This is a genomic window from Acinetobacter nosocomialis, assembly GCF_041021905.1.
GTDB lineage: Bacteria > Pseudomonadota > Gammaproteobacteria > Pseudomonadales > Moraxellaceae > Acinetobacter > Acinetobacter nosocomialis.
The window spans coordinates 3687352-3802694 of record NZ_CP157432.1 but is presented as its reverse complement, the minus strand read 5'-3'; the positions used below and the strand labels follow the sequence as shown (position 1 = coordinate 3802694).

The window sequence follows — 115343 nt, the reverse complement described above, 5'->3', positions numbered from 1 at the left end:
GTGAGAGGTATTTCAAACTCATCACTTCATTCATTTTAATTAAGTTTTATCAAGTTCATGAGCAAATTCGGCAATATCTGCCATCGCATGTTTTGCTTCGTCGAACCAAGCATTAAACATCTGAAAGTTATGCCACATGCCTGTATAAAGTTTAAAATGTACTTTGACACCTGCTTCTTCAGCTTTTTCTCTAAAGCGTTTTGCATCGTCTAATAAAATTTCTTTAGAACCCACCTGTACTAAAGTCGGTGGCAAACCTTCTAAGTTATCAAAAATAGGCGAAACACGTGGGTCATCTGCTGCAATATGGTTGCCAATATAATGTTGAATACCTATTTGCAGGGCTTCAAGAGAAAGCAAGGCATCATGTTTTTGGTTAAATCTTAAAGATTCACTGGTTAAGGTCAAATCTAAGAAAGGTGACAATAAAATTAGACCGCTTGGCATGAGTTCGGGTTGTTCTTTTAAACGCAAGCAAAGTGCCAAAGCTAAATTAGCCCCGCATGAATCTCCCGATAAAATAATATCTTTGGGCTGAATACCTTGAACTAATAATGATTGATATACGTCATATAATGCTTCGATCGCTTCAGGATATGGATGTTCCGGTGCAAGTGGATAGTCCACATGAATGATTTGCATTTGAGTGCGGGCAGCTAAATCCGTCATAAATGCATGATGGGTTTTTACACTGCCCAGAAAAAAAGCGCCGCCGTGAATATGAAAAATAAGCTGGGTTGCTGAATCCTGAGCTTTAATTTCCTCACCTTTTACACCAGCAAGTCGGATCGGACGAACAGTTACATTTTTTTGTTTTGGAAATGCTCGGCAAAGTTGTTCAAGCATAGGGCGTAGAGCAGTTGGAGGTAAATTCAACTGACTTGGTTTGCGAATTGCTGTTTTAAGAAATGTTTCTGTTAAATAATATTTTAAAACGTTTGGTATATTCATATAGTATCCGCTTATGTTAATAACTTGTTTCCCTATAAATTTTATTTTTCAAGGTTACAAGGTTACACGAAACAGTCACATTCAAAAATTGCAATATCGTTGCGAGTTTTGAATACTGAAGTCTTGAAAGACCCAAGGATATTACAAAAATGAAAAAGATTGCTTTAGCTTTAGGACTTGTTGGTATGGCTGCATTTGCCAATGCGGCTGACCCACTAAACGGAACGGTATGGAAAACGATTGATGACCAAACCAATAAGCCCAAAGCCGTAGTAAAGTTTACGGAACAGAAGGATGGAACCTTAACTGCAACCATTCAAAGCATTTTGACACCAGGTGAAGAAAACTCTTGTACAAAATGTGAAGGTCCGTATAAAAACAAACCGCTTAAAGGTGTGACCATTGTACATAATCTAAAAAATGTAGGTGGTACCAGTTATGAAAACGGTACAATTTTAGACCCTAAATCTGGCAAAACTTACAAATTAAAAGGTGAGTTGGCTGAGGGTGGTAAAAAGCTTAAATTACGCGGCTATATTGGTGTTTCAGCATTGGGCCGTAACCAAACGTGGATTCGTGCGAACTAAATCTGTGAATGAAAAAAACGAGCCATTTGGCTCGTTTTTTTATGCATTTAAGTTTTGATAGGCAGTTTCATCAAAACCGACCAGAAAACCTTTAGAGGTCTGTAGAACTGGTCGTTTAATTAAGCTTGGCTGAGCAATTAGCGCTTCAATAAGATAATCTTCGCTACTTAAAGCACGAGTTTGTTCATCTTCAGATAGTTTTTTCCACGTAGTACCTTTCTTGTTGAGAACGGTATCTTGTCCAATTTCTTTTAACCAGATTTTCAAGGTATCGGCATCAATCCCTTGTTTCTTATAGTCGTGAAATTCGTAACTCAAACCTTTTGCTTGTAAGGCATCAAATGCTTTTTTCATTGAATTACAGTTTTTAATACCATAAATTTTTAACATTTTATCGGATCATGTCAAAAAGAAAGAACACACAGCCTAACCCAAAATGCATTTGGGCACTACTTTATACCGATACTTTTAAAACAAATGAAAAATAATGATTAAAACAATAAAGAATGTCATGTTATTGTCATAAGACAAGGTAATAATGAACTCAATAAGAAGAATCTAGAAAACTAAAAGAACTTAGCGCAAAAAATAAGAGATAGAAAAGAGAAAACCCGCATTTAATCATCCTGATCATGCGGGTCTCATTTCAACGTCCATTGTCACATCCTTGCAAATAAACTTATCTTAAGTTTATTTTATCTTCCTACGGCGTCCTATCCTTTTGCGTCATCCTGACTGCTTCCCTGTGCCGTGGGGCTATAATGCCGTTAAACGTGTGTAAGAAAAATACTCAAAAACGACATGTGTTGTAAGCAAAAACGACAATGCAAGTGAACACTTGTTCACTTAATCTTGAATTTTATAGTCGATGATAACTGGAGCATGATCGCTAAACCATTGATCTTTATAAACCCATGCATTTACTGTGCGTGCTTTCCAGTCTGGTGAACATGCTTGGTAGTCAATACGCCACCCTACGTTTTTCGCACGAGCTTGTCCGCGATTTGACCACCATGAGTACAATTCGGCTTCTGTTCTTACCACACGGAAGGTGTCTACATAGCCAAGTTCATCATAAATATGATCAAGCCAAGCACGCTCATGTGGTAAACAGCCAGACGACTTTTGGTTGCCCGACCAGTTTTTAATATCAATCCGTTTATGAACGATGTTGTAATCGCCACAAATAATGATGGACTTATTCTCATCACGCCATTGTTTTAAGATTTTTGCGTATTCACCCAAAAATAAATCTTTACGTGCCTGCGCTTCTTCACCACTTGAGCCCGAAGGTAAGTATAATGATGCAATATGTACGGGATGTGACAAACCTAAATCGAATTCGGCAGAAATGAAGCGGCCTTGACTATCGGCCAATTCAAACCCTAAACCATCTTTAATAGAGACAAAGGGTAAGCGGCTATAAATTGCAGTACCTGCGTAACCTGCACGCTCTGCTGGAAAGAGATGGGTATGCCATCCCTCGGGTCTAAACTTTTCAGTCCATTGTTCATGGGTAATGCGGCTTTCCTGCATGCATACGACATCGGCATCGGATTGTTCTAACCATTCAAGTAAGCCTTTCGTCACTGAAGAACGTAAGCCATTTACGTTAATGGAAACGACTCGAAGAATTTTTACATCACTTGGATACTGATCCTTTGGTATCATGCGAAAATTTAACCTCAATTGTGAATTTGGAGCACCTCATGACAACGCCTGTGTCATTTCACCCGCAAGCATTTATCGAACTCGCATTATCACGCGGTGTGCTTAAATTTGGTGAGTTTACTTTAAAATCTGGACGCGTGAGTCCTTATTTTTTTAATGCAGGCCTACTCAACGATGGTGAAGCTTTATCTCTTTTAGCGCAAGGCTATGCCGATAAATTAACACAATGCGAAAATGTTGATGTGATTTTTGGACCAGCTTACAAAGGTATTCCATTTGTAGCTGCGACTGCTGTTGCTTTGTCGCAAACACATAACAAGAGCGTGCCATGGGGCTTTAACCGCAAAGAAGCAAAAGATCATGGTGAAGGCGGTGTTTTAGTCGGTGCTGCGGTTGAAGGTAAAAAAGTTTGGATTATTGATGACGTGATTACCGCAGGCACAGCGATTCGCGAAGTGATAACGATTTTGAAAAATGCTGGTGCAACTATTGCGGGTGTTTTGGTTGCGCTAGATCGTCAAGAACGTGGTCAAGGTGAGCTTTCTGCAATTCAGGAAGTTCAAAAAGAATTAGAAATTCCTGTGCACGCACTGATTACCATGAAAGATTTAATGGATTATTTAGAGGCGAAAGGCGAAAAAGAAGCTTTAGCCAATATGCAAGCTTATCGTGAAAGATACGGTATCTAACAAGAAAAAGGCATACCTCTAAAATAGGGGTATGCCTTTTTAATACTTACTTAAAATTGATAATTCAAACGCAATAACACATTACGTGGTGTGCCTGGCATGCTGTCTGAACGCCAGTATTCTTTATTTGTTAAATTGTTCACCGCAAGCGTAACATTCCACGGGTCGGCACTATAGCCAATTGCTGCATCGACACGATTGAAGCCTTCCATTTTTACTTGATTATTAATATTTGGATAATAAGAACCGACATAGGTCACGCCCACTTCGGTATACCACTGCTCGGTTGGTAAATAACGAACAAATAAATTACCTGTGTTCTTAGATGTGTTTGCTAAATAGTTGCCTTCACGTTCAGGATTTTGCTTGTCTTCTTTTACTTTTGCATCTGTGTAGCCATACCCACCGCGAACAAAGACATTATCAAGTACACGCCCAATAAAGCTAAATTCGAGACCACGAGATTGATGCTGACCCGCAGTTGCCCATACATCTGGCTCACTGTCTGGGTTTGGTTTATAGCGAATATTATTTTTACGAATATCAAAGACAGAAAATTGAGTATTTAACCGATTATCTAACCATTCACTTTTTACACCCACTTCATATTGCTCATTATATTGAGGCTCTTTATCCATTTTTGTGACATCGGTGCTCCCAGTAACTTGGTTAACACCCATTTGTCCGCCAAATGGTGCAAAACTCTTAGAGTAAGACGTATAAAAGCTATGTTCTGGAACGGGTTGCCAGACTAAACCCACATTTGGACTAAGACTACTGTCTTTTACATTACGATGATCATTATTAAGTTTATTGGTAGTTGAAAAGTCAAAGTAATCATAACGTAGGCCCATCATGAGTTTAAGTTGGTCATTTAGACCAATTAAATCCTGAACAAATACACCATAAGTGGTACCTTCATTGTAGTTATGTTGGCTAATTAAAAGAGGGCCATTGCCACGACTATATTCACGTTCACCAGTGAGCGGATTAATATAACCATAAATGGCTGAACCGTTTTGAGTCTTATTGGCTAGACGTGGTTCTCGTTGCTCATAGGTCCAGTCTGTACCGACCATAATTTGATGCTCAAGCGAGCCTGTTTTGAATTTGCCCTTAATATCAAAGGTATTGGTCGTGGTCTTATTGCTAGTTTGTTGCCAATAGTAAATTTGATTGATATAGCCTTTTTTTGTTGTACAGGTTTTGCCTTTTAAATCTTTGCCATCTAACCCACAATAAGTTCCAAAATAAAAGTGGTCAAAGTTCTGTTCTGCTTGACGGTAACTCGCTGCCCAGTGGAAGTTCCAGTCAGGTGCATATTCATAATTTACATCGGTGCGGACCACTTGCAAAATATCATCAACATAATCGCCATCTTGGGCAAATCCTGTTTTGATAGATGTATCTACAGGTAGATTGTCACGCGTTGGCCCACGGTCAGGAACTCGACCTAATTTGTCATAGGTATATTGTGTGGTCCAAGTGAGTGTTCCATCGTCATTTTTATAGGTAAAGCTTGGAGAGAGCATCTCAATTTTATTTTTAATACCTGAGCGGAAGCTGCCTGCCTCGCCATATTCTCCAGTCAAACGTACTGCTAAATTGTCGTTAAGTACTTGGTTGATGTCAGCCGTTGTTCCGTAATTATCGTATGAACCCGCATATGCACCAACTGAACTTTTAGAGTCAAAATTGGCAAACTTACTCACCATATTCACAACCCCACCACCAGCGCTACGTCCATACAAAACCGAAGCAGGGCCTTTTAAAATTTCAATACGTTCGATATTGGCTGTACTGCGACGTACTTGCCCGCTTTCACGTATACCGTCGCGGTAAATATCACCTGTGTCTGCACCAAAACCACGAATGGTAATTCCATCACCACGCATATCGTAACTGGTTGATACCCCTGGGGTACCTTGCAGCATGACGCTTAAGTCATTTGATCCATAAATTTTATATTTTTGAACATCAATAGTATCAATAGTTTGCGGAATATCTTTTTTGTCTAAACCATTACGTGTGACATTGGCTTTGTCATAGTCGATATAACTTTTGATGGGATCGAGTTCACTCATCGCTTCAATTTTTATAGTTGGCATGACTGCTGCAACTTTTGAAGATGAGTCCGCTAATTCCTCTGCGTAGGCACCTTGAATATTCAAGATCATTAAACTGAGTAGGCTAAGTGGGAACGAGCTTTTAATTTGGGGAGATGATATAGAAATTTTTAACATAAAAATAAAGTCAATTAACAAAAATAAAAGTATAAATGATAATTATAATCATTTAATTGTTTAGAATAAAAGAACTATTGCTTATAAAATTATCGTGATAGATTTTTAATTGTTGATTTTAAAAAAATAATTTATGTGATGAATAATTGCTTGATTGAAATGATTAGTTTTATTTATGAATAGAGGTTTGAAGAGGGTGCTTCATTATTAAAAAACACCCTTAGAGTTAAGCATTGTTTTTGAGCACATCTACAATATCCATTTCTGGATCATAGTTTTCATCAATCGTTTTGCAAATTGCTTGGCCCACTATCACTTGAGTGCCATTAAAGGTCATGGTTGGTGCTCCATATAATTCCCAGCCATGATTGAGCGCTTTAGTCACTCGTGCGCAAAAAGCAGAGTCATCAGGGCCTGTTAAATAGCGATAAAGTTTCATCTTTAGCCTTTAAAAAATAATATTTTATGATCTTAGTTTAACTGAGTTTATCTGAATTCAAGATAAAGAAATAACAGATAAGGTTTTACTGAAATTAAGAAAAATGAGTGAAAAATCTCAGTTATACTCATACTAATTTAAATTTTAAGAAGAGCTTGAGCATGCGTGTACTTGTCGTCATGGATCCGATTGAAACCGTAAATCTGAAAAAGGATTCAACCATGGCAATGTTGTGGGCGGCGAGCCGTCGTGGACATGAGTTAGGTTATGCATTACAACAAGATTTATATATCGATCAAGGTAAGGCTTACGGTCTAATCTCTCCGTTAAAAGTTTTCGAAGATTACAATCATTATTATGAGTTGGGCGAAAAGAAAAAAGAATCGATCGCGGCTTATGATGTTGTACTCATGCGTAAAGATCCGCCTTTCGACATGAATTTTGTCTACACGACTTATGTGCTTGAGCAAGCTGAGCGCGAAGGCGCATGGATTATTAACAAGCCTCAATCACTGCGTGATTGCAATGAAAAACTTTTTGCTACGCAGTTTCCAGAGCTACAAGTGCCTACACTTGTGACATCACAGCAGAGCCTGATTCGTGAATTTATTAAAGAACATGGCGATGTGATTGTTAAGCCACTTGACGGGATGGGCGGGATGGGTATTTTCCGTTTATACCAAGACGGTGTAAATATTGGTTCTACATTGGAAATGTTGACAGAATTAGGCACTCGTCCAATTATGGCGCAGCGTTATATTCCTGAAATTGTAGAAGGGGATAAACGAATTCTAATGGTGAATGGTGAACCTGTTCCGTACTGTCTAGCTCGTATTCCACAAAATGGTGAAGTGCGTGGTAATTTGGCAGCTGGTGGTTTAGGTCAAGCGCGTCCACTTACTGAAAATGACAAACTCATTGCAGCGAAAATCGGGCCTTTCTTACGTGAAAAAGGATTGGTATTTGTTGGGCTTGATGTGATTGGTAATTATGTGACTGAAATTAATGTGACTAGCCCAACCTGTATTCGTGAAATTGATGCTCAATTTGGTACATCAATTGCCGATGATCTATTTGACGTATTAGAAGCGGGTCGTCCTGCTCAATAATCCAGTTTGAGTGATTTCCTAAGCGTATGCTGGGAAATCACCTAAAAATATATCAATTAATAAAACCACAATATGAAATACGCTAGCGCTTTGTAGGCATATTTTCAAAAAAGCACATCTTTCTGTTATAAACGAGTGAAATTCGCTTTTCGTTAATGAAGCTTTAGGATTAAAATAAACGGCTACAAAAATAGATGACAATTTCCATTGTTTTTTGAGTTGAAGAATTAGACCGTGACAGATTCACAGCAAAGCAAACCTAAACATGTCATGATGATGGCTGCCGGTACTGGTGGACATGTTTTTCCAGCCCTCGCCGTAGCCAAACAACTTCAACAGCAAGGTTGTCAAGTTTCATGGTTAGCCACGCCAACAGGTATGGAAAATCGGTTATTAAAAGATCAAAATATTCCAATATATCAAATTGATATTCAAGGCGTACGTGGCAATGGGATCATCCGTAAACTTGCTGCGCCTTTTAAAATTTTAAAAGCAACTTTTAGCGCGATGCGCTATATGAAACAGCTTAAAGTTGATGCAGTAGCTGGTTTTGGTGGCTATGTTGCAGGACCGGGTGGTCTGGCTGCTCGCTTATTAGGTATTCCTGTTCTCATTCATGAGCAAAATGCAGTTGCCGGTTTTACCAATGCACAGTTGTCACGTGTAGCTAAAGTAGTATGCGAAGCATTCCCAAATACTTTTCCTGCGAGCGAAAAAGTGGTCACTACCGGAAATCCGGTACGCCGCGAAATTACAGATATTTTAAGCCCCAAATGGCGCTACGATGAGCGTGAGCAAGCGGGTAAGCCGTTAAATATTTTAATTGTGGGTGGGTCTTTAGGTGCAAAAGCACTTAATGAACGTTTACCTCCGGCATTAAAACAACTTCAAGTGCCCCTGAATATTTTCCATCAATGTGGTCAGCAACAGGTTGAGGCGACTCAAGCTTTGTACGCAGATGCGCCAGCAAATTTAACTGTACAGGTTTTGCCTTTTATTGAAGATATGGCAAAAGCCTATAGCGAAGCAGACCTGATTATTTGCCGTGCGGGCGCTTTAACTGTGACAGAAGTTGCTACCGCTGGAGTTGCAGCAGTTTTTGTGCCGCTTCCAATCGCGGTAGATGACCACCAAACTGCAAATGCCAAATTTCTGGCCGATGTCGGAGCTGCAAAAATTTGCCAGCAATCGACCATGACACCAGAAGTTTTAAATCAATTGTTTACTACGTTGATGAACCGCCAATTGCTTACAGAAATGGCAGTGAAAGCGCGTCAACATGCCCAACCAAATGCAACTCAGCATGTGGTTGATCTTATTCAAAAAATGTAATCGGATTTACTATGTCTCCAACAACAGCTGCAAACCAAGCAAAAAAATTGATTAAAGTGCCTGAAATGCGCCGTATCAAACATATTCATTTTGTGGGTATTGGCGGTGCAGGTATGTGTGGTATTGCTGAGGTGTTAGCTAACCAAGGATATAAAATTTCCGGTTCAGATATTAAAGCTTCAAAAACCACGCAACAATTAGAAGAAAATGGCATTAAGGTCTATATTGGACACGAAGCAGAAAATATTAAGAACGCCAATGTGCTTGTTGTGTCAACGGCTATTGATCCAGAAAACCCGGAAGTGAAAGCCGCAATTGAGCAACGTACCCCAATCGTACGCCGTGCAGAAATGCTCGGTGAGCTTATGCGTTACCGTCATGGTATTGCGGTAGCAGGCACACACGGTAAAACCACGACAACGAGTTTGTTAACTACAATGTTGGCTGAAGAAAATCTTGATCCAACTTATGTGATCGGTGGTTTACTTAACAGTACAGGCGTAAATGCGGCACTTGGTGAAAGCCGTTTTATTGTTGCTGAAGCTGACGAATCGGATGCATCTTTCCTTTATTTGCAGCCAATGGCAGCGATTGTGACCAACATCGATGCTGACCATATGGACACTTATGAAGGCAGTTTTGATAAATTAAAAGATACTTTCGTACAGTTCCTTCATAACTTGCCATTCTATGGCTTAGCTGTAGTTTGTGGTGATGACGCAAATATTCGTGAGATTTTGCCGCGTGTAGGTCGTCCAGTTATTACTTATGGTTTTAACGAAGATAATGACATCCGTGCAATTGATGTAGAACAAGATGGCATGCGTTCGCACTTCACGGTATTGCGTAAAGGCCGTGAGCCGTTGCGTTTAACCATTAATCAGCCTGGTTTACATAATGTTTTAAATGCGTTGGCTGCGATTGGTGTTGCAACTGATGAAGGTGTTTCTGATGAAGCAATTAGCCGTGCATTAAAAGGCTTTAGTGGTGTTGGACGTCGCTTCCAAGTACAAGGTGAATTTGAGCTTGGTGAAGGTAATGTGAAATTAGTCGATGACTATGGACATCACCCTAAAGAAGTGGAAGCTACGATTAAAGCTGCTCGTCAAAGTCATCCTGACCGTCGTTTAGTGATGCTTTTCCAACCACACCGTTACTCTCGTACTCGTGATTGTTTTGATGACTTTATTGAAGTTTTATCTCAAGTCGACCAATTATTATTACTAGAAGTTTATCCGGCTGGAGAAAAACCAATTGTTGGCGCAGATAGCCGTACTTTGGCGCGTAGTATTCGCTTGCGTGGTCAGGTTGAGCCGATTTTAATTGATCCGGTTGAAGGTAATTTGCAAAACATCATGCAAAATGTGTTACAACCAAATGACTTGTTATTAACGCAAGGTGCAGGTAACGTTGGAGCAATTTCAGTAGAACTTGCACAGCACCATTTGTATGTGAAATAAACAAAAAGTATTGAATTATCGGGTTAAGGATTTAAACGTGTCAAATGCTACAAAATTCGGCAAAGTTGCTGTGTTACTTGGTGGAAAATCGGCTGAGCGTGCTGTGTCTTTAGATAGTGGTCAGGCAGTTCTGGACGCTTTGTTACGTTCAGGTGTTCAGGCTGAGGCATTTGATCCGCAAGACCGTAGCGTGACTGAACTTGTAAACTATGACCGTGCATTTATTGTATTGCATGGTCGTGGTGGCGAAGACGGTCAAATCCAAGGTGTGCTTGAGTGGTTAAACATCCCTTATACAGGAACGGGTGTACAAGGTTCTGCAATAGGCATGGATAAGGTCAAAACCAAGCAAATCTGGCAAGGTAGTGACTTACCAACAGCACCGTATCGCATTATTACTAAAGAAACAGATCTAGACTCAGTCATTGCTGAATTAGGTTTACCTGTCATTATTAAGCCTGTACATGAAGGTTCAAGTGTAGGCATGAGTAAGGTTGAAAAGGCTGAAGACTTTGCAGCAGCAATTGAAAAGGCAACTCAGCACGACGCTGTTGTCATGGCAGAAAAATGGATTACGGGACGCGAATTTACGATTTCATTCTTAAATGGCCAGCCGTTACCTGTTATTCGTTTGCAGCCACCAGCAGATGTTGCTTTTTATGATTATGAAGCAAAATATCAACGCAATGACGTCGAATATGGCATTCCTTGCGGTCTTAGCGAAACCGAAGAGAAAAAACTACAAGCCTTATGCTTACGCGCTTTTCAGGCTGTAGGTGCAGAAGGTTGGGGTCGTATTGATGCAATGCAGGATGAGCAAGGTAATTTCTGGCTTCTAGAAGTAAATACTGTGCCGGGTATGACCAGCCATTCACTTGTGCCAAAAGCTGCTAAAGCCGTGGGCTATAGCTTTGATGAATTGTGTGTTGCAATTCTTGAGCAAACATTGGAAGGTACGGCTTAAATATGGCACAACTTCCGGCTTCCATGCGCCGTAAACGTGCGGCGATTACCTCCATTCATGAAAAACCGCCTACGCGCAAGCAAAAGCTTGCCAATGCTGGCGGATGGGTGCTGTTGGTTATTGCCTTTTTAGTCTTGGCGGTCGGAATTTACGGTCTATATAAAGTTATTACTGATGCAACTGTCGCAAAGCTTGAGGTGGTAGGTTCAACAACTCCGGTTGAGAATCAGCAAGTGATGCGATATGTGCAGCCGATTGTAAAAGATAATTACTTTACGTCTGACTTAGAGCAGATTCGTGATAAAGCATTAGAAATTTCATGGGTAGACCGAGTTGTCGTATCTCGTGCCTGGCCAAATGGTATTCGTGTTCGTGTGATGCCTCGACATGCGATCGCCCGTTGGGGAACAGGTCGCTTATTAAGCGATGGTGGTGACGTATTTAGTGAGGCAGAACCGAGACTTCATCCTGAGCTTCCGCTGTTACATGGTCCGGTAAGCCAGTCTAAAATGATGATGCGACGCTATAATGAAATTAATCAGTTATTCCATCCTGTTAATTTGCGTTTAAAAGAGTTATATCTAACAGAGCGAATGACTTGGTTTATGCAGTTTGATTCTGGTTTACGAATTATTGTTGACCAAGATCAAACAATGAATAAATTGCAACGTTTAAGTCATTTGGCACAATCTGACCTAAAACCTGTGTGGACGAAAATCTCAGCCATTGATTTGCGATATCGTAATGGATTATCTATTCAATGGAAGAATGCAACCCCACCTAAAATTGTGAATGGTCAGTTTGTTGTAACGAGTGATGACACAAGCATTGCAGGTGGTGCAAAAGCAAAGCCATAATACGTGGCTTTAAAATAGGCAATTTGCCTGGTATTAGACAACAAAGAAATGGTATGAGTGATGAGTGAAGCTGTTCCCTCAGTTGTTGCGATTGACATTGGGACGCATAAAGTTTCAGTTTTGATTGGAAAAATTCATGCGCCGGATAACATTCAGGTTATCGGTATGGCAACTGCTCGCAATCGAGGCATGAACAAAGGAAAAATTGTAAGTCTCGATAAAGTCATTGCTGCGATTAAAAACGCCGTTGCTGAAGCGGAAAATATGGCCGAATGTCGCATTCATAGTGCGTGGGTCTCTATTCCGAGTACCGAGTTGCAAAGTTTCTATGCTTCTGGACGCACACCTGTTGCTAACCCAGCACATGTGATTACAACCAATGAAGTTGTCCGTGCATTAGAGTTAGCAAAAGCAAGTCATGTGACTTCAGACTACTATCTAGCGAGTGCAGTGCCACTCGGGTTTGAGTTAGGTGATTCTGCAGAATGGGTCCAAAACCCAATCAATATGACTGCTCACAGCATGACTGGTCATTATCAGCTCATGATGATGCCGATTGCCACTATGCAAAATCTTGATCGTGCTATGAAAGGTGCGAACATTGGTGTTGAGAAAATGGTAGTTTCTTGCTTGGCTACGGCTGAAGCAAGTTTGCTGAAAGATGAAAAAGAATATGGTGTCTGTCTTGTTGATATCGGTGCAGGTATTACCAACCTGGCAGTTTATTTAGATGGCCGTTTGGCTTTAGCACGTACATTACAACGTGGTGGTGAGCATGTGACACGTGACATTGCTGCTGTATTGCAAACAACTACTGAAGAAGCTGAACGCATTAAAATTCTGCATGGCTGTGTTGATCTAAGTGCTGTTAAGCCTGACCATATGATTCAAGTTCAGGGTATTGATGGCCCTCAAACGATTAGTCGTATTGAGTTATCAGAAATTATTATTGCGCGTTATGAAGAGATTTTTAGCCAGATTCGCGAAGAACTCGAACAAAGCGGTGCAATCCATGGCCTGTATCATGGTGTAGTGTTGACAGGCGATGCTTGTCAAATCGAAGGTATGGTAAGTTTGGCTCGTCGTATGCTGGGTGTGTCTGCTCATTTAGGTAATCCACCATTACAGGTGTATGCTGATGATCAGCATCAGGCTGCATTACGCCGATCAATGTATGCGACAGCAGCTGGTTTGCTTATGTTTAGCCAAAGCGAATTACAAGAAGCTGTTGAGGAACCTGAAGAGGGGAATGACCGTTCGGTATGGGAACGAATGGTGAATGGCTGGAATGCGTTTAATAGCAAACTTAAAGCCATTTTTTAGGATGTATGGATTTATTGGTAGAATTGTTAGGAAGTTGTAAGAGAAAACCACTGTACTTGACAAGGTTTGTATTGCACAGCATTCTTAAAATTAGTTATTTTTGAAAATCAAGGCAGTATACGGGCTGAAGTGACTGCCATAATGTATTAGGAACCCTAAAGGTCATGGCCTCATTTGAATTTATAGAAGATGAACTAAACGATGGCAACGGTCAAGCCCGTTTCACTGTATTTGGTGTAGGTGGCGGTGGCGGTAATGCCGTTCAGCACATGGTACAGTCTGATATTCAGGGTGTTAAATTCGTTTGTGCCAATACAGATAAACAAGCACTTGACTGTATGAATGCCCCTTTCAAAATTCAGTTAGGTGAGCAAAGTACACGTGGTCTAGGTGCTGGTGCTAACCCTGAAGTAGGTCAGGTTGCCGCAGAAGAAAGCCGTGAAATTATTCGTCAGCACCTTGAAGGAACTGACATGGTATTTGTAACCGCTGGTATGGGTGGTGGTACAGGTACTGGTGCAGCTCCGGTTGTTGCCGAAGTTGCTAAAGAAATGGGGATTTTGACTGTTGGTGTTGTAACAACGCCATTTAACTTTGAAGGTCGTCGTCGTCAAAAATCTGCTGAGCGTGGTATTGAAGCGCTTGAAGCACATGTTGATTCATTGATTATTATTCCTAACCAACGCTTATTAAGCGTGTATGGTGATATTTCAATGAAAGATGCCTATAAAAAGGCAGATGATGTATTGTTAAACGCTGTACGTAGTATCTTTGACCTTGTGGTTAACCGCGGTCACATTAACCTTGACTTCGCCGATTTGAAAACTGCAATGAGTACTCGCGGTTATGCAATGATGGGTGCTGGTTTAGGCCGTGGTGAAGACCGTGCTCGTCAAGCTGCTGAACAAGCCATCCGTAGTCCACTACTTGATAATGTGAATATTATTAATGCAAAAGGCGTGTTAATTAACATTACAGGTGGTGATGACATCACGTTACGTGAAACTGAAATCATTACTGATGTGGTTAACCAAATTGTTGACCTTGATGAAGGCGAGATTTTCTACGGTACAGTATTTGATCCAGATGCGCGTGATGAATTACGTGTAACTGTGATTGCAACTGGTTTAACACGTAATGCAGCTGATGCAGAACCAAGAAAGCGTAATACTGTAAGTCATACAGCAACTCAATCTGCACAATCTGTAGATGAAGATGATGTTCCAGCAATTAATAAGCGTCAAAATGCTGAAAATGATGTGAATAATGCACCAAGTTCATCACCGCGTTCTTCTCCAATGAGTATTCAAGATTACTTGAAAAATCAGCAACGTAAGTAATATAGCGTTCAATCTATTAAAAGGCAGTGTATAAACACTGCCTTTTTTTATTTTTGATCAATGACTAAATATGCTAACGTATAGCGGTTTTAAAAAAGAAGTTACAAAGCATGGTGAAACAGCGTACTCTCAGTCGTGTGGTAAAAGCGAGTGGAATAGGTCTTCATAGCGGTCAAAAAGTGATGATCAATTTCATTCCACATACCGTGGATGGAGGTATTGTATTTCGCCGTATCGATTTAAATCCACCTGTCGATATTCCTGCTAATGCATTGCTGATTCAAGAAGCATTCATGTGTTCAAACCTTGTTACTGGCGATATTAAAGTAGGTACCATTGAGCATGTGATGAGTGCGATTGCTGGTTTAGGAATTGATAATTTAATTGTAGAAGTGTCAGCATCTGAAGTCCCCATTATGGATGGTAGTGCTGGACCATTTATTTATTTGTTAATGCAAGGTGGCTTGCGTGAACAAGAAGCCCCGAAAAAATTTATAAGAATATTAAAGCCAGTTGAAGCTTTAATTGATGATAAAAAAGCGATTTTTAGACCACATAATGGTTTTCAACTCAACTTTACGATTGATTTTGATCATCCTGCCTTTGCAAAAGAATATCAATCTGCGACTATCGATTTTTCTACTGAAACCTTTGTGTATGAAGTCAGTGAGGCACGTACTTTTGGTTTTATGAAGGATTTAGATTACCTCAAAGCAAATAATTTAGCTTTAGGGGCAAGTCTAGACAATGCCATTGGTGTAGATGATACAGGTGTTGTGAACGAAGAAGGCCTACGATTTGCCGATGAATTCGTTCGTCACAAAATTTTAGATGCAGTAGGTGATTTGTATTTACTTGGTCATCAAATTATTGCCAAGTTCGATGGCTATAAATCAGGACATGCTTTAAATAATCAGCTATTACGCAATGTTCAAAGTGATCCGAGTAATTATGAAATTGTAACATTTAATGACGAGAAAGACTGTCCAATTCCATACGTGAGTGTGACATAAGTCATTGTCTTTATTTGGCTATGTTATAATGTAACAATAAAAACTGTGATTTTAATCACATAATAAGAACGATTCTAATTAAGGAATAGAAAGCTCATCATTTTTTATTGCTTGCCAAACGTAGTAAAGCTTGGCTAAGCTTAGGGTCGCTCACGAAGTCGGCAGCACTACGTAACATTTCTTGTGTTTCCGGGGGGATGGATTTAGAAGGCTCAGATGGGGGCGCTGTAGGAATAGTTTTATTTCTTAAGCGAACTTGAATTCTTTGTAGGTCTTTTAGTCCTTCGAGTTGAGATAATTTAGATATATATTGGCTCTGTAAATAGCTGAGTTGACTAATCATTGCCTGATTTTCACCAGTAATAATTAAAGTGCCATTTTGATAACACACAACCTGCCATTGTTCCGGTTGGGGCAATAAGGGTTGGATTATTTTCGTAAGTCTTTGCCATTGCGCGACTTGCGTTGTTAGAAACGTAAGGTTTCCTGTTTTTATGTGTTTTCCGGATTGTTGAAAAACGTTATCGGGTTTAGACATTGATCGTTCTCGAATGATTTCTTGTCCTAATCTTAAGCGTTCATTTCAACTGATATCAAGGAAGAGATCATAAGGAACTTGAGTAAGAACAGTTTCAAGAGGTTTTTATGCACACGCGTCGTATTTTATTAGCGTTTTCACTTGCCGCTTCGGCTGCATCGGTTGCTTTTGCAGATTATCAAAATATTAACCAATCTACTGATTCAGATCGATTGGAACAGTTATCAAAAACATTATCTCAAGGTTCATATACACATCCTGATGATTTAGATCTTCCGGCGAGTGCTAAAGTTTCAGTCACTTTACGTCCTAAAACAGTTGAGCTCAATAATGACTCACTGGCCAAAAAATATGGTCATACGACTGCAAAAAATTCTTTTAATGCCTCTTCTTCAAATCCTTATTCTTGGTTAGTTTCTCATCCTCTTCCAGATAGCGTACGTGTTTCTTCTAACTTTGGTGGCCGTACCATGGGTGGTCGTGCAGAGCATCATGGTGGTTTAGACATGTCGGCACCAAGTGGTACACCGATCTATGCAACTGGTCCTGGTATTGTAACTAAATCAGGTTGGGGTACAGGTTATGGACAATATGTTGAAATCAACCACGGTAATGGTTATTTAACACGCTATGCACACGCTTCACGTTTATTAGTTCGTGTAGGTGACCAGGTTTCTGCTGGTGATCATATTGCTAACGTGGGCTGTACAGGTCGTTGTACAGGACCGCATTTACATTATGAAGTAGTTAAAGATGGTCAACGTAAGAATCCATCAACTTACTTAGCAATGTTGCCTTAATAGAGTTTCATAAAAGTTCAAGGTTATTAAATTTATGAATCTGAAATGAACATAAACCTTTCTTAACGCAATGATCGTATAAAAAAACGCCTATATTGGCGTTTTTTTGTTATTTTGTTTACTGCTCGGTCAATGACTATTCATTCAGAAAATAATAGAGCCCCCTCACATTCACCCGTGGCAATAACTTGAGAGGGGCAAAACGTGGTAAAAATACAAAGTAGATTAGAGAACAAGGAACAGGTGAATTATGGCGTTTTACGGTGACTCCGACGCACAAGAAACCCAAGAATGGCAAGATGCATTCGATTCAGTTTTACAACATATGGGAACTGAGCGAGCGGCATTCTTGTTGGAAAAACTTTACCAACAAGCAATTGCTAAGCATGTTCCAATTCAACGTCTCAATACACCTTACTTAAATACAATTTCTGTTGAAGAACAACCTGCAATGCCAGGCGACCAAGATATGGAACGCCGTATTCGTGCATTGATTCGTTGGAATGCCTTAGCAATGGTACTTCGCGCGAATAAAACAGGTGATGATTTAGGTGGTCACTTGGCGAGCTTCGCATCAAGTGCAACATTATATGACGTAGGTTTTAACCATTTCTTCCGCGCAAACAGCGATAACTTTGGCGGAGATATGATTTATTACCAAGGACACTGTGCTCCTGGTATTTATGCACGTTCATTCCTTGAAGGACGTTTAACTGAAGAACAGTTAAGTAATTTCCGCCGTGAAGTTGGCGGTAACGGTTTACCAAGCTATCCACATCCGTATTTAATGCCGGACTATTGGCAGTTCCCAACTGTATCAATGGGTCTTGGTCCAATCATGTCGATTTATCAAGCGCACATTCAAAAATATTTGATGAACCGTGGCCTGATCAAAGAAGAAGATCGTAAAGTTTGGGCATACCTCGGCGATGGCGAGATGGATGAGCCAGAAAGCTTAGGTGCCATCTCACTGGCTGGTCGTGAGAAGCTTGATAACTTAATTTGGGTAGTTAACTGTAACTTACAGCGTCTAGATGGTCCTGTACGTGGTAACGGTAAAATTATTCAAGAACTTGAATCGATCTTCCGTGGCGCAGGCTGGCGTGTCATTAAAGTAGTATGGGGCCGTCATTGGGATCCACTACTTGCTAAAGATACAAGCGGTGCATTAAAAGCACGTATGGAAGAAGCTGTTGATGGTGACTATCAGCGTTATCAAGTAAAAGGTGGCGCATATACACGTGAAAAATTCTTTGGTAAGTACCCAGAAGCTGCGGAACTTGTAAAAGATTTAAGCGATGAAGATATTGATGCGTTAAACCGTGGTGGTCATGACCCTTACAAAGTTTTTGCTGCATATGCAGAAGCGATGAAAGCGAAAGGCCAACCAACAGTGATCTTGGCGAAAACCATTAAAGGTTATGGTTTGTCTGAAGAAATTGAAGCGGTAAACAAAACTCACCAAATCAAAAAGATGCAAATTGACTCTTTAAGATATGTACGTGACCGTTTCAATCTTCCATTTTCAGATGAGCAATTAGAAGAGCTTCCATTCTATCGCCCAAGTGAAAACTCTCCAGAAATGAAATATATGAAAGCGCGTCGTGAAGCTTTAGGTGGATACCTGCCTGCACGTCGTCGTGAGAGTGAATCTTTAGCGATTCCTGAATTATCTGTATTTGATGCAGTGTTGAAAGGTTCGGGTGGCAAAGAGCAATCAACTACTATGGTGATGGTTCGTTTAATTGCTGCTTTACTTAAAGAAAAAGCGATTAAAGACCGCGTAGTGCCAATCGTTCCAGATGAAGCACGTACTTTTGGTTTAGAAGGTATGTTCCGTCAGCTTGGTATTTATGCTGCTCACGGCCAAAAATACACGCCAGAAGACCAAGAACAGTTAATGCATTACCGTGAAGCAAAAGACGGTCACATGTTACAAGAAGGGATTAACGAAGCAGGTGCGATGAGTGCATGGGCTGCGTTAGCGACAAGTTATTCAACTAATAACTTGCCAATGATTCCAATGTACATGTATTACTCAATGTTTGGTTTCCAACGTATTGGTGATATTGCATGGGCTGCGGGTGACGCACAAGCTCAAGGTTTCTTGTTAGGCGCGACTGCAGGCCGTACGACATTGAACGGTGAAGGTTTACAGCACCAAGACGGTCATTCACATATCTTGGCAAACACGATTCCAAACTGCGTGTCTTATGACCCATGTTTTGGTTATGAGTTAGCGGTAATCGTACATGATGGTTTACAACGTATGTATGTGAACCAAGAGCGTGTGTTCTATTACTTAACAGTAATGAATGAGAACTACGAGCATCCTGAAATGCCAGAGGGCGTTGAAGAAGGCATTAAACGTGGTATGTATTTATTCGAGAAAGATGAAAAAGCAACTGTCCAGTTACTTGGTTCAGGTGTAATCCTTCGCGAAGTGATTAAAGCTGCGAAAATCTTACGTGATGAATACCAAATCCATTCAAACGTTTGGAGTGTAACAAGCTTCAATGAGTTAGCACGTGATGGTATGGCATGTGAAGAATACAACCGCCTACACCCACTTGCTGAAGAAGTTAAGGAATCTTGGGTATCTAAACAATTACGTGGTACGGAAGGTATCGTAGTTTCTGCTACCGACCATATGCGTGCTTATAGCGAACAAATCCGTGCGTATCTTCCAGATGGTCGCCCATTTGTTGCATTAGGTACAGATGGTTACGGCCGTTCAGATACACGCGCGAACTTACGTAGTTTCTTTGGTGTTGATGCTGCACACATTGTTGTTGCTACTTTGAAAAAATTAGCTGACGAAGGTGAAGTAGACGCACGTTTAGTGAAAGATGCAATTTCTAACTTTGAGTTAGATACTGACCGTCCGGTTGCATGGGCTCCACAAGCACATCCGGAAGTTCAGCCAGTTGCTGAATACAATGAAACGCAAACAGGTGAGGGGAACTAAGCATGCAAATTAAGACCCCTGATATTGGTGTAGATAAAGCAAACGTCGCTGAAATTTTAGTAAAAGTTGGCGACCGTGTTGAAGTTGACGACAGTATCGTTGTGCTTGAGTCTGATAAAGCAACTGTTGAAGTGCCTAGCACTTCAGCAGGTGTCGTAAGAAGCATCTTGATTAATCAAGGTGATGATGTGACTGAAGGTGTTGCTTTGATTGAGATCGAAGCAGAAGGTGTAGCACAAGCAGCACCAGAGCCAACACCGGCTCCTACGGCTGAAAAACCAGCTGCTCCAGCGCCTGCACAGCAAACTCAAGCTTCAGCTCAACCTGCTGCCTCTACATCAACTGCAACTGTTGACGTGACTGTACCTGACATTGGCGTTGAAAAAGCATTAGTTGGTGAAATCCTCGTGAAAGTGGGTGACCAAATTGATGTTGAACAAAGTATTGTTGTTGTAGAGTCAGATAAAGCAACTGTGGAAGTTCCAAGTAGCGTTGCTGGTACTGTAGAAAGTATTCAAGTGAAAGAAGGCGATACCGTTAAAGAAGGTGTTGTTCTTATTCAAGTGAAAACAGCAGCTGCATCTAATGCGCAAGCAGAAGCTCCTGCTACTACACCAGCTCCAGCTGCGGCAGCTGAACCGGTTGCTACAAAGCAAGAAACTGTTGCGGCAGCTACTACTCAATCTGGTCCAGTTGATATCAATGTTCCTGACTTGGGCGTAGATAAAGCAGTTGTTGCTGAAATCTTAGTACAAGTTGGCGATAAAGTTGATGTAGACCAAAGCCTTGTTGTAGTTGAATCAGATAAAGCAACTGTGGAAGTTCCAAGTACCGTTGCTGGTGTTGTAAAAGCAATTCACTTGCAAGCAGGCCAACAAGTTTCACAAGGTATATTGCTTGCAACAATTGAAGCTGAAGGCCAAGCACCTGCTGCTGCACCAGCGGCAAAAGCAGAAGCAGCCCCAGCTCCACAGGCAGCAGCACCTAAAGCAGCAGCTCCTGCTACAACACAGTCTGCATCTGCGGCGCCTACATCTGGCACTGATAAGTTAACGAAAGAGCAAGAAGCAGAAAACGCTAAAGTATATGCAGGTCCTGCTGTTCGTAAGCTTGCTCGTGAACTTGGCGTGATTTTGTCACAAGTTAAAACTTCTGGTGAGCATGGCCGTGTAGTTAAAGAAGATATCTTTGCTTATGTGAAGAGTCGTTTAACTGCACCACAAGCGGCACCAGTTGCTGCGGCTGCACCAGCAGTTTCGGGTTTACCAAAGCTTCCTGACTTTACTGCATTTGGTGGCGTGGAAGAAAAAGTACTGACGCGTTTGCAGCAAGTATCAATTCCGCAGTTGTCTTTAAACAACTACATTCCACAAGTAACTCAGTTTGACCTTGCGGATATTACTGAGTTAGAAGCTTGGCGTGGTGAGTTGAAAGACGGCTTTAAGAAACAAGGTGTGAGCCTAACAATTTTGGCATTTATTGCAAAAGCTGTAGCACATTTGTTGAAAGAAGAGCCTTATTTCGCGGGTCACTTAGCAGATGATCAGAAATCTGTATTGCTCCGTAATGAAATCCATATGGGTATTGCGGTTGCGACTCCAGATGGTTTGACAGTGCCTGTACTACGTAATCCTGACCAAAAATCAATTAAGCAAATTGCTGTTGAATTGGGTGAGCTCAGCAAAAAAGCGCGTGATAAGAAATTAACACCGAAAGATTTACAAGGTGCTAACTTCACGATTACAAGCTTGGGCTCAATTGGCGGTACAGCATTTACGCCATTAGTTAACTGGCCACAAGTTGCAATTTTGGGTATTTCACCTGCAACGATGCAGCCTGTATGGAATGGTAAAGACTTTGATCCACGCTTAATGTTGCCGTTGTCATTGTCTTATGACCACCGTGTAATTAATGGTGCGGATGCAGCTCGCTTTACAAATAAACTTACGAAACTTCTTAAAGATATTCGTACTTTATTAATCTAATGCTTTGAAAGAACATACTAAAACCTCGCTTCGGCGGGGTTTTGTTTTAATGTCTGTTTGACTTAATTTTTAGGTTAATCTACAGATTAAGCAGGATTTATCGAGAGTGAGGAGAAATTTCTCGTTATTACATAAAGGAGAAGTAGTAAATGTTAGGTTTTCTGAAAATTATGTTGCCCTTACTATTGATTGTGTTTTTATTGATGGGAATATGGGTCAGTATTTTACACTTTCCATGGGAATGGATGACTTATGTGGTGATGGGTTTTGAGGTGTTTGTTGCTACTTTGATTTTGCCCTTTGAATATCAGGCTGGAACGAGCAGTAGCCCTATTGGTTTTATTCATATAAGTGCTTATTTTGCAGTGATATTAGGTATTGCACGATTAGTCGTGTGGGCGTGGGTAAAATTTGTTACTTGAAAGTTTGAAAAATCGAGTGACTTGAATATAATAAACGCATACTTCATTGGGGAGTAGCCGCTATTCACAGCAAAGGTGAATAGGTGATGGTCAACATAATTGTTCAACAGAACATGGTCATCATAGCTTAAACGTCTCATCGTTTCTGAGTTGGCAAGACCTTTGATTTACCACTCTGCAATCATTTTATGATATTTGGCTAGCAGGAGGGGTAGGTCATAGGCATTTATGCTAGCCAGAGAACCGACATGCAAGAATTTCTGATTTCTACTTCGATTGTTGCCCTTGCTGAAATGGGCGATAAAACTCAATTGTTGGCACTTTTGCTATCTGCGCGTTTCCGTAAGCCAATTCCTATTTTAATTGCGATTCTTTTAGCAACACTTATTAATCATGGTATTTCTGCTGTGCTTGGGCAATGGATTACCACAGTTCTAAGCCCTGAAATTTTAGTCTGGGTACTCGCTGTTGGTTTCATTGGTATGGCATTCTGGATGCTTATTCCGGATAAGCTCGATGATGAAACCGATAGCATTAATAAATGGCAAAAATTTGGTGTTTTTGGGGCAACCTTTATTTTATTTTTCTTAGCAGAAATTGGTGATAAAACCCAAATTGCGACAGTCGCTTTAGCTGCACGCTATGACAGTATTTTCTGGGTGATGCTAGGTACAACATTAGGTATGATGATTGCCAATGCACCAGCTGTATTTATTGGTAATAAATTAGCTGAACGTCTCTCTATCTCACTGATTCATAAAATTGGTGCAGCTATTTTCTTCATTGTAGGTGTTTCTACGCTAGTACAACATTATTTCTTCTAAGTTATTTTCAATTTGTATAAAAACGCATTCATGAAGAGTGCGTTTTTTTGAGCTTTGAAGAAGTTAAACTTTACGATATAGCTTATTTAAGAAAATGTTAGAGGATTACTCAATTTCTTGATGATTCATTTCTAGAATAAGAAAAGTAAAATCTATTTTAAAATATTATGAGAAATATCAATTAATTCATTGCAAGCATTTTAGAATCCCTTTATTTTAGTAGGGATATAAAAATATCTAATATTTAAAATTTTTTTGGGGAATTGTATGGGGTTTGAAAAAACAACATCACAGATATTATTTGATAATGGCGTACATAAATGTATTAGTTTTACCAGTTTGGTCAAAGGGGAAGGCATACAAGCCAATCAATTTTTAATTATTGATCATGAACGAGCAGCCGTTATTGACCCAGGTGGCGACTTGACCTACGTTCCATTGACGATGGAACTTAATAAATATACTCGTCTTAAAAATTTGGACTATGTAATCGCTTCACATCAGGACCCAGATATTATTACTTCAATGCCTCGTTGGTTAGTTTATACCAATGCTAAAGTAGTGGCCTCTAAATTGTGGGCACGATTTTTACCTCACTTAAATTCATCATTTATGAGTGAGCGTATGAAAGGAAATTGGGAAGATCGTCTGATTGAGCTACCAGATCGTGGTCAAGTGATTCAACTAGGCGAATCAAAGCTTGTCATGGTTCCGGCCCATTTCCTACATTCGGTAGGTAATTTTCAGTTTTATGATCCAGTTGCCAAGATTTTATTTTCTGGTGATATGGGGGCTTCTATTGTGGAGGATGCAAGTCAGCCTCTGAAAGATTTTGATGCCCATGTGATAAAAATGAAGGCTTTTCATCAGCGCTATATGTGCTCCAATAAAGTTATTCGTTTATGGGTCAACATGGTCCGTCAAATGGATATTGAGATGATTGTACCTCAGCATGGTACTCCATTTATTGGTAAAGAAATAATTAATCAGTTTTTAGACTGGATTGAGACCTTACCATGCGGCGTAGATTTAATGACTGAGCAAATTTTTAGCTGTCCGACATAAAAAGTTATCTTCAATATCTTGAGTCCAATTTGAAATTTTTTTAGGATTTTGCGCCATAGAAAAAATTTTTGATGACGAGAATTTGAATAAAAATGTTATCTCAAGTTGCGACTCCAGATGAGTGCCTACGCTGTGGGGCGTGTTGTGCACATTTTCGGGTTTCATTTTATTGGGCTGAGGCCGAGTTAATGGATGAACATCTCGTTGAACCTTTAACACCCGTTTATTCGTGTATGCGTGGAACCAATCAAGCTCAGCCACGATGTCAGGCTTTAACAGGTGAAATTGGTAAAGAGGTAGGTTGTTCTATTTATGCTGTGCGTAGTTCTACCTGTAAAGAAGTACAGATTGCAGATGAACAGTGTAATAAAGCACGCTTGGCGCACCAATTGATTCCTTTGATTGAGGTAAGCCCAGCAGATTCAGAAAATGATCATGATTATGATCAGGTGAGTTAAATATGAGCTAACACGATAATAAGTGAGAAATATTTAGAGTAGGTAAATATCTATTGCTGAAAAAGGCAAAGATAATATGAAAATTGCATTGAAATTTGTTTATAATAGCTCACGGAATTTACCAGTGAGATTGTTATGCTGACCATCGTTCAAGAAGCGCTAACCTTCGATGATGTCTTATTACTTCCTGCCTACTCTACTGTTCTCCCAAAAGATGTCTCTTTAAAGACACGTTTAACTCGCGGCATTCATTTAAATATCCCATTAGTTTCAGCTGCAATGGATACAGTGACTGAGTCACGTATGGCGATTGCAATGGCGCAAAATGGTGGTATCGGGATTTTGCACAAAAACATGGATATTGCTGCTCAAGCTGCAGAAGTACGCCGTGTGAAAAAATTCGAAGCGGGTATGGTGAAAGATCCAATCACTGTAACCCCAGAAACCACAGTACGTGAACTGATTGCAATTACCAGCGCTAATAACATTAGCGGTGTACCTGTTGTTAAAGACGGCAAGGTTGTTGGTATTGTGACAGGCCGTGATACACGTTTTGAAACTAACTTGGAACAACCTGTTAGCAACATCATGACAGGCCAAGATCGTTTGGTGACTGTGCGTGAAGGCGAGTCTAAAGAAAATATTCAAGCATTATTGCAAAAGCATCGCATTGAAAAAGTTTTGGTCGTTGGCGAAAACAACGAACTTAAAGGTTTAATTACGGTAACTGACTTCCGTAAAGCTGAGAGTTATCCAAATAGTTGTAAAGATGATCTTGGTCGTTTACGTGTTGGTGCTGCGGTAGGTACAGGTGTTGAAACACCAAGTCGTGTAGAAGCATTGGTTGAAGCTGGTGTTGACGTCATTGTTGTTGATACAGCACATGGCCACTCTGCTGGTGTTATTGAACGTGTACGTTGGGTAAAACAAAACTTCCCTCAAGTCCAAGTGATTGGCGGTAATATTGCAACTGGTGATGCTGCATTGGCATTATTAGATGCAGGCGCAGATGCTGTAAAAGTAGGTATTGGTCCTGGTTCTATCTGTACGACACGTATTGTGGCAGGTATTGGTATGCCGCAAATTTCTGCGATCGACAGCGTTGCTAATGCATTGAAAGATCAAATTCCTCTAATCGCAGATGGCGGTATCCGTTTCTCTGGCGATATGGCAAAAGCGATCGGTGCAGGTGCAAGCACAATCATGGTTGGTTCACTTCTAGCGGGTACTGAAGAAGCGCCTGGTGAGGTTGAATTCTTCCAAGGCCGTTACTACAAAGCATATCGTGGTATGGGCTCATTAGGTGCAATGGCTGGAGCGACAGGTTCTGCTGACCGCTACTTCCAGGATTCAAAAGCAGGTGCTGAAAAGTTAGTACCAGAAGGAATTGAAGGTCGTGTTCCATATAAAGGCCCAATGGGTAACATCGTTCATCAAATGATGGGTGGTTTACGTTCATCTATGGGCTATACAGGTTCATCAGTGATTGAAGACCTTCGCCAAAATGCGAAATTTGTGAAAATTACTTCAGCGGGCATGTCTGAGTCACATGTTCATGATGTAACGATTACTAAAGAAGCTCCGAACTATCGTGTTGGTTAGATTTTAGTAACCAAATCAAGTAAGAAAGCCGTCAGTACACTGACGGCTTTTTGTTTTTGGTGTAAAGTAAATCTGATGAAAATAGATATGGCAGAATAGCCATATATGAAATGAGCCACGGCTGAAGTGGCGTAAAAATGAGATAAGCTATGAGTTATTTTGGAACGGATGGTATTCGTGGAAAATTTGGGCAAATGCCGATTACACCAGAGTTTGCTTTAAAACTCGGGTTCGCCGCAGGGAAGGTATTAAAACGAACGAGTCCAAAAAATAAACCGCTTGTGGTATTAGGAAAAGATACACGTTTATCTGGCTATATTTTAGAGTCTGCTTTGCAGGCGGGATTAAACGCTGCTGGCGTATATGTTCACTTACTTGGACCATTGCCGACACCGGCTATTGCACATCTTACCCGTGCCTTACATGCGCATGCAGGTATTGTTATTTCTGCATCACATAATCCTTATTTTGATAATGGAATTAAATTTTTCTCAAGTGAAGGTAAAAAATTACCAGATTCATTACAGGAAGAAATTAATAAAGAATTAGAAAAAGAGTTATTTATTGATGACACTGCGAACTTAGGTAAAAGTGTTCGTGTAAATGATGCAAATGGTCGTTACATTGAATTTTGTAAGTCTACATTTCCATATCACTTCGATTTAAATAATTTAAAAATTGTTGTGGATTGTGCACATGGTGCAGCTTATAGCGTTGGGCCTTCAGTTTTCCGTGAGTTAGGTGCCAAAGTTGTTGCTCTGTACAACGAACCAGATGGTTTAAATATTAATGAAAACTGTGGTTCGACTCACCCAGAAAGTTTACAAAAAGCAGTAGTTGAGCAAGAAGCTGATCTAGGAATTGCCTTTGATGGCGATGCCGACCGTGTCGTGATGGTCGATAAGTTTGGGAACTTAATTGATGGTGACCACATATTATATATTTTAGCGACTCAAGCGAAAAACAAGCCAGTAGGTATTGTTGGTACTGTTATGAGTAATATGGCGCTTGAAATTGCACTTGAAAAAGCAAACGTTAGCTTTGTTCGTGCAAAAGTTGGCGACCGCTATGTATTACAAGCATTAGATGAAAATGGATGGGTTACAGGTGGAGAACCATCTGGACATATTCTAACGTTAGATAAGAGCACAACAGGTGATGCGATTATTGCAGCACTTCAAGTGTTAACTGTAATGGTTGAGCAAAATAAAGCGCTCCATGAATTGGTTCAGGACTTTAAATTATTCCCACAAGTGCTTGTAAATATACGTTTAGAACAAATGCTTGATCCATACTCTATTCCAGCATTAGTGACTGAGTTCAATAAAGCAGAAGAACAGCTTAAAGGACGTGGACGTATTTTAGTTCGTAAGTCTGGAACTGAGCCAGTCATTCGTGTCATGGTTGAAGGTGATGACGAACAAGAAGTGAATGCTTTGGCTGAACATTTAGCAAATGCAGTCCGTTCACAAGCGCAAGTTGCATAAGGTATATGGCATGAGTGACGTCATTAAAGACTTAAGCGAATTACGTTTAAGCTATGAACAAGGTGAATTGTACGAAACACAAGTCGCGAGTAATCCGCATGAACAATTCTTAGGTTGGTTTAATCATGCCTTAGCCGCCAACTTGCACGAACCATATGCAATGTCTTTAGCAACTGCGAGCGCTAGCGGTCGTCCGCATGTTAGAACTGTATTGTTACGCGGTGCGACAGAAGCAGGTTATGATTTCTATACCAACTATGACAGCCAGAAAGGGGCAGATTTGGCAGAAAATCCATATGCTGAACTGTTATTTTATTGGCCTAGTTTAGAGCGTCAGGTGCGAGTGGGTGGTCATGTCGTCAAAATTCCTGAACAGGAATCTACCGACTATTACCATAAGCGTCCACGTGATAGCCAGATTGCAGCTCATATCAGTACGCCGCAAAGCGGTAAGATAGAAAGCCGAGAGTTGTTGCAACAGCGTTTTCAAGACTTGCAACAACAAGTTCAAAGCCGTGAAGTACTCGATAAGCCAGAGTTTTGGGGCGGATATCGTCTGCAACCGGACTATTATGAATTCTGGCAAGGACGACCAAATCGTTTACATGACCGCTTGAGTTATGAAAAAATCGACGGTCAATGGACATTGCACCGACTGATGCCTTAAATGACAAAAATACAAATTAAACAAAGATCTTTATTGACGCGCCCTGAACAGTTTCAGGGCGTGCCTCCGTTTATTGCCGAGATTTTGGCAAGACGTGGGGTGCAATCTGAACAAGAATTAGAGCTAAAACTTAAGAACCTGCTTGCTCCAGAGCTCAAAGGCTTGGATGCTGCTGTAGCATTAATGGATCAAGCCATCGATGAGCAGAAAAAAATTGTCATTGTAGGAGATTATGATGCCGATGGTGCAACTAGCACTGCTTTAATGATGCTCGTGCTTCGCGATATGGGAGCAAAAGTCGACTATCTGGTACCAGATCGTTTCAAATATGGTTATGGCCTTACTCCAGCCATTGCTGAGCTTGCTTATCAAACTTATAAACCCGATCTATTAATTACGGTAGATAATGGAATTTCCAGCCATGCTGGTGTTGATGCAGCACATGCCTTAGGTATGCAAGTAATTATTACCGATCATCATTTAACGACCAAAGAAACCCCGCTTGCTGAGGCGGTAGTAAACCCGAACCAATTAGGATGTGAGTTTCCAAGTAAGGCGCTTGCCGGTGTTGGCGTTGCTTTTTATGTACTTGCCAATTTGGCGAGTCTACGCAATAGACAAGGCAAAAGCACAAGTAAAGTGACTCAATATTTAGATTTAGTCGCTTTGGGAACTTATGCCGATGTTGCTGTTTTGGATTATAACAACCGTATTTTGGTTGATGCCGGTGTAAAACGTATTCAGCAACATCAGTGTCGAGTAGGGATTTTAGCTTTACTCGATATTGCTGGTCGGGAAACTTCAATACGTGCGCAAGACTTAGGTTTTGTGCTTGGACCACGCATTAATGCTGCTGGACGTATGGAGAGCATGCGCATTGGGATCGAGTGTTTATTAGCAGATTCGATGGAAACTGCTTATCCAATTGCTCAACAATTAAATCAGCTAAATATAGACCGCCGTCAAGTTGAAGGGGAGATGAAACAACAAGCTTTATCGGCTTTAGATAATTTGCAGCTTTCACAGCAAGATATTCCAGCGGCGCTTGTTCTATTTGAAGAAAACTGGCACCAAGGTGTCATCGGGATTGTCGCGGGGCGTTTGAAAGAGCAATTTCATCGGCCAACGATTGTTTTTGCACCCGATGAAGATGGCATTCATATTAAAGGCTCGGCACGTTCCATTGATGGTGTTCACATTCGAGATACTATTGAGCAAGTTGCTGAACAACATCCTGAGTTGGTCAGCCATTTTGGTGGACATGCTGCGGCAGCCGGCCTTACGATTCGTAAAGAAAACTTTGAAGCTTTTAAGACAGTATTTAATGATTGTGTCGCTGCGATGGATGAATCAATCTTTCAAGCGACATTATGGACTGATGGTGAGTTACCTGTCTCTGCTTTGCAGTTAGATACCTTGAACTGGATTGAGCAGTTAGGGCCATGGGGACAAAAATTTCCACTGCCTCAATTTGAGGGACATTTTAAAGTTATTGATTTCCGTTGGCTCAAAGAGACACACCTGAAACTTAGACTAGCGATAGATCAATACACTTTCGATGCGATTGCTTTTAACGCAGCCGGCCGCTTCGAGTTTGATCCAATGCGTGACCATGTACATTTAGTTTATGAAATAGACCGTAATGTTTTTAATGGCAATGTGAGCTTACAGCTACGAATTGTGCATTTAAATCAATAAAAAAATCCGCTCAATTGAGCGGATTTTTTAAATCTAGGTAAGATTAGAAGCGGTATGCTGCACGAACACCATAAGTGTTGTCGTTATCACCGAAACCAATACGACCTTCAAGACTTACTTGCTGATTTAAGAATTTTTTAGCATTAATGCCCCATTCGTCTTTATCAGTTAAGTCATTGTTGTAGTAGTCCACACCTAAACTTAAAGTTTTATCGATGTAGTAGTCACCACGCACTTTATATTCGTCAAGGTCACCAAACGCACCATACGCTTCAAGGTTTACGTCATGTTGACCAACTTGAGTTACGTATTTCGCACGAACGGTAGGATCTGCGCCGTCTTTACCGTCTTTTTCATCATAACCTTTAACACCCAAAGCAAGTAACAAACCTGGTGCTGGTAAGTAACCTACTTCTGCAGCATAAGTTGTAACTTTTTGGTCGTAGTTTGTGTTGTCGATTTCACGTTCATTTCTGCCTACATCACCGCTAAGGTAGAAGTCAGTGTTAGGAACATAGTATTCAACGCCTACGCCATATTGAGTATCTTTAGTACCGCTGTTATCGCCATAGTTAACGTGTGCGTTAACGTTGCTTGCACGGTTTAAGAATGCTGCTTCAGCAAGCGGTGCATTACGTGTTTGAACAGGGTTGAAATAATAAGTCCCATCAACACCAAATTTACTTACGCTGCTGCCGTTATCTGGATCAAGATAAGTGTAAGAACCACCAACTTCAGCTTGGTAAGCGTTTGCTGCGCCACTTACTGCAAGTGCAGATAAAAGAGCTGATGCAATTGCTAGTTTTTTCATGGAATCTCTCCCCTCTAAAAACGATTTTATAAATGTTTTGTTACAACTTTTAGTCTAGAGCAAAAACATTTACCGTCAATCTTGTGCAAGTAACCGGACTGTAACCATGTGCTTTTTTTGTAACTATATTTAATTTAAGATATTGATTTTAAAATACAAAAACATAATGTTTTATTTTATTAAAATTGAGGAGATTTTGTGTAGAAATTCAAAAATGCTGGAAAAGCACCCAATTTTGTATGGGGATGTTACGAATTAAGCTTAAAATCTTCTGAAAGAAAATTAAAAAATTTATAAATTGAAATGACAGTTATAAATTAAAGCAGGTTCGAAGATAACCATAGCTATGATAAAATATTCGACTGTTTATCTGTTTTTATGGGAACACTCGCGTGGAAATTAATCCTTATCTAAACCAATTGAAAGACTTAACTGATCGTAGCCAAACACTACGGGGGTATCTTTGACTACGATCTGAAAAAAGAACGTTTAGAAGAAGTTTTACGTGAGTTAGAAGACCCTGCGATCTGGAATGATCAAAACCGTGCTCAGGCAATGGCAAAAGAAAAGGGCGAACTAGAAAACGTTATTAACGTTTTAGATGGTTTATCTACACAGCTTGAAGATGCAAAAGCAATGCTGGATTTAGCTGTTGAAGCTGATGATGAAAGCTTGCTGGTAGATGTACAATCTGAGCTTGGCGCTGCCGAAGAAGAATTAGCAAAACTTGAATTCCGCCGTATGTTTAGCAACCCAATGGATCCGAATCCTTGCTATGTCGAGATTCAAGCAGGTTCAGGCGGTACAGAAGCACAAGATTGGGCTTCAATGTTATTACGTATGTATATGCGATGGATTGAACGTCACGGTTTTAAAGCAGAACTTATGGAAGTATCTGATGGTGATGTAGCAGGTATCAAATCTGCAACGATTCGCGTTGAAGGTGAATATGCATATGGCTGGTTACGTACAGAATCTGGTGTACATCGTTTAGTGCGTAAGTCACCATTTGACAGTGGTAACCGTCGTCATACTTCATTCTCTGCGGTATTTATTTCACCAGAAGTTGATGACAATATCGAAATCGATATTAATCCTTCTGATGTTCGTACCGATACTTATCGTGCATCTGGTGCAGGTGGTCAGCACATTAACAAAACAGATTCAGCAGTTCGTTTGACGCACATTCCATCAGGTATTGTGGTTGCATGTCAGAACCAACGTTCACAACATGCGAACCGTGATCATGCATGGAAACAGTTACGTGCAAAATTGTATGAACTAGAAATGCAAAAACGTAATGAAGCAGCTCAAGCACTTGAAGACTCGAAGTCTGATATTGGTTGGGGTAGCCAAATTCGTTCTTATGTACTTGATGACTCTCGTATTAAGGACTTACGTACAGGTGTTGAAAACTCAAATACTGGTGCAGTTCTTGACGGTGATCTTGATCGCTTCATTGAAGCGAGTTTAAAGCAGGGGTTGTAAGAGTCTTTTGAACTTTTAGTTCTTTTAAACTCTTAAATTTTTAGCGATTAAAACGGCAAAGCAGTTCAGTGTTCGGAAGTTAATCGGAAAAATACGATATGAATATCGAAAAAAATGGATATGAATATCGAAAAAATGCGATATTATGTTTTCGAAATGCTGAACAAAGCTTTGTTCGTTTAAAAGACGTGTTGAGCCTATGGATATTGATGCAATTAGCAAAGCCCTAGCCAATCCTCTTCGTCGGCAGATTCTGCAATGGTTAAAGGAACCTGCGCATTATTTACCGGTAGAAGAATGTGGTGGTAGTTTTGAAAAAGGGGTTTGCGCAGGTCATATTGAACGTTTGGGTAAAGTAGCTCAGTCTACAATGTCCAATCATTTGTCTGTATTACAGCAGGCTGGTCTCATTCAGGTCCAAAAATATGGACAATGGTCTTATTTTTCACGTAACGAAGCTTTGATTCAGCAATATATCGAACATTTAAAACAAACACTTTAAAACAAATAAAGTGTAAGTCGAGGCGATCATGGCTGAACTCAATACTCCCTTAACAGTTGGTGATTTTGAAATTAAAAATCGACTGGTAATGGCCCCATTAACACGTGCACGTAGTGGAGAAAGTCGTGTTCCAAACGACTTAATGGTGGAATATTATCAGCAACGTGCAAATGCTGGTCTCATTCTCACTGAAGCAACAGTGATTGGTTCAAAAACTGTGGGTTATGCAGACACCCCTGGACTATGGTCACAAGAGCAGGCACAAGCGTGGAATAAGATTATTGAAGCAGTTCATGCACAAGGTTCAAAAATTGTAGTTCAACTTTGGCATGTGGGTCGTATTTCCGATCCTGAACTTTTGGATGGTGATATTCCTGTTGCTCCAAGTGCAATTCAACCTGCGGGTGAAGTGAGTTTATTACGCCCTAAACGCCCATATGTAAAACCACGTGCGCTTTCGATTGAAGAAATTAAAGAAGTTGTTGCTCAATATAAACATTCAGCAGAACTAGCTAAAGCAGCAGGTTTTGATGGTGTTGAATTACATGCTGCAAATGGTTATTTAATTGACCAGTTCCTTCAAAGTAATACCAACCAACGTGATGATGAGTATGGCGGTCCAGTTGAAAATCGCGCCCGCTTGTTATTGGAAGTGGTTGATGCATTTATTGAAGTGTGGGGCGCTGGCCGAGTAGGTGTACATATTGCACCGCGTGGCGACTCTCATGATATGGGTGATGAAAATCCGCTAGCGACATTCGGTTATGTGGTTGAACAATTAAGTCAACGTAATGTTGCTTTCATTTTCTCTCGTGAATATGAAGCAGCCGATAGTATCGGTCCACAATTACGTCAAAAATTTAATGGCGTGTGGATTGCCAATGAAAATCTGACACCAGAGTCAGCAAAACGTATTTTGCGTGAAGGTCAGGCAGATGCTGTATCTTTTGGTAAGGCTTATATTGCTAACCCTGATCTATTACAACGTTTAGAGCAAGGTCTACCATTAAATGAGCTTCAACCAACGACTTTATATGCTAAAGGCGCTGAAGGTTATACGGACTATCCTGCTTTAGAAGCTTCTTAAAATCATTATTTTATTTAGATTTACTATTTGCTGAATTTGCTCTTTTGTGAGTTCAGTCAATGACTTTTCTTGTATATGGTAGAGTTTAGGTATCGAAACTCTGCCATTTTTTTTATCTATGTTATATTTTCCCCAGTTTTTAAATTTTGACTATTTGAGGCAAACCGCTTGGCGACCCCATTTTGGTACAACACAGCACTCCATTTATTAAAACCGTTTTATCGTTGGCGAATAAAAAGACGTGCAGAAAGTCTGGAATTATATCATCAGGAATGTCTGGAACGATTTGGGCCGTTTGAAGATCCGAAAAATGTAAAAGCCATCTGGTTTCATGCGGTTTCAGTTGGAGAAACCAATGCGGCGCAGCCACTTATTGAGCACTATCTCAAACTTGGCCAGCCAGTTTTAGTGACCAATACTACAAAAACCGGTCAGGCACGCGCTAAGTCACTTTTTTTAAAAGAGCCATATTTAGATTTATTCCAAGCAGTTTATTTGCCTGTAGATCAAAAGCCTCTTTTAAAACAATTCTTCGAATCATACAAACCGAAACTTTTAGCATTAGTTGAAACTGAGCTTTGGCCCAATTTAATTGATCAAGCCAAATTACAGCATGTACCATGTTTATTACTTAATGCTCGTTTATCTGAAAAGTCAGCAAAGGGCTATAGTAAAGTCTCAAGTTTAACTGCCGGTATGTTAAAGCAAATCGATTGGGTATTAGCACAAGATAGTGTAACCCGTCAGCGTTATGTTGAGCTTGGTTTAGACGAGCATAAAAGTCAGGTTGTTGGAAATATTAAATTTGATATTCATGCACCTGAGGCTTTTATTAAGCAAGCTGCCCAATTGCATCAGCAGTGGTATTTGGAAAACCGTCAGGTTGTGACGATTGCCAGTACACATGCACCTGAAGAACAACAAATTTTAGAAGCACTTGCGCCTCATTTAAATTCAGACCGTGAGTTGGTGTGTATTGTGGTGCCTCGTCATCCTGAACGTTTCGAGGAAGTATTTGAAATTTGCCAAAATTTAAATTTAGTTACGCATCGTAGAAGTATGGGACAGAGTATCCATGCCAGCACACAGGTTTATTTAGCCGACAGCATGGGTGAGCTTTGGTTATGGTATGCGTTAAGTCAGGTGTGCTTTGTAGGTGGTTCTTTAAATGAGCCGGGTGGTGGACATAACATTTTAGAACCTATGGTTTTAAATGTACCTACAGTGGTTGGACCGCGTTACTTTAACTTTCAAACGATTGTTGATGAGTTCATTGATGAAAATGCTGTGCTTATCGCTCAAGATGCACAGCAGGTCGTTGATATCTGGCTAGCGTGTCTGGCAGAGCCTGAGGCGACTGAACAGCTAGTGGCACAGGCGCATAAAGTATTGCATCGTAATCAAGGTTCATTACAAAAACATATCGGGGTGATTAATCGCTATCTGGCCGAAAAATCATGAATATTGTTTTACTAGAGCCTGAAGATGTTCAATCGGATACATGGTCTATCCATTCAAAACGTCAATTACAGCATTTGCGTGAACATCTTGATATCACGGTCGGCCAGAACCTAAAAGTTGGTATTCGCAACGGCGTCCGTTATATCACTGAAATTGTTTCAATAAATGAGCACGAAGTCCGTATACGGCCTATTCGCGAAGAACCACTACCAGCGAAGCTTCCAGTTCATTTAATTGTGGCTTTGCCAAGACCAAAAGTTTTACGCCGTCTAATTATGGATAGTGTGACTTTAGGTGTTGAAAAGATAAGCCTAATTCATAGTTATCGCGTTGATAAAAGCTATTGGCAAACGCCATTTTTACAGCAAATTGAACAATACGTTACGCTTGGACTTGAGCAAGCAGGCGACACAATTGTTCCTGAAATTCAAATGTATAAACGTTTTAAACCTTTTGTTGAAGACGTTTTGCCAACCCTAATTTCAGAAGAATCTCCTGCCTATGTGGCTCACCCTTATGCCGAGCAGAGTATGCCAATTAATATTAGCCATGCTTGTAGTGTAGTGGTCGGGCCGGAAGGTGGATTTATTCCTTATGAAGTTGATTTACTCATAAAAAACGGTTGCCAAGCGATGAGCTTAGGCAACCGTATTTTAAGAACCGAAACGTCTATTTCTTATATTTTAGGGCGTTTATTTAGCTGAGCTCTCAGCATTCAATGGCGAATGATTAGCGGCCATTTTTAATTCCTGAATAGGGTAAGGAATATTAATGCCATTTGCATTGAAGGCTTGTTTTACTTCAGCTTGAATAGTGCTTGTAGATGACGAAATATCTGTCTCAGTGGTATTAATCCACCAACGTACCGTAAGGTTAACCGAAAAGTCTGCTAGAGCTGTCACGTTAACCGAGAAAGCAGGCTGGCTGAGTACATTACGGTCATTATTGAGAATATCTAAAATAATTTGTTTCGCTTTTTGCTCATCGTCATCATAACCAATACCGACTACGAACTCACAGCGACGTTGTTGGTAAGCCGTATTTACCGTTAAAGCACTCGTATAAACGGTTGCATTTGGAATAACGATACGACGGCCATCCGGTGAGCGCAGGAACGTTGCACGAATTTGAATATCTTCTACAGTTCCTTCAAGTGAATTCACTACAATCGAATCGCCAATACGGAATGGCTCGCTCAATAAAATCAAAATACCTGAAAGCAGGTTTTGGAAAATATCTTTAAATGCAAAACCAATTGCGACCGAACCAATACCCAATGCACTCATGAGTTGGCCTGGCGTAAACCCTGGAATCATAATGACTAAAGCAATTAAGAAACCAAAGAATAAGATTGCTGTACTACCGACACGGTTTAAAACAAGAACCAAATTTTGGCGAGTATAAGAACGATTTTCTAAAGTCTTACGCACAAAGAATTTAAATAATTTGGTCAGTAGCCAAAAAATAATAAAAACGGTAATCGCAATGCAGATATAAGGTACACGTTCCCAAAAACTATCTACGATTTTGTCGATAGTAGTATAGGCATCATGATATTTCTCGGTATGTGCTAAAACCGTTTGAGTGGTTTTAGTACCCGCTTCTTGCAAAAGTTCGCCTGTATTTTTTGCAACATCCGTTAAGGATTTTTGTTCATCAGCCACGACAAGTCTCTAATTAAATAAATTCATGAAAGCTTTTTTAGCTTTCATCATAGTAGGAGATAAAATGTGCGCCTACTATAATGAGTTCATCTAAATAATAAAGTGTTTTTTAATTAAAAGTATTGCGTTCCTTTTTGTAAAATTTGTGTTGGGGTTTGGATAGTATCGGTACCAGAGAAGTAGTAAAAAAAGCCTGCGGTAGAAATAAGGCTAATTAAAATAGCGATTAAAATAAGCCAAGCCATCAGTTTCTCGATAAAGGTTGAAGGCCGAACAGGGCCATACTGATTTGGGCCTGCAGTACCAGAAGCAAGTAATAAATAGATCATAAAAAAGAACTGAACCACCGGAATAAATAACAGCAGGCCCATCCAGCCACTTTTATTTAAATCGTGTAAGCGCCGAACGACCAGAATAATATTGAGGTAGATCAAAAATAGCCAAAAAGCCCATACTACTAAGGCACTTACGCCGGAAAGAGAGCTATAAAACTCAAAATTAAATAGATCGCTTGAAAGCTGAAAACTTCCAAGAAAGGAAGCTAAAATGAAATAACCTATAAGTGTAATTAAATAAATTAGGCCATATCCACCTAAATAACTCATGCGGTTAAAGCGACCGTGAATTGAAAAAGGACTATCTTTAAACGGAAGCTCTGGTGGTCGTGAAGAGGGAGTTTCGGCAAACATCTTATTTTATTCCTGCACTGCTTCTAAAAGCTAAAATAAACTTTGTTGATGGTCAAAACCATCAAAACTTAAAAAAATTATAAAAGTAAAAGCTATAGACAAATGTTTTAAATCAACTTAATTTTATAAAAATGTTCACAATTTCGTATGTTTGAGTAAGTGATTAATATATGACCAAAGTCGGATTGTTTTGACTTTGAGAGAGTCATCATACTGAAAAGGCATACAAATAAGATCCAGTAAAATAATAGCCACAGTCTCGAGATGGGATGCACAAGATCAAGGAAGTTGCGTATGAATGAGATCTATCCAGTACCAGAGGAATTTAAAAAAACAGCTCGTACTGTTGAAGCAGACTACTTTAAACGTTATCAACACTCTATCGAGAACCCAGATGAATTCTGGGCAGAGCAAGCTAAAATTGTCGATTGGATAAAGCCATTTACCCAAGTTAAAAATACCAGTTTTGACAAAGACAATTTCAAAATTGAATGGTTTGCTGATGGTGAGTTGAACGTGTCAGCAAATTGCTTGGACAGGCATCTTAAAGAACATCCACATAAACCTGCCATTATTTGGGAAGGTGACCATCCTTCTCGTCATAAAATCGTTTCTTATAAAGAATTACACGATGAAGTCTGCCGCTTTGCCAACGTTTTAAAGAAATATGGCATTGGTAAAGGTGACCGCGTTGTGCTGTATATGCCAATGGTGACTGAGGCTGCAATTGCCATGTTAGCTTGTGCCCGTATTGGTGCAGTTCACTGCGTGGTATTTGGTGGCTTCTCGCCAGACTCTTTGGCAAGCCGTATTGAAGACAGCCAAGCTAAACTTGTAATTACCGCAGACTCAAGCCTACGTGCCGGTAAGCTGTTACCACTTAAAGAAAATGTCGATTTGGCTTTAGCATTGCCGGGTACCGAGTGTGTTGAAAATGTGGTTGTGGTTTACCGTAATGCAAACCCAATCGAAATGAAGCCAGGCCGTGATTTGTGGTATCACCTTATTATTATGGAGGTGGATGCTGACTGTCCTCCAGAACCAATGAAGGCAGAAGACCCTTTATTTATTCTTTATACCTCAGGCTCAACAGGTAAACCCAAAGGTGTGTTGCATACCACAGGCGGTTATCTGGTCTATGTAACCAGTACTTTCAAAGAAGTCTTCGATTTAAAACAAGACGATGTGTATTGGTGTACAGCCGATATTGGTTGGATTACAGGGCATAGTTATCTGATTTATGGTCCGTTGGCAAATGGTACGACCACCTTAATGTTCGAAGGTGTACCTCAATATCCAACATGGGCACGTCTTGGTCATGTGGTCGATAAACATAAAGTTTCTATCTTGTATACAGCGCCAACCGCGATTCGTGCCATGATGCGAGAAGGTGATTCGTATGTACGCGAAAGTAATCGTAGCAGTTTACGTTTACTTGGTTCGGTTGGTGAACCTATTAACCCAGAGGCTTGGAACTGGTACTACAATGTTGTCGGCGAAGGCCGTTGCCCAATTGTTGATACATGGTGGCAAACTGAGACAGGCGGTATTTTGATTGCACCATTACCGGGTGCAACAGCTTTAAAACCAGGTTCGGCAACGCGTCCTTTATTTGGTATTCAACCAGCCATTGTAGATGGTGAAGGTAATGAATTAGAAGGTGCAGCTGAAGGTAACCTTGTGATTAAAGATTCATGGCCTGGTCAGATGCGTACCATTTGGGGTGACCCAGACCGCTTTATTGAGGCGTATTTCTCAACCTTCAAAAATACTTATTTTACAGGTGATGGCGCTCGCCGTGATGAAGATGGTTATTACTGGATTACAGGTCGTGTTGACGATGTCCTAAACGTTTCAGGCCACCGTCTAGGTACGGCTGAAATTGAAAGTGCTCTTGTTTCGCATGAATCAGTAGCAGAAGCAGCCGTGGTGGGTATGCCGCATGATATTAAAGGACAAGGTATTTGTACTTTCGTGACCTTACAGGCGGGTGTTCCAGAATCGGAAGAGCTGCGTAAAGAGTTAATTAACTGGGTACGTAAAGTACTCGGGCCAGTAGCTTCACCAGATGCATTGCATTGGGCACCAGCATTACCTAAAACGCGCTCTGGCAAAATCATGCGCCGTATTTTAAGAAAAATTGCGGCAAACGAGCTTGATAGTTTGGGCGATACCTCAACCTTAGCTGAACCTGCTGTAGTAGAGCAGTTAATTGCCACGGTTTATCCCGATAGACAAAAATAATCTCTAAAAAAGCCCCTAAGGGGGCTTTTTTATTAAGCGCCATTAAGAGCTTGCTAGAAAGTCAGTTGTATTTTGTACATTTGCAAATGTACTAAGCGCAGTTAAAAAAGCTATTTGCACGTCTTCAGCTTTTACGGTCTTTCCAGCATAGCTTAAATCACGTGTTGCGGTGGCATCTGCAATTAAGATGGGTTGATAGCCAAGCTCTTTGGCTGCGCGTGTTCCTGAGTCAATACACATATGTGTCATCATGCCTGTAATCACGAGTTGATCAATTTGGTGTGCTTTTAAAAGTTCTTCTAAATTAGTTTCTAAAAAACTATTGGGATAATGCTTGGTTACAACCAACGAATCATTATGAACATGAAGTTCGGGATGAAGTAAAACCCCATCTGTATTTTCTTGAAAGAAGCTAGCCTGCGGCGGGTTAATATGTTGCACATAAATAATCGGTAAATCTTTTTCGATAAAATATTGCTCGAGCTGTTTTATTTTATCGAGCGCTTGATCTGGTCCAACCAATTCCATTTTGCCATTTTTAAAATAATCATTTTGTACATCGATAACTAATAGTGCTTGTTTCATGAGAACACTCTTGTTGATATGAGATAAAACAAGATTATTCTCTGCTTGAAAAATCGGCTATAGTCAAATGAAAGCATTATCGCAAGTTTTCTTTCGCCATGAAAAATGAATATTGAATTAGACCCGATTGATCTAAAAATTATTGCATTACTCAAGCAAGATTCCCGTTTAACAAATAAAGAAATTGGTCAGCGTGTCCATCGAACGGGGCAGGCTGTAGGTGCTCGAATAGCCCAGTTGATGGATGCAGGAGTTATCAAAAACTACACCATTGCTGTGCAATACCTACATAAACAATTTATTCATTTGCATTTAAATGAACAACGCGCTTTTGAAGAAATTGAAAATTTGGTCAAGCAATACGAACAGATTGATGAATGCTTTAAGGTTATGGGTAATGCCTGTTATATGATTGTGAGTCATTTTGAACCTACAGCATTAAATGAATTTATTGAGGTTCTTTCAAAATGGTGCCGCTATTCGGTTGAAACTGTTGTTCGAGAAGTTGAGAAATCTTAAAAAATAAAAGCTCCAAGCCGAGTCTTGGAGCCAATAAAACTTTATTTTAATTTGTTGTTTTTATTATTTTGCGCTGTTTAACTGGAGTTTTTTAGGCTGATTTAGCTGGGATTTCTACCTCCTTTTCCTGTTGAAGTTCTAACTGACGAACGAGCGGCAGAACTTTTTCTCCGAAATATTCCACCTCTTCAATAAAGTGTAAGAAACCGGAAAGAACCAAATCGACACCTACATTTTTAAGCGCCACAATACGCTCTGCAATTTGCTGAGGTGTACCAATTAAATTGGTTTTAAAGCCATCGTTATATTGAACTAAATCTTCAAAAGTTGATTTTGCCCAGTTGCCTTCTTGTTCTGGTGAAGCCGCACCCGCTTCACGAGTTGCATCGCCAAATGCATTGACTGCTTCAGTATTGGCTTTATCAATAATTTCTTGAAGTACTGCTTTAGCTTCTTCTTCGGTATCTCTGGCAATAATGAACGCATTTACCCCAATTTTGACATGGTGATTATTGGCTTTTGCTTTGGTGCGAATATCTTCGACTTGTTTTTGAATTTCTTCTACAGTATTACCATTGGTGAAATACCAGTCGGATACACGAGACGCCATATCTCTTGCTGCACGTGAACTGCCGCCCTGAAAGACTTCAATATGTGGTTTTTGCAGAGGTTTTGGCTTAAGTGTGTAGTTCTGGAATTGGTAATACTTACCATCGAAACTATAGTTATCTGTGGTCCAGATTCCTTTTAGCGTGCGAATAAACTCTTCAGAGCGAACATAACGCTCATCATGCTCAGGCCACTCTTCACCAATCGCATCAAACTCGCCTCTAAACCAACCACTTACCACATTAATAGCAATGCGGCCTTCGGTTAGATAATCAATCGTAGCCAACTGTTTAGCTGCAAGTGCCGGTTTCCAAGGGCCGGGAAGAATTGCCGCAATCACTTTAAGTTTTTCAGTTTTTGCAAGTAATGCATGACTGAAACTCACGGACTCATGCTGGTTTTCTGCCCCATAGCCCGCCGTAAAACGAATTTGGGTGAGCGCATATTCAAAACCATTGTTTTCGGCTGCCTGTGCAAGTCGAACATTGTAGTCATAACTCCAGTCTGTACGCTGTTCGATGTTACTCACTACAAGGCCACCGCTTACATTTGGTACCCAATAAGCAAATTTAATTGGTTGTTGTAATTGCGTCATGGTGCTCTCTCCCCATTCGTTATTTTTATTTAGCTATATTGCGCTTAGGCAACATGCGTTAATGATTTACCAGACTTGTGATGCAAACGAGATTCTGCTGCATCAAGGTTTGGTACAGCTGCCGAAGGTAATACTTCTTCTTGCTCAATTTGCTTGTTAATACCAAGCTCTTGATTCGCTTGTTGAGATTTAGGTTTAACCACCTCAGCACGTTTACCTTTTGCTGGCGCCCACTCTAAAATTGGCAATGCACGCGCTACGGCCAGTGTAATACGGTCAGCTAGTTGCTCACTTTTCACTGTATATTCAGGAGTAAAGTCACGATCTGTTGCGTATACGCCAATTGGTAAAGTTTGTGCTTGGAAGAAGCTGAACAATGGGCGAAGTTGGTGTTCGAGTACCAGAGCATGGCGATCACTACCACCTGACGCAGCTAAAAGTACAGGTACATCGACTAATGCAGTTTGTTCAACGAAGTCAAAGAAGTGTTTGAAAAGACCGGTAAAAGAGGCACGGTAGACAGGTGTACCCACAATCAAGGCATCTGCTGCTTCAACTGCTGCAAGGTCATCTTGTACACGTTGCGGGAGTTGATTGCGATAAAATGCACCGCCTAATAATGGTCCGATTTCACTTAATTTAATAAAGTGAACTTGAATATCAATTGCTTCAGATAACTCATCAAGAATGGCCTGAACCAGACTTTCGGTTTTAGATGGGGTATTTAAGCCACCAGAAACAGCAACAATATTTAAAGGTTTTGATGATGCGATACCAGTCATGATTTGGTTCCTAAGCCTAAAAAACAACATTGGACTTATTAATCAACAATGACGGCAAACTGTAAAATAACGAAATTGGTCAACCTTATCAGTTTTAAATATAAAACCCGAATAGTTGATTTTTATAATTTAATAGTAAGTTAAGCAATTGTTTTTATTTTATATAATTATTGGTGATATCTTTTTTAGAATAAAAATGAAGCTTATATAAAAAATAGATTAATTTTGATTAAAAGGTAAAAAACAACTGAAAAACGAAGCAAAGGACTGTATTTAACAACATTTTGCATAAAAATGGATAAGATGAGCATATCTTTCATCTAAATAGTAGGGTTACAATAGGCCATACTTATGCTCAAGATTACTTTAATCGCTTATGAATATTTTAATCGTTGATGATCATCCTTTGTTTCGTCATGCTTTGATTCAAGCAGTACGTTATAGCCTGCCACAGGCACAAATTCATGAAACAGCTTCGGTTGATGAGTTTTATGAGCGTTTGGAAAATGGGGCAGAACCTGATCTGGTATTACTTGATTTAAACTTACCAGGTGCTTCAGGCTTTTCTGCTCTGGTCTATGTAAGAGCACAATATCCCTCTATTCCAATTATTGTGGTTTCTGCACACGAAGAAGCGTCAATTATCCAACGTGCGATTGCACATGGTGCAATGGGTTATATTCCTAAATCGGCTCATCCAAGTCATATTGGTGAAGCGATTCGTCAAGTTCTAGATGGCGAAATCTGGTTACCACCAAACCTTCCATCAAATATTAATCTTGACCCGCGTGCGGCAGATGAAACTGCTTTGGCTGAACGTATTCAGTCGTTAACGCCTCAACAATTCCGTGTTTTGATGATGGTTGCGGAAGGTTTGTTGAATAAACAGATCGCTTACGAGCTTGATGTTTCAGAAGCCACCATTAAAGCGCACGTAACCGCTATTTTTAGAAAACTAGGCGTACAAAATCGTACACAGGCTGTATTGGCAATTAGTGCATTAAATATTGAAGATAAAAAAATCTAAAATAAAAAAGACCTCAATGGAGGTCTTTTTTATATGTTCCACTTAAGCAAGGCAATCTTGCTTAGGTGTTAGGCTGTCGCAGTACAGTGGGTTAAGAGCACATTGCAAATCATCAATTTGTTCTTGGGTCACGTAGCCTTTACTTTTTAAATATTCAGCTACCCGGTCATCACGCAAGCTTAAGAAAGCTGCATCATAAACACCTAAATCAACAAAAAGTGCTGCGGTTTCTAGGCTGTTGAACCGATCAAGAAAAATATCATTGCCATACATTAAGAAGATATGGTCAAGTTTTGCTTTTTCATCTACATGCAAACGCTCAGCAAGTTGATGTGGAGGTGTCTTAATAAAGAGTAAGTCAGAAAGTTCATCAAACTGAGTCATATCTAATTGGTTTTCTCCGAGTTTGACATGGCCAAGCCAAGCCTTGAAAACCAGAACAGCACCACCGCGTAGAAGCATGCTCCAGATTTGATGGCGTGTGTCATGATCAAGATTTTCACTTTCAGCAGTGAGGACTTTTAAGAAGTTCTCTTCTTGTTGCGCTAACTTGTCAAATAAGCCCAAACCTTGCGGATGATAAGCAGCAGGTGCAAATACATCAAAATTTAAATCATGAAATACATTAAGTGCGAGGGGCACAGCACACTGATAAATTGTATTAAGAGCTTTGATATGTGCTTCGCTCAGCTTGCTGTGCGGAAAAATACTTTGCCAATCTAACTCTGGAAGTAAGGCATTGGCACTGTATTGGCGATAAAACTGTTGAGAAGAAAGTTGGCCTTGTGGACTGTTATCAGAAATATTCATGGCAGTGGTCCTTTGCGTTAATTCATGAGCAGGGGTGCGATCAGGCAAAATAAGTTCAAATAAATCGTCAGACGAATAAAATGCGTTTTGAATATTTATGTGACATGCATAATGCAAGTAGAATACGACTAAAGTCGTATATAGTGGTTTTTAGTAAATAAATAATTATAAAAACAATGTCTTATTAAATTGTAACTAAGTGTACAAGTGTTCACTTACAAAAAAGGTGAGCTTTGCCATAGAAAAAGAGTCTTTGGAAATTTTGGTCAATAATTTATTGAGTAAAAGTAGACATTTTGAGCAGTTCTGCCTATTGGCTTAAATTTAGCTAAACATTTTTGCCAAGAATCGCTTCCCAAACTTATCAAAAGTTGGGAAGCGATAAATGATTAGTCTGTCGTACTAGCAATTTTAAGACCAGATAACCAAGCTCTTAATGAGGCCGGTTTTAGTGGTTTTTTAAGTAGAACTATATTTAGTTCTTTTAATTGCTGTGGTAACTCGGGATGGGAGTCCGCTGTAATTAAGGCAACGGGAACATCTTCTTGACGATTTTGATTAATAAAATCAACGCCAAGCTGATTGTTATTTAAATGCTGGTCAATGAGCCAAACCTGAATATTCTCTTTTTGAATAATGTCTAGAGCTTGCTCAGGTTCAGTGGCTTTAAAAACTTGATAACCCCATCGACCTAATAAACTACTCATACCTTCAAGAATCGTTTCATCATTGTCTAGGCACAAAATACGATAGGCTTTTGTTTTTAAAGGCACGGCCTGTACAGTTGGTGTTGCTACTTTTGGTGGCTCGACAATAGGCACCTCAATCATAAAGCATGAGCCTTTGCCTAACTCGGAGTAAACATGAACAGGGTAATTTAGCAAACCTGTCATACGTTGTACGATGGCGAGACCTAATCCTAAACCTTGTTCACCCCAAGGTGATAAATGTCCGCAACGTTCAAACTCTTGGAATAGCTTAATTCGTTGTTCTTCAGCAATACCAGGTCCAGTATCCCAAACCCCAATTCGAATATTACCAGATTGCTGTGCAGAACGAAGTACGCCTACTACCACTCGACCTTTGGCGGTATAGCGTAGGGCATTGCTGACAAAGTTTTGAATAATACGACGAATCCACTGCGGGTCAGTATCGATCCAGAAAGACACATCGTGGACTTTTAGTGAAATATTCCGCTGAGCAGCGATTGATTTAAACTGCAACTCAAGGTCACTGAGTAAATCATGCAATGGATAAGGTTGTCTCTTTGGTTGTATGGTGCCGCCTTCCAAACGTGCAATATCGAGTAGGGCAGACAGCATACTTTCTGCACCATAGAGTGCTCGGTCAAGTTGCTGTAAGGTTTGGCGGTCTTCTTCAGTCGAAATGCTTTGCTCAAGAACAGTACTAAACAGACGAGCAGCATGCATAGGCTGTAATAGATCGTGACTTGCCGCAGCAATAAATCGGCTCTTGGACATATTGGCCATATCAGCTTGCTCACGTGCAAGCTGTTGTTCAGTTAAGGCATCAGCAAGCTGTTGAGTCCGATCTTTTACGCGAGCTTCAAGTACGGCTTCGTTCGCACGGAAGGCCGTAATATCGGCAAATGTCGTGACGAAACCACCGCCTGAAATTGGGTTACCTCGCATTTGAATAACGCGGCCGTCTTTACGGATACGTTCAAACTCGTGGGCGCTGCCGACTTTCATCCAGTGAAGACGTTTGCGTACATGCTCTTCGACTGAACCGGGGCCACATTCGCCGCGTTCAGCGTTATAACGAATCAGGTCGGCAATTGGGCAGCCGACATAAACAAGGTCTTTTGGATAACCAAATAGTTTTAAATATTGGTTGTTCCACGCGACTAGACACATATTTTTATCGACCACACTTACCCCTTGGGTCATGTGGTCAATCATGGTCATAAGCAGATTTTGATTAAAACGTTGCCACTGAGATGCTTGGTCTAAAATATTAGCGACTTGACCCAAAGCAAGGCCGTTATTAATCATGGCTGTCGTGAGCAAAGTACGTGCAGAAGCAGCACCGATAATACCGGCCAGATATTGCTCGGTAAAACGCCACCACATACCATTGGCAATTGTATTTGGATTGAGTGTGAGATGATTTTGCTCACAAAAGTTCTCGAACGCTTGTGTAGTGGGTTGCTCACCTGTAATTCTTTTTGCCAAGGCAAATAAATCACCTACTTTTAAACGGGCCGCGTCATGAGGAAGATAGGTTAAATCAGTAGATGTGTGCGGTGATGGTAAAGGCTTAGTTTCATAGTAGAAGAAGCTTTCTGCCTGAATTTGTTCTGCCACACTTGGTCGATAAATTTTTGAAATCCAGATATATAAAACAATATTTAAACCAAGTGACCAAATGACACCGTGAGTTAAAGGTGCAAATGACTCAAAACCAAATAAAGATTCCGGACGTAAGGCATTAATGCCAAAAGGACCAAAAAGCAAAATACTTTGAGCAGCATCCTGATAGGCTTCAGGCAAGCTACGCAAAATTGTTGGAAAGAGTAAGGTATAACTCCACATTAAAAATCCAACAATCAGACCTGCATAGACACCTTGGCGGCTTCCGCCACGCCAGTACAAACCACCAATCAGTGCCGGAGCAAACTGCGCTACAGCACTAAACGCCAATAAACCAAAAACTGAAAGTTGGTTAATATCATTAAAGAAATGGAAAAATAAAAAGCCAAGTAGCATCACTGCGACAATACTGATACGACGGCTGAACTTCAGAACTTTAGGTAAATGTTTATCATGACGCGACAGCAATTTAAAACGCCATAAGGCAGGCATAATCAAGTCGTTACTGAGCATGATAGACAATGCAACTGATGAAACCAGTAACATACCTGTCGAAGCTGAAAAGCCACCTAAAAAGGCTAGTAAAGCGAGCCATTCTTGGTTGTAACTTAACGGCAGTGACAGTACAGCCACATCGGGTACAGTTAGGAATTTCGGTGCGGCATGCAAAGCCCAGCTTGCGATTGGGATAATAGCTAAAATAGTTAAAATGAGATAAACCGCGAACCATTTACGGGCACCGCGAATATGCTTTTCATCGCGTAGCTCGACTACCGCCACGTGGAACTGGCGTGGTAAACAAATAATGGCTAAGCCTGCCAGTAAAGTTTGAATCCAGAAAGTTTCAGGTACACCAAAGAGCTGAACCTCCTGAAAAGTCTGGTTTACATCAGAGGTCATTTGGCTGAGGTTAGCTGGTGATTCAAAAATAAAAAATAAAGCAACGCAAAGTAAGGCAAATAACTTCACAAATGACTCAAATGCAACTGCAAGCATGAGGCCGCCGTGCTGTTCCGTGTTTGCGATCTGTCTGGTGCCAAAGATCATGGCTAAAATCGCAAGCACACTGGTGAGCAATAACACACTGTTGGTCGTTGTATGAATATGCGAGCTTTGCTCCATAATGACCGAGGTACTTAAAGCGATTGCACGGAGCTGTAATGCGAGGTAGGGGATAATCGCGATAACCGCCAGAATAGTAACTAATGAGGCCAGCACACCACTTTTACCATAGCGCGCTGCGACGAAGTCAGCGATTGACGAAATCGCATGGTGCTGGCGTACTCGACCTAAACGCCGCCAGATATCGTAACCAAACCAGACAAATAACAGTGGGCCTAAATAAATAGGCAAGAAGATGACGCCTTCACGTACGGCTGCACCGGTTGCCCCATAAAATGTCCATGATGAGCAATAGACACCTAAAGTTAAACTAAATAAAAACATGCGGCCACGTGTGCCAAGACGACTGGCATGCTTCTCACCAAAAAAAGCACAGACAAATAAAAGCGCAATATAAAGAGTGAGCACCCCAATAATCAGCCAGCTGTTCATATGACCTACATAAGTGAAACCGTGTGTCTATCATAACCTATGCCGATACAAAGCTATAAATTGATTAAATTTTAACGACCAAAGTCTAAGTTACGACTTAGAGGTAATCTTGCTAACTTTAATAATGAAAAAATACATTAAAAAAAAGTGACCAAGGTTGGGCACTATGTAAGGAGTTTGGTTATGGATCAAAGCCAAGTGGAACAGATTCTACGTAATCCAAAGTTTCAAAAAATGGTCAAGACAAAAAGTGCATTAAGTTGGACCCTCACCATCATCATGTTAATTCTCTACGTGGGCTTTATGCTACTTGTAGGCTACAACAAAGAATTTTTGATGAGTTCATTTAGTGGCGGTGTAACGACATGGGGGATTCCTCTTGGAATAGGAATTATCATTTTATCTTTCGTACTTTGTGGCGTGTATTCCTACATCGCGAATAACACCCTTGATCAGTTGAGTGAAGAAGCGTTGAAGGAAGTCGAGGCCATCACGCACGAGAAAGGATTACACTAATATGAAATGGAATTCATTAAAAGCGAAAGCCTTATTGGCGGCAGCATCGCTATATTCAACAGTTGCTATGGCAGGCCCGGATTTAGGTGAAGCTGAGCAGCAAGCAACCAACTGGCATGCCATCATCATGTTTGTCATCTTTGTTGGTTTCACATTGTTCATTACTAAATGGGCTGCAAAACAAACTCAATCAGCACAAGATTTCTATACGGCTGGTGGCGGAATTAGTGGTTTCCAAAATGGTTTGGCAATTGCGGGTGACTTTATGTCAGCGGCGTCATTCCTTGGTATTTCTGCAATGGTGTTTAGCTCTGGTTTTGATGGCTTACTTTATTCTCTGGGATTCATGGTCGGTTGGCCAATCGTTTTATTCTTGGTAGCAGAGCGTTTACGTAACCTCGGTAAATATAACCTTTCCGACGTAGTGTCATTCCGTCTTGAAGAAAAACCAGTTCGTACTTTAGCTGCTTTTAGCTCACTTGTAGTTGTTGCATTTTATTTAATTGCGCAAATGGTGGGTGCAGGTCAGCTGATTAAATTGCTATTTGGTTTGAACTACAACATTGCTGTAGTCATTGTTGGTCTATTAATGATGGCATACGTAATTTTTGGTGGCATGTTGGCAACCACATGGGTACAAATCATTAAAGCGGTCATGTTACTGAGCGGTGCAACCTTTATGGCATTTATGGTCATGAAAGCTGTTGGTTTCAGTTTCAGCAATATGTTCACCCAATCTATTGAAGTGTTCAGTAAAGTCCATAACATAAGCCTTGCCGACGCTGCAAAAATTATGGGTCCTGGTAAACTTGCTGCAAACCCAATTGATGCTTTATCTCTTGGTTTAGCACTCATGTTTGGTACAGCGGGTCTTCCACACATTCTTATGCGTTTCTTCACTGTAAAAGACGCAAAAGAAGCACGTAAATCTGTAGTCGTTGCAACAGGTTTTATTGGTTACTTCTACCTTTTAACTTTCATTATTGGTTTCGGTGCGATCCTTTTTGTATCAAACAACCCGCAATTCCTTGATGTTGCGAAAATGGCAATGACAGGAAAGCTTGAGCTGGTTGGCGGTAACAACATGGCAGCTGTGCATTTAAGTGACGCTTTAGGCGGTGACTTGTTCATGGGCTTCATTTCAGCAGTAGCGTTCGCAACGATTCTTGCTGTTGTTGCTGGTTTAACACTTTCAGGTGCATCTGCAATTTCACACGACTTATACGCTAACGTATTTAAAAAAGGTCAAACGACTCCAGCTTCTGAACTTCGTATGTCAAAAATCGCGACGCTTGGTTTAGCAGTTTTTGCCATGATCTTGGGTATTTTATTTGAAAAGCAAAACGTAGCATTCATGGTAGGTTTAGCGTTTTCTGTGGCTTGTTGTGCGAACTTCCCGGTACTTGTTCTTTCAATGTTCTGGAAAGGTTTAACCACACGTGGCGCTGTGATTGGTGGGGTGGTTGGTTTGGTAACAGCTGTTGTACTGATCATCTTATCTAAAGCGGTATGGGTTGATACTTTAAAAATCTCAGATACACCAATTAACCCGTTCAATGGTCCTGCATTGTTTGCGATGCCATTGTCGTTCCTTTGCTGTTGGTTCTTCTCAGTGACTGATAACTCAGCACGTGCGAAAAAAGAACGTGCTGCTTTCGACGCACAATATGTACGTTCAATGACAGGTATTGGTGCTTCTGGTGCATCAGACCACTAATCAGAATGTATTAAACATGTCATAAAAAGCCCTACGGGGCTTTTTTTGTTTTTCTCCTAAAGGTTATTGAAAAGAAGCTCCTTAATAAAGAACAACTTGTTTATCCTATTTTTTGTACAGTATGATTTTCTATAATTCAAAACATAATGAAAAAATGGAAAATAATTAAATGCGATCTATTATCGAGTTCTGGGCGAGCTTTCGATTATTGCCTTCTGCATGGTTGCTGTTTGTGCAATTCATTTTACTTATTCTGGCTATGCTGACTTTTGATAATGAGGTTTATAGAACTTTAACTTGGGCATTAGGAGTACTTGCTTTACTCATTATTGCTAAAGTGATTCGTCAAACACCTATGTTTACCTTTTTAGGACTTACCTTTGTAAGTGGCGCAATTATATCGTCAGTGTTTATTTTATTAGGCTACAGCAATTTAACCATCCAGATTTTTGCTCATAGCTGTGAAGCTTTAGCTTACTTCTCGGCAGCTTATGGGTTATTTCGTTATATGTTTGCTGACCGATATTTGACACGAGATGAGCTGTTTGCAGCAGCAGCTGTTTTTACTTTAATTGCTTGGGGATTTGCTTTTTTATACAACATTTGTCAGTTGCTAATTCCAAATAGCTTCCAAAATCCAAACCATGTTTATCACTTACAAACTTGGCTAGATCTATTATTTTTAAGCTTTAGTTTGCAGTCAGCGACAGGGTTGTCTGACCTCATGCCCCTTAGTCCACCAGCACGTGTTCTAGCGATGTTACAAATGTTTTGTGGTGTTATGTACTTGGCATTAATTGTTACGCGTTTGATCGCTTTACAGTATATTTCTCATGCCCCTAAAAAGAATTCTGATAAATAAAGAAGGAGGTGTTTTAATTTATTTACACCTTTGTAACTGCAATATTAATTAAGTTTGTTTACAGTATGATCGGCTTTCTCTATTGAAAGATATAACTTTGTTCATTCCTGAATGTCTTTATTGGCTTCATGCCTGTCACTTTTCATTAAAATAACATGGAGGATTTATGCCTTCCAAACAAACGAGTTGGTTCGCAAATGTTAATCCCAATGTCTTTTTGGGTACGGTCATTATTATTGCTTTGTTCCTAGCAGTTGTCGTGATCGCTCCGAGTTCTTTTGAACTTTTAACGCAACAGTTAAAGCAGTGGATCACCGATTCATTTAGCTGGTTCTATGTTCTATCAGTTGCATTCTTTCTTATTTTACTCATTTATATTGCCTGTTCTGCGATAGGTCGGATTAAATTAGGTCCTGACCATAGCCAGCCTGAATATAGTAACGGTTCATGGTTTGCCATGCTGTTTACTGCCGGTATGGGTATTGGCTTAATGTTCTTCGGTGTTGCTGAACCTGTCATGCACTATGTCAATCCACCAAGTGGAGATGCGCAGACAATTGATGCAGCTCAGCAAGCTCTACGTGTGACTTTTTTCCACTGGGGCTTACACGCATGGGCAATTTATGCTGTGGTCGGTTTAGCATTAGCTTATTTTGCTTATCGTCATAATTTACCGTTAAAGACCCGCTCAGCCCTTTACCCCCTCATTGGTAAAAAGATTTATGGGCCGTGGGGCGACAGTATCGATATATTTGCGACCATTGGTACGGTATTTGGTGTAGCGACTTCTCTGGGATTTGGTGTCACCCAAATTAACTCTGGTTTACATTATTTATTTGGTGTCGAGCAAAGTACCAATATTCAAGTTCTACTCATTATTTTTGTGAGTATTTTAGCCTCATTATCTGTGTTCTTAGGTTTAGATAAAGGGGTTAAACGCTTATCAGAGCTAAACTTAGTCTTAGCTTTAATATTATTAGTATTTGTTTTTATCGCTGGCCCTAGTATTTATTTACTTCAGACCACTATTCAAAATACTGGGCAATATATATCTAACCTTTTCACCATGACATTCAATTTATATGCTTATCAGCCAAATGGATGGATTGGGGGATGGACCATTTTATATTGGGCTTGGTGGATTTCATGGTCACCATTTGTGGGTATGTTTATCGCAAGGGTTTCCCGTGGTCGTACCATTCGAGAGTTTATTGTAGGTGTTCTTCTTATTCCGACAGGCTTTACCATCATTTGGATGGGCTTTTTAGGAAATGCCGCGTTATTTAGCATTATCCATGAACATCAAACCACTCTCATTCAGGCTGTCCAGCAAGACTCCTCAGTTGCTCTATTTGAGTTTTTAGGGCACTTGCCATGGTCAGGTGTCATGAATATTCTGGCTACTATTTTAGTGGTTTTATTTTTTGTGACTTCAGCAGACTCGGGAGCACTCGTTACTGACTACTTAACAGCAAAAACTGAAAATTCACCAACTTGGCAGCGCCTGTTCTGGACAGTATTGATGGCTGTGCTGGCTATTATTTTACTCTTGGTTGGCGGTCTTGCTGCACTCCAGTCTTCAATTATTATGAGTGCGTTGCCGTTTACTGTAGTCATGCTCTTGATGAGTTGGGGGTTAATAAAAGCTTTGCATCTTGATGTCACGAAAATGCAAGCAATTCAGGAAGCTCGTATTACCCCACGTGCCATTCATAACCCAAGAAGTTGGCAACAACGATTAGGTTTGATCATGCATTATCCTCATAGTGAAGAAGAGGTGAAGCAATATATTGAAAAGCAGGTTTCACGAGCTTTTGAAAATATTCAGCATGAGTTTAGACGTCGTCATCTTGAAGTTTCAATTAGTGAAGTTGAAGATGGTATGCAGCTTCGAGTCGATCATCATCATGAAATTAATTTTATTTATAAAGTTGTTTCACGTGAAACAGTACCACCAAGTTTTTTAATTGGTCGTACGGAAGCAGAAGATGGTCAATATTTCCAAGCCGAAGTATTTTTGAGAGAGGGTGGGCAGAACTACGATGTAATGGACTGGACGCAGGAAGATTTGATTCAGGATATTATTGATCAGTACGAACGTCATTTACATTTCTTAAATATCGTACGTAGTTAATAGCCATAAAAAAGGACTCAATTGAGTCCTTTTTTTTAATTCAATTTCTAAATTAAATTAGAAACGGAATTTAGCATTTAAGCCGATAGTTTGTGTGTCGTAGCTAGACTTTTTAACGTCAGCTTTCATGTAAGACGCACCAACTGCAAGAGCAGGAGTGATGAAGTAGTTTACGTTACCACCCCAAGCTTGGCGGAATTCACCAAGGTCATTACCTTTGATGTTTGCTACGCCGTCGTTACCGATGAATGCAGCACCAACGCTTAACTTAGGAGTTAAGTAAAGGTCAGTTTTTAAACCGTATTGGTTTTCTTGACCGAAAGCACCAGCAGCTTCAAAACCGATTGCCATGTTAGTTCCGTCGATTGGACCTACATATTTAGCACGAGCTGTAACAGCATCTTGATCGTTTTGGATTGCAGCAGTTTGGTTAACAGCAGAGTAGATACCGTTGCTCATGATACCGAAGTTATCTAAAGCAAATTGGTTAGCTACGCTTGTATAACCAACAGCCATCAAGAAGTTAGGTAACAACATTGCACCAACTTCTAAAGCATAACGGTCGCCTTGGTCATCACGAGAAATCGCGTTTTTACCGTCAACGTCAGTGTGGTTATAAGTAGCGCTAGCGTATACAGGAAGATAAGGAGTTGGAACGTAAGCCTCACCTTTAACGCCGTATGTACCTACACGGTAGTTTAAACCGTTGTTTTGGTCATATTGTTGATAGCTGTAACCTAAAGACACGCTAGAAGCTTGGTTTAAGAAAGCTGCTTCAGCTAAAGGACCCTTAGCTGTATCAACATTTTTCAAATAGAATGTACCAGCAACGTCACCAGTGTAGTTCTTATCGTTTGCAGTTGTGTCAACATATTCAGATTGACCTTGAACTTCAAATTGATAAGCATGAGCACCGGTCATGGCTAATAATACAGCAGTGGCTAAACCAAGTTTTTTCATAATCATTTCCAGCATTAACAAGAGATAAAGCTGGGGTCATTGTATTGTAACAATTTATGAAGTCAATAATAGATGAAACGTAATGTTAAGGAAATTTGACACTTATGTTAAAAATGTTTAAAAAATAAACAATCAGAGTGTCTTATGTCAACCTGATAAAAAAATGAACATTAACAAGAAGCTAAACCTTAAGATTCATAAGGATTTGGCTTTAAATAGTTTCAAAATAATTACATTTATAATTGGAAAAAATGATTTTATTGATCGGATTTAACGTTCATTAATTTGTCGATTCGTTTAATAAATAGTCGTTCGAATATTATTCTTGTTTCAATTTTCATATATTTTGAGGAATAGTTATCATTATTTTGATAAGTTTATCTAAATAATCTATCTATTTAAAATAATTATATAATTGAATAAGGCTAAAAAAAAACATTTTTAAATCAAAAAAACGATTAAAAAATTAATTCTGATCAATTTAATCAACTTTACAAAATTAGAGATAAGTCACACAATTCAATTGCAAAGTTCACTATCTAACATTTTTATAGTTGGTAGTACTTTCCCAGATACGATGTGTTATCACATCAGACTTTACGAGCTCAGCTTTCCCCAAGGTTGAGCTTTTTTTTATCTATAAGAAAACATTAACATTTATTAAAAAAATTACATGAAATTTCTTCTTTTTGGTTTGTATAAAAAAGAACCCAGCTCTAAGCTGGGTTTCGGATGCTGGGAGAGGCATCCAAGAGGAAAAAGAAGCTAACTATAGAATTGCGAAATTTACTTCAGCTGTAAAATGGAGTTTTGCCATAGCCATCATTTGCTCTTTCGATCAGATTTTCATGAAATACAAACGATGAAGACCTATATTGCGTTATTCAAACTTTGTTGCTGAACTTCTGCTCATTAAAGTGCTAGGATGCGGGTTAATTACTTCATTTTATAGTAGTGATGATGGTAGGGCATTTACGGAGTACCAGCTAGAAATGTCAGGATTACGTTCAGAACATATCAGTAATCGACTATTTTTCTTTATGTTGGTCATTATTCTGTCCTTACTGTTTATGGCTGTGCCTCTTATTGTTAGCAGTTATCAAGAATATTTAAAAACTAAACAAGCGTTGGTTGAAATCAAAAGCTTAAAGTCTATTGCTGAAGTGGCAAATAAAGTATCTAAAGAACGTGCGCCAGCAAATAAATTAATGTCGAGTAACGCTGCCGACTTTTTAAAAAATCAGAAGAAGTTATTAGAGTATCGGCTTACTGTCGATCAGCAAATTAATGAAACTATTCGTATTTTAGAAGAAGAGGGTTATTCCGATTTAGCACGTATTTTAGATACTAAATTTAAAGATGATTTGAAACAGGCGCGGGCTGTAGTCGACTATTATGCCGCAACACCTGAACAGGCAAGAACCTCTGTGCAATTTGATAATGCCATTTTGGGTATGTTTGGTGCTTGGGATAGTTGTCGGGAAATTTTGCAAAAGCTTATGTTGCAGCTAAAAAGTAAAGATAGCCAAATTAATAACTATTTTACTTTGATTGTGGTTTTAACTGACATGCGTGATCAGGCCGGTCGTACCGCATCTAATGTTATTGCGCCAGTGACGTTTAAAGAAACGATTCCTAATGATAATCGGGCGCGTTCTTTACAGACTCAACAGCAAGCCCGTTACTTATGGGCACTTGTAGATACGCTACAGTCTGAGCAAGCCAAGACTCCTGAATATCATCGCCTTTACGCAAGAGTTAAAACTGAATTTTTAGATAAAGGTGTGCCTATTGTTGGTCAACTTTTAGAAGAAAGCCAGAAGCATGAGGCTTACCATTTAAATGGAACTGAACTTACAGACCAAATCGTTGATAAATTTACAACAGTTATTGATTTACAAAATTTTCTACTTAATAAAAGTGTCTTGATTGCATCTCAGGAAAACTATTTGGCAAAAAAGAAATTCTTTCTTACTTTGCTTATTTCTAGCATATCGTTAGCAGCTGCTTTACTTACCTTAATTTATGCAAAGAGGCGGGTATTTGAGCCTCTTATTCAGGCCCGTACCTTAATTCTTGATTTGTCTCATAGCAAAGATTATCCGGTAGATGAATTGAACCCTAAAAAAGGTGAGTTCATTTCACTGTTTGAAGCGATTGACCGTTTGCAAAGAATGCTTAAGCAGCGAGATGCGTTTGAATTCCAACTTAAAAATATTGCCAATACAGACCCGTTAACTGGTGTATCCAACCGTTTAGCTTTATCTGAGTATTTAAAAATTGTTGAGAGCTATCCTCAAAAGTTTTCACAAACCTGTTTAATGATTATTGATATAGATCGATTTAAAGATGTGAATGATCAATATGGTCATATTGTTGGTGACCAAGTGATTAAACGTATTACCGATCAATTGAAAGCGAATGTACGCGCTTCTGATCTAATTGTGCGTTATGGTGGTGATGAGTTTTTAATTTTATTAGAACAGGTGCCGTTTTTAGATGCGCGTCTATTGGCGGAAAAAATTCGTATTGCGATTGCTTTAGAAGAAATTAATTTATCTGGCTCAAATGAAAAATTACATGTATCAGTCAGTATAGGGTTTGCGATTGGCGCGACCAGCTGGATGGAGCTGTTAGAAAAAGCAGATCGTTCACTCTTAAGAGCTAAAGCTCGGGGACGAAATGTTGTAGAGGGATAAAAAAGCCGGAAATCACTTTCCGGCTTTTTTGTTTTATTGTTTCAACATCGGTTTCAAGAAACGACCCGTATGGGAAATCTCGACCTCAGCTACTTGTTCAGGTGTACCTTCAGCAATAATTTGCCCACCACCTGAGCCACCTTCAGGGCCTAAGTCCACAACCCAGTCCGCTGTTTTAATGACATCAAGGTTATGTTCAATCACCACAATGGTATTACCCTTGTTGCGTAGCTCATGCAAAATATCGAGTAACTTAGCAATATCGTGGAAGTGCAGACCTGTTGTCGGTTCATCCAAGATATAAAGCGTTTTACCCGTATCACGTTTTGCTAACTCACGCGCCAGTTTTACACGTTGAGCTTCACCACCAGAGAGAGTAGTAGCCGCCTGACCTAAACGAATATAGCCTAAGCCAACCTGAGTTAAGGTTTCTAAGCGGCGGTGAATGACTGGAATAGCACTAAAGAACTCAGCAGCATCTTCAACCGTCATTTCTAAAACATCAGAAATGTTTTTGCCTTTATAACCGACTTCAAGTGTTTCACGGTTATAGCGTTTACCATGACAAGCATCGCAAGGTACATACATGTCTGGTAAGAAGTGCATTGCGACTTTAATCATGCCGTCGCCTTCGCATGCTTCGCAGCGTCCGCCTTTCACGTTAAACGAGAAACGACCTGCACTATAACCACGGGCTTTCGCCTCTGGAGTTTGAGCAAATAACTCACGGATTGGTGTAAATAGCCCTGTGTACGTTGCAGGGTTAGAACGTGGTGTACGTCCAATCGGGCTTTGGTCAATATCAACGACTTTATCAAGGTGTTGTAGACCATCAATTGAGTCAAACTTTTCAGCTGTTAAGGTTGTTGCACCATTAAGCTGTGTTGCAGCCAGTGGAAGTAACGTACGGTTAATCAGTGTTGATTTACCCGAACCTGAAACCCCAGTCACACAAGTCATAATGCCAAGTGGAATAGTCAAATCGACATTTTTTAAGTTATGGCCTGCTGCACCTGAAAGCTTGATGAATTCATCTGGACGTGGCGATTGAGTACGTTTTTTTGGCACCTCAATTTTAAGCTTGCCTGAAAGATATTGACCTGTAAGAGAGTCGGCATGTTTAGCCAGCTCCTCATAAGTTCCTTCAGCAATGACAACGCCACCATGTACCCCAGCACCCGGGCCGATATCAATAATATGGTCAGCTGCACGGATTGCATCTTCATCGTGTTCAACGACTAATACCGTGTTACCTAAATCACGTAAGCGAATCAGAGTTTGTAATAAACGATCATTATCGCGTTGATGGAGACCAATTGACGGTTCATCAAGGACATACATGACACCCATTAAACCTGCACCAATTTGCGAGGCTAAACGGATACGCTGAGCTTCACCACCCGATAGTGTTTCGGCAGAACGAGCCAGACTTAAATAGTTCAGACCAACACTCACCAAGAAGTGAAGACGCTCACGAATCTCTTTAAAGATTTTATCGGCAATTTCGCCTTTAGCACCTTCAAGATTTAAATCTTGATAATAGCTTTCTGCATCGCCAATCGACATGCGGGTAATGTCTGCAATGGTTTTATCTTTTACACGAACATGACGTGAAATTTCATTTAGACGTGAACCTCCACATGCATCACATGCTGCATTAGATAAATACTGTGCTAAATCATCACGTACATAGTTACTTTCAGTTTCACGGTAGCGACGCTCAAGATGTGGCAAAATTCCTTCAAAAGGTTGTACGCGTGTATGTTTGCGGCCGCGTTCATCGATATAACTTAAGTCGATTTTTTCTTTGCCAGTACCTTGTAGAAATTTCTTTTGCGTATCTTTATCTAACTGGTTCCAAGGCGTATCAAGTTGAAAACCGAAGTGGTCGGCAACTTTTTGTAGCATTGAATAGTAATAAGGACGTTGACGATCCCAACCACGGATCGCACCTTCGCTAATCGCAAGATCAGGATTTGGAATCAGTTTCTCAGAACTAAAATGGCTACGTGTACCTAAGCCATCACAAACAGGGCAGGCACCGAACGGGTTGTTAAATGAAAATAAACGTGGCTCAAGTTCAGCAACTGCGCGATCACACTCAGGACATGAGTGTTTTGCAGAGAAAACGCGATCTGGATGTTCGCCATTCATCCACGATAAAACTGCAATATCACCACCTAAACGTAGTGCGGTCTCAAATGATTCAGCAATACGGTTGCCTAAGTCATCACGTACTTTGAAGCGGTCAACAACGACTTCAATGGTATGTTTTTTCTTTTTGTCGAGTTCCGGTGGCGTATCAATATCAATAATTTCGCCATCTACACGGGCACGAACAAAACCTTGACCTTGTAGTTGTTCGAACAGGTTGCTGTATTCACCTTTACGCTCACGTACCACTGGGGCAAGCAACATAAGTGCTGTACCTTCCTCAAGCGTTTTTACCGCATCGACCATTTCAGAAACAGTTTGCGCAACCATAGGTAAGTCGTGTTCAGGGCAATAAGGCGTACCGACACGTGCATAAAGCAGACGCAAATAGTCGTAAATTTCGGTAATGGTACCGACGGTTGAACGTGGGTTGTGACTGGTAGATTTTTGCTCAATTGCAATCGCTGGTGATAAACCTTCAATCGAGTCAACTTCAGGTTTTTCCATTTGCGATAAAAACTGACGAGCATAGGCCGAAAGTGATTCGACGTAACGGCGTTGTCCTTCGGCGTACAAGGTATCAAAGGCAAGAGAAGATTTTCCTGAACCTGATAGCCCCGTAATCACCACAAATTTGTCGCGTGGAATATCGAGTGACACATTTTTTAAGTTATGGGTACGTGCGCCTCGAATACGGATATGACTTTGGCTCATAAAACATCTCAATTATGTATTGATGAAAATTTAGGTGTTGTTTGATTAGTCACAGGGAGATATGGCTATTTATAAACAACAGACCCTATATGATAACGATTTAAAATTGTTCAAGTAGTACAAAATGATTTAAAGCGACAAATTGTGACGGTTAAACGACAATCGACAAAATTTGTTTAAATAAGCAGATTGTATTTTTAACATTCCTCACTCTACATTTCTACTCTTAGCCTATTTTCACAAGCAACATAATTTTACTAGACGACTGGTCTAATAGTTGTTTATGATGAATGTATGAAACGATTAAACAAAAGCGAAACTACACGACAACACATTCTAGATACCAGCTTTGAGCTAGTACTACGTAAAGGGTTTGTCGGTGTTGGTTTGCAAGAAATCTTAAAGGCTTGTGACGTACCTAAAGGGTCGTTCTATCACTACTTTGCTTCGAAAGAGGCTTTCGGCTGTGCGTTGCTCGAGCAATACATGGCGGACTATAAAGTTCGTATGGAACAGCTTTGGCAGCACAGTGAGCAAAGTGCCCACGCCCGTTTAATGGCCTTATGGCAGGCGTGGATTGATGATCCGGTACATGGTAGCTGGGCTGAAAACTGCCTGATTGTGAAATTGGCAGCCGAAGTTTCGGACTTGTCAGAAGATATGCGTCAAATTCTCAATGATGGTGTGCACAAACTAACGCAACGTTTGGCTTTGCTACTCAAAGAAGGGCAACAAGAAGGATCAATTCCAAAACACATTGAGCCTTTGAAAACTGCGCAAGTCATGTATCAGTTATGGTTAGGTGCTGCTTTACTCACAAAATTGTCGCAAGACAAAGCACATTTATACCTAGCCTTAGAAACCACCCAACAACTCTTAAAACCGATAGAGGAATAAAGCATGCGAAGTATTATCCATCGTAATTTTGGCGAACCTGTAGACGTTTTAGAGCAGGCGGATATGCCAAAGCCTGAACCAAAAGCAGGCGAAGTGCGTATTAAAACCATCATGTCTCCGATCCATAATCATGATGTATGGACAGTACGCGGAAGCTATGGCTATAAACCAACTTTACCAGCGATTGGTGGCAGTGAGGCAGTTGGTATTGTAGATGCGTTAGGTGAAGGTGTTGAACATGTACAGGTAGGGCAGCGTATTGCCGTTGCAGCTGTGCATGGCAGTTGGGCTGAATATTTTATTGCACCAGCTCAAGGCCTTATTCCTTTAAATAATGAAATTGATGATGAAACAGCAGCGCAACTGATTGGTATGCCAATTAGTGCTCTCATGCTTTTAGACTTTGTTAACGTTCAACCGGGTCAATGGTTAATCCAAAACACGGCAAATGGTGCAGTAGGTAAAACTGTTGCGATGATTGCACAGGCACGTGGTTTACCTGTGATTAATCTGGTTCGTCGTACTGATGCAATTGCCGAGATGCAAGCATTAGGCATCCCACATGTGGTTGCGACTGATCAGCCGAATTGGAAAGAGCAAGTTAAACAGATTCATGGTGACCAACCTCTTATTGCTGGTGTGGACTCGATTGGTGGAACAGCAAGTGGCGAAATGCTGAATTTACTCAGTGAAAATAGCCTACTTGTTTCATTTGGTAGTATGACTGGCGAAACCATGCAGATTTCATCGGGCGATTTGATTTTCAAACAAGCGACAGTAAAAGGTTTCTGGGCGAGTGTGGTCAATAAAGAAATGCCAGCAGCTCGTAAAAAGGAACTGATCGTTGAGCTGCTAACACTAGCGACTCAGAAAAAATTAATTCTGCCTGTAGAAGGTGTGTTTAGTTTTGATGAGATTAAAACTGCCGCTCAAAGAGCAACGCAAGGTGCTCGACAAGGCAAAGTATTGTTAAAACCGTAAAACACTAAAAGATCAGTCGAGAGACTGATCTTTTTTCATATCTTTAAAATAAAAAGGAAAACTATATGATCGGACAAATTTTAATTGCGCTTATCGCAATATTACATGTCTATATTTTAGTGTTAGAGATGTTTTTGTGGGACAAGCCTTATGGCATGAAAGCCTTTGGAAATAATGCCGAAAAAGCAAAACTCACCAAAGTCATGGCACAGAACCAAGGTCTTTATAATGGCTTTTTAGCAGCAGGTTTATTCTGGTCTTTATTGGCTGATGCGCCATTTGCCACATCAATTGCTAACTTCTTTTTAGGCTGTGTACTGATTGCGGGTATATATGGCGGGCTGACTGCCAGTAAAAAGATTATTTATATTCAGGCAGTTCCTGCATTGATTGCTTTAGTCGCTGTTAATTTTCTTTAAAAAGCGCAAAATACAGCGTTTTGAAATGGAAATAACCAGATAGGATTAGTGCATGTGGGCGTTATTTTTAAAGTGTATGTTAGGGGCTGGGGTTGTCCTTATTATTTCGATTTTATCGAAAAGTAAGGCATTTTATATTGCAGGTTTAGTCCCGCTTTTTCCTACCTTTGCTTTAATTGCCCATGTGATTGTTTTTCAGCAAAAAGGAGCCGAAGCATTACAAAAAACGGCTCTGTTTGGTCTATGGTCACTTATTCCTTATGCCATTTATTTAGTTGCGGTTTACATGCTGGCAACACGCGTGTCGATGTGGTCGTGTCTGGGCTTGGCAACCTTATGTTGGGTGATCGCTGCGGCAGGGTTAATTTATGGTTGGCAATTGTTTCAAATTTAAATGAAAGACTGACCATTTAACGAAGTAAATGGTCAGAGCCTCATCTTATTTTAGATCTGATCTAAACCTAACCATTGTCTTTGATGGTAGGCACTATCCCAAAATAACCACTCAAGTTTTGCACCCATTGTGTAAGCAGCATGCATTTTCTCTAAAGTATCTGCATCACAACGTGCAGCAACTTTGTCTACAGTGGCAATCACATTGCGAACGGCGGTATGAAATTCTTCACCTGCATAGGTATCAATCCATGCTTGGTAAGGGTTGTTAGGAATTGATTTGCTTACAATATCTTTACCGACTTCGGCATAAATCCAGAAGCAAGGTAACAATGCAGCGAGTACAACAGGGTAGCTTTCAGACCAAGCCGTTGCTGTTAAAAATGAAGTGTAATGATGGCCTGCCAAGGTCAGTGGTGTATTTTGAAATTCTTCTTTGGTGACACCAAAATTTTTCATAAAGTCATCATGCAAACTGCGCTCAACCACAATTGCAATTTTAGCTGCATCTGAAAACTGCATAATATCGTCAGCATCAAAGGCTTTTGCTGCTGCAACAGCCAGTACGCGACCATAGGCCACTAAGTATTGAGCATCTTGAATGACATAATGACAAAAAGCTTCTTTATCTAAAGTACCGTTAGCAAGTTCCTGATTAAAAGGCAGGTCGAGAATTTTTTGATATAAATTTAAATTACGTTGCCAGAGTTCTTGAGAAAAAAGCATAAAATCATTCCATTTAAAATTAGACAGCTAACCTCGATTTTAAATCAATTTTAAAATACAAAAATAATAATGATAGATATATCGCAAGAAAATATTTAATACGATTAACAAGTTAATTAAATATTATAAATTTCTTTATTAAACATGAAGATAAAGTAAAGGTAATAACGGCATAAAACAACATCGTTTTGTGGTTAATTATCGATATAATAGCCGCGGTTTTTAATAAAGATTAAATTTAGTTCTTGGTATAGGTCTGATCCATGAAGCATTTCCGATTTTCGATATTTTTTACGGTGGTGTGTTTAGCACTCGCCGCTTACTGGGGTTTTACCCATGGACCTGAAGCTGGCGTGTCGACCATGTTTAAAGCTTTAACTATTACTGCAATTTTAGCTGTAATGGAGGTTTCATTATCTTTTGACAATGCTGTCGTAAATGCATCGGTACTTCGTGGATGGGATCATTTTTGGAAAATGATCTTTTTGACAGTCGGTATTCTCATCGCCGTTTTTGGTATGCGATTGATTTTCCCTGTCTTGATTGTTTCTATGACTGCCGACATGGGCTTTATTGAAGTTGCTAAAATGGCACTCAATGATCCAAAAACCTATTCTGAACGTTTAATGGCTCACCATGCGGAAATTTCTGCATTTGGTGGAACATTCTTATTGTTGGTTTTCTTAAACTTCTTCTTTGATGAAGAGAAAGAAACCCATTGGTTTAGATGGCTTGAAGTTAAATTATCTGACCTAGCCAATGTACCAGCAATGTCGGTTTTTATTGCACTCATCGCATTAATTGTAATGGCGGGCTATGTTGAAGATCATGAGCGTTTAGCTGTAACAATGGCTGGTGTTTGGGGCATTGTGGTTTACATTGGTGTACAAGTTCTTAGTCATTTATTGGGCGGCGAACCTGAAATTGATGAAGATGGTAATGCAGTCATGCAAGACGGTTCAGGCGCTGCTTCTGGTGTGATTAAAGCCGGTTTGGGTGGTTTCTTATACCTTGAAGTGTTAGATGCATCATTCAGTTTCGATGGTGTAATTGGTGCATTTGCCATTACCAGCGACGTTGTCGTGATTATGCTAGGTCTTGCAATTGGTGCAATGTTCGTTCGTTCAATGACGGTTTATCTTGTTGAAAAGGGCACATTAGACGCTTATGTGTTTTTAGAACATGGTGCACATTATGCGATTGGTGCATTGGCTTTCATTATGATTGCAAGTGGTACAGGTTTACATATACCAGAAGTCGTGACAGGCCTCATTGGTGTTGCATTTATTGCATGGGCAGTAATTGCATCTATCCAATATGCAAAACGTGAACAAGAATCGTCTTAAGCTAATTTTCAGTAAAGTTCGATAGAATAAAGAGGCTAAATGCCTCTTTATTTTTTTAAGCCGAAATCGTTATTTTAAATCATCTCTCCCGTATTTTTAGAAACGAATCGGCTTATAATTTGCCTAGTTTGATAACGTGTATTGATATGATGAATGCTTTGGAACGCCGCTCAACTTTTGCTTTAAGTAGTATTTTTGCACTACGCATGTTGGGTCTGTTCATGATTATTCCGGTTTTTTCTGTAGTCGGGCAGTCATATCAATATGCGACTCCAGCACTCATAGGTTTGGCTGTGGGTATATATGGCTTAAGTCAGGCTATTTTACAAATTCCTTTTAGCTTACTGGCAGATCGTTTTAGCCGTAAACCACTTGTAGTATTTGGTCTGCTACTCTTTGCTATTGGCGGAGCAATTGCGGGTTTATCAGACACGATTTATGGCGTAATTATTGGCCGTGCTATCGCTGGGGCTGGGGCAGTTTCGGCAGTGGTCATGGCGCTTTTAGCTGATGTGACACGTGAAGAGCAGCGTACTAAAGCCATGGCTGCCATGGGCATGAGTATTGGTCTGTCTTTTGTGGTGGCATTTAGTCTAGGGCCTTGGCTCACCAGTCTTGTTGGTATTTCTGGTTTGTTCTTTGTGACAACCATTATGGGCTTAATTGCGATTTTGATGTTATTGCTGGTGCCTAAAGTGACCCGCCATCATCGTAATTATCAGCAAGGCTATATGGCACAGCTTAAACAAGTCATTCAAATGGGTGATTTAAACCGTTTACATGTGTCAGTTTTTGCATTGCACTTATTACTGACAGCCATGTTTATTTATGTGCCTTCACAGCTTATCGAGTTTGCGCATATTCCTTTGGCGAGCCATGGTTTAGTGTATTTGCCACTCTTGGTGATTAGTTTATTTTTTGCATTTCCGAGCATTATCATCGCTGAGAAATACCGCAAAATGCGCGGCATTTTCTTAACCGCAATTACAGGCATTATTGCAGGTTTACTATTACTGATATTTGGTTATCAGTCCAAATATGTCTTGCTTGCAGGCTTAGGTATTTTCTTTATCGCTTTTAATGTGATGGAAGCATTATTACCATCTTGGTTATCGAAGTCTGCTCCAATTCAGTCGAAAGCCACCGCTATGGGTGTAAATGCTAGTAGCCAGTTTTTAGGGGCTTTTTTTGGCGGCACACTAGGTGGTCAATTATTGATGTTACATAATACTGCGATTGGATGGAGTGTCTTAGCAGGGATTGCTATAATATGGCTGCTAATTAGTTTTGGTTTAGCTCAGCCGCGGTATTTGTCATCGATTGTGTTGCCATTGCCGCAAGTGCAACAGGTGAATGAGTGGACCACACAGCTATTGGCAATTCGTGGTATTGAAGAAGTTGTGGTGATGCCTGACCAGCAAGTTGCTTATATTAAAGTCGATAAACAGTCTCTTGATGATGCTGCACGACGTGATTTAACGCAGTTGTTTGGTAAAGAGGTAGCCATTTAAGCATAACTCTTATAAAGTAAAACATAGAAATGAATAGGATGAAGACAGCTAATGCGTGGTGTAAATAAGGTTATTTTGGTTGGTACTTTGGGTCGTGATCCTGAAACAAAAACTTTTCCAAATGGGGGCTCGTTAACCCAGTTTTCAATCGCGACAAGTGAAGTTTGGACCGATAAAACGTCAGGTGAACGTAAAGAACAAACAGAATGGCACCGTATTGTTTTGCATAACCGTTTAGGGGAAATTGCTCAGCAGTTTTTACGTAAAGGTTCTAAGGTTTATATCGAAGGTTCATTACGTACGCGTCAGTGGACAGACCAAAATGGTCAGGAACGTTACACTACAGAAATCCGTGGCGACCAGATGCAAATGTTAGATGCTCGTCAACAAGGTGAACAAGGTTTCGCTGGCGGTAATGATTTTAACCAACCACGTTTTAACGCACCTCAACAAGGTGGCGGTTATCAAAATAACAACCAAGGTGGCGGCTACGGTCAAAACAATGGCGGTGGTTATGGTGGCCAAGGTGGTTTCGGTAATGGTGGCAACAGCCCGCAAGGTGGTGGTTTTGCTCCTAAAGCGCCGCAACAACCAGCGTCTGCACCAGCTGATTTAGACGACGATTTACCGTTCTAATCAAAGTTTCAAAAAAGGCGAGTTTATCTCGCCTTTTTTATTATTCAATTCCTAGCAAACGTAGAAGTGCCGTGCCAACAGCGGCCAAACAAATCACCAATAAAAGCGGAACTTTTTTCCAAACCAAGAACAGTGCTAGTGCCACCCCAAATATACGCGCGAAACCTGCGAAATGTTGGCCTTCAAAAAATGTAGTGGTCACCGCAATGGCACAGAGCAAAACGGTTGCGCCATTTGAGAGTAAAACTTGGTATTTTTCAGAAAACGAAAACTTGGCGCCTAAGTGAAAGCCGGCAAAACGAATACCATACGTTCCAAGTGCAAGTAGAGTTATACCTAAAATAATAAGTAACTGTTGACTCATTTCTTTCTACCCCATATTAAGCCAAAAAGCGAAATCAGAATTGGAAGCCCTGAGGCTAAAAAAGGTGTAGTCATCAGTGCTAAAGTTGATCCGGCAAATGCAGCTTTTCGAGTCGATTTATTCTTTAAAGCATTAAAAGTAAGAGCAATTAAAATGGCAGGAAAAATGGCATCTAAACCAAATGTTTTTGGGTCTGGAATAGCACTCCCAATAAAATAACCTGCAGTGACACCCAGTGGCCAAGTCAGCATAATGCCTATACCACACAACCAATAAGCAGCTTTTTTTGTCTCGAAGTCAGGTTGTGCCATGCCAAACAAAACGCTTTCATCGTTCATGATGTGAGACCCAAAATACTGAGAGAATTTGCCTCGGATCAGTTCATTGACCGCAATGCCAAAAGGTAGATGTCTTAAATTGACGAGTAGTCCTGCAATTGCAGCCGCAATTGGACTACCACCTACCGCCAAGAATCCAATAAAGATAAATTCAGCAGTTCCTGCCAGCACAAATACGGACAGGCAAAGTGGAATCCAGAGTGCTAAGCCATAACTTGCAGCGAGTGAACCTAAAGACATACCAACCACGCTGGTTGCTAGACACACAAAGAAAATCGAGCGAGTAGTGTCTTTACTAAGTTTTTTAATCAGAGAGTATGTAGACATAGCATGATATAACGAACGATTTTCCATTATAATGAATAAGTCTGATTGTTTTGTCAAAACGAACGATCGTTTTTTTTATAGAACGGGTGTGGTGAATGTCTCAGCCAATTGAAATTATTGCCAAAGGTTTAGCGCGTGAACGTCAAAGAGCAGGGCTTTCATTGGCAGAGGTTGCGCGCCGTGCAGGTGTTGCCAAATCTACACTTTCTCAATTAGAGGCAGGGCAAGGTAACCCTAGCATTGAAACTTTATGGGCACTTTGTGTTGCACTCAATATTCCATTTGCACGTTTAATGGAAGAACCGAGCAATCAAGTGCAAGTCATTCGCTGTGGTGATGGGCCAACGGTGAGTTCGGAGATTGCCAATTACAAAGCAATTTTGTTGGCGACCTGTCCACCCCATGCACGCCGAGATGTGTATTTATTGATTGTTGAACCGGGTGAAGATCGACTTTCAGAACCACATCCGGTCGGTTCTGTCGAACATATTATTGTGGTTGAAGGTAAAGCTTTGGTGGGTTTAATTGATGAAGCGGTTGAGCTGGGAGTTGGTGATTACATTTGTTATCCAGCCGATCAAAAGCATATATTTAGGGCCTTGGAAACAGGCACAAAAGCGTTATTAATTTCTGAACAAAACTAAAGTATTTCAAACTGCTTAAAATAAAAATTAAAAGCTATTTAGCCTCACTTAATACAAAAAGGGCCAATTTTGCGTATAAATTTTGCAATTGGCTCTCTCTTTTATTACAAAAATGGCTCTCGTTTCTTGAGAGCCGAAACGACAAATTAAAGCCATTGGAAGTATGCATACGGAAGCGCCGGATAAGCTCAGTGAATTTTCTGTTTTAGGAGTTGAGCAGAACGGCTAAATTTTTAGGGGATATTTTTTGGCTTCGGAGGATTTCCGAGACTAGCCGATATCCTCCATATATTAAGGAAAATGATATGGCAGCTCATCAAAATGGTTCTGAAGCCAATCACTCCCAAAGTTTAAAACATGGACTTAAATCACGCCACTTAACCATGATCTCGATTGCTGGGGTTATTGGTGGCTCTCTCTTTGTTGGCTCAGGCAGTATTATCTACAACACCGGTCCGGTGGTTTTTCTAACTTATGCTTTAGGTGGTTTACTCGTTTGGTTCATCATGCGTATGTTAGGCGAGATGGCCGTTTTAAATCCCGACAGTGGCTCTTTTTCAACTTATGCGGATCGTGCGATTGGTCGTTGGGCAGGGTTTTCAATTGGTTGGTTGTACTGGTGTACGCTGGCAATGCTCATGGGCTGGGAAGCTTATGTAGCAGGAAAAATTTTAAATAACTGGTTCCCGTTTATACCGATCTGGGTCTATATGACCGTGGTGATTGGTGCACTAGTTGCTGTTAATTTACAAAACGTCAAGAACTATGGTGAATTCGAGTTCTGGTTTGCACTCATCAAAGTTATCGCGATTGTTGTTTTCCTTGTGATTGGTAGCTTAGCGATCATGCATTTATGGCCTTGGGGCAATCCGGCTGCATCTGGTATTAGTAACTTAACTTCTCAAGGCTTTATGCCAAATGGCGGTTCATCAGTGATTACCGCCTTGCTTGGGGTGATGTTCGCCTATATTGGCGCTGAAATTGTGACTGTAGCAGCAGCAGAGTCGGCAAATCCATCTAAAGAAATTCGTAAAGCTTCAAACTCGGTGGTTTGGCGTATTATTTTATTCTATGTTGGTTCAATGTTCGTTGCGGTATCTTTAATTCCTCACAACAATGAACTTTTGAAAGATTCTACTTGGGGAACCTATAGCGTTACGTTGTCTGCGCTTGGTATTCCGGGTGCGCGCCATATCGTAAACTTTGTGGTTCTAACCTCGGTATGTAGCTGCTTTAACTCAGCACTTTATACGTGTTCACGTATGTTGTTCTCATTATCTAAACGTGGTGATGCACCGAAAAGTTTTGGTTCTGTAAACAGTAAAAGTAGTCCGTGGGTGGGCGTAATTGTGTCATGCTTCTTCTCTGTAATTGCCGTGGTTTTAACTGCAACTAAGAGTATGGATGTGTATGACTTTTTCATGCTAACAACAGGTGCAGCAACACTATATGTGTACTTAACCATTGCTTATTCTCAGCTTCGTATGCGTAAAAAATTAGAAGCTGAAGGCGTGAAAATTGACTTTAAAATGTGGATGTTCCCTTACTTAACTTACGTGGTGATCTTTGCAATTATTGGTGCAATTCTTACCATGTTGATTGAAGGCACCTATTTTAAAGAAGTGATTTACACTACAGCGCTATTCGGCATTATTGTGTTCTTCGGATTGTTGTCTGAAAAACTGGGTTGGGGTAAAGAGCGTAGAGCGACTCATTTAACTCATAGCCATGAAGAAAAATTAGTTTAAATTTTTAAATAAAAAAAGAGCCTCACTGTGAGGCTCTTTTTGTTTGTCTTAATATGGAAGAATCTTTAATTCAGCGTAGGTACGCCTGCTTCACGTAAGCATTGGAGCAAGACGCCAAAAGCCATCACCATGTCTTTTTCATTTACACAAGCAAAGCCCATGAGCAGTCCACGTTCGGCATGTGCATGTGACTGCATGTAGTACTGAGACAGTGGACGAACTTTAACGCCACGTTCAAGCGCAGTCGCCGCAATCGCGACATCATCACAACTGTTCGGCAGTTTTAAAACCAGATGTAACCCTGCTGCTTCGTCATATTCATGAATAAATTCGGGGCCAAGGTAGCGTTGAATTAAACTCACCAAGTAATCACGGCGTTTACCATAGAGCAGGCGCATACGGCGAATATGCGCTTCATAATGGCCTTCACGAATAAATTCAGCGAGAGCCTTTTGCTCAAGCAAGTGCCCACCACGGTAAAGCTCAGCTGCGACAATACGTAGCGGTGAAAATAGCGGCTTAGGGACGACCAAATATCCAATTCTTAAGGATGGATAAATGGTTTTACTAAACGTGCCCATATATAAAACAGGTGCGTTATTTTCTAAGCCTTGCAAAGATGGATAAGGCTGACCCGAGAAACGGAACTCACTGTCATAGTCATCTTCTACAATCCAGCTATTGTGCTGACGTGCAATTTGAATCAATTGTCTGCGACGATCAAGGCTTAGATGTGAGCCAAGCGGATATTGATGTGATGGTGTGACAAAAATGAGTTTAGGCGGTACTGTCGGATTTTCTTCAGGAATAATGCCTTCAGCATCGACAGGCATAGGCTGAATGTCGAGGCCATTAATTCGTAATGTATTACGCATTCCCCAATAGGCGGGATCTTCAATCCAGACTTTATCTCCCATATCACTCAGTGCACGTGAGACTAAATCAATCGCTTGATGAATGCCTTCGGTAATAATAATCTGGTCTGCATCGCACTGAACTGAACGCGCAACACGTAAGTAATCTGCCAACGCACTTCGAAGCTCTATACAGCCACCAGCGTTGCTATAAATCAGGCGGTTAATGTCCGGCTCGCGACTTAAGCGTGCTTGAATACGGCTAAAAATATGATGAGGAAACTCGGTAACATCGGGTGCTCCCGGAACAAAAGCACCCCATTGATGTGGCGAGGCTGCGGCATATCCTAATAAATTTGAGCCACGTTGTGAGAGGGCGTAAGAACTTTGAACATTTGGGCTAGAAACTACTTTTTTCTTATTTTGTGTATTTAAAAAACTCTCTGGTAACTTTTCGGCAACCCAAGTGCCATGTCCTGTCCGCGCTTCTAAGTAGCCTTCAGCCTGTAGTTGTTCGTAGGCGCTCAGCACCGTATTTCTTGAAACATGAATTTCACTGGCTAAGTCGCGTGATGCAGGTAGACGAGTCTTCGGCTGGATGACTCCATCAATAATGGCACCACGCAGGCAACGGAAAAGGCGTTGATGTAGTTTCCCTTCAGTGTCCTGTTGGAGTCGTTGCAGCAAATGATCTCCAAGTAAACTACGCAATTGGCTCTCTCCTACAGTTAAAAAGTGGCTCTCGTCAGTTGGCGTCAGACGAGCGAAATTACATGCATAGGCAGTCGTTGTAAAGCACCCTGAAAATTAAGCACAGGATGCAAGAAACCAAAGCTGCAACTGATGATGAAAATATGAGGGAATCAAATGGATAATCAACATTCTGCACTTAACGCACGTAAACAGCAAGCAACTCCACGTGGTGTAGGCGTGATGTGTCAGTGGTATGCGGAAAAAGCTGAAAATGCCACGCTTTGGGACAAGGAAGGCAACCAATTTATCGATTTTGCTGGTGGTATCGCGGTTTTAAATACAGGCCATCGCCACCCTAAAGTGATTGCAGCGGTGACTGAGCAACTTACTAAATTTACGCATACTGCCTATCAAGTAACACCATATGAAAGCTATGTGGCTTTAGCTGAGCGTATTAATGAACGCGCACCAATTGCTGGTCCTGCAAAGTCAGCTTTTTTCACTACGGGTGCAGAAGCAGTTGAAAATGCGGTGAAGATTGCTCGTTCTTATACAGGTCGTCACGGCATTATCACTTTTGGTAACGGTTTCCACGGTCGTTCATTCATGACCATGGCAATGACAGGTAAAACTGCGCCTTACAAACGTGATTTCGGTGTGATGCCAGCGGGTGTGTTCCATGCGCGTTACCCAGTACCTGCTAAAGGTATTTCAGTAGACGCAGCAATTGAAAGCGTTGAAGATATTTTCAGTGAAGATATTGCACCACATGACGTAGCAGCAATTGTACTTGAGCCAGTACAAGGTGAGGGCGGTTTTAATGTTGTGCCAGCCGAGTTCTTAAAACGTTTACGCGCAATTTGTGACAAACACGCTATTTTACTTGTTGCTGATGAAGTTCAATCTGGTTTTGCGCGTACTGGTAAATTGTTTGCGATGAACCATTATGAAACTAAAGCAGATCTCATCACGATGGCAAAAAGCTTAGGCGGTGGTTTCCCTATTTCGGGTGTTGTGGGCCGTGCAGAAGTCATGGATGCACCAAACCCGGGTGGTCTAGGCGGTACTTATGCAGGTAGCCCGATCGCAGTTGCAGCTGCACATGCCGTGATTGACGCGATTGAAGAAGAAAACCTATGCGACCGTGCAAATGAGTTAGGCGCCGAGTTAGTTGCTACGCTTAAAGATATTCAACAAGCAACAGGCGACGTGGTCACTGATATTCGTGCATTAGGTTCAATGGTTGCAGTAGAACTTGAAACGGCTGAACAAGCAAAAGTTGTACAAAACTATGCAATGGAAAACGGGTTGTTACTTCTTACTTGTGGTAAATACGGTAATGTAATTCGTTTCTTATATCCATTAACCATTCCTGCTGAGCAATTCCGTCAAGGTCTTGATATCTTGAAACAAGGTTTTGCGACACTAAAAGCAGGTAGTGCAAAAGCAATGGAGCAATCTGCATGATTCAAAATAATTTGCAGTATTTATTAAAACATCCTGATATTTCATTAGAAGCACCTGCATCAAATGACTATATCGAGGTGAATGATGCTGCTACGGGTGAAACTTTGGCATGGGTGAAAACCTATGACCGCGCAGGGGTTGAAGCTGCAATTAACCGTTCGGCAAAAGCGCAAGCTGCTTGGAAAAAGCAAACTGCCTTGGCGCGTGCTGATGTGTTATTGGCATGGTACAACCTCATGCTTGAGCACAAAGAAAATCTGGCACAGATTTTAACGGCTGAGCAAGGTAAACCATTAGCAGAAGCACGTGGTGAAATTGGTTATGCAGCTTCATTCATTCGCTGGTTTGCCGAGCAAGCTCGCCGTATTGATGGTGAAGTGTTAACACCTACTCAACCAAATCAACGTCTGCTCGTAATTAAACAAGCAATTGGTGTTACCGCTGCCATTACGCCGTGGAACTTCCCGGCTGCCATGATTACGCGTAAAGCAGGTCCAGCGATTGCTGCAGGTTGTTCTATGTTGGTTAAACCAGCAGAACAAACGCCGTTAACCGCTTATGCACTTGAAGTATTGGCGTTACAGGCAGGCTTACCAGCCGATGTTTTAATTAACATTAGTGGTGATGCGGTTGAAGTTGGTAAAACCCTATGCGAAAGCGATATTGTTCGTAAGTTAAGCTTTACTGGTTCAACACAAGTTGGCCGTATCTTGATGCAACAATGTGCGCCAACCATTAAAAAGCTTTCACTTGAACTCGGTGGTAACGCGCCAGTTGTGGTATTTGACGATGCCAATCTTGAACAAGCAGTTCAGGGCATTATGGCAAGTAAATATCGTAACAGTGGTCAAACCTGTGTGTGTGCTAACCGTATTTATGTTCAAGACGGTATTTATGATGCGTTAGCAGAGCGTTTGGTTGAAGCCGTATCTAAGCTTAAAGTTGGTGATGGCCGTCAAGAAGGTTCAACTCAAGGCCCTTTAATTGATGAAGATGCAGTTGCAAAAGTTCAGTCTCATATTGCAGATGCAACTGAGAAAGGTGCAACAGTTCGTATCGGTGGGCAGCGTTCAGCACTTGGCGGTACATTCTTTGAACCGACTGTGTTAACTGGCGTAACACAAGACATGAAAGTGTCTAAAGAAGAAACTTTTGGTCCGCTTGCACCACTGTTCCGCTTTAAAACTGAAGATGAAGCAGTGGCAATGGCGAACGATACCGAGTTCGGTTTAGCTGCTTATTTGTTTACTCAAAGCACAGCTCGTCAATGGCGAGTGGGTGAGGCACTTGAGTACGGTATGGTCGGCATTAACACGGGCGCGATTTCAAACGAAGTTGCTCCGTTTGGTGGCGTAAAACAGTCAGGTCTAGGCCGTGAAGGTTCAAAATTCGGCATCGAAGAATATGTCGAAATGAAATACCTCTGCGTAGACTTATCTGAGTAAGGAACAAAGCGGGTTCGTTTTGTTCTGAACGAAAACATGCAGTTATGCTGTATGTGATGTTTCACAAAAAACCGGTCATGCCCATTCATGACCGGTTTTTTTATTTAAGTTGGCAAATACCCTTCATGGCTTTCAGGTAAGCGTCTGAGTTCTTTGATTAGCGTTTCAATGAGTTTTTCGACCACAAGGCGTTGTCCTTTTCGGGACACATAAACCAGTTGTAGCATGCCAATATTCGACTTCCAGTCAGGAAGAATATGAACCAGTGTGCCTTTACGAATTTCCGATTCAACGGTTAAAAAGGGCAGGTCAGCAATGCCTAAACCATCCATCACAGAATAGTAAACACCAGCCAAATCATTACTTTTGATTCGTGGCTGATAAGGCACATCAACTGATTCACCATTTCGAATATTGCATAAATGCCAAATATAGTTTTGCTTTTGAGTACCTAAGCTAATACTTGGAAACTCTTGTAATTCAGAATAATGTTCAATGGTTCGACCTTGTAGTAATTCAGGCGAAGCCACTAGACAGTGATCGGTTTTAATCACATCACGAACAATTAAATTCGAATCTTCATTCGGTTCGAAATTAGTCCGAATCGCAAGGTCGATGTCATCATGCAAGATATCAACTCGGCGGCTCGTTAGCTCAAGCGATATTTCAACTTTAGGGTAGGTTTTTAAAAACTGATTTAAAATTTTTCTAATTTGAAAATGCATCATTAAAGGTGGGCAGCTGACTTTTACTAGTCCTTGAGGCTCACTTTTTTGTTTTAACAAAACGTTTTCTGCGCATTCAACTTGGGCAATAACTTTGCAGCATTCTTCGTAGAACTCTTGGCCTAAATCGGTCACTTTAAAATGGCGGGTTGTTCTTTGAATCAGGCTGACATTAAATTTATTTTCAAGGTCAATAATGCGTCGGCTGAGCTTGGATTTACTAATATTTTCAGCTTCACTGGCCGCACTAAAGCCGCCGTGTTTTACGACTAAATAGAAATAATAAAAATCATCAAAAGAGCTTATCAATTTCAGATCAATCCATTTAAATTTAAGATTAGAGCGCTTAAGCACTCTAATCTTAGCAATTCAGCTTATTTTTGCGATGTATTAAAGCTATAGCTTGTCATTAGGTTGCGGTAATCAGGAATATGATTTGAGAAGAGAGCACCTAAGCCTTCTACATCATTACGCCAGTCACGGTGTAACTCACATGCCATACCAAACCAAGTCATCAGCTGAGCACCTGCTTTTGACATACGGTCCCAAGCAGCATCACGGGTTAATTCATTGAAAGTACCAGAAGCATCAGTAATCACAAACACTTCGAAGCCTTCTGCGAGTGCAGATAGTGCAGGGAATGCGACACAAACTTCGGTCACCACACCTGCAATAATTAGCTGTTTTTTACCTGTCGCTTTAACTGCTTTTACGAAGTCTTCATTGTCCCATGCATTAATTTGACCAGGACGTGGAATAAATGGTGCATCTGGAAAAAGTTCTTTTAGTTCTGGAACTAAAGGACCGTTTGGACCATTTTCAAAACTGGTCGTTAAAATAGTTGGTAAGTTAAAATATTTTGCTGCATCTGCAAGCGCTAATACATTATTTTTAAATTTATCAGGATCGATATCTCGAACTAAAGAAAGTAAACCTGCTTGGTGGTCAACTAAAAGAACCGCAGCATTATCCTTGTCTAAACGTACGTAATCTTGAGCCATTTTTATATCCTCATGTTATCAAAATAAATAATCAAAATTATTAAGTAAGTCATTCGTGCCTAAAATTATGCTAGTTGAGTTTATTGTCGTGATTAAGTCTAAAAAATAGGATTAAGAATTTTAAAAATAGGACGATCTTTTAAAGAATACCGCAAACTTTATGATTGTCTCATATATGAAATAATGTGTTGCTAATCCTGATCTATAAACTGCAATTATTGAGGCGTAAAATTACTCTCAGTTCAAGAAAATCCTACATATATAGGAGAGATCAGATGAAGAAATTTCTTGGTGCATATCAAAATAACCACATGCATTGGGTTGGTGATGGTTTCCCTGTATATAACCTGTTCTCTTATGACCGTTTAGGCCAAACCCTAAGCCCATTTTTGTTACTGGATTATGCAGCGCCTTATAACTTCTCACCAACCACCGAACAACAAGGTGTAGGTTCACATCCTCACCGTGGCTTCGAAACTGTGACGATTGCCTACCAAGGTGAAGTGACACATAAAGACTCAAGTGGTGGTGGCGGAACCATTAAAACCGGTGACGTGCAATGGATGACTGCGGGTGCAGGAGTGTTACACGAAGAGTTCCATTCTCCTGAATTTGCAGAGCATGGCGGCTTGTTTGAAATGGTGCAATTGTGGGTAAATTTACCTTCACATTCAAAAATGACCCCTGGAAAATATCAAGCGATTGAAGCCAAAGATATTCCAGACATTGCGCTAGACGAGCACGGTAGCCATTTGCGTGTGATTGCAGGTGAATATGCAGATGCAAAAGGTGCAGCAACGACGTTTAGTCCATTAAACGTATGGGATGGTAAATTGGTCAAAGGCCAAAAACATACCCTTTATGTGCCTGAAGGGCATACCACACTTGTGGTGATATTAGAGGGTGCGGTTGTCATTAATGATACAAACCGTCTTGAAGGTAAAACCGTTGCGATTTTATCTCGTGAGGGAGTTGAGTTTAGCTTAAATGCTGAAGAAGACACTAAATTCTTAGTGCTAACTGGTCAACCACTCAATGAGCCAATTGAAGGCTATGGACCATTTGTGATGAATACCAAAGCCGAGATTATGGAAGCGATTGATGATTTTAATCGTGGAAAATTTGGTTCAATTATGCAAGAAGCATAAATTGCTAAGCTGTTCTTAAAAATCTTTAAAAGCAAAGTAATAAAAAGCCCGCTATCAAGTGTGAATAGCGGGCTTTTTCGCTGTAAAGTTTCTATTTTTATGATGGATATCATTATTGTGTCGGCATTGTTTTGTGTGATTTAGTTCTCATTATTATGATGCCATGATATCGCAAAAAGGATTGCTTGTAAAACGAATGATATAAATATAGTTAAATTATCTCATTTTATTTAAAAGAATTTTTTTAAATTTTTAAAAAATATAGGTTTTTATACACTCATCTTCTTTTGTAAAATTTTATGAATGACAGCTTCTCTAATTCGTTTAAATTCTTCTATATAAATTGATGCAAAAAATAAAAATCTGGTAGTTTTTAATACGGTGTTTTTTTAGGGTATGAGTGATAATCAAAAAAATTCTCGAAAAATGGGACATCATTTTGGATATCGCAATTATTGGCAGTGGAATGGCAGGACTTGCAGCAGCAAGAATCCTGAAAGATGCAGGACATACAATCACGATATTTGAAGCACTTCCTGGCCGGGGAATGGACAGTCATAGCATTGAGTTCGATGGTGGGATTATTGATGCACCATTGCGTGTTATGAACCCGCATCTATGGAAAAATACACTTAGCCTTGCTGCACACTTAGGTATTAAAACTTTTCCAGTACGTACCTACATGTCTTGTAGCTGGTTATTCGAAGATCGTACTGAAACATGGTTAACCACATCTCGTAGTCGTATTGGTAATTTCCCAATTATCAATAACCGTAAAGGCATTCAGCAATATGGCTGGCGTCTTGTTAAAGGGATGTTGCAATTAAAAACTGCGATTCACCAGTTTTTCAAATCTAAAAATCAAGATATTACTCTCGCTGAATTTATTAATCAGAACGATATTGAAGAAGTATTCTGGCATGGTGTAGTAATGCCGGTCCTTTATACCATTTGTACATGTAACCCAAAAACAATTGGTGACTGGCCTGCGAAAAACCTTCTTGAGTTTTTGCGTCATTTAACCGATGGCGACATGCTCTTGCGTATGAAAGGTGGTACACCTGCGTTTGTAGACAGCTTAATTAAAGGCATTGATATCCATAGCGGTTCGGCAATTAAAAAAGTTGAGCTACAAGGTGAAAAGGTTCTGGTCGAAAATGAGAAAGGTGACCAAGGTACATTTGACCGCGTTATTGTGGCGACACCAACATCTAAACTTGAAGAGTTCTTAAACCCTGAACAGTTTGCAGAAGATATGAATCTGCTTAAACAGTTCCGTTTCGAACAAGGCGACTTGGTTATTCATACAGATGCAACAGTAATGCCGCCACGCCGTAAAGACTGGTCAGTGCTGAGCTATATGATGGACCGTAAGTTTACTCGTCAGCAGTTTACGGTTTGGATGAACGCGGTAGAGCCATCGCTTGTGGGTAAAAATCCTGTATTCCAGACTTGGCGTCCAGTGACTGATATTGACCCTAAAAAAATCATTTCAAAAGTGACCTTAACGCGTGCAGTTGTAGACTCACAAACCATTGCTTTAAATAAAGAGCTACAGCAACGTCACTTAGAACCAAACCGTAAAGTATTCTACTGTGGTTCATGGTCATGTGATGGTTTGCCAATTTTAGAATCAGCCGTGACTTCAGCAATGCATATTGCTGAAATCTTAGGTGCACCTTTACCATTTGTAGGATTAAAGCCTAAGGTTGAAGTTGCCCCAGAACTCGGTTACTAAAATTGTGAAAACAAAAGTTCGAGCAGCTCTTTCTCGCCTCGTTCCCCATAAATATGCAATTGATGCATCAAGTTTGGGAGATAGTGAAGAGCTTGCTTGGACAAATTTGGGTTTTTGGAAAAATACCCAAACCTACCGTGAAGCTTGTCGCCAACTGGCTGACCATTTGGCTCAAGCTGTCAATTTAAATTCAAAAGATCATTTACTTGATTTAGGCTGTGGGCAGGGCGCAAGTTTGTTGCACTGGTTACAGTACTATCACCCCAAAAGCCTGAGTGCAGTCGAACTACAGGCCTCGTGTGTTAATAAAATTCAAAAACTTATTCCTGAAATAAGCCAGATTTTCTGTGGTTCATTTTTAAATTTAAAACAATTTAAATTCAAACAACCTTTCGATGTGGTGCTCTGTATTGATGCGGCTTATCACAGTCATTTAAATTCATTTCTTGATTCGGTTACGCCAGTTTTAAATTCAAAAGGACGATTAGGTTTTCATTACTTAATGCGTGCTAACTCATGTGAGAACATGACAGCCTTTCAAGAACAAAAGCACCGTTATTTACTTAAGGCAGCCGATGTCACTTGGGATGCTGTGCCAACCGAAGACATACTGAAAACTACCTTGGAACAACAAGGTTTTACAGATATTAAAATCGAAGATTTGTCAGAACAGGTATTATTAGGTTTTTCACAATATATTCGAAATCAACAAGGACAAAGCCATAGTCGAGGGTTGGCAAAGTTTAAAATTCAAATGACTGCAAAGTTGTGCCAACAACTCTATCAATATGGATATGTCCGTTATATTCAAATAACAGCAATAAAAAAATAGGATGTGCCATGCCAGTTAAATATCAAGGATCATGTTTATGTGGAGCTGTAAGCTATCAAAGCGATGCAGAGCCACGTTATAGTTTTAATTGCCATTGTCGAGATTGCCAAAAAGCCACAGGTTCAGCCTATGCGCCCATCGCTTTTTTTCACCAATCTGAATTGAAAATAACTGGCGAACTTAAATATTTTGAGACCGTCGGTTCTTCTGGCCGTCCTATTAAAAGAGCTTTTTGCCCGACTTGTGGTTCTCAGCTTTTTGGTTTACCTGAACTTGTTCCTGAAATGATCTCGATACGCGCAGGTACTTTGGATGACCCAAGTCTCTATCACCCTAAAGCGGAGGTTTTTGTGAGTCAGGCCTATGCTTGGGACATGTTGAACCCAAACCTTAAACACTTTGAAAAAATGATAGAGAAGAAGAAAGAAGGGTAGCTGTTCTGACAAGCTCGTAAGCTTTTTCCTACATCCATTCAGGAAATTGACGTCTTTCTATGACCTCGCGAATTACCTATGATGAACTCATCAGGAACAGGAAGTTCCAAAACGTAAAACAACAATAATAAGTTTAAGCATCAGGACGTGAGGTATTACAGGATGTATACCTAGTAACGAAATACGAAAAAAGCCCAACAGGAAGTTGGGCTTTTTTTCATTTCTTATTAACGAATTTCTTTTCCGCCTAAGGCAGCACAATCAAATGGTGTATTCCATTTTACCGCAATACCTGTAAGTACTGGACGAACAATACGCCATGGCCAGAAACCAAATCTTTGTCTCTGCTCATAATCAATCACTACATCTGCACCATATTTACGTGCTGCGTTTGCTAATTTAGGTTTTATTTCTTCATAGCCGCCATATATTCCTTTTGCGACTTTAATGCGTTTAAGAGACTTATAGTGGTCAGCAGAAGGTACAGTCTCAAGTACGCAGACTGGTGATTTTACAATGTTTTCTGCTTGAGCCGCAGAACTCGTGTTTTGAGCTTGTACTGTAAAAGGCAACATTATAAATAAAGTAGGCAAAACAAAACGTAGTTTCATCTTTTCCCCGTTGAATGTAGTAATGAATGAATGTTTATAAAATAGGGCTTATTATCATGACCTTATTTGGGGGCGCATTATAATCGTATCTTTTTAATATTTCTTATTTTTAAATCTATTTTTTAAAAAAATTAAGAATGTAAGATTTTTATTTTGGCGGGAATCAACTCTTTTAAGAAAATCATTTTGAAGCTCATGTTTATAATAAAATTTTGGAAAAATATATACCTTCAAATTATGATGGACATACTAGGTCTCAAAATATAACAGCAGCAAAAGAACTGGTTAAAGAATTGGGGAAAATAATTATAAATATTGGCATATTTCAAAACCTATAGACAACAAAAAACCCCATAAATCAAATATTCATGAGGTTTAATGATGGTGCCGGCACACGGATTCGAACTGTGGACCTACTGATTACAAGTCAGTTGCTCTACCAACTGAGCTATGCCGGCGATGTGGAGTGAATTTTACAGTTTCTTAAAAAAAATACAAGCCAAAAAATGAGCATTTAAATTTTTTCATATCATTTTTAAATACTCATAGGATTTTGCCTCAAAAATTTAGGGTTTTACTACATTAATTTGCTTTTGCGTGAGAGGTATAAACCACTAAAAATATTCCAAGTAATGACAAGACAACGGTTAAACCGACAATCGCACTCCAGCCGCCGTGTAGCCAGAACCAACCACCTGCCGAACCGACAATACTTGAACCCATATAGTAAAACAGTAAGTAGAGCGAACTGGCATGGGCTTTGGCTTGTTTGCTTTCAGCGCCGACTGAACTACTGGTGAGTGAGTGGGTAATAAAGAAGCCTGTGGTAATAAAGGCAATCCCAATGATAATGCCAAAAAGCGAGCTGAGCAGGGTCATGAGGCTACCCACAATCATGAGCGCAAAGCCACTCATCATCATGGTTTTTTTACCAAAGCGATCGGCTAAGCTACCTGCCAACGATGAAGACACCATGCCAAAGCTATATGACAAGAAAATAAGGCTAATCTGTGTCTGACTGAGTGAATAAGGTGCACCGCTTAAACGGAAGGTCGCATAGTTAAACAGAGTCACAAACACACTGGTGAGCAAGAAACCAATCGCAAACAGGCTTAATAATTTAGTATTGCTTAAATGAGCGCGCCACATTTGCATGTGAAAGCCTAAATTCAGTCCTTTTTTCTGCACAAAATTACGCGAAGCAGGCAGTAAGTTTAAAAAGGCAATTGAGCAAATAAAACAGATTGCGCCAAGCAAGCCTAAAGCGGTGCGCCATGAAAAATATTCAACCAAAATACCCATGCCCACACGACCCATCATGCCACCAAAGGCTGTCCCTGCAATATATAGACCCATAGTTTTACCGAGGTGCTCAGGTGCAATTTCTTCGGCAATCCAAGCCATTGTCACTGCGGGTACACCACCAAGCAATAAACCTTCTAACGCACGTGCTATCAGCAAACTATGCCAGTTCGGTGTAAACATCGAGACAATATTTAAAATTGCGGCACACAGCATGGACGTAAAGATTACACCGCGACGGCCAATCGCTTGTGAAAACGCGCTTGATAGCACAATCGAAATGGCTAAAAAGGCCGTGGTTAATGACAGTGCCAAAGAACTACTTGCAGGGCTAATCTGGAAGCTTTGGCTAAATGCAGGTAACAGTGGCTGTACACAATAAATGAGAGAAAAGCTGGCAAAACCTACGAGGAATAAAGCAAATCCTGCGTGTTTATAGGCTTTAGTCCCTTTGTGAATCCACTCGCGGGAAAGAACGGACGTTGCCTCAGTGTTTAAGGTACTGGGTGTAGATGAAGAGTTCATATCATGACCATGACAGAAAGAAAGAGCAGTGCTTTGGGCATGCTGCATCGAGAAAATTCGATGAATTAAAATTAGCAATTTAGAGGGTATTTTTCTAATATATTTAATAATGGGACACGATATGTTTTATATATAGCAATGGAACTCAGGCATATACGCTACTTTTTGGCAGTAGCAGAAGAAAAAAACTTTACCAAAGCTGCGCAGCGCTTAAACATGAGTCAGCCACCTTTAAGCATGCAAATACGGGACTTAGAAGAAGAGCTAGGTGCAGATTTATTTATTCGTTCTCCTCATGGAGTGGAGCTGACCGAAGCTGGGCTTGCCTTTTTAAATGCAATTCAGCCAGTACAGCAGCGTGTAGAAGATGCAGTAAATCTTGTTAAACAGGTAGCAAATGGCGAGGTTGGCCAATTGCGATTAGGCTTTACAGGTACTTCAATGTTGAACCCTTTAATTCCTAAATGCGTTCGCTATTTTCAGCAGCAATATCCTAAAGTGGATTTAAAGCTTGAAGAAGCCAATACCTTACTGCTCATCGATTTATTACTTGAAGACCGTTTAGATGTCGCAATTATTCGCTCACCACGCAATATTCCAGATAGCCTCATTTTGCAAGAATTATTAGCAGAGCCACTCATTGCGGCTTTACCTTCCGAGTCTTTGAGTCTAGATGATTCAACACAAGAAATTGATTTAACCACACTGCGAGAGCTTGACTTTATTGTCTCCCCACCTTCAATTAGCGCAGGGCTTTTTGATGCGATTAAACAGGCCTGCCATGAGCGTGGCTTTGAACCGAAAATTGGACAAAACGCCCCGCAAATTGTGTCGATTTTATCGTTGGTGTCGGCAAACTTAGGAGTGTCTTTGGTTCCTGAGTCGACCAAACAATTGCAAATACAGGGTGTGGCTTATCGCTCTTTGAAAGCACCTATCCCTACGGTGGGTTTAGGGCTTGCCTATAAAAAACATGCCCCTTCACAGATGGCGATTAACTTTGTCAGTGTGGTGCAAGTAGCTTGTCACCACGCCAACGAAATTGATGAAATTGGCTAGTTTGATTTCGGCGCTTTGTTCATTAAAAAGATGCCTGAAATAATGAAGATTGCGCCATATAAAAACGATAAAGTCGGCTGTTCATGAATGAAAACCCAAGCCATGAGCGCTGCAAAAATAGGTTCGGAAAGCTCGGTCACTTGCACCTTTGCGGCACTCATATAAGACAACGCTTTGGTGGTGCAGAAAAAGCCGAGTATGGTCGGCAGAACAGCTAAACCAATCAAACCTAAAACAATGTCACTATTAAAAGTAATGCTATGCAAGTTGATTAAAAACGGAACTGCAAGATAAACACTACCAAATAGCAATAAATACTTAGTTAGAAACAGCCCGCCGTTTAATTTGAACTTTTTCACTAAAACCGAAAATAGGCCATAACCCGTACCGGCAATAGAAGCATTAATCAGCATTAAAAGGCTATTTTCACCTTTCCACGAAATAATGCTAATCCCAGCAACCGCCAATAATGTTCCAACAAGAGAGTGAATATAGATGCTTTCTTTTAAAATAAACCGACCAAAAAATAGGGCAGAAATAGCAGCCGAAGCCATGAGGACCACCACTACATTAGCCGCAGCACCATGGTTATAGGCAATGGTTTCGAAAAAGAATAAAGAGAAAATCCCTAAAAAGGCACAGATGGCAATTTGAGTAAAAACACTGAGCTTGCTTGGCGTGCTACTCATATAGGCAATCTTTTGGCTCACAGGCACTTTAAATAAAAAAACACTTAAAAAGAAAAAGGCGATAATGGTTTTTAAAAAGGCAATGTCTTGTGGGTTTAAACCACTATGCATGAGTAATTTACTAATTACACCAATCGACGCATTTAAAGCCGCTGCACACAGTGCAAATAGGGTTCCAATAATTAAGTTATTCACTCTTATAATTCTTCCTAAATTTTACGCATGCAGTCTACATGATTTTTTGGATGAATATTCAATTAAAATAACCAGTTAAGGTTGAATATTTACAGTAGTTTATTCTGTGTGAATTTAACCAGTTTTATAAAAAATTAAACACTTCTCATAGACTTTTGTTTCAAATAATTGTGATTTATAGCGCTAACTCATATTATATAATTAGTTAATTATTAAAGAATTTTAAAAATGATTAAATCGATTATTACAGGTTGCGCGGTTCTTACACTTTCAGCTTTAGCAGTGACTCATGCAGAGTTTTCTTATGAACAAGAATTACAACAAGGCTGTAATAAAGTGAAGCAATACGCAAGCTTAGGTAAGAAAAACTACGACCAAAAACAATATAAAAAAGCGCTCGAAAATTTCCAGAACCAAGCTTCTTGGACTGCTTTTTGTAAAGCCAATGAAGATGAAACCACAGTTAAATTTACCGACCGTGATATTGAAGTTGCCAACAATAACGTGGGCTTAGCCTATGCCAAATTGGGGCAACCACTGTGGGCGAGAGCATGGTTTATGCTCGATGAAAAATCAAAATCTAGCCAGTTTAACCTTCAACAGTTACCAGCCCCTAAAACCTCCAATGACCTGTCGGGTGAGTATGTACGTTACTCAGGTTTTGGTGAGTGGGATCACATTACGGTAAGTCGTAAGCAGGGCCAGTATGCCATTGGCTATTCGGGTGTTTATATGGGCATAAGAAGCTTAATTTATGGCCCAAATATGGGTGAGTTTGGCACTACAATGCCGTCTAATGCCAAACAAACCATTTATAAAGACGAAGACTGCCGTATTCAGCTTGATTTTAAATCTAATGCGAAATTAGGCAATTACATTCAGGTTAAACAAAACGAAGGTGAGTCGGGTTGTGGCTTTGGACATAACGTTTATGCCGATGGAATGTATTTAAAAGTTGAGTCTGGAAAATAAGATTAAACATATAGGAACACAATAATGAAAAATATATTTGCACCTTTACTGCTTGTTTCAACGGTTATTTTTTCTGCTCACATTTATGCAGAGCCGACTAGTACCTGTAAGGAAGTGAAATTCCAAAAGGCCGATGAGGCGTGGAGTGGGCACTACTATTTACATGGCGTGATGGAAGTCGGTTCAGAGCTTTTACTTCAACCAGACGGCAAGTTTCAATGGATGCTGGCTGTGGGTGCTTTAGACCAATATGCCGAAGGCACATGGTGGAAAAACGGTGACTGTATTGGCTTAAAACCAGAGGCTAAATTTAAAAAGGATTTAAGTATATTCCCTGAAAGTCTAACGATTTCTGACAAGTCCTTAGACGCGATTTGGGAAGGTGGGCGCCAGCAAGGCACATATAGCAAAGACTAAATTAAAAAGTCCGACACTGAGTCGGACTTTTTTATGGCTTATATTTTAGTGGTTCACCGCAGCAAGTTGCTGAGCGTTATAGCGTGCGCCCATGTTTGGGTATCTCGCAATAATCGCTTCAATTTCTGCCAAATCTGCCGCTGTTAAATGAAGGTCTACAGCACCCGCATTTTCCACAAGTCGCTCGATTTTACGCGTACCCGGAATTGGAATAATGTCGTCACCTTGCGCCAAAATCCAAGCCAAAGCCAGTTGAGCCGCTGTCGCATTTTTGCTTTGAGCAAACTCGCTAAATGCTTGCGCCAAGCTTTGGTTATTTTTCCAGTTATCGCCCTGATAACGTGGTAACTGGCGACGGAAATCGTTTTCGTCTAGGTTATTTACATCAAGCGTATTGGTAATTAAACCGCGTGATAACGGTGAATACGGCACAAGGCTAATACCTAGCTCACGAATGGTATGTAAATGGGTTTGTTCAAACTCACGGGTAAGTAGTGAGTATTCATGTTGAACCGCTGCAATCGGGTGAATCGCATGTGCTTTACGAATAGTTTCAGCCGACGCTTCACTCAGCCCTAAATAACGAACTTTACCTTGTTTGACCAAGTCTGCCATTGCGCCAATGGTATCTTCAACCGGAACATTTGGGTCTATGCGGTGCGCATAATACAAATCAATCACGTCTGTATTTAAGCGTCTTAAGCTGTTTTCGACCGCGACTTTAATCCACTCAGGTGAGCCGTCGATATAAGACTCTAAAGAGTTTTTCGGGTTGAGGTTGTCTTCTTTATAGCGAAAGCCAAATTTGGTCGCTAAGAATACTTTGTCGCGGTGTTTTTCTAAAACTTTTGAGAGCAAAACTTCGTTTGCGCCGTTGCCGTACATGTCGGCAGTGTCCCAAAAGTTAATGCCGAGGTCTAAGGCCTTTTCTAGAGTTGCAATGCTTTGTGTGTCGTCTGAGGCACCATAGGCAAAGCTCATTCCCATGCAACCTAAACCAAGTGCTGATACTTTTTCGCCTGTTTGTCCTAAAGTTCTATATTTCATTTTTCACACTCTTTTTGCAAAATCACTTGAGTAGAAAAACTATAAAATGCTTTGGCTCAAACTGACGTATAACATTCAAACCAATAATTATAAAATTCAAACAATCTGTTTTTAGGCTACACAGTCTTCACGGAACTTTTTAGGTGAAAATCCGGTATTTTTCTTAAAGAAGTTAGTGAAATATGCTGAATATTCAAAGCCTAAGCTGTAGGCAATTTCGGAAATATTCCAACTGGTGTGTTGTAGCAGCGCTTTGGCTTCTTGTGTAATGCGCGAGCTAATATGCTCAGAGGTGGTTTTTCCTGTGGCTTCTTTGACAGCGCGGTTTAAATGGTTTACATGTACCGACAAGCCATAGGCATAGTCATTTGCAGTTTTGAGTTTAAGCTGAAAATGGGGCGAGTCGATGGGGAACTGGCGTTCTAATAGCTCAAAGAATAAATGGCAAATCCGCACCGCAGCATTACTATGTTTTTCAAACTGTTGGGTCGGTTGCATTTTCATGGCTTCATGCACAATCAGGTGCAAATAGTTTCTTAAAACGTTGTATTTATGAATATAGTCTGAATTTATTTCATTCATCATCTTTTTGAAAATAAATGAAATTTCATCAACCTGCTGGTCATTTAAAAAATACAGCGGGTCGCCGTCGACTTTAAACAGCGGTGAGTCTTTTAAAAAGCTTTGACGCGATTCTTGGTTTACAAACTCTTCGGTAAATAGACAAAACCAGCCTGCTTGTTCGGGTGAATTAATTTCCCATGCATAGGGCACCATCGGGTTTGAAAACAGTAAAGCAGGGCGGTCGACTCGTATCCAGCGGTTGGCGTAGTGAAGTTCGCCTGTGCCTAAAACCAGTGAAATTTTATAATAATCGCGGCGGCTATAAGGTGTCAGAAATGAGCAAGCATCGCGTTGGAACACGTTAAAATGTCCAAACGAAGTCGATGGAACCGAGTAACTGCTATCTTTGGTTAAAGAAAAGCGGCGATAAAAATCATGTATGGTTTCCATGTTTTTGCCTGCATGCGTTATCAATTTATTTAAATTTATAAAATTCAAACTTTATTAACTGTAGCTTTTATTTATAGCGGGATCAATCTGTTCATTTAAACAGGTTTGAAAGTGAACGATAAATTAATAATGAAAGAATGAGCCAATAGAAATAAAAACATTTTATAAATTAATAATATATGAGCATTGACACTTAAAAACTTGATAACTATTCTTTGTTTGCAAACGATTTTGCGGTAGAACGAAAAGGGGACACTTTCGAGTGTGCTGGTGCTGTACCCAGTCTGCTAACCCCTTATCGATCTGCCACCATTCTATGATAGAGCGATAAGAGGACACCTTCGGGTGTGCTGGTTCTGTGTGTCCAGTCTGCTAATCCCTTTTCGCTCTGTCATCATTTTTATTATTATCATGACATCGTTAAATTTAAGTTGAAGGTCTTTTTAGCTTAAATATCTAATTGAATAAACAACAATAATTATTTAACTAATTTCTATTCAACCTTACATTGACACTTAAAAACACGCGGATTATCCTTTGCCTGCTGGCCACATTGCCAGTCGGTTTTAGCAGGCCGTATTTACCCAACGCACACGAAAAAGTCTCTCTTTTTTGTGGGCATCCCTACGTGTCCCTCTCTGCGGCGGAACGGGAGGGGGACATCTTCGGATGTGCTGATTTTTGGGTAAATCAGTCTGCTAACCCCTTTTCGTTTCGCCACCATAATCATTTAGCAGTGATGTGGCGAAGCTTCTTAATTACCCAAGGAGTTCGCACATGCGTACTATTTTATCTCTCTCATTGGCAACCTTTGCCAAAATCTTTACATCTACATCCCACTGGTCTTTAAAACGGTTTAACCGACTCTAGGTTTTAAGCCATAGGTCATTACGACTAAAAAATCATAGCAACAATAAAACCTGAGATAGGCGAGCACACCTTTTTTGTGCTGCTTTTGCACGCCTGTATTTAGCGCTCAATTTAAGAGTGACGGCATTTCTATCTCTTTTATTTACAACAAAAAATTATTTTAAGCGATATACATGAAAAATTTAGACGCTTCATTTAGAGCATTGCGAGTGCTCCACACGGCAAAAGATTTATTTAACCAATATGGGTTTCACAAAGTCGGGGTAGACCGAATTATTGCCGAATCCCAAATCAATAAAGGCACCTTTTACAACTACTTTCGCTCCAAAGAACGACTCATTCAGATGAGCTTAACTTTTCAAACAGACGCTTTAAAAGAAGAGGTGTTTTCTACGATCTATTCGTACCGTGAACTGATGGTGTTCGATAAACTCAAGAGAATTTTCTTTTTACATGCTGACTCAGACGGGCTTTATCGTTTGCCTTTTAAAGCAATTTTTGAAATAGAAAAGCATTATCCATCGGCTTATAAAGTGGTTATTGATTACCGAAACTGGCTTATTCAGGAAATTCATAAACTCCTTTTAACCGTAAAGCCTGCCGCTACAGTTGAAGATGCGCATATGTTTTTATTTGTGATTGATGGAGCAATGGTTCAGCTTTTAGGAACTAATAACACCGATGAAAGGGATGCATTGCTCGACTATTTTTTAAGTCGGGTTTGATGGGGGCAAGGCCCGACGGGAGTTGGGCTTTGTAGTTTATAATTATCTTTTCTAATGAACTTTAGAAATTTATAATTTATTTATCTTAAGTTAATAGAAAAAATATATGTTTGAATTTTTTTATAAAATACTTGATATTAACTGTAATAAATTTTTATAAAGATGACATCTTTCTTATTTAATAAATTATCAAATTTGAGGTCCATAAATTGAGTATATTTGATCTATTTTCAAAAAGACAAAAAAAATTACGGGGAGAAATTCCAGATGTTTATCAATATGACGATATTCCTAAAACTCTCAAGATTCAAATTATTCATATTATAAGAGATGTATTAGGTAACGAGAGTTCTCCCTCTGCACACCAAGTATATGAGTTTATACATAAAACTTTATGTAAAGAATATGGGCGATTTTCTTTAGGTGAACACTATGAAAGTGATCATAAGGTTATATTTGACTTTTTATTGAATGAAAAAAAACATGAGTATTGTTTAGATGTTATTGAAATATTTTTTAAAGTAATTAACAAGTATGTGAGAGAAAATGCACATAAGTTTTTTTCCTCTAAACAAACACCTGATAAGGCAATTGAGGAACTAAATATAAGGTTTAAAGAAGCTGGTGTTGGATATCAATTTGAGCAAGATGAGCTAATTAGGGTTGATTCACAATTTTTACATTCTGAGGTTGTAAAGCCTGTTCTTCAACTTCTTGGAAAAGACCGAGATTACCAAGGAGCATTTGCCGAATTTTTATCTGCACATGAACATTATCGGCATCAGAGATATAAAGAATGCTTAAATGAATGTCTTAAAGCTTTTGAAAGCTTAATGAAATCTATCCATAAAAAACATTCTTGGCCATTTAATCCAAATGATACCGCCAAAAAATTAATTAATAGTTGTTTGAATAATGGGTTAGTTCCTATATATCTTCAGAATCAATTTTCTTCATTGAATATTTTGTTAGAAAGTGGTGTACCTACAATACGGAATAAAGAAGGTGGTCATGGACAAGGACATGAAATAAAAGAAGTTCCTGAATATTTAACAAGTTATGCGCTACATTTAACTGCTACTAATCTATTATTTTTAATTAAATGCGAAGAAAGTATATAAGTTAAGGAGATGTTTATTTTGATGGATATAATAAAAAATTTAGCCGTAGCAAATACGGCTTTTCTATCATTTAGATAACTTTAATTTCTAGCGCTCACTCAAAACCATCTGTTTAATCTTAACGGCCTTCTCAAAGTGATCTAATTTATGCTCCATAATCCACCAATGCGCTGCTTCCATCAGCAACTCAGGGTTATCATTCTTATTTTTAAAAAAAGCATAAAAAGATAGACCGACATTGTTTCCCTTCTTTTCAATTTTATCGTCGCATCCCTTAATAAAAATTTCTCTTAATTCATTTCTCATATTTAGTATCACTTTAAGTCTATAAAACTAAGACGGCTTATTTTGCTCGCCCCATTGGCACATCATATCTAATAAAGGAATTAAAGATTGCCCTTTTTCTGAAAGTCGATACTCAACTTTTGGCGGAATTTGAGGATATTCCTTGCGAGTAATCAGTCCATCTCTTTCCAATTCTTTAAGCGTATTGCTGAGTGTTCTAAATGAAATATTGCCAATACAGCGTTGCATCTCATTAAAACGCATGACATTTTTTTCATACAGCCAATACATAATAATCATTTTATATTTGCCATTAATCAAAGAAAGGGTATAGCCAAAACCCGTATCTTCTAATGGTGTATATGAAGGAATGCACTCAGTCATTTTTAAAATCTACACTATCTTTTAGTATAGTATATAACATAAATTACCGTACTTATATTTAGGAAAGCACACTTCTATAATCGATTTATCAACTTTCCGATAAGAGTGTTTTCATAATGAAAAAGACATTAGTCATTGTTACTCATCCTCACATAGACCAATCTGTTGTAAATAAAAGATGGGTAGAGGAATTAGAAAAATACCCAGACCAATTTACGGTTCACCAAATTTATCAAGCCTACCCAGATGGCGTAATTGACGTTGCCAAAGAACAAGCGCTTGTAGAAGAACACGAAAATTTAGTTTTTCAATTTCCAGTGTATTGGTTTAACTGTCCACCACTTTTGAAACAATGGCTTGATGAAGTTTTAACATATGGATGGGCTTACGGTTCAACAGGTGACAAAGTTAAAAATAAGAAGTTTATGCTGGCTGTATCTGCGGGTGGTCAAGAACATATTTATTCAGAGCAGGGTGAATATAAACTTACGTTGGACCAAGTTTTTAGTTCTTTTCAGCTCACTGCCTTATATGTTGGGGCGGACTATCAACCACTTCATGCATTTTATGGTTTAGACACAAACCCTTCAGAAGATGACGATGTTCCGACTCATCAAGATGTAGCAAATAATGCGATTGAGTATGTTCAGAAGTTATTAGCGTTGTCTAAGTAAGGTTTTAAGGTAGAGAGGCCTAAACGTGAGAGTTTGGGCTTCTTATATAGAAGATTTTTAAAAAGTTACATTAAGGTTTTAAGTTAAATATACAATTTATTTATGATATAAATGTCCGCTAAATATAGATTAAATTTAAAAATTTATGACTATTCTTGATATTAAAGAAAAAGAAAATTCCCTTATAACTGACGACGCTTATGAATTAATATGCTACGCAACAATCAGTGAAATCAGCTCATGGAAGGATGTTACTAACTTATATTCAGAAGTTAAGCAGAAGCATTTACCTAAAAAAGTATTATTACTTTTAGAAGATATAGGACAGTGCCAATACACCTCTATGCATGCTTCAATGGGAGATGGACTTTATTTTGATACCACAGAACTCGTTGAAGATGACAGTGAAGCAAGTTGGGAAAATACTCGACCTTTAGAGCTTCAATATCATATAGAACAATTATTAAAGCCAGAAAATTATATAGGCTTTAATGACTTGCCTAAAAAACTTAAGTTTAGCGATGAAGATCAAGTAACTCTGCTACAGATCAATGCTGAACCCGAAAAAATTTTAGATGATGTTATTCAAGTAAAGTTAGTCACTAGTCAAACTGAAACTCAAAAATTTGCAGCATGCCTCAATGGATATTTTAGTTGTGATTTGAACCCTTTTGAATCTTTTAGCTTGATTGAGCATTTAAATCAAAACTATGGCTTAGAGTATGTGGGTTTAGGGGCAAGCTTATTATTCTTTATGAAAACACCAAAATTTGATGCAAATAAAACGCCTCAATTACTTAATGAGTTGAGCAGCTTTTATCAATTCAATCAAACAACGCATCACTCGCTAGAACAACATTTATCTCATCATGAATATCTTATTTTGCCTTATGTAGAGTCATTAGAAGTGTTCGATTTGGATTAAGTTAATTCGAGATAACCAATTTTTATTTTCTAAAACTCATGAGATTCAAAGTATGAAAAAACTACTCAGTTTAAGTGCATTAGTATTAGCAACTACATTAACAGGGTGCGCGATCAATTTACCTTTTAACAACCGTCTAAACTATACGTCTGTTTCAGAATTATCAGCTCTGCCAAAAGTGCAAGATACTGTACATATCAAATGGAATCCAGATACTTTCCCTCAACGTATTGATATTCAAGGGGCAGACGGTTTTGTAGGAAGTGCTTCTAGAACACGTATTCCTACAGGCGTAGCTCTATCGAGTCGTATAGAAGAAGCGATTGCTCAGATAGCAAAATTATCACCAAATGGAAGCCCATTAACGATTACGGTTGAAAAGGCTAAATCTGGCTTTGAATACTCAGCTGGTATGTTCAATATTACTCCTGCAATTGATGTGGCAAATGTAACTTTAGTTGCTACCTTTGAATATAAAGGTCAGAAATGGACGAATACATTTAACTCTAAGTTAAAGGATCCAAAAATTGGTGGTACTTCACAAACAGCTTTATTAGATAAAGCGTGGGATGATATTGCTGTACAAGTCGCTAAGGATGTTTCTAAACATTTAGCTAATAACTAAACTTTTAATTTTTATTAAAAATAAAAAAAGACCTAAATCAAAACGATTTAGGTCTTTTTGAATTCTGGCGGTGAGAGAGGGATTCGAACCCTCGATACGCGCAAACGTATACACACTTTCCAGGCGTGCTCCTTCAGCCACTCGGACACCTCACCAAGGCGTGCGATAGTAACTAAAAAATTAGGTTCTGCCAAGATTTAAGACGAGCATTACAGAAAAAAAATAATAGAGGTGATAAGATTGCGCTAAAAATCATATTGGTTTAATTACACAATGCAAAATACGGCCAAAAAAGCGACCTTGCCTGCCACGGCTTTGGCAGCTCTTGGGGTGGTCTTTGGAGACATCGGAACAAGTCCGCTCTATGCCTTGAAAGAGTCCTTCCATGCTGCCCATGGTTTGGGAATTCAGCCTGAAAACGTATTAGGAATTTTATCCATTATTTTTTGGTGCTTAATGCTGATTATCAGCATCAAGTATGTCGCAATTGTCATGCGTGCAGATAACAATGGGGAAGGCGGTATTATGGCCTTACTTGCATTGAATTTGCGTAAAGCAAAAATTGCCGACAACAAAAAAATCTACATGATTGCGATTGGTTTTATTGGGGCATCACTGTTCTTTGGTGACGGTATTATTACCCCAGCCATTTCGGTATTGTCTGCGGTCGAAGGGTTGTCTATTGCAACCAACGTTTTTGACCCGTTCATTATGCCAATTGCAATTGCCATTATTGTGACGTTATTTTTAGTTCAAAAACATGGTACGGCCTTTGTAGGTAAGTTCTTTGGTCCAATTACGCTTGTGTGGTTTATCTCTTTAGGTGCATTAGGCCTTCATAGCGTCATTCAAACACCGATTGTACTCGGCATGTTTAGTCCACATTGGGCAATTCAGTTTATCTACCATCATCCAGTCATGACGTTTTTTGTGATGGGTGCTGTGGTGCTAACAGTAACAGGTGGTGAAGCGCTCTATGCCGACATGGGGCATTTTGGACCTGTTCCGATTCGTCTTGCGTGGTTCTTTGTGGTGTTGCCATGCTTGGTTTTAAACTATGCAGGACAAGGCGCATTGTTACTTCGTGACCCTGCGGCAATTGAAAACCCGTTCTATCTACTGGTACCGCAGTGGGCACTTTACCCAATGATTATTATGGCGACCATGGCAACAGTGATTGCCTCTCAAGCTGTAATTTCTGGGGTATTCTCTCTTGCTCGCCAAGCGATTCAATTGGGTTATTTACCACGTTTAAGTATTAAACATACTTCTGAGTCTGAAGAAGGTCAGATCTATGTGCCGTTCTTAAACTGGTTACTTTTAATCGCAATTATTATCTTAATTCTGATTTTCAAAACCAGCTCAAACTTGGCAAGTGCTTATGGTTTAGCAGTGACCTTAACCATGTTGTGTGACACGATTTTGGTTTCCATCTTTATCTACTCAGCGTGGAAATGGAGCTGGCCAAAAGTGGTGTTACTGATTATTCCATTCTTTATTTTAGAGTCGGTTTTAGTCGCAGCAACTTCACTTAAAGTGTTGTCAGGCGGTTGGGTGCCATTACTCATTGGTGGTATTGCAGTCACTATCTTGATGACATGGAAACGTGGCCGTGAGCTTACTTTTGCTAAGCTTGAACACGATACTTTGTCGCTCGATTTGTTTGTAAAAAGTATTGGTAATAGCGTGCACTGGGTACCGGGTGATGCCGTGTTTATGACAGGTACGCCAAACGTTGTACCGCATGCCATGCTACATAACATTAAGCACAACAAAGTACTGCATCAGCGTAATATCTTGGTCACTGTGGTGATTGAAGATGTACCTTTTGTTGCACCAGAAGAGCGTATTACAACAGAAGCTTTAGCTGAACATTTCTACCGTATTAAAATTTTCTACGGCTTTAAAGATGAAATGAATGTACCGAAAGCACTTATGCAAGCTTATGAGCAGTTAGGTCTTGAATATGACTTAATGCATATCAGCTTCTTTATTTCGCGCGATCGTATTGTTCACTCGGTGGGTGATGGTATGTCGCCGTGGAGAGAAAAACTGTTTATTTCGATGCAACGTAATACCAGTCCGGTGAGTGACTTCTATCAAATTCCAACCAACCGTGTGGTGGAGTTAGGTAGTCAAATCGAAATATAGAAATTTGATGTAATAAAAAACCAAGACGTAAGTCTTGGTTTTTTTATGGCTCTGATTATTGAGCTTGTGGCATAGGTGCATCTGCTGGCAATGCACCATCTTTTGCCATTGGGTCTGCTGACTGGTTAGGGTTAGCCGGTGGTGGCGGTGTATTTGGGTCTTGTGGTGCTGGAGCAGCCATTTCACCGCCCGCAGGAGGTGCTGGTGGTACATCTGCAGGAGGAGCCGGCGGTACATCGGCTGGAATAGGAGCACCTGTAGGAGCAGCACCTGTTGGGGCAGCAGAAACAGGTTGTACTTGACCACTTTTAACTAAATCACTAATAGAGCCAGGTTGGCCATTGACGGTTGTAGTCACTTTTACTTTAGATAAACTTTCTAAAGTCTCACCGGGTTGGACCGCAGGTTCAGCTAAGGCTGCCATACTGCACAGTCCAGCAATTACGCCAATACCAATAATCTTTGAATGGATCATTAAATGGACTCCGTTTATATTTTTATCCAAATTTGTGGAGCTAACCATGTCATAAGCGATTGGTCGTTTTCAATGAAAGATACGCAATTAACCCAATTCAATAGTGAAAGTTCCTCACAAGGCCAACAAACTGTTACCGAACAAGAAATAGAGTTACAAAAAAGATGACCATGTTTTAACCATTTGAAAGTTAAGCGATATACTTAAAAAAGCAGGATTGTTAAGCTGCATATGGACAGTGGTATTGATAGAAACATGGCAAGTAAAAAACGTAGTACAGGTACAAATTCATTCTCTCTAAGTCAGCATTTTGGCAAGATTATTCTTGCTTGTGTTGCTGCTGGAAGTTTTGCAATTGCTTTTGGAAGTGAAAAGATTTCACAGTGGTTTTCGCCCTTAAGTACCAACTCGACTTGTCTCAATCAGTTTTATCGCGAAATTCCTCCTGCTTTAAATAAAGAAAGTTTAAAAAAAGACAGTTATCCGCTGTGCTTTAATGGCTTCAATGTTTTGTACTCGGGGATGTCTAAAACGCCGTTATGGTCAGCTGAATATCTTAGTCCTGAACGTTTAAGCACTAAAATTAAACGTGAAGATAATTTCCACGAAGAAACACGTGTTCCTGAGCGCCACCGTTCACTTTTAAGCGATTATCGTGGCTCAGGCTATGACCGTGGACATATGTCACCAAATGGCGATATGCCGACTAAGGACTCGCAGTTCGATAGTTTTTCGCTGAGTAACATGGTTCCACAGGCACCCAAAAATAATCAGGAAGTTTGGCGTAAGCTTGAAGATGCCACTCGTGCAGTGGTTACTAAGCAAAAGCAAGATGCATATGTTGTGACAGGACCAATCTTTGAAGGTCAACGACTCAAAACGATTGGACGTGGTGTTATTGTTCCAAGCGCAGTGTATAAGGCTGTGTATTATCCTAAAACAGGTGCAATTGGCGCTTACTATGCACCAAATAACAACTCGCAACAGGTTAAGGTTGTGAGTGTTTGTTATTTAGAGGAAAAGTTAGGAATTAACCTGTTTCCTCAGTTAACTGAACAACAAAAACGTAATGTTTATCGTCTGCCGTTAATATCGAGTCAAGTTAAGCCAAACCAGAAGTTAGACTATTTACACTGGGATGGAGAAAGCCAGTGTGAACAAGACTTAAGTGCAGATCAGATCCACGCATTACAAGACCAGTTTAAAAAGCAGAAAAGCACGTCTTCTGAGCCTATGGAATCTAAAGTTCCAAGTATTGATGAAGAAACCAGAAAAGCCATTGTGAAACAGCTAGTAGAAGCTTTGGTGAACTATTTCTTGCAAATCATCAAATAAATCGTTTGCAGGCATTGTCGTACAGTTCTTATTCAATACAATAAGATGAATATACAGATCTGTCTATTCATCTATTTATTCAAATAAGGACAATAACAATGTTTGCCTCGATGTTTCTTTTTTCTTTTGCGATGTCGATTACCCCAGGTCCCGTCAATACCGTTATTTTATCAACCAGCTTAAATCATGGTTTAAAAAGATCACTTCCCTATATTTCAGGTGCCACGATTGGTTTTACCTTGCTTTTAATATTTATGGCGTTTGGGCTGCAAAGTGTATTAACCCAATTTCCTGTTGTCTTAAAAATTCTTGCCATTTGTGGAACGCTATTTGTTTGTTATATCGGAATAAAAATTATTCTTTCTGCAGCAAATATTTCTATTTCTAGTGTTTCACTAGAACAGATGATCATTCCCAATTTTAAAGATGGCTTCTTGTTACAGTGGCTGAACCCTAAAGCATGGTTGGCTTGTGTGTCGGGCATTACCATGTTTACTAGCATTGAAAACCCGCAGTCGTTGCCGATCTTTATTATTATTTATTTCTTCACCTGCTATGCATGCTTGTTCTTTTGGGGATTCTGTGGTGATAAATTTTCAGTGCTACTCAATCACGGCAACCGTTTGAAATATTTTAATATCTTGATGGGTGCTTTTTTAATTTTATCGGCACTTTTAATTTTGATTGATTTTTTATAGATTGGTCGTATTACACTATCAACATATAACAACGAGACAACACTTATGTTTAAGCCATTTGAAAAGGGTACAGAGTCTTCTTCAATTGAAGATTTAACATTAGAAAATGATGTCGATTGCGTGAGCATTTATGGCAATTTGCAAATTACCAAAGACAAAGTTGGGTTAGAGCAGGCAAAAGCACTACAGAGCTTTTTAAATGATGTGGTTGCAGCTTTGGAAAAAGAAGAATTGCCTGAGAAAATTGAACGTCCAGCTGAACAAGAAGTGAATAATCCGTTTTTATAATTTATACATTTTATGTGTGATGTTTAGCATAGTCATGTTGCCATACAGTCTTTAGTACCACGTTAGGTCTTATTGAGTTTGCATAGACATTTCTTACTTTTGAAAGACCAAAAGTAAGCAAAAGTCTTTGTTGATCAGAGGGTACTTCCGTGTACCCCTGCTCAACAGGTGACATCCATGTCACCCCACCGCGATAGCATATTAAGGCTATAGATATAAAGAATTAATCCTTGTCTCCAGCAACTACCTTATAAATAATTGCACCAATCACAGCACCTAAAATCGGCGCTACCCAGAACAACCACAGCTGACTTAAAGCACCAGTTTGAGCAAAGAATGCAACACCTGTACTACGTGCAGGGTTCACAGAAGTGTTTGTAACCGGAATACTGATTAAGTGAATAAGCGTTAATGCAAGACCAATCGCAATAGGTGCAAAACCAGCAGGCGCACGACCATGTGTTGATCCTAAAATAACAATCAAGAAGAACGCAGTAAGTACCACTTCAATAATAAAAGCAGAACCTAAACCAAATTTATTTGGCGATAAATCACCAAAACCATTGGTTGCAAACCCGCCCACACCAGTAAAGCCAGCTTGACCTTGAGCGATAATATAAAGAACAAATGCAGCAGCAGTCGCACCAACCACTTGCGCAACAATATATGGAATTAAATCTTTAACATCGAAACGGCCACCGACCCAAAGACCGACACTGACCGCGGGGTTAAAATGTCCACCAGAGATATGCCCTAGAGCATAAGCACCAGTGAGTACGGTTAAACCAAAGGCAAGGGCTACACCTGCAAAGCCAATACCAAGTTCAGGGAAAGCTGCGGCTAACACTGCGCTACCACAACCACCAAAGACTAGCCAAAACGTACCTAGGAATTCAGCAAAATATTTATTCATTGTGATTACTCATCTATTGATCTATTTTTTAATTAATGTGAAATATGTCACAAAAAATTAAGCATGTGACTATATGAAATTTTTGTTTTCAGTGTTGTTTTAATCAAGAAAAGATTTGTAAGTTTTGGTAGGTTATTCTTTGTCTAAAAATTGATCTCTCCATTGTTGCGGTGTTTGATTGGTCCAATGCTTAAATGCTCTTTGAAATGCGCTTTGTTCTGAATAACACAGCAAAAGTGCAATCTCTTGTAGGCTTAAATGCGGATCTTTTAAATACTCGGTTGCGAGCATAAAGCGTACTTGCTGAACACGTTCCTGAAAGGTGGTGTTCTGCTGTTGTAAATGCCGTTGAAGTTGCCGAACAGACAAGCCTAATTGCTTGGCAATATATTCAATTTGGTACTGATTTTTTTGTAAGCCAGTCAAAATTGAATGCTGTAAACGTTGATCAAGTTGAGTCGAATTGGGTAACTGTTCTAAAAGTGCTTGTGCTTGCTGAACCAATAGCTGCTGTAGAGTGTGGTCAGCGCTGCTAAGCGGTTTATGAATTTCAGTAATTGGAATAAGTAACTCTGTACGGGGCTGGCTAAAACGAACAGGGCATTGAAAGTACTGCTCGTAAATCCTGATATTTTTAGGGGCAGCATTTAAGAAACGTACTTCATGTAAGTGTACATCTTCATGAGACATAAAAAGACGTAAGAATTGAATCACCAGTGCAATCGCGATTTCATCGGTAAGTTGAGTCGGGTGTAACTCAGTCGCTTCCCAGCGAATAGAGCCATATTGACCTTGTAACTCGACTACTAAAGGACTTCCGTCATAAATTAGGCGGTGAAAGTCATGATAGCGAATTAAAGCTTCACCTAAGTTATCGCAAGAGAGAGCAAGGTAGGCAATAATCCCTAAGTGTTTGGGTTGCACATATTTGGCAATTTCTAGCCCTAAACCCGGCTTCGGGTCGAGTTTATAAATGACTTCTAATAGATCACGCCAAACCACATAGTCAAAGCGTTCCAGATTTTGTATTTGTTCTAATTGTTCCGGAATAGCTAAGCCATTAGCTTCGCAATAAGCTTTTAATAGATGTCCTAGTCCTCCATATACCGAGCCGGTATAATTTTTTAGTTGTGGCATCCCTGACCACCTCTTTCTTGTCGTGATTTGTCAATGAAACCATAAATTCTGGTCAATACCTAGCATAGCGAATTTTATATTCTAAATAAAAAGAAAAAGGAGTAAGGCGATGCTAAAAGGGTTTATTGCAGGAATTGCAGTTGCGAATGCATTTGAATGGGTGGCGCATAAATATATTTTGCATGGTGTACACCGTGCTGGACAACCGCGTTATAGCCCAGTACCAAGAAGCATGGAGTCCCATTGGGCACACCATCGTGAAGTCTGTAAACAACAATTTCATGATGATTGCTATGTTGAAGGTGTTAGTAACTGGCGTACTAAAAATGAGTTAATTTCACTTGCTGTGGTGGCAACCGTTTCAAGTGCAATGTTTTACCCATTTTCAAAAGGTATGGCGCTTGCAGCTTGGTATAGTGCAGGAAATTATTACTATATTCATCGCCGTGCACATTTAGAGCCTGACTGGGCAAAGCGTAAAATTCCGTGGCATTACGACCACCATATGAACTCGAACCAAGACGCCAACTGGTGCGTGACCAAACCTTGGTTTGATTATGTGATGGGAACACGAGTGGTGTCTTCGGCAGACCTAAAAGAACAAAACCCTTTGGGGATAAGGTTGCCTACTATGCTTGCTAGACCACTCTCTCAAGCTGTAGAAAAAATTTTCCCTGCAAAATGGGTCGAGAAAAAAGAAAAGCCTCAACTCGTTAGTGATATCAATATGGTCGATGGCGCTGCATAAAAAAATAAAGGGGCATATTGCCCCTTTAAATATAAATAAGCTTACAAGCGCATTTCGATGCCTTGTTCAGCTAAATATTGTTTAGCTTCTGGAATCGTATATTGGCCAAAGTGGAAAATACTTGCTGCCAATACTGCATCGGCACCACCTTGTAAAATACCGTCTGCAAGGTGTTGTAAGTTACCTACACCGCCTGAGGCAATCGTTGGAATAGTCACGCGGTCATTAATGGCACGCATTAAAGCAATATCGTAACCTGCTTTAGTGCCGTCGGCGTCCATACTGGTAATGAGTAACTCACCCGCACCGTAGTCAGCCATTTTTACAGCCCATTCAATCGCATCAATACCCGTTGGTTTACGGCCACCGTGAGTAAAGATTTCCCATTTGTTGTCGCCAGTTTTTTTAGCATCAATCGCAACCACAATACATTGCGCGCCAAAATGCTGTGAGGCTTCTTGAACAAATTCAGGGTTAAATACGGCAGCCGAGTTAATACTCACTTTGTCTGCACCGGCATTTAATAACGCACGAATATCTTCAACCTTACGTACTCCACCACCGACAGTTAAGGGCACGAATACAGTCTCGGCCATACGTTCAACAGTACGGTAAGTGGTATCGCGGCCATGATGTGTAGCGGTAATGTCTAAGAAAGTAATTTCGTCTGCACCTTGTTCGTTATAGCGACGTGCCACTTCAACAGGGTCGCCTGCATCACGAATATCGAGGAATTGAACGCCTTTAACTACGCGTCCGTTATCAACGTCTAGGCAAGGAATAATACGTTTAGCAAGCATAGCTTTTTCCAAAAATAATCGCCGTTGGTGAAAGTTCCTACACAGGCGCTACACCTTCATGGAGGGAAGAGGTATTCTATCAAACTTCACAGATGTTTTTTGCAGGTTTTCCATGTCGGTTTATACCCCGTTGAGTTTAGATGAAGTTCGCACCTTTGCTGCACCTTATGGATTAGAGGTGTTGGAGCTGAACCCAATTCAGGGAGGTATTCAAAACACCAATTATTTTTTGGTAGATGCAAACCGCAAACAATATGTATTGACTGTATTTGAAGAGTTAGATGCCAAAGGGGCGGGCGAACTCATTCCGGTACTTGAACAATTAGGCACTCATGATGTACCCGTTGCCGTGCCATTAAAACATAGCGGCCAAGCGGTTCACGTTATTGCAGAAAAGCCTGCACAGATTGCACCACGCTTAATGGGACACCATCCCATGCAAACCACAGTAGCACAAGTTGCGGCAATTGCAGATGCACAAGCGAAACTGCATGTGGCTTTACAAGATTTTCCGCTTGAGCGTGAATATCGACGCGATCATCAATACTGGACAGGCGTTGCAGAGCAGCTTAAGCCAAATATGTCTCAAGATGACCAAGCTTTACTTGAGCAGGTTTATCAAGCTTTCAATGCGAAAACAGCACAGTATTCGAACCGACCAACAGGTTTTATTCATTCAGACTTGTTCCGCGACAATACATTGTTTGAAGGTGATCAATTACAAGGTATCTTAGATTTTTACGAGTTAAATCAAGATGAATTACTGTTTGATATTGCGATTACCATCAATGATTTTTGTACCGAATATCCAGCAGCACATTTAAACACAGACAAAGTGGCAGCTTACTTAGCGGCATACCAAAAAGTTCGAGTGCTTACTTCAGATGAACTTGAATGTTTAGATGTATTCTTAGCAATGGCAGCGTGCCGTTTCTGGTCAATGCGTTTGCAAGTTGCTCAAAAAAATAAAGAAGAAGGACGTACAGGCGACGACATTTTGCAAAAAGATCCGCAAGAAATGCGAGCAATGATGCAAGACCGTTTAAGTCATGTAAAAGCATAAAAGGAATAAAGATGCGAGATCAGGGGCGTTTAGTCGAATGGTTCGACGAAAAGGGTTATGGCTTTATTCAGCCGGATGATGCTGAAAAAGAGCGAGTCTTTTTGCATATCAAAGATTTTGCACGCCCCGGTCCTCGGCCAATTATTGGCTGTGCACTAGAATATTTGGTCATTTTGGATGAACGAGGCCGTTTTCGTGCCCAGCAAGTCACTTATTTGAAGGCATCTCAAACTCGTAAAGTTTCTAAGTCAACAAAAACAGAATCTTCATTTCAAGCAAAACCATGGTCTGCTATGCAAATGGGGATCGTATTTTATTTTGTTTTAATGGGCATTATGAGCTTTATGCATGTTCTGCCAGCTTATACTTTATTGTTTATCTTAATGATGAATGTCTTAAGTTATTGGCTATATTCACAAGATAAAGAGGCTGCACAACTAGGCAATCGCCGTGTTCCTGAACAGACTTTGCACATTGTAAGTTTTTTAGGAGGCTGGCCAGCTGCGTGGTGGGCACAACAAAAACTGAGACATAAAACACAAAAACAACCATTTCGTAAGATTTATTTTTGTACCATATTCTTTCATTTACTTTTGATTTTGTGGCTAATTTCTCCTTTAAACGTTTTGCGGGGATCATAAAAGTAAATTGTTTTATTACACTTGAGAGGTATAAAAATGAATAGTTCTATCGACCAAGATCCAAATCGTACTTTAACACTTATTTTGTATGTACTTTATATTGTTGCCATTTTTACGGGCGGTTTACTTGCGATTATTGCTTTAATTATTAACTACGTAAAACGTTCCGATGTACAAGGTTCAATTTTTGCGAGCCACTTTACATGGCAAATCAGAACATTCTGGTGGTATTTGGCTTGGAATATTATTGCCTTTTTGCCGTTTATTTTCTTGTTCTTTACAGGCGAAAATACCGATCTATTTGCAGGCGTTGCGATCTCTTCAACCGTATTCTGTGTAGGTGTCATTGCCGCGGCATGGATCTGGATTGTATATCGTGCCATTCGCGGCTTGATTGCATTAAACGATAACCGCCCGATGTACCAACCTTAATAAATAAAAAAGAGAGCGTTAAGCTCTCTTTTTTATTCTCGAACTCTTTTATTTTTCTTAAGCGGTAGCTTAAGTTTTAGCTCACTGACTAAGACACCTAACACCACTAAAGCACCGCCAAAAAGAGCAATAACTGGTAAACGCTCACCTGCAATTCGGCCAATAATTCCTGCCCAAACAGGTTCTCCTGCATAAATAATTGCAGCACGTGAAGGGTCAACCATACGCTGAGCCCAGTTCATTACAAATTGAATCAGTGCGCTTGCTAAACCTAATGTAACAGCTGTAAGTACAAGCGGCCATGAAAATGCTGGAATTGTGTGTTCACCCACCATAGGCATAATGGCAAAAGAAAGTAGAGATGCGACAGCGAGCTGAATGATGGTTACACGGCGTAAATTTACCTTGCCAGCAAAGTAACTAATAAAAATAATTTCCAAAGCAATCGCAACTGAGCCAAGTACTGTTAAAAGCTGCCCAAAACTTAATGAAATTTGCTCAAAACCATTCCCTGTCAATAAAACAAGACCAGTAAAAGCTAGAGCTGCACCCACCCAAGTCATGGCATGTGGTGTCTTTCTAAAGATGAGCCACATTAAAATAGGAACAAGCGGAACATAAAGCGCCGTTAAAAAAGCCGATTCACTACTCGGAATGGTTTGCAGGCCAATTGTTTGAGTTCCATAGCCGCCCACAATGACTAGACCAATCACACTACCAGCACCTAAGTCTTTTAACGTAACGCCTTTCATGCTTTTGAATGAAATAAGCAATAACGTTAGTGCTGCTACAGCAAAGCGGCAGCCTACAAAAAACATAGGCGATGTAAAATTCAGTGCATATTGCACAGTAAGAAATGTTCCGCCCCAAATCATAGTAATCAAAACGAGTGCTAACTGTGGGGCTTTGCTTGAACTCAAAGAAATTGGTGACATACTCAAAATTAGAATGAATTGTGCAATATACTGCACATATTGCGCTATTCTTCTGTTTTGTGCAATATATTGCTCAAATTTTCTTTGCTAACCTATTCTATGAGCCAGTCGAGTACCGTTTTACAGCACGTAGGCACAAATATTCGTTCATTAAGAGATGAGCGTGGTTTAAGCCAACAGGAATTAGCAGACCAGGCGGGTGTAAGTAGACGTACTATTGCTGCTTTAGAGACAGGACAAGTCAATATCAGCCTAGCTAAGCTCGATGCGATTGCGATAGTGTTGGGCGTAAACTTTAGAACGATTGTAAGTGCACCAGAGCATAAAGAACATGCGTTGGTTAATGTACTTGCTTGGCAAGGCGAAAAAGAAGAAAGCAAAGCAACTTTACTAGCTTCAGTTCCATCCCACAGCCAAGTTGAGCTTTGGACATGGTCTTTGGCAGTAGGGGAGTCTTATATTGCTGAAGCGGACCCAGAAGGGTGGCAAGAGCTTATTTATGTATTAGAAGGTGAGCTAACCATACAATTTGCAGATAGCTCAAAAACCATAGCTGCCGGTTCTTCAATTATATATGCCAGTTCAGTAACTTACACTTATATTAATAGTGGTAATCAAGTGCTTAAATTTATTCGTAATGTGGTGTATTAACTTTAAAGTCTTTTCAAAATTATATGAAGAATTTGGTTTTATATAGTGAATTTATCTTATTTAAAAATTTGAAAATCTAATTTTAAACAAAAAACATGAAGAACAATAAATAAGACAAGTTATGATATTTCTTATGTAATGAAATTATTTTTAACTCGTTTTAATAGAAAAAAGATAGATAAATGAAGTTTTTATTAAGTTCGCAAGATATTCAGAACTATAAATTTATATGGAATATTTCTAAAGAAAACTATAAGAAACAAAGAAGTAGTATGTTTCTTATGTTTTTATTAGTGGTATTTGCGGCATTTTTTACGACTTTATTGCCATACTTGCTAAAAATTATTATCGATTATTCTGCACACGAATATAATTTTTTACTCAATATTCAACTCCCATTTAATTTTTTATATCTACTTGTAGTTGCCTACGCGACCGCATGGTTAGTCAATGAGTTATGCCATTGGACACAAAATATTTTTGGGGCTTATTTGATGGTCGATTTCAAAGGATCATTAATTTCTGCAGGATTGAAAAATTATTTAAATCTTAAAAAAGATGCACAAGATCAAATTGAGGCTGGAACAGTAATGAGTGATCTTGAAAGAGGAAGTACTGCTTTTGGTGAGATTAATTTAACGTTAACTTTTTATTTAGGACCAATTATTTTTCAATTGGTGATGATTTTTGCGGTTTTGTTTACAACCATTAGTTTACTTTTCAGTATTAGCTTTTTATTGGTCGCTATTATTATTTTTATTGTTTCTTTTCATATAAATAAAAGAAGTAGTTCACTATTCGATGCCATGTATGAAAAAGACAATTTAGTGAATAGTCATTTAATACATCAAATATCTAACTCCTATGAAATTAAAGTAAAAAATGCAGTGCCGTTTCAGTTATCAAAATTTAATGACACTCTAAATTTATATATCAAAACTGCAAAAGATAGGAATAAGAAAATAGGATTATTGATGATTTCTCAGTTGTTTATGATCTTTCTATTCTTACTTATTTTTATGTTATTTACCGTATTTCTTTCAACTGACAAGCAATTGACAGCTGGGGCTTTCGTATTGATAAGTACTTATATTATTCAACTCACCAATCCATTTTTGGCTGTTTCCCAAAGTTTGATGCGGTTAAATGGCAACTTTGTGGCTTTAGCAAAATACCGACAGTATTTTAATCTCAAGAAAGAGCAATATACATCATCTACCATTCAACATTCTGAAGTCTTATTCCAATTTACAAATGCTAAATTTTTGTTAGGAAAAAGGGCAGTAGATCATTTTAATTTAACAATCTTGGCTAATAAAACGTATGTCGTGATTGGCCAAACAGGGCTAGGTAAAACTTCTCTGATGAATTATTTAATGGGGGTATATCAAATTCAGTCAGGGCAGCTTTTTTATAAAAATATCGATATTAGTCATAATTTTTCTAAGCATATTTTTGATGAAGTGGTCTATGTTGCCCAGCAACCTGTTATTTTCCCTTATTCTTTAAGAGAAAATTTGATTTATAACTCTCAGCATATATATGAAGATTCTTACTTAATTCAGATGCTTGAGCAGTTTAACCTATCGCATATTTTGAAAAAGCATCAGTTAACGCTCGATGATGACCTCACTGAAATTTATAAGAATTTTTCAGGGGGAGAAAAGCAAAGGATTTGTATCCTTCGAGGTCTATTAGCACGCCCACAACTCATTATATTAGATGAACCGACCGCAGCTTTAGACCTAGATACTGCAAGAGATATACTTGCATATATTCAGCAAGTCGTTCCATCTGTGGTTATGATTACGCATTCACCTTATGCAATGGAACTGGCAGATGAGGTGATCGATTTAGAAAAACTATTAAATTAGAAATGATTAAAATAAAAAAGAGCCTAAAGCGGCTCTTTTTTACATCTTAAAAATTAAAGACGATTTTCATCTAATAAAAGCTGAGCTTCACGAAGGTTTAAAGTACCTTCATAAATTGCGCGGCCTGTAATCGCACCTAAAATGCCTGGCTTGCCTTTTAAGTTACGAACATCATCAAGGTTCGTTACTCCACCTGAAGCAATCACTGGTAAACCTGAGTATTGAGCCAAGTTGACAGTTTGCTCAACGTTTACACCTTGCATCATGCCGTCGCGCGCAATATCGGTATAAACAATGCTAGATACGCCAGCATCTGCAAAACGTTTTGCTAAATCAGTTGCTTTTACGTCGGTAACATTTGCCCAACCGTCAGTTGCAACCATACCATTCATGGCATCAATACCAACAATGATGTGACCTGCAAAACGCTTACAAGCTTCTTCTACAAATTCTGGCTCTTGAACTGCTTTAGTCCCGATAATGACAAAAGTCACGCCAGCTTCTAAGTAGTGTTCAATTGTTTCTAATGAGCGAATACCACCACCAATTTGAATTGGTAACTCTGGCTGAGCTTTAGCAATTGCTTCAACAACAGGTTTATGGATAGGCGTACCTGCGAAAGCACCATTCAAATCGACCAAATGCAAACGACGTGCGCCTTCATTTACCCAATGCTGGGCAGTTGCAACCGGATCGTCAGAGAAAACGGTATCGTCTTCCATACGCCCTTGTTTTAAACGCACACATTTACCATCTTTCAGGTCAATTGCTGGAATGATTAGCATGCTTTCGCTCCTTGCTTCATCATGTTTATGAAATTGTGCACATCTTAGCAAAGTATTGATCAATCGCTAAGCCTTAGAAAAGACTTTTATAACTTTACGCATGAAGTGCGGTTTGAATCGTTTGTGAAATGTGAGCCGGTAATAGGTTTTGTTTACGCAGCTCTAAAAATACTAGTAAGGCAGCATACGCATCGGCAGCGGCATAACTGATTTGTTGTGATGTAAGTGGCTTCTGTGCCCAATTTGATGTTCCGATTTTTTTTGACTTTGCAAGATATTGTCCAAATAGTAGTGCTACAGCTTTTTGTACACCCATTTGGTGTTTAAAACCAAAGTGATTAAAGCCTTTAGCAAGGTCGACACAACTTTCCAGCTCTATGCCTTTTTTATGAAAAATGTGTTTATCATTTTTAAGACCAAAGCCGACTTTAAGTTGTTTTTGGTTCGATAAAATAGGTTGTAAAAATTTTAAAGTCGATGAATTTACATGAAATAAATAGGCTTTATGTTCAGTGGCAAGTTGAATTAAGTGTGGACCTGTCGAGACTTCGCCCACTCGAAATGTCGGTTTAGATTCGGAATCAAATCCTAAAAAGATCGCTGCTTTTAATTCTTCTTCAATCGTTTTGCATTGCTCAATATTTTCAATCACCACAATATTTTGGTGGTTAAGATTTTTAAAAGATGGAAGCTGCTGAATAGAGGCTTTATCAAGGAGGGACGGGGCTTCGGACATATTTAACAGCGTACAAATAAATTGAGCTATTCCCTTTATATATGAATAAAGCCTAGAGAACTAGGCTTTACGAAACTTTAAAAAATTATTGAGACTGAGATGGGGACCCAATGATAACGCTTTCGCTTTTTTCAACATAGCCTTCATAGGTAGGAGCCATGATTGTGGCAACAATAGCAAAAATGACTGCAAGCGGAATAAGTGCAATATAAATCCAGCCTAAAACACGTTCCCAAGTTGGTGTTGGACGCTTCGGTCCATAATCATTAGGGCCTTCAGTTCCTTTTGCACAAAATAAATAAACGGCAAGGCCAATGTTCACGACAGGTACGAGCATGAGTAAAGATAACCAACCTGTATTATTACGGTCATGCAAACGGCGAATAGTAAATACGAAGCTAATATAAATACCAACGATATAGAGAATGGCAATAGCGATGATGCCCGGCGCAGTAAAACCTGGGGTGCCCTCATTTTGTGTAAGACCGAAAGTAAAAATAATAAGTAGAACAGCAGCAGCGAGGGTTAACGTAAATAGGAAGGTCCAAGCAGCATAAGAGAGCCGTCCAAAACGTCCATTTGCCTTAAAGGGCGAATCTTGCTGAAGTGGCTGATTTTCAAAAGGTGAATTCATTGTGTTTATCCTGTTCATTTGATTTTATTTAAAAGTATGAATATTCAATATTTTGTTGAATAAAATATCATTCTATAAATGATTGCTTGTTATTATAAATAAAAAAAAAGATCAGGCCATCTAGACCTGATCTGTTTAAAACTTTTGTGAAATTAAATATTCCATTCCACAAAGTTTTTAAGTAACTGTAAACCTGCAGTGTGACTTTTCTCTGGGTGGAATTGAGTCGCAAATAAATTATCTTTGTGAATTGCCGTACAGAAGTTCACGCCGTATTCACATGTTGCAGCTACAAGATTTTCATCTTTAGGTTCAACATAATAGCTGTGTACAAAGTAGAAGCGAGCATCTTGATCAATGTTGTTCCACATTGGATGGCTTGGGTCCATTTGGTGAACTTGGTTCCAGCCCATGTGTGGGACTTTTAAGCCTTCCATTTGAGGAAAGTGTTTAACAACACCTTCAAAAATACCTAAGGCATCTACACCGCCATTTTCTTCAGAGCTTTGTAGAAGCGCTTGCATGCCTACACAGATTGCAAGAACTGGCTTATTAAAAGCAGCGTTGCGTACGACTTCATCAATACCTGCTTCACGCATGCCTTGCATACAATCACGCATTGCCCCAACACCCGGGAAAACAATTTTGTCGGCTTGTGCAATTAATTTTGGGTCGTTAGTTACATCGACTGTAGCACCTACATGCTCAAGTGCTTTAGCAGCTGAGTGTAGATTGCCCATGCCATAATCAAGTAACGCGATACGTGTCATTAGAGGCTACCTTTTGTCGATGCAATCGTGTTTTCAGCACGTGAATCAATTTCACATGCCATACGCAAAGCACGCGCTAGTGCTTTAAATACACTCTCGATTTGATGGTGGCTATTTTTACCTTTCAAGTTATCAATATGTAAGGTCATAAGGGCGTGGTTTACGAAACCTTGGAAAAACTCGGAAAATAAATCCACATCAAATGTACCGATACGTGCGCGAGTAAATGGAATATCCATAAATAAACCCGGACGACCAGATAAATCTACAACGACACGAGATAAAGCTTCATCTAATGGTGCATAAAAATGACCATAACGGCGTAACCCTTTTTTATCGCCTAAAGCTTGTGCAAAAGCCTGTCCAAGCGTGATACCGCAGTCTTCTACGGTATGATGATCGTCAATCTCTAAGTCTCCATCACAATGAATATCGATATCAAATAAGCCATGTCGCTTGATTTGATCAATCATATGGTCTAAAAATGGAACTCCGGTGTTTAGTGTGCCTTGACCAGTACCATCGAGATTTAAACGAACTCGAATTTTGGTTTCATTGGTATTTCTAACCACTTCACTGATACGTTGCGTCATGGACACGTTCCTCAAAAAACGTCAAAAATGATTGGATGTTAACGACAATTTCGCTGTGACGAATTCGTGACAGCATCATAGTTTGCTCAGGAGGGTTAATCAATGCCTATTACCGTACATGCTTATAGTTCTCTAGATAATTCAGAGATCCGCGATCAGCTTGAGCGACTGTATGACACAAGTCCGGAGTTTGGTGACGGGCACGATGCGATTGAACAACTTGAACAAGATTTACAGCAGTATACCACGCTATACACTGCCGAATTTAACACCAAAATTATAGGTGCAATCTGGTGTTCAGGACAAGGTGAAAGCAAGGTACTTGAATATATTGTGGTGCATCCTGCTAACCGTGGTCGTGGGGTAGCTGAGCGCTTGGTAGAAGAAGCTTGTCGTATAGAAGAATCAAAAGGCGTTAAAATTTTTGAGCCAGGCTGTGGTGCCATTCATCGCTGCTTAGCGCATATTGGTAAATTACATAGCTAAAATCCTATTTTTACTGTACTTGTGATTTAAAATTAAACACTTGTTACAAAAAATACGGAAGTTGCTTGACGTCTTCTTATAAACATTGTTTAATACGCCCACTTCGGCGTGATAGCTCAGTAGGTAGAGCAACGGATTGAAAATCCGTGTGTCCCCAGTTCGATCCTGGGTCTCGCCACCATTATTTGTGTTTTCAATCCCTGATCCCATCAGGGATTTTTTTTAAGTATAAAAAATACTCATTTAAATCAGAAACTCAGGATAATTGTTGACTATTGTTCTGAGATGCGGCTTAATACAGGCCATCGGCGTGATAGCTCAGTAGGTAGAGCAACGGATTGAAAATCCGTGTGTCCCCAGTTCGATCCTGGGTCTCGCCACCATATTCAAAAAAGCCCCATACTTTAAAGTATGGGGCTTTTTTCATGCCTATTTATTAATAAAAAATATTAAGACTTCACTTGTGTATAAATCTCATTTTATCCACAAGCAAACTCAGTTATCCCCAACAATGTTTGAACTTTCTAGAAATGGCTCAACTGAAATTTGTCTTTAGTCGTGAGGACTATCATTAATGAGTCGTTTTCCTAAACATACGGCTTCTACTTCGTCATAACCGAGCTGTTCGTAAAAGTTCAGCACATTTAGATTGTCTTTACGCACCAATAATTGAAGTTTTGGGCAGCCGCGAGCGATAAGGCGCTTTTCAAGCTGCTGAACAAGCGCTGTAGCGATTCCTAAACGTTGTTGGTGGGGATGAACAGCCAAATAGTTAATCCAGCCTCTATGACCGTCATAGCCGCCCATGAGCGTGCCAATTAATTGCTCATCTTTAATTGCAACCAAAAACAAATCATCCTGTTGTGAGACTTTTCTAAATATATCGGTTTCAGGATTATTCCATGGACGGGTTAGGTCGCAGCTTTCCCATAAATTGACCACATCATCCAGATCTGCATTTGTAAATTGACGAATAATAAACATATGGATTTCTACTTTTTGTTTTGATGTATTGAAAAGATAAAATAAAAATACGCAATTGAGCAGTAGTTTGTGAATAATTTAAACAAATAAAAAAGCACCCCCGTAGGAGTGCTTAAATTAAAAATATTGCTTACGCTGATTTTGCAACAGGTGCCGCTTGAAGCATTTGACCTGTTTCTTCGAAGTTTGCATGCCAAGACAATGCTTCACGAAGTAAATGAGGAGTATGACCACCTTTGGCACATGCACGATCAAAGTAGTCGTTCAGTGCATCACGGTAAAGCGGATGCACACAGTTATCAATAATTGCGCGAGCACGTTCACGAGGTGCTAAACCACGTAAGTCTGCTAAACCTTGCTCTGTTACTAAAATATCAACGTCGTGTTCACTGTGGTCAACGTGGCTTACCATTGGCACGATAGAAGAGATATCGCCACCCTTAGCAATTGATTTGGTCACAAAAATTGCCAAGTGAGCATTACGAGCGAAGTCGCCTGAACCACCGATACCATTCATCATTTTAGTACCACATACGTGAGTTGAGTTCACGTTGCCGTAAATATCAAACTCAAGTGCAGTGTTAATGCCGATAATACCTAAACGACGTACAAGCTCAGGGTGATTCGAAATTTCTTGTGGACGAAGTACTAATTTGTCTTTGTAAGCTTCGATATTGCCAAAAACTTTCTCACCACATTTAGCTGAAAGGGTAATTGAGCTACCAGAAGCAAACTTCATTTTACCTGCATCAATGAGTTCAAAAGTACAGTCTTGTAGTACTTCTGAGTACATGATGAGGTCTTCAAAATTAGAATCTTTTAAACCTGTTAATACTGCATTGGCAATTGAACCGATCCCTGCTTGTAATGGACCAAGGTTCTTAGGTAAACGGCCTTCAGCAACTTCTTTTTCAAAGAAAGCAATCAGGTGATTTGCGATGCCTTGAGTCTCCTCATCTGGAGGAGTGACTGTTGATGGTGAGTCATGTGTATCGTTAAAGACAATACCTACAATTTTTGCAGGATCGATCTGGATGGCTGTTGTACCAATACGCTCATCCACTTTTGTTAATGGAATTGGCGTACGTGTTGGACGGTA

Annotated in this window: 109 protein-coding genes, 4 tRNA genes and 1 riboswitch (1 of these 114 running past the window's edge); of the genes, 70 read left to right on the top strand and 43 right to left on the bottom strand. The window is 39.9% G+C overall.

All coding sequences use genetic code 11. The features are described 5' to 3' along the window. Positions 1-39: 39 nt before the first annotated feature. The gene (locus tag ABLC00_RS17800; protein WP_002053915.1) at positions 40-951 is read right to left on the bottom strand and encodes an alpha/beta hydrolase; all 912 of its coding nucleotides are present in this window, start codon (positions 949-951) and stop codon (positions 40-42) included. 149 nt (positions 952-1100) lie between these two features. Here ABLC00_RS17800 and ABLC00_RS17795 point away from each other — a divergent pair, with 149 nt between their 5' ends. Continuing rightward, positions 1101-1538 (top strand): DUF2147 domain-containing protein, encoded by a 438-nt coding sequence (locus ABLC00_RS17795; protein ID WP_002053814.1) that lies wholly within the window; start codon positions 1101-1103, stop codon positions 1536-1538. A gap of 39 nt (positions 1539-1577) precedes the next feature. On the opposite strand, the gene ABLC00_RS17790 is transcribed toward ABLC00_RS17795, so the two are convergent. Both ABLC00_RS17790 and ABLC00_RS17785 read right to left on the bottom strand, forming a co-directional pair. Beyond that, positions 1578-1928: an arsenate reductase gene (locus tag ABLC00_RS17790; RefSeq protein ID WP_006580821.1), complete on the bottom strand. Its 351-nt coding sequence runs from the start codon at positions 1926-1928 to the stop codon at positions 1578-1580. Positions 1929-2384: 456 nt separating this feature from the next. Then, entirely contained in the window at positions 2385-3209 is an 825-nt protein-coding gene (locus ABLC00_RS17785; protein ID WP_006582457.1) for an exodeoxyribonuclease III, read from the bottom strand. 38 nt (positions 3210-3247) lie between these two features. Between ABLC00_RS17785 and pyrE the strand changes: the two genes are divergently transcribed. After that, complete coding sequence (gene pyrE / locus ABLC00_RS17780) at positions 3248-3898, top strand: orotate phosphoribosyltransferase (RefSeq protein ID WP_348941006.1); 651 nt, start codon at positions 3248-3250, stop codon at positions 3896-3898. A 50-nt stretch (positions 3899-3948) separates the two neighbouring features. Here pyrE and ABLC00_RS17775 read toward each other — a convergent pair whose 3' ends face one another. Both ABLC00_RS17775 and ABLC00_RS17770 read right to left on the bottom strand, forming a co-directional pair. Then, on the bottom strand, positions 3949-6141 hold the full coding sequence (locus ABLC00_RS17775) for a TonB-dependent siderophore receptor (RefSeq protein WP_006582459.1): 2193 nt from the start codon (positions 6139-6141) through the stop codon (positions 3949-3951). Positions 6142-6367: 226 nt separating this feature from the next. Continuing rightward, positions 6368-6580, bottom strand: a complete 213-nt coding sequence (locus ABLC00_RS17770) for a DUF1737 domain-containing protein (protein WP_006582460.1) — start codon at positions 6578-6580, stop codon at positions 6368-6370. Positions 6581-6741: 161 nt separating this feature from the next. On the opposite strand from ABLC00_RS17770, the gene gshB reads away from it, so the two are divergent. From gshB to lpxC, 8 genes are all read left to right on the top strand, one after another. Continuing rightward, positions 6742-7689, top strand: a complete 948-nt coding sequence (gshB, locus tag ABLC00_RS17765) for a glutathione synthase (protein WP_006582461.1) — start codon at positions 6742-6744, stop codon at positions 7687-7689. Positions 7690-7923: 234 nt separating this feature from the next. After that, positions 7924-9021, top strand: a complete 1098-nt coding sequence (gene murG, locus ABLC00_RS17760) for an undecaprenyldiphospho-muramoylpentapeptide beta-N-acetylglucosaminyltransferase (protein ID WP_006582462.1) — start codon at positions 7924-7926, stop codon at positions 9019-9021. Between the two features lie 11 nt (positions 9022-9032). Then, positions 9033-10481 carry a UDP-N-acetylmuramate--L-alanine ligase gene (gene murC, locus ABLC00_RS17755; RefSeq protein ID WP_004884918.1) on the top strand — a complete coding sequence of 483 codons (1449 nt, stop codon included), beginning with the start codon at positions 9033-9035 and terminating at the stop codon, positions 10479-10481. Between the two features lie 37 nt (positions 10482-10518). Further along, positions 10519-11445 carry a D-alanine--D-alanine ligase gene (locus ABLC00_RS17750; RefSeq protein WP_000063661.1) on the top strand — a complete coding sequence of 309 codons (927 nt, stop codon included), beginning with the start codon at positions 10519-10521 and terminating at the stop codon, positions 11443-11445. Between the two features lie 2 nt (positions 11446-11447). Continuing rightward, positions 11448-12302, top strand: coding sequence for a cell division protein FtsQ/DivIB (locus ABLC00_RS17745; RefSeq protein WP_004884912.1), 855 nt, complete (start codon positions 11448-11450; stop codon positions 12300-12302). A 60-nt stretch (positions 12303-12362) separates the two neighbouring features. After that, positions 12363-13625 (top strand): cell division protein FtsA, encoded by a 1263-nt coding sequence (ftsA, locus tag ABLC00_RS17740; RefSeq protein ID WP_002053865.1) that lies wholly within the window; start codon positions 12363-12365, stop codon positions 13623-13625. A gap of 164 nt (positions 13626-13789) precedes the next feature. Next, positions 13790-14965, top strand: a complete 1176-nt coding sequence (ftsZ, locus tag ABLC00_RS17735) for a cell division protein FtsZ (protein WP_002053783.1) — start codon at positions 13790-13792, stop codon at positions 14963-14965. A gap of 110 nt (positions 14966-15075) precedes the next feature. Beyond that, positions 15076-15978, top strand: coding sequence for a UDP-3-O-acyl-N-acetylglucosamine deacetylase (gene lpxC, locus ABLC00_RS17730; protein WP_006582463.1), 903 nt, complete (start codon positions 15076-15078; stop codon positions 15976-15978). A 97-nt stretch (positions 15979-16075) separates the two neighbouring features. Here lpxC and ABLC00_RS17725 read toward each other — a convergent pair whose 3' ends face one another. After that, the gene (locus ABLC00_RS17725; protein WP_004711488.1) at positions 16076-16516 is read right to left on the bottom strand and encodes a DciA family protein; all 441 of its coding nucleotides are present in this window, start codon (positions 16514-16516) and stop codon (positions 16076-16078) included. 107 nt (positions 16517-16623) lie between these two features. Between ABLC00_RS17725 and ABLC00_RS17720 the strand changes: the two genes are divergently transcribed. The 11 genes from ABLC00_RS17720 to recJ all read left to right on the top strand — a co-directional run bounded on the left by ABLC00_RS17720 (position 16624) and on the right by recJ (position 30492). After that, complete coding sequence (locus tag ABLC00_RS17720) at positions 16624-17316, top strand: M23 family metallopeptidase (protein ID WP_002053809.1); 693 nt, start codon at positions 16624-16626, stop codon at positions 17314-17316. 250 nt (positions 17317-17566) lie between these two features. Next, complete coding sequence (gene aceE, locus ABLC00_RS17715) at positions 17567-20284, top strand: pyruvate dehydrogenase (acetyl-transferring), homodimeric type (RefSeq protein WP_002053926.1); 2718 nt, start codon at positions 17567-17569, stop codon at positions 20282-20284. Between the two features lie 2 nt (positions 20285-20286). Further along, the gene (locus ABLC00_RS17710; RefSeq protein ID WP_006582465.1) at positions 20287-22269 is read left to right on the top strand and encodes a 2-oxo acid dehydrogenase subunit E2; all 1983 of its coding nucleotides are present in this window, start codon (positions 20287-20289) and stop codon (positions 22267-22269) included. Between the two features lie 149 nt (positions 22270-22418). After that, positions 22419-22691, top strand: coding sequence for a hypothetical protein (locus ABLC00_RS17705; protein WP_006580828.1), 273 nt, complete (start codon positions 22419-22421; stop codon positions 22689-22691). 36 nt (positions 22692-22727) lie between these two features. Then, positions 22728-22924, top strand: a riboswitch (yybP-ykoY riboswitch). A 15-nt stretch (positions 22925-22939) separates the two neighbouring features. Next, a complete protein-coding gene (locus tag ABLC00_RS17700; protein ID WP_004711493.1) occupies positions 22940-23515 on the top strand; it encodes a TMEM165/GDT1 family protein in 576 nt (191 codons plus the stop codon). 267 nt (positions 23516-23782) lie between these two features. After that, entirely contained in the window at positions 23783-24580 is a 798-nt protein-coding gene (locus ABLC00_RS17695; protein ID WP_006582466.1) for an MBL fold metallo-hydrolase, read from the top strand. A 92-nt stretch (positions 24581-24672) separates the two neighbouring features. After that, positions 24673-25038, top strand: a complete 366-nt coding sequence (locus tag ABLC00_RS17690) for a YkgJ family cysteine cluster protein (RefSeq protein ID WP_002053785.1) — start codon at positions 24673-24675, stop codon at positions 25036-25038. A gap of 135 nt (positions 25039-25173) precedes the next feature. After that, complete coding sequence (guaB, locus tag ABLC00_RS17685; protein ID WP_002053986.1) at positions 25174-26640, top strand: IMP dehydrogenase; 1467 nt, start codon at positions 25174-25176, stop codon at positions 26638-26640. 149 nt (positions 26641-26789) lie between these two features. Further along, positions 26790-28127 (top strand): phosphoglucosamine mutase, encoded by a 1338-nt coding sequence (gene glmM / locus ABLC00_RS17680; protein WP_006582467.1) that lies wholly within the window; start codon positions 26790-26792, stop codon positions 28125-28127. A 10-nt stretch (positions 28128-28137) separates the two neighbouring features. After that, positions 28138-28794, top strand: a complete 657-nt coding sequence (gene pdxH / locus ABLC00_RS17675; protein WP_006580832.1) for a pyridoxamine 5'-phosphate oxidase — start codon at positions 28138-28140, stop codon at positions 28792-28794. After that, positions 28795-30492: a single-stranded-DNA-specific exonuclease RecJ gene (gene recJ, locus ABLC00_RS17670; RefSeq protein WP_033846239.1), complete on the top strand. Its 1698-nt coding sequence runs from the start codon at positions 28795-28797 to the stop codon at positions 30490-30492. Between the two features lie 43 nt (positions 30493-30535). Here recJ and ABLC00_RS17665 read toward each other — a convergent pair whose 3' ends face one another. Further along, positions 30536-31303, bottom strand: coding sequence for a putative porin (locus ABLC00_RS17665; RefSeq protein WP_002053751.1), 768 nt, complete (start codon positions 31301-31303; stop codon positions 30536-30538). A gap of 392 nt (positions 31304-31695) precedes the next feature. Between ABLC00_RS17665 and prfB the strand changes: the two genes are divergently transcribed. The 5 genes from prfB to ABLC00_RS17640 all read left to right on the top strand — a co-directional run bounded on the left by prfB (position 31696) and on the right by ABLC00_RS17640 (position 36545). Then, a protein-coding gene (gene prfB, locus ABLC00_RS17660; RefSeq protein ID WP_099143691.1) for a peptide chain release factor 2 occupies positions 31696-32791 on the top strand; the annotation gives its coding sequence in 2 pieces (ribosomal slippage) (positions 31696-31767 and positions 31769-32791; 1095 coding nt in all). 199 nt (positions 32792-32990) lie between these two features. After that, positions 32991-33293, top strand: a complete 303-nt coding sequence (locus tag ABLC00_RS17655; protein ID WP_002053977.1) for a helix-turn-helix transcriptional regulator — start codon at positions 32991-32993, stop codon at positions 33291-33293. Between the two features lie 28 nt (positions 33294-33321). Next, a complete protein-coding gene (locus ABLC00_RS17650) occupies positions 33322-34380 on the top strand; it encodes an alkene reductase (protein ID WP_004711502.1) in 1059 nt (352 codons plus the stop codon). Positions 34381-34548: 168 nt separating this feature from the next. After that, complete coding sequence (locus ABLC00_RS17645; protein ID WP_033846238.1) at positions 34549-35841, top strand: 3-deoxy-D-manno-octulosonic acid transferase; 1293 nt, start codon at positions 34549-34551, stop codon at positions 35839-35841. Beyond that, the gene (locus ABLC00_RS17640) at positions 35838-36545 is read left to right on the top strand and encodes a 16S rRNA (uracil(1498)-N(3))-methyltransferase (RefSeq protein ID WP_033846237.1); all 708 of its coding nucleotides are present in this window, start codon (positions 35838-35840) and stop codon (positions 36543-36545) included. The genes ABLC00_RS17645 and ABLC00_RS17640 overlap by 4 nt, the downstream gene beginning before the upstream one ends. On the opposite strand, the gene ABLC00_RS17635 is transcribed toward ABLC00_RS17640, so the two are convergent. Beyond that, complete coding sequence (locus ABLC00_RS17635; RefSeq protein WP_044422646.1) at positions 36534-37505, bottom strand: mechanosensitive ion channel family protein; 972 nt, start codon at positions 37503-37505, stop codon at positions 36534-36536. The genes ABLC00_RS17640 and ABLC00_RS17635 overlap by 12 nt on opposite strands. Before the next feature lie 113 nt (positions 37506-37618). Further along, a complete protein-coding gene (locus ABLC00_RS17630; RefSeq protein WP_002053807.1) occupies positions 37619-38194 on the bottom strand; it encodes a DUF805 domain-containing protein in 576 nt (191 codons plus the stop codon). A 294-nt stretch (positions 38195-38488) separates the two neighbouring features. On the opposite strand from ABLC00_RS17630, the gene acs reads away from it, so the two are divergent. After that, positions 38489-40438, top strand: coding sequence for an acetate--CoA ligase (gene acs / locus ABLC00_RS17625; RefSeq protein ID WP_044422644.1), 1950 nt, complete (start codon positions 38489-38491; stop codon positions 40436-40438). 42 nt (positions 40439-40480) lie between these two features. Here acs and ABLC00_RS17620 read toward each other — a convergent pair whose 3' ends face one another. Continuing rightward, positions 40481-41023, bottom strand: a complete 543-nt coding sequence (locus ABLC00_RS17620) for a cysteine hydrolase family protein (protein WP_004711510.1) — start codon at positions 41021-41023, stop codon at positions 40481-40483. 105 nt (positions 41024-41128) lie between these two features. Between ABLC00_RS17620 and ABLC00_RS17615 the strand changes: the two genes are divergently transcribed. After that, positions 41129-41542: an Lrp/AsnC family transcriptional regulator gene (locus tag ABLC00_RS17615; protein ID WP_006582472.1), complete on the top strand. Its 414-nt coding sequence runs from the start codon at positions 41129-41131 to the stop codon at positions 41540-41542. 91 nt (positions 41543-41633) lie between these two features. Here the strand turns inward: ABLC00_RS17615 and sfnG are convergent, their stop codons facing one another. Further along, complete coding sequence (gene sfnG, locus ABLC00_RS17610) at positions 41634-42746, bottom strand: dimethylsulfone monooxygenase SfnG (protein WP_002053823.1); 1113 nt, start codon at positions 42744-42746, stop codon at positions 41634-41636. A 44-nt stretch (positions 42747-42790) separates the two neighbouring features. Next, the gene (gene msuE, locus ABLC00_RS17605; RefSeq protein WP_002053935.1) at positions 42791-43528 is read right to left on the bottom strand and encodes an FMN reductase; all 738 of its coding nucleotides are present in this window, start codon (positions 43526-43528) and stop codon (positions 42791-42793) included. 376 nt (positions 43529-43904) lie between these two features. Here msuE and ABLC00_RS17600 point away from each other — a divergent pair, with 376 nt between their 5' ends. Next, positions 43905-44555 (top strand): response regulator transcription factor, encoded by a 651-nt coding sequence (locus tag ABLC00_RS17600; protein ID WP_001023261.1) that lies wholly within the window; start codon positions 43905-43907, stop codon positions 44553-44555. Between the two features lie 42 nt (positions 44556-44597). Here ABLC00_RS17600 and ABLC00_RS17595 read toward each other — a convergent pair whose 3' ends face one another. Next, positions 44598-45365, bottom strand: coding sequence for a hypothetical protein (locus ABLC00_RS17595; RefSeq protein WP_006580841.1), 768 nt, complete (start codon positions 45363-45365; stop codon positions 44598-44600). A 389-nt stretch (positions 45366-45754) separates the two neighbouring features. Further along, on the bottom strand, positions 45755-49252 hold the full coding sequence (locus tag ABLC00_RS17590; RefSeq protein WP_006582473.1) for a PAS domain-containing hybrid sensor histidine kinase/response regulator: 3498 nt from the start codon (positions 49250-49252) through the stop codon (positions 45755-45757). A gap of 183 nt (positions 49253-49435) precedes the next feature. Between ABLC00_RS17590 and ABLC00_RS17585 the strand changes: the two genes are divergently transcribed. From ABLC00_RS17585 to ABLC00_RS17570, 4 genes are all read left to right on the top strand, one after another. Further along, positions 49436-49768, top strand: a complete 333-nt coding sequence (locus tag ABLC00_RS17585; protein WP_002053967.1) for a DUF485 domain-containing protein — start codon at positions 49436-49438, stop codon at positions 49766-49768. A 1-nt stretch (position 49769) separates the two neighbouring features. Then, the gene (locus ABLC00_RS17580; protein WP_002053821.1) at positions 49770-51485 is read left to right on the top strand and encodes a cation acetate symporter; all 1716 of its coding nucleotides are present in this window, start codon (positions 49770-49772) and stop codon (positions 51483-51485) included. 169 nt (positions 51486-51654) lie between these two features. After that, positions 51655-52347: an ion channel gene (locus tag ABLC00_RS17575; RefSeq protein ID WP_006580844.1), complete on the top strand. Its 693-nt coding sequence runs from the start codon at positions 51655-51657 to the stop codon at positions 52345-52347. 166 nt (positions 52348-52513) lie between these two features. Next, positions 52514-54481 carry a choline BCCT transporter BetT gene (locus ABLC00_RS17570; RefSeq protein ID WP_004711521.1) on the top strand — a complete coding sequence of 656 codons (1968 nt, stop codon included), beginning with the start codon at positions 52514-52516 and terminating at the stop codon, positions 54479-54481. A 57-nt stretch (positions 54482-54538) separates the two neighbouring features. On the opposite strand, the gene omp33-36 is transcribed toward ABLC00_RS17570, so the two are convergent. After that, positions 54539-55441 carry a porin Omp33-36 gene (gene omp33-36 / locus ABLC00_RS17565; RefSeq protein WP_006582474.1) on the bottom strand — a complete coding sequence of 301 codons (903 nt, stop codon included), beginning with the start codon at positions 55439-55441 and terminating at the stop codon, positions 54539-54541. 992 nt (positions 55442-56433) lie between these two features. Between omp33-36 and ABLC00_RS17560 the strand changes: the two genes are divergently transcribed. Continuing rightward, positions 56434-58140 carry a GGDEF domain-containing protein gene (locus tag ABLC00_RS17560; RefSeq protein WP_006582475.1) on the top strand — a complete coding sequence of 569 codons (1707 nt, stop codon included), beginning with the start codon at positions 56434-56436 and terminating at the stop codon, positions 58138-58140. A gap of 33 nt (positions 58141-58173) precedes the next feature. Here ABLC00_RS17560 and uvrA read toward each other — a convergent pair whose 3' ends face one another. After that, positions 58174-61008, bottom strand: coding sequence for an excinuclease ABC subunit UvrA (gene uvrA, locus ABLC00_RS17555; RefSeq protein WP_033846232.1), 2835 nt, complete (start codon positions 61006-61008; stop codon positions 58174-58176). Positions 61009-61302: 294 nt separating this feature from the next. Here uvrA and ABLC00_RS17550 point away from each other — a divergent pair, with 294 nt between their 5' ends. From ABLC00_RS17550 to ABLC00_RS17535, 4 genes are all read left to right on the top strand, one after another. Next, on the top strand, positions 61303-61905 hold the full coding sequence (locus ABLC00_RS17550; RefSeq protein WP_033846231.1) for a TetR/AcrR family transcriptional regulator: 603 nt from the start codon (positions 61303-61305) through the stop codon (positions 61903-61905). Positions 61906-61908: 3 nt separating this feature from the next. Then, positions 61909-62886 carry a zinc-binding dehydrogenase gene (locus ABLC00_RS17545; protein WP_033854101.1) on the top strand — a complete coding sequence of 326 codons (978 nt, stop codon included), beginning with the start codon at positions 61909-61911 and terminating at the stop codon, positions 62884-62886. Between the two features lie 65 nt (positions 62887-62951). Next, the gene (locus tag ABLC00_RS17540) at positions 62952-63305 is read left to right on the top strand and encodes a DUF1304 domain-containing protein (protein ID WP_000580165.1); all 354 of its coding nucleotides are present in this window, start codon (positions 62952-62954) and stop codon (positions 63303-63305) included. Positions 63306-63357: 52 nt separating this feature from the next. Next, positions 63358-63699 (top strand): GlpM family protein, encoded by a 342-nt coding sequence (locus ABLC00_RS17535; RefSeq protein WP_348941003.1) that lies wholly within the window; start codon positions 63358-63360, stop codon positions 63697-63699. Positions 63700-63749: 50 nt separating this feature from the next. On the opposite strand, the gene tenA is transcribed toward ABLC00_RS17535, so the two are convergent. Beyond that, positions 63750-64424, bottom strand: coding sequence for a thiaminase II (gene tenA / locus ABLC00_RS17530; protein ID WP_000899420.1), 675 nt, complete (start codon positions 64422-64424; stop codon positions 63750-63752). A gap of 263 nt (positions 64425-64687) precedes the next feature. On the opposite strand from tenA, the gene ABLC00_RS17525 reads away from it, so the two are divergent. From ABLC00_RS17525 to ssb, 3 genes are all read left to right on the top strand, one after another. Further along, entirely contained in the window at positions 64688-65770 is a 1083-nt protein-coding gene (locus ABLC00_RS17525) for a DUF475 domain-containing protein (protein ID WP_002054048.1), read from the top strand. Positions 65771-65916: 146 nt separating this feature from the next. After that, on the top strand, positions 65917-67281 hold the full coding sequence (locus tag ABLC00_RS17520) for an MFS transporter (RefSeq protein WP_004711530.1): 1365 nt from the start codon (positions 65917-65919) through the stop codon (positions 67279-67281). A gap of 51 nt (positions 67282-67332) precedes the next feature. After that, the gene (gene ssb / locus ABLC00_RS17515) at positions 67333-67917 is read left to right on the top strand and encodes a single-stranded DNA-binding protein (RefSeq protein WP_002053972.1); all 585 of its coding nucleotides are present in this window, start codon (positions 67333-67335) and stop codon (positions 67915-67917) included. A 40-nt stretch (positions 67918-67957) separates the two neighbouring features. Here the strand turns inward: ssb and ABLC00_RS17510 are convergent, their stop codons facing one another. Together ABLC00_RS17510 and ABLC00_RS17505 are read right to left on the bottom strand one after the other, a co-directional pair. Continuing rightward, on the bottom strand, positions 67958-68281 hold the full coding sequence (locus ABLC00_RS17510) for an AzlD domain-containing protein (protein ID WP_006582481.1): 324 nt from the start codon (positions 68279-68281) through the stop codon (positions 67958-67960). Further along, positions 68278-68973: an AzlC family ABC transporter permease gene (locus ABLC00_RS17505; RefSeq protein ID WP_006582482.1), complete on the bottom strand. Its 696-nt coding sequence runs from the start codon at positions 68971-68973 to the stop codon at positions 68278-68280. Before ABLC00_RS17505 ends, ABLC00_RS17510 begins: the two co-directional genes overlap by 4 nt. Before the next feature lie 68 nt (positions 68974-69041). Between ABLC00_RS17505 and ABLC00_RS17500 the strand changes: the two genes are divergently transcribed. Together ABLC00_RS17500 and ABLC00_RS17495 are read left to right on the top strand one after the other, a co-directional pair. Then, positions 69042-69590 carry a helix-turn-helix domain-containing protein gene (locus ABLC00_RS17500; protein ID WP_006582483.1) on the top strand — a complete coding sequence of 183 codons (549 nt, stop codon included), beginning with the start codon at positions 69042-69044 and terminating at the stop codon, positions 69588-69590. Positions 69591-69895: 305 nt separating this feature from the next. Further along, positions 69896-71338: an amino acid permease gene (locus ABLC00_RS17495; RefSeq protein WP_006582484.1), complete on the top strand. Its 1443-nt coding sequence runs from the start codon at positions 69896-69898 to the stop codon at positions 71336-71338. Positions 71339-71403: 65 nt separating this feature from the next. Here ABLC00_RS17495 and ABLC00_RS17490 read toward each other — a convergent pair whose 3' ends face one another. Then, positions 71404-72903 (bottom strand): PLP-dependent aminotransferase family protein, encoded by a 1500-nt coding sequence (locus ABLC00_RS17490; RefSeq protein ID WP_006582485.1) that lies wholly within the window; start codon positions 72901-72903, stop codon positions 71404-71406. A gap of 156 nt (positions 72904-73059) precedes the next feature. On the opposite strand from ABLC00_RS17490, the gene gabT reads away from it, so the two are divergent. Both gabT and ABLC00_RS17480 read left to right on the top strand, forming a co-directional pair. Beyond that, the gene (gene gabT, locus ABLC00_RS17485) at positions 73060-74352 is read left to right on the top strand and encodes a 4-aminobutyrate--2-oxoglutarate transaminase (RefSeq protein ID WP_006582486.1); all 1293 of its coding nucleotides are present in this window, start codon (positions 73060-73062) and stop codon (positions 74350-74352) included. Beyond that, positions 74349-75797 carry an NAD-dependent succinate-semialdehyde dehydrogenase gene (locus tag ABLC00_RS17480; RefSeq protein ID WP_002052182.1) on the top strand — a complete coding sequence of 483 codons (1449 nt, stop codon included), beginning with the start codon at positions 74349-74351 and terminating at the stop codon, positions 75795-75797. The genes gabT and ABLC00_RS17480 overlap by 4 nt, the downstream gene beginning before the upstream one ends. Before the next feature lie 104 nt (positions 75798-75901). On the opposite strand, the gene ABLC00_RS17475 is transcribed toward ABLC00_RS17480, so the two are convergent. Together ABLC00_RS17475 and ycaC are read right to left on the bottom strand one after the other, a co-directional pair. Continuing rightward, positions 75902-76876 (bottom strand): LysR substrate-binding domain-containing protein, encoded by a 975-nt coding sequence (locus ABLC00_RS17475; RefSeq protein WP_006582487.1) that lies wholly within the window; start codon positions 76874-76876, stop codon positions 75902-75904. A gap of 20 nt (positions 76877-76896) precedes the next feature. Further along, the gene (gene ycaC / locus ABLC00_RS17470; RefSeq protein WP_002052204.1) at positions 76897-77523 is read right to left on the bottom strand and encodes an isochorismate family cysteine hydrolase YcaC; all 627 of its coding nucleotides are present in this window, start codon (positions 77521-77523) and stop codon (positions 76897-76899) included. 275 nt (positions 77524-77798) lie between these two features. On the opposite strand from ycaC, the gene ABLC00_RS17465 reads away from it, so the two are divergent. The 4 genes from ABLC00_RS17465 to ABLC00_RS17450 all read left to right on the top strand — a co-directional run bounded on the left by ABLC00_RS17465 (position 77799) and on the right by ABLC00_RS17450 (position 81675). Further along, positions 77799-78671 (top strand): pirin family protein, encoded by an 873-nt coding sequence (locus tag ABLC00_RS17465; protein WP_002052147.1) that lies wholly within the window; start codon positions 77799-77801, stop codon positions 78669-78671. Positions 78672-79110: 439 nt separating this feature from the next. Then, positions 79111-80409 (top strand): NAD(P)/FAD-dependent oxidoreductase, encoded by a 1299-nt coding sequence (locus tag ABLC00_RS17460; protein WP_002052191.1) that lies wholly within the window; start codon positions 79111-79113, stop codon positions 80407-80409. A 4-nt stretch (positions 80410-80413) separates the two neighbouring features. Then, positions 80414-81241, top strand: coding sequence for a cyclopropane-fatty-acyl-phospholipid synthase family protein (locus ABLC00_RS17455; RefSeq protein WP_025466876.1), 828 nt, complete (start codon positions 80414-80416; stop codon positions 81239-81241). 8 nt (positions 81242-81249) lie between these two features. After that, the gene (locus tag ABLC00_RS17450) at positions 81250-81675 is read left to right on the top strand and encodes a GFA family protein (protein WP_006582489.1); all 426 of its coding nucleotides are present in this window, start codon (positions 81250-81252) and stop codon (positions 81673-81675) included. Between the two features lie 227 nt (positions 81676-81902). Here ABLC00_RS17450 and ABLC00_RS17445 read toward each other — a convergent pair whose 3' ends face one another. The 3 genes from ABLC00_RS17445 to ABLC00_RS17435 form a co-directional block, all read right to left on the bottom strand. Next, on the bottom strand, positions 81903-82286 hold the full coding sequence (locus ABLC00_RS17445) for a hypothetical protein (RefSeq protein ID WP_006582490.1): 384 nt from the start codon (positions 82284-82286) through the stop codon (positions 81903-81905). A 382-nt stretch (positions 82287-82668) separates the two neighbouring features. Next, a tRNA-Thr gene (locus ABLC00_RS17440) sits at positions 82669-82744 on the bottom strand. Positions 82745-82868: 124 nt separating this feature from the next. Then, positions 82869-84113: an MFS transporter gene (locus ABLC00_RS17435; RefSeq protein ID WP_025466877.1), complete on the bottom strand. Its 1245-nt coding sequence runs from the start codon at positions 84111-84113 to the stop codon at positions 82869-82871. A 138-nt stretch (positions 84114-84251) separates the two neighbouring features. On the opposite strand from ABLC00_RS17435, the gene ABLC00_RS17430 reads away from it, so the two are divergent. Beyond that, positions 84252-85172: a LysR family transcriptional regulator gene (locus tag ABLC00_RS17430; protein WP_033854102.1), complete on the top strand. Its 921-nt coding sequence runs from the start codon at positions 84252-84254 to the stop codon at positions 85170-85172. Here the strand turns inward: ABLC00_RS17430 and ABLC00_RS17425 are convergent. Continuing rightward, positions 85169-86056 carry a DMT family transporter gene (locus ABLC00_RS17425; RefSeq protein ID WP_006582493.1) on the bottom strand — a complete coding sequence of 296 codons (888 nt, stop codon included), beginning with the start codon at positions 86054-86056 and terminating at the stop codon, positions 85169-85171. The genes ABLC00_RS17430 and ABLC00_RS17425 overlap by 4 nt on opposite strands. Before the next feature lie 228 nt (positions 86057-86284). Here ABLC00_RS17425 and ABLC00_RS17420 point away from each other — a divergent pair, with 228 nt between their 5' ends. Together ABLC00_RS17420 and ABLC00_RS17415 are read left to right on the top strand one after the other, a co-directional pair. Next, complete coding sequence (locus ABLC00_RS17420; protein WP_006582501.1) at positions 86285-87028, top strand: hypothetical protein; 744 nt, start codon at positions 86285-86287, stop codon at positions 87026-87028. 24 nt (positions 87029-87052) lie between these two features. Beyond that, the gene (locus ABLC00_RS17415; RefSeq protein ID WP_000789145.1) at positions 87053-87445 is read left to right on the top strand and encodes a hypothetical protein; all 393 of its coding nucleotides are present in this window, start codon (positions 87053-87055) and stop codon (positions 87443-87445) included. A 45-nt stretch (positions 87446-87490) separates the two neighbouring features. On the opposite strand, the gene ABLC00_RS17410 is transcribed toward ABLC00_RS17415, so the two are convergent. Continuing rightward, on the bottom strand, positions 87491-88492 hold the full coding sequence (locus ABLC00_RS17410; protein ID WP_033854103.1) for an aldo/keto reductase: 1002 nt from the start codon (positions 88490-88492) through the stop codon (positions 87491-87493). A 111-nt stretch (positions 88493-88603) separates the two neighbouring features. Next, on the bottom strand, positions 88604-89506 hold the full coding sequence (locus ABLC00_RS17405; protein WP_005130650.1) for an AraC family transcriptional regulator: 903 nt from the start codon (positions 89504-89506) through the stop codon (positions 88604-88606). A 1043-nt stretch (positions 89507-90549) separates the two neighbouring features. Here ABLC00_RS17405 and ABLC00_RS17400 point away from each other — a divergent pair. After that, positions 90550-91101, top strand: a complete 552-nt coding sequence (locus ABLC00_RS17400; RefSeq protein ID WP_005130652.1) for a TetR/AcrR family transcriptional regulator — start codon at positions 90550-90552, stop codon at positions 91099-91101. Positions 91102-91310: 209 nt separating this feature from the next. Beyond that, entirely contained in the window at positions 91311-92222 is a 912-nt protein-coding gene (locus ABLC00_RS17395) for an STM4504/CBY_0614 family protein (RefSeq protein WP_005130654.1), read from the top strand. An 87-nt stretch (positions 92223-92309) separates the two neighbouring features. Here the strand turns inward: ABLC00_RS17395 and ABLC00_RS17390 are convergent, their stop codons facing one another. Together ABLC00_RS17390 and ABLC00_RS17385 are read right to left on the bottom strand one after the other, a co-directional pair. Next, on the bottom strand, positions 92310-92528 hold the full coding sequence (locus ABLC00_RS17390; protein ID WP_033846226.1) for a DUF6500 family protein: 219 nt from the start codon (positions 92526-92528) through the stop codon (positions 92310-92312). Positions 92529-92555: 27 nt separating this feature from the next. Beyond that, positions 92556-92891, bottom strand: coding sequence for a helix-turn-helix domain-containing protein (locus ABLC00_RS17385; protein ID WP_005300806.1), 336 nt, complete (start codon positions 92889-92891; stop codon positions 92556-92558). Between the two features lie 116 nt (positions 92892-93007). On the opposite strand from ABLC00_RS17385, the gene ABLC00_RS17380 reads away from it, so the two are divergent. The 3 genes from ABLC00_RS17380 to ABLC00_RS17370 all read left to right on the top strand — a co-directional run bounded on the left by ABLC00_RS17380 (position 93008) and on the right by ABLC00_RS17370 (position 95115). After that, complete coding sequence (locus ABLC00_RS17380) at positions 93008-93565, top strand: NAD(P)H-dependent oxidoreductase (protein WP_033846225.1); 558 nt, start codon at positions 93008-93010, stop codon at positions 93563-93565. 145 nt (positions 93566-93710) lie between these two features. Continuing rightward, positions 93711-94490, top strand: a complete 780-nt coding sequence (locus ABLC00_RS17375) for a hypothetical protein (RefSeq protein WP_033846224.1) — start codon at positions 93711-93713, stop codon at positions 94488-94490. A gap of 52 nt (positions 94491-94542) precedes the next feature. Then, positions 94543-95115: a hypothetical protein gene (locus tag ABLC00_RS17370; protein WP_022576025.1), complete on the top strand. Its 573-nt coding sequence runs from the start codon at positions 94543-94545 to the stop codon at positions 95113-95115. 65 nt (positions 95116-95180) lie between these two features. Here the strand turns inward: ABLC00_RS17370 and ABLC00_RS17365 are convergent. After that, a tRNA-Ser gene (locus ABLC00_RS17365) sits at positions 95181-95270 on the bottom strand. A gap of 118 nt (positions 95271-95388) precedes the next feature. Here ABLC00_RS17365 and ABLC00_RS17360 point away from each other — a divergent pair. Next, on the top strand, positions 95389-97266 hold the full coding sequence (locus tag ABLC00_RS17360; RefSeq protein ID WP_006581027.1) for a potassium transporter Kup: 1878 nt from the start codon (positions 95389-95391) through the stop codon (positions 97264-97266). A gap of 55 nt (positions 97267-97321) precedes the next feature. Here ABLC00_RS17360 and ABLC00_RS17355 read toward each other — a convergent pair whose 3' ends face one another. Further along, complete coding sequence (locus ABLC00_RS17355; protein ID WP_006582510.1) at positions 97322-97741, bottom strand: hypothetical protein; 420 nt, start codon at positions 97739-97741, stop codon at positions 97322-97324. A 255-nt stretch (positions 97742-97996) separates the two neighbouring features. Here ABLC00_RS17355 and ABLC00_RS17350 point away from each other — a divergent pair, with 255 nt between their 5' ends. From ABLC00_RS17350 to ABLC00_RS17340, 3 genes are all read left to right on the top strand, one after another. Continuing rightward, on the top strand, positions 97997-99076 hold the full coding sequence (locus tag ABLC00_RS17350) for a DNA/RNA non-specific endonuclease (RefSeq protein WP_031953453.1): 1080 nt from the start codon (positions 97997-97999) through the stop codon (positions 99074-99076). A 98-nt stretch (positions 99077-99174) separates the two neighbouring features. Then, a complete protein-coding gene (locus ABLC00_RS17345; protein WP_006582512.1) occupies positions 99175-99774 on the top strand; it encodes a LysE family translocator in 600 nt (199 codons plus the stop codon). Positions 99775-99819: 45 nt separating this feature from the next. Beyond that, positions 99820-100062 (top strand): hypothetical protein, encoded by a 243-nt coding sequence (locus ABLC00_RS17340; RefSeq protein WP_000476056.1) that lies wholly within the window; start codon positions 99820-99822, stop codon positions 100060-100062. 223 nt (positions 100063-100285) lie between these two features. Here the strand turns inward: ABLC00_RS17340 and aqpZ are convergent, their stop codons facing one another. Further along, positions 100286-100975 (bottom strand): aquaporin Z, encoded by a 690-nt coding sequence (gene aqpZ, locus ABLC00_RS17335; RefSeq protein WP_002052229.1) that lies wholly within the window; start codon positions 100973-100975, stop codon positions 100286-100288. Between the two features lie 132 nt (positions 100976-101107). After that, positions 101108-102112 (bottom strand): AraC family transcriptional regulator ligand-binding domain-containing protein, encoded by a 1005-nt coding sequence (locus ABLC00_RS17330; protein WP_006582514.1) that lies wholly within the window; start codon positions 102110-102112, stop codon positions 101108-101110. Positions 102113-102221: 109 nt separating this feature from the next. Here ABLC00_RS17330 and ABLC00_RS17325 point away from each other — a divergent pair, with 109 nt between their 5' ends. Then, positions 102222-102860: a hypothetical protein gene (locus ABLC00_RS17325; RefSeq protein ID WP_006582515.1), complete on the top strand. Its 639-nt coding sequence runs from the start codon at positions 102222-102224 to the stop codon at positions 102858-102860. Positions 102861-102901: 41 nt separating this feature from the next. Here the strand turns inward: ABLC00_RS17325 and hisF are convergent, their stop codons facing one another. After that, entirely contained in the window at positions 102902-103660 is a 759-nt protein-coding gene (gene hisF / locus ABLC00_RS17320) for an imidazole glycerol phosphate synthase subunit HisF (RefSeq protein WP_000880078.1), read from the bottom strand. Between the two features lie 112 nt (positions 103661-103772). On the opposite strand from hisF, the gene ABLC00_RS17315 reads away from it, so the two are divergent. From ABLC00_RS17315 to ABLC00_RS17305, 3 genes are read left to right on the top strand one after another with little or no spacing between them, the layout of a single operon-like run. Beyond that, positions 103773-104723: a homoserine kinase gene (locus tag ABLC00_RS17315; RefSeq protein ID WP_006582516.1), complete on the top strand. Its 951-nt coding sequence runs from the start codon at positions 103773-103775 to the stop codon at positions 104721-104723. An 11-nt stretch (positions 104724-104734) separates the two neighbouring features. Beyond that, entirely contained in the window at positions 104735-105364 is a 630-nt protein-coding gene (locus ABLC00_RS17310) for a DUF1294 domain-containing protein (RefSeq protein ID WP_006582517.1), read from the top strand. Positions 105365-105400: 36 nt separating this feature from the next. Next, entirely contained in the window at positions 105401-105796 is a 396-nt protein-coding gene (locus ABLC00_RS17305; RefSeq protein WP_001088855.1) for a membrane protein, read from the top strand. 32 nt (positions 105797-105828) lie between these two features. On the opposite strand, the gene ABLC00_RS17300 is transcribed toward ABLC00_RS17305, so the two are convergent. After that, the gene (locus ABLC00_RS17300; RefSeq protein ID WP_025466880.1) at positions 105829-106731 is read right to left on the bottom strand and encodes a DMT family transporter; all 903 of its coding nucleotides are present in this window, start codon (positions 106729-106731) and stop codon (positions 105829-105831) included. Positions 106732-106830: 99 nt separating this feature from the next. On the opposite strand from ABLC00_RS17300, the gene ABLC00_RS17295 reads away from it, so the two are divergent. Together ABLC00_RS17295 and ABLC00_RS17290 are read left to right on the top strand one after the other, a co-directional pair. Continuing rightward, positions 106831-107382 (top strand): helix-turn-helix domain-containing protein, encoded by a 552-nt coding sequence (locus tag ABLC00_RS17295; protein ID WP_006582519.1) that lies wholly within the window; start codon positions 106831-106833, stop codon positions 107380-107382. 182 nt (positions 107383-107564) lie between these two features. Continuing rightward, a complete protein-coding gene (locus tag ABLC00_RS17290; protein WP_006582520.1) occupies positions 107565-109256 on the top strand; it encodes an ABC transporter ATP-binding protein in 1692 nt (563 codons plus the stop codon). Between the two features lie 53 nt (positions 109257-109309). Here ABLC00_RS17290 and hisA read toward each other — a convergent pair whose 3' ends face one another. The 5 genes from hisA to hisB form a co-directional block, all read right to left on the bottom strand. Further along, entirely contained in the window at positions 109310-110041 is a 732-nt protein-coding gene (gene hisA / locus ABLC00_RS17285; protein ID WP_002052186.1) for a 1-(5-phosphoribosyl)-5-[(5-phosphoribosylamino)methylideneamino]imidazole-4-carboxamide isomerase, read from the bottom strand. A 94-nt stretch (positions 110042-110135) separates the two neighbouring features. Further along, the gene (locus ABLC00_RS17280; RefSeq protein ID WP_006582521.1) at positions 110136-110777 is read right to left on the bottom strand and encodes a 3'-5' exonuclease; all 642 of its coding nucleotides are present in this window, start codon (positions 110775-110777) and stop codon (positions 110136-110138) included. Between the two features lie 85 nt (positions 110778-110862). Further along, positions 110863-111411, bottom strand: a complete 549-nt coding sequence (locus ABLC00_RS17275) for a DUF805 domain-containing protein (RefSeq protein WP_002052254.1) — start codon at positions 111409-111411, stop codon at positions 110863-110865. Between the two features lie 152 nt (positions 111412-111563). Continuing rightward, positions 111564-112181 carry an imidazole glycerol phosphate synthase subunit HisH gene (gene hisH, locus ABLC00_RS17270; protein ID WP_002052198.1) on the bottom strand — a complete coding sequence of 206 codons (618 nt, stop codon included), beginning with the start codon at positions 112179-112181 and terminating at the stop codon, positions 111564-111566. Then, complete coding sequence (gene hisB / locus ABLC00_RS17265) at positions 112181-112774, bottom strand: imidazoleglycerol-phosphate dehydratase HisB (RefSeq protein ID WP_006582523.1); 594 nt, start codon at positions 112772-112774, stop codon at positions 112181-112183. The genes hisH and hisB overlap by 1 nt, the downstream gene beginning before the upstream one ends. A 102-nt stretch (positions 112775-112876) precedes the next feature. Between hisB and ABLC00_RS17260 the strand changes: the two genes are divergently transcribed. The 3 genes from ABLC00_RS17260 to ABLC00_RS17250 all read left to right on the top strand — a co-directional run bounded on the left by ABLC00_RS17260 (position 112877) and on the right by ABLC00_RS17250 (position 113643). Then, positions 112877-113260 (top strand): GNAT family N-acetyltransferase, encoded by a 384-nt coding sequence (locus ABLC00_RS17260; RefSeq protein WP_002052206.1) that lies wholly within the window; start codon positions 112877-112879, stop codon positions 113258-113260. 105 nt (positions 113261-113365) lie between these two features. Further along, positions 113366-113441: transfer RNA gene (locus tag ABLC00_RS17255), tRNA-Phe, on the top strand. A gap of 126 nt (positions 113442-113567) precedes the next feature. Beyond that, a tRNA-Phe gene (locus ABLC00_RS17250) sits at positions 113568-113643 on the top strand. A 169-nt stretch (positions 113644-113812) separates the two neighbouring features. Here ABLC00_RS17250 and ABLC00_RS17245 read toward each other — a convergent pair. Then, positions 113813-114244 (bottom strand): GNAT family acetyltransferase, encoded by a 432-nt coding sequence (locus ABLC00_RS17245; RefSeq protein ID WP_002052234.1) that lies wholly within the window; start codon positions 114242-114244, stop codon positions 113813-113815. Positions 114245-114374: 130 nt separating this feature from the next. Further along, positions 114375-115343, bottom strand: the 3' portion of a protein-coding gene (locus tag ABLC00_RS17240) for an acetyl-CoA hydrolase/transferase family protein (RefSeq protein ID WP_004884763.1). The gene runs 546 nt beyond the window's last position; only the last 969 of its 1515 coding nucleotides appear in the window; the start codon falls outside the window, past its right edge; its stop codon occupies positions 114375-114377.

Excerpts from the sequence above, each read along its gene's own strand:
- ABLC00_RS17620 (WP_004711510.1), bottom strand. The coding sequence starts at position 41,023 with ATGAAACAAGCACTATTAGTTATCGATGTACAAAATGATTATTTTAAA.
- ABLC00_RS17505 (WP_006582482.1), bottom strand. The coding sequence starts at position 68,973 with ATGGAAAATCGTTCGTTATATCATGCTATGTCTACATACTCTCTGATT.
- ABLC00_RS17615 (WP_006582472.1), top strand. The coding sequence starts at position 41,129 with ATGAATATTGAATTAGACCCGATTGATCTAAAAATTATTGCATTACTC.
- ABLC00_RS17310 (WP_006582517.1), top strand. The coding sequence starts at position 104,735 with ATGCGAGATCAGGGGCGTTTAGTCGAATGGTTCGACGAAAAGGGTTAT.
- ABLC00_RS17315 (WP_006582516.1), top strand. The coding sequence starts at position 103,773 with ATGTCGGTTTATACCCCGTTGAGTTTAGATGAAGTTCGCACCTTTGCT.
- murC (WP_004884918.1), top strand. The coding sequence starts at position 9,033 with ATGTCTCCAACAACAGCTGCAAACCAAGCAAAAAAATTGATTAAAGTG.
- ftsA (WP_002053865.1), top strand. The coding sequence starts at position 12,363 with ATGAGTGAAGCTGTTCCCTCAGTTGTTGCGATTGACATTGGGACGCAT.
- ABLC00_RS17650 (WP_004711502.1), top strand. The coding sequence starts at position 33,322 with ATGGCTGAACTCAATACTCCCTTAACAGTTGGTGATTTTGAAATTAAA.
- acs (WP_044422644.1), top strand. The coding sequence starts at position 38,489 with ATGAATGAGATCTATCCAGTACCAGAGGAATTTAAAAAAACAGCTCGT.
- ABLC00_RS17260 (WP_002052206.1), top strand. The coding sequence starts at position 112,877 with ATGCCTATTACCGTACATGCTTATAGTTCTCTAGATAATTCAGAGATC.
- ABLC00_RS17400 (WP_005130652.1), top strand. The coding sequence starts at position 90,550 with ATGAAAAATTTAGACGCTTCATTTAGAGCATTGCGAGTGCTCCACACG.
- ABLC00_RS17725 (WP_004711488.1), bottom strand. The coding sequence starts at position 16,516 with ATGTCTAAACCCGATAACGTTTTTCAACAATCCGGAAAACACATAAAA.
- ABLC00_RS17450 (WP_006582489.1), top strand. The coding sequence starts at position 81,250 with ATGCCAGTTAAATATCAAGGATCATGTTTATGTGGAGCTGTAAGCTAT.
- ABLC00_RS17355 (WP_006582510.1), bottom strand. The coding sequence starts at position 97,741 with ATGATCCATTCAAAGATTATTGGTATTGGCGTAATTGCTGGACTGTGC.
- aqpZ (WP_002052229.1), bottom strand. The coding sequence starts at position 100,975 with ATGAATAAATATTTTGCTGAATTCCTAGGTACGTTTTGGCTAGTCTTT.
- ABLC00_RS17430 (WP_033854102.1), top strand. The coding sequence starts at position 84,252 with ATGGAACTCAGGCATATACGCTACTTTTTGGCAGTAGCAGAAGAAAAA.
- ABLC00_RS17800 (WP_002053915.1), bottom strand. The coding sequence starts at position 951 with ATGAATATACCAAACGTTTTAAAATATTATTTAACAGAAACATTTCTT.
- ABLC00_RS17445 (WP_006582490.1), bottom strand. The coding sequence starts at position 82,286 with ATGAAACTACGTTTTGTTTTGCCTACTTTATTTATAATGTTGCCTTTT.
- ABLC00_RS17525 (WP_002054048.1), top strand. The coding sequence starts at position 64,688 with ATGAAGCATTTCCGATTTTCGATATTTTTTACGGTGGTGTGTTTAGCA.
- hisA (WP_002052186.1), bottom strand. The coding sequence starts at position 110,041 with ATGCTAATCATTCCAGCAATTGACCTGAAAGATGGTAAATGTGTGCGT.
- ABLC00_RS17665 (WP_002053751.1), bottom strand. The coding sequence starts at position 31,303 with ATGAAAAAACTAGCAATTGCATCAGCTCTTTTATCTGCACTTGCAGTA.
- ABLC00_RS17390 (WP_033846226.1), bottom strand. The coding sequence starts at position 92,528 with ATGAGAAATGAATTAAGAGAAATTTTTATTAAGGGATGCGACGATAAA.
- ABLC00_RS17690 (WP_002053785.1), top strand. The coding sequence starts at position 24,673 with ATGTTATCTCAAGTTGCGACTCCAGATGAGTGCCTACGCTGTGGGGCG.
- ABLC00_RS17550 (WP_033846231.1), top strand. The coding sequence starts at position 61,303 with ATGAAACGATTAAACAAAAGCGAAACTACACGACAACACATTCTAGAT.
- pyrE (WP_348941006.1), top strand. The coding sequence starts at position 3,248 with ATGACAACGCCTGTGTCATTTCACCCGCAAGCATTTATCGAACTCGCA.
- ABLC00_RS17655 (WP_002053977.1), top strand. The coding sequence starts at position 32,991 with ATGGATATTGATGCAATTAGCAAAGCCCTAGCCAATCCTCTTCGTCGG.
- ABLC00_RS17370 (WP_022576025.1), top strand. The coding sequence starts at position 94,543 with ATGAAAAAACTACTCAGTTTAAGTGCATTAGTATTAGCAACTACATTA.
- ABLC00_RS17775 (WP_006582459.1), bottom strand. The coding sequence starts at position 6,141 with ATGTTAAAAATTTCTATATCATCTCCCCAAATTAAAAGCTCGTTCCCA.
- ABLC00_RS17790 (WP_006580821.1), bottom strand. The coding sequence starts at position 1,928 with ATGTTAAAAATTTATGGTATTAAAAACTGTAATTCAATGAAAAAAGCA.
- ABLC00_RS17745 (WP_004884912.1), top strand. The coding sequence starts at position 11,448 with ATGGCACAACTTCCGGCTTCCATGCGCCGTAAACGTGCGGCGATTACC.
- ABLC00_RS17540 (WP_000580165.1), top strand. The coding sequence starts at position 62,952 with ATGATCGGACAAATTTTAATTGCGCTTATCGCAATATTACATGTCTAT.
- ABLC00_RS17535 (WP_348941003.1), top strand. The coding sequence starts at position 63,358 with ATGTGGGCGTTATTTTTAAAGTGTATGTTAGGGGCTGGGGTTGTCCTT.
- ABLC00_RS17520 (WP_004711530.1), top strand. The coding sequence starts at position 65,917 with ATGATGAATGCTTTGGAACGCCGCTCAACTTTTGCTTTAAGTAGTATT.
- ABLC00_RS17630 (WP_002053807.1), bottom strand. The coding sequence starts at position 38,194 with ATGTTTGCCGAAACTCCCTCTTCACGACCACCAGAGCTTCCGTTTAAA.
- ABLC00_RS17345 (WP_006582512.1), top strand. The coding sequence starts at position 99,175 with ATGTTTGCCTCGATGTTTCTTTTTTCTTTTGCGATGTCGATTACCCCA.
- ABLC00_RS17575 (WP_006580844.1), top strand. The coding sequence starts at position 51,655 with ATGCGATCTATTATCGAGTTCTGGGCGAGCTTTCGATTATTGCCTTCT.
- ABLC00_RS17770 (WP_006582460.1), bottom strand. The coding sequence starts at position 6,580 with ATGAAACTTTATCGCTATTTAACAGGCCCTGATGACTCTGCTTTTTGC.
- ABLC00_RS17465 (WP_002052147.1), top strand. The coding sequence starts at position 77,799 with ATGAAGAAATTTCTTGGTGCATATCAAAATAACCACATGCATTGGGTT.
- ABLC00_RS17360 (WP_006581027.1), top strand. The coding sequence starts at position 95,389 with ATGCAAAATACGGCCAAAAAAGCGACCTTGCCTGCCACGGCTTTGGCA.
- ABLC00_RS17570 (WP_004711521.1), top strand. The coding sequence starts at position 52,514 with ATGCCTTCCAAACAAACGAGTTGGTTCGCAAATGTTAATCCCAATGTC.
- ABLC00_RS17580 (WP_002053821.1), top strand. The coding sequence starts at position 49,770 with ATGAAATGGAATTCATTAAAAGCGAAAGCCTTATTGGCGGCAGCATCG.
- ABLC00_RS17560 (WP_006582475.1), top strand. The coding sequence starts at position 56,434 with ATGTCAGGATTACGTTCAGAACATATCAGTAATCGACTATTTTTCTTT.
- ABLC00_RS17710 (WP_006582465.1), top strand. The coding sequence starts at position 20,287 with ATGCAAATTAAGACCCCTGATATTGGTGTAGATAAAGCAAACGTCGCT.
- uvrA (WP_033846232.1), bottom strand. The coding sequence starts at position 61,008 with ATGAGCCAAAGTCATATCCGTATTCGAGGCGCACGTACCCATAACTTA.
- ABLC00_RS17595 (WP_006580841.1), bottom strand. The coding sequence starts at position 45,365 with ATGAATATTTCTGATAACAGTCCACAAGGCCAACTTTCTTCTCAACAG.
- aceE (WP_002053926.1), top strand. The coding sequence starts at position 17,567 with ATGGCGTTTTACGGTGACTCCGACGCACAAGAAACCCAAGAATGGCAA.
- ABLC00_RS17785 (WP_006582457.1), bottom strand. The coding sequence starts at position 3,209 with ATGATACCAAAGGATCAGTATCCAAGTGATGTAAAAATTCTTCGAGTC.
- recJ (WP_033846239.1), top strand. The coding sequence starts at position 28,795 with ATGACAAAAATACAAATTAAACAAAGATCTTTATTGACGCGCCCTGAA.
- ABLC00_RS17435 (WP_025466877.1), bottom strand. The coding sequence starts at position 84,113 with ATGAACTCTTCATCTACACCCAGTACCTTAAACACTGAGGCAACGTCC.
- guaB (WP_002053986.1), top strand. The coding sequence starts at position 25,174 with ATGCTGACCATCGTTCAAGAAGCGCTAACCTTCGATGATGTCTTATTA.
- ABLC00_RS17415 (WP_000789145.1), top strand. The coding sequence starts at position 87,053 with ATGAAAAATATATTTGCACCTTTACTGCTTGTTTCAACGGTTATTTTT.
- ABLC00_RS17510 (WP_006582481.1), bottom strand. The coding sequence starts at position 68,281 with ATGAGTCAACAGTTACTTATTATTTTAGGTATAACTCTACTTGCACTT.
- ABLC00_RS17420 (WP_006582501.1), top strand. The coding sequence starts at position 86,285 with ATGATTAAATCGATTATTACAGGTTGCGCGGTTCTTACACTTTCAGCT.
- ABLC00_RS17500 (WP_006582483.1), top strand. The coding sequence starts at position 69,042 with ATGTCTCAGCCAATTGAAATTATTGCCAAAGGTTTAGCGCGTGAACGT.
- hisB (WP_006582523.1), bottom strand. The coding sequence starts at position 112,774 with ATGACGCAACGTATCAGTGAAGTGGTTAGAAATACCAATGAAACCAAA.
- glmM (WP_006582467.1), top strand. The coding sequence starts at position 26,790 with ATGAGTTATTTTGGAACGGATGGTATTCGTGGAAAATTTGGGCAAATG.
- ABLC00_RS17405 (WP_005130650.1), bottom strand. The coding sequence starts at position 89,506 with ATGGAAACCATACATGATTTTTATCGCCGCTTTTCTTTAACCAAAGAT.
- ABLC00_RS17245 (WP_002052234.1), bottom strand. The coding sequence starts at position 114,244 with ATGTTTATTATTCGTCAATTTACAAATGCAGATCTGGATGATGTGGTC.
- ABLC00_RS17705 (WP_006580828.1), top strand. The coding sequence starts at position 22,419 with ATGTTAGGTTTTCTGAAAATTATGTTGCCCTTACTATTGATTGTGTTT.
- ABLC00_RS17495 (WP_006582484.1), top strand. The coding sequence starts at position 69,896 with ATGGCAGCTCATCAAAATGGTTCTGAAGCCAATCACTCCCAAAGTTTA.
- gshB (WP_006582461.1), top strand. The coding sequence starts at position 6,742 with ATGCGTGTACTTGTCGTCATGGATCCGATTGAAACCGTAAATCTGAAA.
- ABLC00_RS17305 (WP_001088855.1), top strand. The coding sequence starts at position 105,401 with ATGAATAGTTCTATCGACCAAGATCCAAATCGTACTTTAACACTTATT.
- ftsZ (WP_002053783.1), top strand. The coding sequence starts at position 13,790 with ATGGCCTCATTTGAATTTATAGAAGATGAACTAAACGATGGCAACGGT.
- ABLC00_RS17325 (WP_006582515.1), top strand. The coding sequence starts at position 102,222 with ATGCTAAAAGGGTTTATTGCAGGAATTGCAGTTGCGAATGCATTTGAA.
- ABLC00_RS17300 (WP_025466880.1), bottom strand. The coding sequence starts at position 106,731 with ATGTCACCAATTTCTTTGAGTTCAAGCAAAGCCCCACAGTTAGCACTC.
- ABLC00_RS17700 (WP_004711493.1), top strand. The coding sequence starts at position 22,940 with ATGCAAGAATTTCTGATTTCTACTTCGATTGTTGCCCTTGCTGAAATG.
- ABLC00_RS17295 (WP_006582519.1), top strand. The coding sequence starts at position 106,831 with ATGAGCCAGTCGAGTACCGTTTTACAGCACGTAGGCACAAATATTCGT.
- ABLC00_RS17380 (WP_033846225.1), top strand. The coding sequence starts at position 93,008 with ATGAAAAAGACATTAGTCATTGTTACTCATCCTCACATAGACCAATCT.
- ABLC00_RS17695 (WP_006582466.1), top strand. The coding sequence starts at position 23,783 with ATGGGGTTTGAAAAAACAACATCACAGATATTATTTGATAATGGCGTA.
- ABLC00_RS17545 (WP_033854101.1), top strand. The coding sequence starts at position 61,909 with ATGCGAAGTATTATCCATCGTAATTTTGGCGAACCTGTAGACGTTTTA.
- hisF (WP_000880078.1), bottom strand. The coding sequence starts at position 103,660 with ATGCTTGCTAAACGTATTATTCCTTGCCTAGACGTTGATAACGGACGC.
- ycaC (WP_002052204.1), bottom strand. The coding sequence starts at position 77,523 with ATGGCTCAAGATTACGTACGTTTAGACAAGGATAATGCTGCGGTTCTT.
- lpxC (WP_006582463.1), top strand. The coding sequence starts at position 15,076 with ATGGTGAAACAGCGTACTCTCAGTCGTGTGGTAAAAGCGAGTGGAATA.
- hisH (WP_002052198.1), bottom strand. The coding sequence starts at position 112,181 with ATGACACGTATCGCGTTACTTGATTATGGCATGGGCAATCTACACTCA.
- tenA (WP_000899420.1), bottom strand. The coding sequence starts at position 64,424 with ATGCTTTTTTCTCAAGAACTCTGGCAACGTAATTTAAATTTATATCAA.
- ABLC00_RS17385 (WP_005300806.1), bottom strand. The coding sequence starts at position 92,891 with ATGACTGAGTGCATTCCTTCATATACACCATTAGAAGATACGGGTTTT.
- ABLC00_RS17600 (WP_001023261.1), top strand. The coding sequence starts at position 43,905 with ATGAATATTTTAATCGTTGATGATCATCCTTTGTTTCGTCATGCTTTG.
- ABLC00_RS17275 (WP_002052254.1), bottom strand. The coding sequence starts at position 111,411 with ATGAATTCACCTTTTGAAAATCAGCCACTTCAGCAAGATTCGCCCTTT.
- ABLC00_RS17350 (WP_031953453.1), top strand. The coding sequence starts at position 97,997 with ATGGCAAGTAAAAAACGTAGTACAGGTACAAATTCATTCTCTCTAAGT.
- gabT (WP_006582486.1), top strand. The coding sequence starts at position 73,060 with ATGGATAATCAACATTCTGCACTTAACGCACGTAAACAGCAAGCAACT.
- ABLC00_RS17640 (WP_033846237.1), top strand. The coding sequence starts at position 35,838 with ATGAATATTGTTTTACTAGAGCCTGAAGATGTTCAATCGGATACATGG.
- pdxH (WP_006580832.1), top strand. The coding sequence starts at position 28,138 with ATGAGTGACGTCATTAAAGACTTAAGCGAATTACGTTTAAGCTATGAA.
- ABLC00_RS17375 (WP_033846224.1), top strand. The coding sequence starts at position 93,711 with ATGACTATTCTTGATATTAAAGAAAAAGAAAATTCCCTTATAACTGAC.
- ABLC00_RS17720 (WP_002053809.1), top strand. The coding sequence starts at position 16,624 with ATGCACACGCGTCGTATTTTATTAGCGTTTTCACTTGCCGCTTCGGCT.
- ABLC00_RS17340 (WP_000476056.1), top strand. The coding sequence starts at position 99,820 with ATGTTTAAGCCATTTGAAAAGGGTACAGAGTCTTCTTCAATTGAAGAT.
- omp33-36 (WP_006582474.1), bottom strand. The coding sequence starts at position 55,441 with ATGAAAAAACTTGGTTTAGCCACTGCTGTATTATTAGCCATGACCGGT.
- ABLC00_RS17585 (WP_002053967.1), top strand. The coding sequence starts at position 49,436 with ATGGATCAAAGCCAAGTGGAACAGATTCTACGTAATCCAAAGTTTCAA.
- ABLC00_RS17795 (WP_002053814.1), top strand. The coding sequence starts at position 1,101 with ATGAAAAAGATTGCTTTAGCTTTAGGACTTGTTGGTATGGCTGCATTT.
- ABLC00_RS17330 (WP_006582514.1), bottom strand. The coding sequence starts at position 102,112 with ATGCCACAACTAAAAAATTATACCGGCTCGGTATATGGAGGACTAGGA.
- msuE (WP_002053935.1), bottom strand. The coding sequence starts at position 43,528 with ATGACTGGTATCGCATCATCAAAACCTTTAAATATTGTTGCTGTTTCT.
- ABLC00_RS17410 (WP_033854103.1), bottom strand. The coding sequence starts at position 88,492 with ATGAAATATAGAACTTTAGGACAAACAGGCGAAAAAGTATCAGCACTT.
- ABLC00_RS17280 (WP_006582521.1), bottom strand. The coding sequence starts at position 110,777 with ATGTCCGAAGCCCCGTCCCTCCTTGATAAAGCCTCTATTCAGCAGCTT.
- ABLC00_RS17590 (WP_006582473.1), bottom strand. The coding sequence starts at position 49,252 with ATGAACAGCTGGCTGATTATTGGGGTGCTCACTCTTTATATTGCGCTT.
- ABLC00_RS17480 (WP_002052182.1), top strand. The coding sequence starts at position 74,349 with ATGATTCAAAATAATTTGCAGTATTTATTAAAACATCCTGATATTTCA.
- ABLC00_RS17290 (WP_006582520.1), top strand. The coding sequence starts at position 107,565 with ATGAAGTTTTTATTAAGTTCGCAAGATATTCAGAACTATAAATTTATA.
- sfnG (WP_002053823.1), bottom strand. The coding sequence starts at position 42,746 with ATGACGCAATTACAACAACCAATTAAATTTGCTTATTGGGTACCAAAT.
- ssb (WP_002053972.1), top strand. The coding sequence starts at position 67,333 with ATGCGTGGTGTAAATAAGGTTATTTTGGTTGGTACTTTGGGTCGTGAT.